The sequence below is a fragment of the Plantibacter sp. VKM Ac-2876 genome (genome assembly GCF_015350715.1).
GTDB lineage: Bacteria > Actinomycetota > Actinomycetes > Actinomycetales > Microbacteriaceae > Plantibacter > Plantibacter auratus.
The window spans coordinates 447,090-558,421 of record NZ_JADKSI010000003.1; the positions used below are offsets into that span (position 1 = coordinate 447,090).

The window sequence follows — 111,332 nt, forward strand, 5'->3', positions numbered from 1 at the left end:
GCCATCCTCACCGGCGACCTCCTGTTCGCCCGTGCCAGCCAGATCATGGCCGACCTCGGTGAGCGGGCGATCCGGATCCAGGCCGCCACGTTCGAGCGCCTCGTGCTGGGGCAGCTGCACGAGACCACCGGTCCTCGCGAGGGCCAGGACGAGGTCGAGCACTACATCCAGGTCCTCGCCGACAAGACCGGGTCGCTCATCGCCGCTGCGGCCCGGAGCGGCGTCATCTTCTCCAACGCCCCCGAGGCGTACGAGAGCGCGGTCGTCGAGTTCGGCGAGAAGGTCGGCATCGCCTTCCAGCTCATCGACGACGTCATCGACCTGTCGCCGCAGCCCGAGGAGACCGGCAAGGTCCCCGGCACCGACCTGCGGGCCGGCGTCGTCACCCTCCCCATGCTCTACCTGCGCCGCGAGGCGGTCGCCGACCCCGAAGCCGCGGCCCTCGTCGCCCGTCTCGACGCCGAGGTCACGGAGACGGACCACGACCCCGTCCGGTTCGCCGCGCTCGTCGCCACCCTGCGCGACCACGCCGTGACCGCACGGACCTTCGCCGAGGCCCGGCAGTGGGCCGACGAGGCGATCGCGGCACTGGCACCGCTGCCCGACGGCTCGGTCAAGAAGGCGCTCGTGCACTTCGCGAAGGCGATCGTCGACCGAAGGAGTTGATGGCGGCGCCGCTCCACCGGGGCGGCACGGCATCCCAGACGCGCATGCATGACGGCCGGAGCGCTCCACCGGCCGCACCCGGAACCCCGCACGGGGACACGAAAGGAACCACCGTGACCAAGCTCAGGCTGGCCATCGTCGGCGCAGGACCCGCAGGCATCTACGCGGCGGACATCCTCCTGAAGGCGGAACGGAAGTTCGACGTCTCCATCGACCTCTTCGAGCAGCTTCCGGCCCCGTACGGCCTGGTCCGCTACGGCGTCGCGCCCGACCACCCGCGTATCAAGGGGATCATCAACGCGCTCCGCGACGTCCTCGACCGAGGCGACATCCGGATCTTCGGCAACGTCCGCTTCGGCGTCGACATCACGCTCGACGACCTCAAGCACCACTACAACGCCGTGATCTTCTCCACGGGTGCCGTCGAAGACGCCCCGCTCGACATCCCGGGCATCGACCTCGACGGGTCGTACGGCGCCGCCGAGTTCGTGAGCTGGTTCGACGGACACCCCGACGTCCCCCGCACCTGGCCGCTCGAGGCGGAGTCGATCGCCGTGATCGGCAACGGCAACGTCGCCCTCGACGTCGCACGTATGCTCGCGAAGCACCCGGAGGACCTGCTCCCGACCGAGATCCCGGCCAACGTCCACGAGGGGCTGCAGCAGTCGCCCGTGACCGACGTGCACGTCTTCGGGCGTCGCGGGCCCGCACAGGTGAAGTTCACGCCGCTGGAGCTCCGCGAACTCGGGGAACTCAACGACGTCGACATGATCCTCGCCGACGAGGACTTCGACTACGACGACGCGTCGAAGGCGGCGGTGGCGAGCAACAAGCAGGTCATGGTCATCGACCGAGTCCTGCAGCAGTGGCGCAAGCGCGAGACCGGTCAGGCCTCCCGCCGCCTGCATCTGCACTTCTACGCGAAGCCGCTCGAGATCGTCGACGACGGTTCCGGCAAGGTCGCGGCCTTCCGGTACGAGCGGACGAGGCCAGACGGCCAGGGTGGGGTCGAGGGCACGGGGGAGATCCGCGAGGTCCCGATCCAGGCGCTCTACCGCGCGGTGGGGTACTTCGGAAGCCCACTGCCCGACGTGCCCTTCGACTCGCGGCACGGTGTCATCCCCAACCACGAGGGCAAGGTCCTCCACCCCGAGAGCAACGAGCGCGTCCCGGGCGTCTACGCGACCGGGTGGATCAAGCGTGGTCCGGTCGGCCTCATCGGCCACACGAAGTCGGATGCGATGGAGACCATCAGCCACGTCATCAACGACCAGGCGGACTGGTGGGCGCCAGCCGAACCCGAGGAGGAGGCCGTCGTCGCGCTGCTCGAGTCGCGTGGCGTGGCCTACACGGACCTCGAGGGGTGGCACCTCCTCGACCAGCATGAGATCGCGCTCGGCGAACCACAGGGTCGCGCCCGCATCAAGGTGGTGCCGCGCGAGGAGATGGTGGCGATCTCGCGTGCGCAGCCGTCGGGCACCGGGACACCGTCCGCCTGAGCCGCGCGCGATCCCGCCGATCGCCCCGCGTCAAGCCGCTCGACGGAACCCGGTTCCGACGGGCGCCGGTCACTATGCTGGACGGATGACCGACCCCAACGCGCCCCAGAACGTCCCGTCGGAGCAGCCGACGTCCGTACCGCCGTCCGAGCCGCCGGCATTCGTCGCCGACGGCCAGCAGCAGCAGCAACAGCAGCAGCCGCGCTACGGCGAGATGCACCCGGACCCCGTGCAGCAGCAGTGGGACCAGACGGGTCAGCAGACCCCGGCTCCGCAGCAGGGTGGCCAGTGGGGCCAGCCGCAGACCGGTGAGCAGGCGGGCCAGTGGGGTCAGCCGCAGACCGGTGAGCAGGCGGGCCAGTGGGGTCAGCCGCAGCAGGGCCAGTACGGCCAGCCGCAGCACACCGGCCAGTACGGTCAGGACACCGGCCAGTACGGCCAGCCGCAGCAGACCGGTCAGTACGGAGCCCCCCAGGGCCAGTACGGACAGCCGCAGCAGGGGCAGTACGGTCAGCCGCAGCAGTACGCGCAGGCTCAGCAGAAGGCGCCGAACCCCCGTGCACGCGAGACGCGTCTCGCGCTCGTGTCGGTCGGAATCGCAGCGGGTATCGCCGCGGCCGTCGCACTGGTGAGCCTCATCGGGTCCTTCTTCAGCATCTCGGAGTACTACCCCGTCGGCGACGTCCTGTTGAGCTTCGGCGCGAACCTCGTGAACATCGCCCTCTGGGGGGCGGGCGCGGCTCTCATCCTCATCATGGTCCGTCCGCTCACGCGGGTCCGCACCGCCCGCGACCTGATCCAGTCGGTGGGCATCGCCGCGGCCGTCGGCACGGGCGTCATGCTGCTCATCGTGCTCATCGTCACCATCGTGCGCGGCGTCGTCGAGCAGTACGGCACGCCGGCGTTCTTCGTCAATCAGGGCTTCCTCTCGCCGATCCTCTACGGGGTCACCCTCGCGGGCTTCCTCACGATCGGCGCCGTGCTCGTGACGCGGTTCGTCGCTCCCGAGGGACTCGCCGACGCGCCGCACGAGCAGCACAGTGGTCAGCAGCACGGTCAGCAGTTCCTGCAGGGTCAGCACGAGCAGCAGGGGCCGCAGCAGCACGGTCAGCACGACCAGGGGTCGCAGCAGCACGGTCAGGCGCAGCAGCCCTACGGACAGCAGCCGCAGGCACCGCAGCAGCACAACCCGTACCAGCAGTAGTCGGAGGGTCGGGTGGTCGGCGCGCGAGCCCGACCATCCGACCACCGATCACCGGGCGCGGTAACGTGACGGTATGGCCGGATCTCGAGGGTGGACCGCCGACATCCTCGGCGAGGGCTTCCAGCAGCGCACGCTGACCCTCGAACCGGATGACGAGGGCGACGTCGTCGCGACCCTCGTGCGCTACCGGATGCCGCGCCTCGAACAGCTGGGTGAGTTCCTCCTGCCCGACGTCGCGGACGGCATCGATGTCCTGTACGTCCACGGCTGGTCCGACTACTTCTTCCAACGTCACCTCGCGCGATTCTGGGCCAGGCTCGGTGCGCGGTTCTACGCGCTCGACCTGCGCAAGTACGGCCGGAGTCTCCGTCCGCACCAGACGCCGGGATACGTCGACGATCTCCGCACCTACGACGAGGACATCGAGGCCGCGCTCGCGGTGATGGGGCACGGCCCCGAGGACCACGACGCCGGGCGTCGGACCCGCCGCCGACTCGTCCTCCTTGGCCACTCGACCGGCGGGCTCACCCTGAGTCTCTGGACGGCCCGGAACCAGGATCGCGTCGCCGGTCTCGTGCTGAACAGTCCGTGGCTCGAATTCCAGGCGAGGCAGCTCGGGCGGCTCGCGATCGCCCCGCTCGTCCAAGCCGGATCGCGGATCGACCCGCGTGCGCAGCTCCCCGTCGTCGACCTCGGGTTCTACACCCGCTCCGTGTCGAGCACGATGGACGGGGCCTGGGACTACGACTTCGCCTGGCGGCCGCTCCACGGCTTCCCGCTGCATCCCGGGTGGTTGAACGCGATCCTGCGAGGGCATCGGCTCGTCGACGCGGGCCTGCAGCTGCGCGTGCCGGCCCTCACGCTGCTGTCGGCACGGAGTGTCCTGTTGCCGCGGTGGAACGACGCGATGATGCGGAGTGACACGGCGCTCGACGTCGACGCGGTCGCGGAACGCGCACTCGACCTGGGCGAGACGGTCACGATCGTTCGCCTCGACGGCGCACTGCACGACGTCTTCCTGTCCGAGGAGCCCGTCCGGCAGCGCGCGTTCGAGCAGATCGTCGCGTGGGGACGTGGCTACCTCACGAAGCCGCCGCCCGCCGACCGCTAGCGTTCAGCGGGCGGGAGGTGACGTCGCGAGCCCATCGGACGTCGCGGATCCGGTCGTCCGGCGGCGAGCCAGTCGGCGTAGCTGTGATTCGCGCCGATCGCGCACCAGCACGGGACACCGACCTCCTGGCCGGCGCGCGAGGTCCGGAAGAGTTCGAGATGCGACCCGTCCGCGGGTCTCTGGTGATCCACTGCTCCACTCCAACCATCGAGCCCGCTCGTGCGGGTACGGTTCGTCCGGCACTGTGCCGAACGGGAGCACGCTGGATCGGGTGCTCCGGTGAAGAGAGTGGTGCGGAGGTCGATCATGACGCGGTCGAGGTGATCGACCGCGTCCGACCAGCTAGCGGTAGTTGACGAACTGGAGGTCGATGTCGAGGTCGGCGCCCTTGAGCAGCGCCATGGTGGCCTGGAGATCGTCACGGCTCTTCGACGAGACACGGAGCTCGTCGCCCTGGATCTGCGACTTGACCGACTTCGGGCCCTCGTCGCGGATGAGCTTGTTGGCCTTCTTCGCGATCTCCTGGCTGATGCCCTCCTTGAGGGTCGCCTCGATCCGGTACTCCTTGCCGCTCGCGAACGGGTCGCCGACCTCGAGGCTCTTGAGCGAGATGCCGCGCTTGATGAGCTTCGACTCGAAGACGTCGAGGATCGCCTTCACGCGCTCCTCGGTGTTCGCCTTCATGAGGATCTTCTCGCCGCTCCAGGCGATCGAGGCACCGACGTTCTTGAAGTCGTACCGCTGCTCGACCTCCTTGTGCGCCTGGTTGAGGGCGTTGTCCGCCTCCATCTTGTCGACCTTGCTCACGACGTCAAACGATGAATCTGCCATGTGGACCATGGTAGCGCCGGTGTCGCTCAGGCAGGTGTGGTTGGGTGGGTGCGATGCGCAGCCCGGTGAAGCACGACCAGCGGACCATCGTCGGACGACGAGGGGCGCTCGCCGGGGCGACCCTGGTGATCGGTGTGCTCGTGCTGAGCGGTTGTGCTCCCGAGCCGGACCCCGTCCCGTATGCGGTTCCCGTCGAGCTCCCACCGAAGAGCGACGCCCCCGACGGCGGTGTCGCGAACGTCGACCTCGCCGATCCCCAGTGGATCACCGAGGTCGCCGAGGCGAGTGGCATCCCCGAGCGCGCCCTGCGGTCCTATGCCGGTGCCGCCATCCGCAAGGCCGAGCTGACGCCGGAGTGCGGCATCGGCTGGACGACGATCGCGGCCGTCGGGTTCGCCGAGAGTGACCACGGCCGCCACGACGGCTCGAAGCTCGGCGAGGACGGTGTCGTGACGCCGCCGATCTTCGGTGTGCCGCTCACGGGTGGCGAGACCGAGGAGATCACCGACACCGACCAGGGCGTCATCGACGGCGACCCCGTCCACGATCGTGCCGTCGGGCCGTTCCAGTTCATTCCGCAGTCGTGGGAGAACTGGGGGACCGACGCGAGTGGTGACGGCGTGCTCGACCCGCAGAACCTCGACGATGCTGCCATGGCGGCCGCGAACTACCTCTGCCGGGCGAGCGACTACGACATGCGGACGGAGGACGGCTGGCTGAGCGGGATCCGGGCGTACAACTCGTCACCCGAGTATCTTCGGCGGGTCGCCGCCGCGGCGAACGAGTACGCCGAGGCCGCGCCGTCGGACGAGCGCTGAGTGGCGCGATAGCGGAGCACGATGCTGATTTCGCGTCAGGCGGTCTGACGGCTATATTGGTCAAGCGCTTTCGGTTGGCTGTTCGAAAGTCGGTCGGGCGCGCTTGGCGAGTTACCCTAGCGGCCAAAGGGATCTGACTGTAAATCAGACGGCTCAGCCTTCGGGGGTTCGAATCCCTCACTCGCCACGGACAAGTCGCCTCATCCTCCGGATGGGGCGATTTTTCGTCGTGCTGGCGAGAGTCGGGCGGGCGTCCCTCCCCGTCTCTGAGCTTGCTGAAGGGCGCGCGGAAGGCCTGGCGGATCCGGCATACCTCTCCCGGTCCCTGAGCTTGTCGAAGGGCCCACGCAGAACCCCGCGAATCCCGCGAACCTCCTCCGGTGCCTGAGCCTGTCGAGGGGCACGCGGAGGAACTCCATGAATCCGGGATGGCTCCTCCGGTCCCTGAGCTTGTCGAAGGGCGCACGGAAAGCCCCGCCAATCTGGCACGCCTCCTCCGGTCCCTGAGCTTGTCGAAGGGCATACGAGCAACTTCCACAACCGGCTCGACTCACCATCTGGAATGTCAGTGGTCCGTGGTGGACTTGTTCCATGACCGAGACCACCACCGCGATCCGCGCGAGCGACGAGTACGTCGCGCAGCTCGCGGAGTTCTCGGACGAATACGCGGAGATCCAACGGCTGCGGGCGGCTCTCGATGCGCGCGAGGCGCGCTTGCTGGCGCGCTCTGCCGCATATGCGGACGCGCTCGCCGACTCGGTCGTTCCGGCCGTGTTCCCGCCGGCCGAGCGCCTGGCGCTCTCCCGCCGCTCCACCTGCGCGGCCCTCGCCATGGCGACCCGAACGCCTGAGCAGACGGTCCAGCGGGCGACGAACGACGCGGAACGCCTCGTCAACGAAGCCCCAGCAGTGCTCGAGTCGCTCGAGGCCGGGCGCATCTCGGCCCGGCACGCGCAGACGATCATCGACCAACTCAGTGACGTGCCGGTCGCTGGGCGGGCAGCGTTCCTCGCGGAAGTCCTGCCTGTCGCCGAGCAGACGACCAACGCGAACCTCCGCAAGCGCGCCCGCACGCTCCGCGAGCGACTCCACCCCGAGTCCATCACCGCACGCGCCCGGCGATCCGAGGCCGACCGCCGCGTCGAGTTCGAACCCGCCGCCGACGGCATGGCCTGGGTGCACCTCTTCACCACAGCCCCGATCGCCCAGGGGCTCGTCGAGCGGGTCGAAGCAGCGGCGGCGAAGTCGCGAGCAGCGGGAGATACACGCACCTGCGCACAACTGCAGGCCGACGCCCTAGCGGCGCTCGCGCTCACCGGTGTGACTCCGGAAGACGTCATGTCGAGCCCGGTGCTCCCGCACCCGATCGAGGTGCAGGAGCACATCAAGCCGACCGTGCAGATCACCGTCCCGGCGCTCACCATGGCCGGCGTCTCCGACGCACCCGGCATGCTCGACGGCTACGGTCCGATCGACCCCGAGACCGCCGCCCGTATCGCGGTGAGCGCCCCCAGCTTCACCCGGATCCTCGTCCAACCGGAAACGGGTGCGGTCCTCTCCGTCGGGCGGAACCAGTACCGGGTCCCGGCCGACCTGCAACGGGCGGTCCGCCTCCGGGACGGCACCTGTCGGGCACCGGGCTGCGGCAGGCGCGCCAGGGCCTGCGACCTCGATCATTCGGTCGCCTGGGAGGACGGCGGGACGACAGATGTCGGGAACCTCGCCTGCCTGTGTCGACATCACCACCGGATGAAGCATCTTCCCGGGTGGAACCTCGACCACGGTCCCGGCGGGGTACTCGAGTGGACGACACCCGACGGGAAGCGCCATCGGACGGAACCGGACCCCGCGCCGTTCTGACCCCCGCCAGTCACTGAGCCTGTCGAAAGGCTTCTCGCGCACTTCGACAAGCTCAGTGACCGGAAGAGGTGTGCCCGGAACGATGAGGGTTCCTCGTGGGCACTTCGACAGGCTCAGTGACCGGGAGGGGTGTGCCGGGGAGATGCCGGTCCCTGAGCTTGTCGAAGGGCACTCGGGTTGCGCCGCCTCGGTGTGCGGAGGAGGTGCGCCCGGGTTCGCTTCGGGCCCTGAGCTGCGCCGCACTGCGCTTGTCGAGGTGTCGAAGGGCGGGAGGGGCCGCCATAGGGTGGTGGGGTGACCGGACACGAAGAACTCCTCCAGATCGCCACCGACATCGCCGCAGAGGCCGGCGAACTGATCCTGCGCCGACGCCGTGAGGGCGTCGAGATCGCCGCGAGCAAGTCGTCGGTCGAGGACGTCGTGACCCGAGCCGACCGCGAGTCCGAGCAGTTCATCCGCGAGCGCCTCCTGGCAGCCCGACCGGATGACGGCTTCCTCGGCGAGGAGACCGGCGCGGAGGGCGGAGTGACGGGGACCTCCGGCCTGACCTGGGTCGTCGACCCCATCGACGGCACCGTCAACTACCTCTACGACATCCCCGCGTACGCCGTCAGCATCGGCGTCGTCGAAGGCGAACCGGATCCGGCCACCTGGACCGCCCTCGCCGGAGCCGTGGTGAACCCGGTCCTGGGGGAGCGCTACTCAGCCTCCCGCGGCGGTGGAGCACGACTGAACGGCCGCGCGCTCGAGGTCAACCGAGGCGTCGCTCCGAACGTGGCGCTGCTCGGCACCGGCTTCTCGTACACCGCCTCGCGGCGCATGGAGCAGGCGGCCGTGCTCGGCGCCCTGCTCGGGACCTTCCGCGACGTCCGTCGGATCGGCTCCGCCGCACTCGACCTCTGCAGCGTCGCGTCCGGCCGTCTCGACGCCTACTACGAAAGCGGCCTGAAGCCGTGGGACCAGGTCGCAGGCGCGCTCATCGCTGCCGAGGCGGGCGCGACGGTCGCCGGCTTCGACGGCGCTCCGGCCACCACGCAGCTCATCATGGCCGCCGACGCGCCGCTCCTCGCGGTCCTCGAACGGCTCCTCGCCGAGCAGGGCTTCGCGACGCCGATCGGCTGACACTCCATGCACACTGCCGCCGCTCGCAGTAACGCTCCGGTGGCGACTCGTTCATAAGAGAACTCTCATATGGCCTCTGACCAGGTCTTTATTGGATAAAACCGATCACTGCCATGGCTTTTTCAGCCTCTCGTTGCTAGCATTTATGCATTCGTTACCTTCGCGTTCCCCCGCGCGGACGGACGTCGAGATCTTCTTGCTAGCCCATTGAAAGGCCCCCGCCCCCTTGTCACGCCATGCCAGCCCTGAGGACACCCCTGTGCTTCCCGACCCTCAGGACCCGCAGAACACGTCTGTCGAGAACAGCGCTGCATCCCTGCAGACGCCGCCGCTCAGCCGCCGTGAACTCCGCGAACGTGAGCGTCAGGCGGCGGCCGCACTGGAGCACCAGGAGTCCGTGCTGCAGGACCCGACGCACGAGGCCAGCGCCGACCAGGATGAGACGGCCGCGGCCGTCGACCCGGTCGACCAGGTGATCGCGGAGGCGATCGACGCCGTACACACCACCGACGTCGCTGACATCGCGCCGGTCGAGGCAGAGCCGCTCATCACCGAGCCGGCCGCTGCTTCCGACTCCACTCCGGCCACCGAGTCCATCACCGTGACGGTCGACGCGTCCACGGTCGACGCCCCCCGCGTGCGCCGCGCAGCTGCACCGAAGCCGGCCTCCAAGCCCCGTGCATCGTCTCGCCCGGCCGCCGCACCGGCGTCACCCCGGCCGACGACCATCGCGCGCAAGCGTCGCATCACCACAAAGATCTTCGCGGGTGCCGCGATGGGCTTCGTCGCCCTCATGGCCGTGGCCACCTCGGTGCCCGCCAACGCACTGCTCACCGCTGAAGACGTCGCGACGTCGGTGGCCGAGGCCTCGCAGGCCGAGCTCGGCGACGGCAACGGGCTGAGCAACCAGGCGTCACAGTCGCTCGACAGCGAGGGTTCGGCAGAGCTGACCTTCACCCGCGACGACTACACCACGAGCACCGTCGAGGAAGCCGCCGCCGCGATGGGCATCCGCCCCGCGAACACCTTCACGAACAACCCGAACGGGACCATCCAGTGGCCGTTCGCGGTCGGCGTCACCATCGGTGACCGCTTCGGTGCCCGCGACTGCGCCGGGTGCTCCAGCGACCACCACGGCCAGGACTTCAACCCCGGTAACGGCGCGCCCATCCAGGTCATCGCCGACGGCGTCGTCCGCCACGTCGAAGACGGCGAAGGCTCGCTCGGCGTCAACGTCATCGTCGACCACACCATCAACGGCCGCCTCGTCTCGAGCGTCTACGCGCACATGCAGCACGGCTCGGTCCGCGTCGTCGAGGGGCAGGCGATCAAGGTCGGCACCATCCTCGGCCTCACCGGCAGCACGGGCATGTCCACGGGCCCGCACCTCCACTTCGAGATCCGACTCGACGGCGTCACCTGGGTCGACCCGCTCGAGTGGCTCTACGCGAACGTCGACTGACGCCGCGCAACCCGAACGCTTCGACTGCCTCGCCCGACTCCGGGCGGGGCAGTCGTGTGTCACCCCGAGGACGGGTGCCCTTCGACAGGCTCAGGGACCGGTGTCGGTGCTTCAGGGACCGGTGTCGGGGCTCAGGGGGGGCACTGCATGACGAAGGCCCACCCGGCTGATGCCGGACGGGCCTTCGTGACGGTGTCTGAGGGTTACTGACCCTGCTCCTGGTACTTCGCCTCGGTGGCGGCCTTCTGCGGCTTCCACCACGACTCGTTGTCGCGGTACCAGGCGATCGTGTCGGCGAGGCCGGCCTCGAAGTCGCTGAACGCCGGGGTCCAGCCGAGCTCCGTGCGCAGCTTCGACGAGTCGATCGCGTAGCGGAGGTCGTGGCCGGGACGGTCGTTCACGTGGTCGTAGGCGTCCGCCGGCTGACCGAGCTGGGTGAGGATGAGCTCGACGACGTCCTTGTTGTTCTTCTCACCGTCGGCACCGATGAGGTACGTCTCACCGATGACCCCCTTGTCGAGGATCGTGAGGACGGCGGACGAGTGGTCGTTCGCGTGGATCCAGTCGCGGACGTTCTCGCCCGTGCCGTACAGCTTCGGGCGCTCGCCGCCGAGCACGTTCGTGATCTGGCGCGGGATGAACTTCTCGACGTGCTGGTACGGACCGTAGTTGTTCGAGCAGTTCGAGATCGTCGCCTTGACGCCGAAGGAACGCACCCACGCGCGGACGAGGAGGTCGCTGCCGGCCTTCGTCGAGGAGTACGGGCTCGACGGGTTGTACGGCGTCTGCTCGGTGAAGCGCTCCGGGTCGTCGAGTTCGAGGTCGCCGTAGACCTCGTCGGTCGAGATGTGGTGGAACCGCGTCCCGTGCTTGCGAGCCGCCTCGAGCAGCGTGTACGTGCCGATGATGTTCGTGTCGAGGAACGGGCGCGGGTCGTGGAGGGAGTTGTCGTTGTGCGACTCCGCCGCGTAGTGCACGACGGCGTCGTGACGGGCGAAGAGCTCGTCGACGAGCGTCGCGTCCTGGATGTCGCCGACGACGAGCTCGAAACGATCGGCCGGGAGGCCGTCGAGTGAGGCGCGGTTGCCCGCATAGGTCATCTTGTCGAGGACGGTCACCGAGTGATCGGTGTTGTTCAGGACGTAGTGGACGAAGTTCGAGCCGATGAATCCGGCGCCGCCGGTAACGAGAAGTCTGGACACGGTAGACGAGTCTACCCGGCGGTCTCTGGATACCGCGGGGGAATCCGGCTGTAGCTCAGTGACCGGGCAGGATGCGGCGCAGCAGGTTCGTGTTCGCGAGGTCGAGCAGCTCGTCGCCGCGGCCCGACATGACGGTCCTGAGGGCGTACAGGGTGAACCCCTTCATCTGCTCGGCGGTGATCGTCGGCGGGATCGACAGCTCCTGCCTGGCGGTCACGACGTCGACGAGCGCCGGACCGTCGTGGTCGAAGGCCCGACGGATGGCGCCCTCCAGCTCGCTCGCCCGCTCGACGCGTTCGCCGTGGATACCCATGCCCTCGGCCACGCGGGCGAAGTCGGGGTTCTCGAGGTCGGTGCCGTAGTTGACGAACCCGGCCGCCTTCATCTCCAGCTCGACGAAGTTGAGTGAGGAGTTGTTGATCACGATGATCTTGACGGGCAGCTTGTTCTGCGTGAGCGAGATGAGCTCGCCGAGCAGCATGGTGAGTCCACCGTCGCCCGCGAGCGCGACGACCTGACGACCCGGGTGCGAGGCTTGCGCGCCGAGCCCGTGCGAGACGGCGTTCGCCATGCTGCCGTGGCTGAACGATCCGATGAGTCGACGCCGGCCGTTCATGGTGAGGTAGCGCGAGGCCCAGACGACGGGGGAGCCGACGTCGGGGATGAACACGGCGTCGTCCGTCGCCAGCTCGTCGACGACCTTCGCGAGGTACTGCGGGTGGATCGCCTGGCCGTCGTGGTCGGCCGTGGCCAGATCGTCGAGCCCCTTCCGCGAGCTGCGGTAGTGCTTGAGCGACTCCTCGAGGTGCTTGCGATGGGTCTTGCGCTCGAGCTTCGGCAGCAGCGCGTCGAGGGTGTCGCGGACGGTGCCGACGAGCGGGAGGTCCACCGGGTGTCGGCGGCCGATCTGCTCACCGCGGATGTCGACCTGGATGACGGTCGCGTCCTCGGGGAAGAACTGCGGGTAGGGGAAGTCGGTGCCGAGCATGAGGAGGACGTCGCACGACAGCATCGCGTGGTAGCCGCTGGCGAATCCGAGGAGGCCGGTCATGCCGACGTCGAACGGGTTGTCGTATTCGACGTGCTCCTTGCCCCGGAGGGCGTGCACGATCGGCGCGGCGAGGGCGTCAGCCGTGTCGATGAGCTGCGCGTGAGCGCCCGCGACGCCCGCACCGGCCAGGATCGTGACGCGCTTGCCGGCGTTGAGGATGCGTGCGGCCTCGTCGAGCTCGTGCTCCGACGGCAGGATCCGAGGCTGTGTGGCACGGATGGCGGAGACGTGCTCGCTCACGGCCCGCTGGAGCATGACGTCGCCCGGCACGACGACGACGGCCACGCCGCGACGCTCGACGGCGGTGCGCATCGCGATCTCGAGCACCCGCGGCAGCTGCTCCGGAACGGACACGAGCTCGACGTACACGCTGCACTCACGGAACAGTTCCTGGGGGTGGGTCTCCTGGAAGTAGGTGCTGCCGATCTCCGAACTCGGGATGTGCGCGGCGATCGCGAGCACCGGGACCCGCGAGCGGTTCGCGTCGAAGAGTCCGTTGATGAGGTGGAGGTTGCCGGGGCCGCAGCTCGCCGCGACGACGGCCAGCTCGCCGGTCAGCTCCGCTTCGGCCGCTGCGGCGAAGGCGGCCGCCTCCTCGTGGCGCACGTGGACCCAGTCGATGCCACCGGAGGAGCGGAGGGCGTCGGTGAAACCGTTCAGGGAGTCGCCCGGGAGGCCGTAGACGCGTTGCACACCGCTGGCCTTGAGGGTTGCGACGACGGTTTCAGCGACAGTGGACATGGGTGCTCCTCGCAGCAGACGACTCGGCCCGGGTTCCCCGGCCCCCTCCATGGTCCTCGTCGCGGTTCGGCGCCCGCAAGGGAGCATCGTGGTCTTGCAGACGCCTACCAGGTGCGCTAGCCGTTCTCAACACTCCGACACGAATCCGGCTGAACGACGAACGCCTTGTAACGTGGTTGCTGGAACAGCCTGCCGAGAACACGGTGGCGCGGCCAACATCGACTGCACCGTGAAGGGGGCGGCCGTGAGCGACTCCCTGCACCGACCGCCGGCACACGCCGGATCGATCACCGATCCGGCCGCGATGTTCACCGAGCACACCGAGACGGTCGTCACCGGTGTCAGCCTGTCGAACGGGCGTTACAGCATCGGCGAGCAGCTCGGCTCCGGCGGGTCCGCCAACGTCTACCGCGCACGCGACGAACTGCTCTCACGTCCTGTCGCCGTGAAGCTCTTCCGCGATGAGGCCGCGACCGCGAACGACCGGCTGCGTCAGGAACGGGAGATCCGTCTGCTCGGCGAACTCCGTCACCCGGGCCTCGTCGAGCTCTACGACTCCGGTTCCGTCGTCCACCGCGGCGTCGAGCACCGGTTCCTCGTCATGGAGTACATCCCGGGCGCCACGCTCACCGACAAGCTGCAGGCCGGCCCGATGCTCCCGCGCGACGCCGCCGCCCTCGGTGCGCAGGTCGCGGACGCACTGTCCTTCATCCACACCCGGTCGATCGTGCACCGCGACATCAAGCCCGACAACATGCTGTTCAGCGACATCGCCGCGTTCGGGCACGCGAACCTCGTGAAGCTGTCCGACTTCGGGATCGCGCACTTCGTGGGCGGGTCGCGCCTCACGAACACCGAGGCCATCTCCGGCACGGCGTCCTACCTCTCGCCCGAGCAGGCGCTCGGCGACACAGTCGGCACCGAGACGGACATCTACTCGCTCGGCCTCGTCCTGCTCGAGGCCGTCACCGGCCGTCGGGAGTTCGACGGAGGTCTCGTCGAGGCCGCCATCGCGCGCCTGCACCGCGACCCGGTGATCCCGCCCGAGCTCCCCGCCGCCTGGCACCCGCTGTTGCGGTCGATGACCGCCCGCAAGCCGGAGGATCGACCCGCAGCCCACGAGGTCGCGGCCAGCCTGCGCGAGATCTGGTCGGAGTCGCGCGTGCGCCGGGTCCGTCGGGTGCGTGCACGGCTCGGTCTCGTCGTCGACCAGGGCGTCGACCCGCGGATCGCATTGCTCCTCGCCGCCGCGACGGCCGCAGCGGGGCTCGCCATCGGTGTGGCGATCGGCATCTTCGCGTTCTGATCGGCCCATTACCACGTTTCGTCCGGATCCGGGGAAGTCACCCGGCCGGTGTACCGTCTCAACAACGATCGATCCCTTCGAGTGAAAGGGCGCCATGACGCTCTCGACCCCCTATCCGCTCGGCGTCACCCTTCGGGGCGATGGTGCGAACGTCGCCATCTACTCGGAGACCGCCGACGCCGTCACCGTGTGCATCTTCCCCGAGGGCGGGGAGGAGCAGCAGACGCGCCTCGAACAGCGCACCGGCCACGTGTTCCACGGGCTGGTCGAGGGCCTCGTCCCCGGGACGCGGTACGGCATCCGCGTGGACGGCCCCTGGGATCCGGCGAACGGTCTCCGTCACAATCCGGCCAAGGTGCTGCTCGACCCGCACGCGACGGCGGTCACGGGGCGATACGACCTCGGCCAGGCGCAGTTCAGCCACCGTCTCGACGCGCCGGAGTCGATGGACGACACCGACTCCGCGGGCCACGTCGCGCTCGGCGTGGTCACCGACCCGTCCTCGTTCGACTGGGACGCCGACGGACAGGACGTCGCCCCGCGCATCCCGCTCGCCGAGACGATCGTGTACGAGGTCCACGTGAAGGGCTTCACCAAGCAGCTCGCCGAGGTGCCCGAGGAGATCCGCGGCACCTACGCCGGCCTCGCCCACCCGGCGGCCATCCGCTACCTCACCGACCTCGGCGTGACGGCGGTCGAACTCCTCCCCGTGCACCAGTTCGTGCAGGACAGCCACCTCGAGGAGAAGGGCCTCCGCAACTACTGGGGCTACAACTCCATCGGCTTCTTCGCTCCGCACGGCGAGTACGCGGCCGCCGGCGACGCCGGTGGGCAGGTCGACGAGTTCAAGGCCATGGTCAAGGCGATGCACGCCGCCGGCCTCGAGGTCATCCTCGACGTCGTCTACAACCACACGGCCGAGGGCAACCACATGGGCCCGACCCTGTCCTTCAAGGGCATCGACAACGCGGCCTACTACCGCCTCGTCGACGAGGACCGCGAGCACTACTTCGACACCACGGGTACGGGCAACAGCGTCAACGTCGGCCACCCCGCGGCGCTCGGGCTCATCATGGACTCCCTGCGCTACTGGGTGACCGAGATGCACGTCGACGGCTTCCGCTTCGACCTCGCGACGACGCTCACCCGCCAGGACGGCTCCGCCGAGATCCACAGCGCGTTCCTCTCGCTCATCGAGCAGGACCCGGTCCTCGCGCCCATCAAGATGATCGCGGAGCCGTGGGACACCGCCGGCTACCAGGTCGGCGGCTTCCCCGCGAGCTGGTCCGAGTGGAACGGGAAGTTCCGCGACGACGTCCGCGACTTCTGGAACGGCGCCGACAGCGTGCTCGGCACCATGTCGCAGCGCGTCCTCGGCAGCCCGGACGTCTACGAGGCGTCCCGACGCTCGCCGCTGTCCAGCGTCAACTTCGTCACCGCGCACGACGGCTTCACCCTCGCCGACCTCACGGCGTACTCGATGAAGCACAACGCGGCGAACGGCGAGGACAACAACGACGGCGAGAGCGACAACCGCTCCAGCAACAACGGTGCGGAGGGCCCGACGGACGACCCCGCCGTGAACGCGCGCCGCGATCGTCAGCGCCGCAACTTCCTCGCGACGGTGCTGCTGTCGGCCGGTGTCCCGATGATCCTCGGCGGCGACGAGATCGCCCGCACCCAGGGCGGCAACAACAACGCGTACTGCCAGGACAACGAGGTGTCGTGGTTCGACTGGGAGCACGCCGACCACGACCTCCTCGGCTTCACGAAGCGCCTGATCGCCCTACGCCTCGCCGAGCCGGCGCTGCGACCCGACTGGTTCCGCCAGGGTCCGGGCTCCAAGGCCGACGACCGGGTCTTCATCACCCGGTCCGACGACGAACCCTTCGCCGACGAGGACTGGGACAACCCCGACGCCCGGTCGATCACCTTCGTGTTCCGTCACGCCGGATCGGCCTCGTTCGCCCTGCTGCTGAACGCGGCCGAGAACGGCGTGGAGTTCAGCCTGCCGAAGGCTCCCGGCCTGCCGTGGACGCTCGTCGAGTCGAGTGACCCGGAGCAGATGCTCGCCGAGGGGTCGACGACGGTGATCGTGCAGGGGACCTCCTTCACCCTCCTGCGATCGGGGGTCGCATCATGACCGACGTGTCCGGCGGCGGGCCACAGCGTTCCGCCGTGCCCGTCTCGACCTACCGCCTCCAGCTGACCGCCGACTTCCGGCTGCAGGACGCCGCGGCGCTCGTCGACTACCTCCAGGCCCTCGGCGCCGACTGGGTCTACCTGTCGCCGATCCTCCGAGCGGAACCTGGATCCACCCACGGCTACGACGTCGTCGACCACACCGAGGTCGACCCGGAACGCGGCGGTGCCGACGGGCTCACGGCGCTCGCCGAAGCGGCCCATGCGGCGGGCCTCGGCGTCCTCATCGACACCGTCCCCAACCACATGGGCGTCGCGACGCCGGTGGAGAACGCCTGGTGGTGGGACCTGCTCCAGCACGGTCGGGAGGCAGAGCACGCGGCCGCGTTCGACGTCGACTGGGAGGCCGGCGACGGTCGGATCCGCGTGCCGATCCTCGGCGACGACGAGGACGGCCGCAGTGCGCTCGATGACCTCAGCATCGAGGACGGCGAACTGCGCTACTTCGACCACCGACTCCCCATCGCTCCCGGGACGGCGGACGACGACGCGAGCCCGCGCGAGGTGCACGACCGGCAGCACTACGAACTGGTGAACTGGCGCCGCGCCGACAGCGAGCTGAACTACCGACGGTTCTTCGCCGTCAACACGCTCGCCGCGATCCGCGTCGAGGACCCGGCGGTCTTCGACGGCTCGCACGTCGAGATCGGTCGCTGGTTCGACGACGGCCTCGCCGACGGGATCCGCGTGGACCACCCGGACGGACTCCTCGACCCCGGTGCCTACCTCGACCGTCTGTCCGAGCGCATCGGCGGAGCACCCATCTGGGTGGAGAAGATCCTCGAGGGTGAAGAGGACCTCCCGGCCGAGTGGGCCACGCTCGGGACCACCGGCTACGACGCCCTGGGCGACGTCGACCGGGTGCTCGTCGACCCGACCGGTCTGCCGACGCTCGGTCAGCTCGCGGGGGTCGAGTTGACGCGCGACGCCTGGGACGACCTCGTGCACACCACGAAGCGGGGCATCGCCGACGGGATCCTCGGGTCCGAGGTCCGCCGCCTCGCGAGGCTCGTCCCCGAGGTGCCGGACGCCGTCGACGCGCTCGCCGAGATCCTGACCGCGTTCCCCGTCTACCGTTCGTACCTGCCGCTCGGCGACGAGTACCTGGATGCCGCACTCGACGAGGCGGAGACCCGTCGGCCGGAGCTCGCCGACGCCTTCGCCGCGTTGGCTCCGCGCCTGCGCAGCTCGACCGATCCGCTCGCCGCGCGGTTCCAGCAGACCTCGGGCATGGTGATGGCGAAGGGCGTCGAGGACACCGCGTTCTACCGGTACACGGCGCTCACCTCGCTGACCGAGGTCGGCGGAGACCCCGCCGAGACCGACATCAGCGTCGCCGAGTTCCACCACCGCCAGGCGCGGCGGCAGGCGGAATGGCCGTCCTCGATGACGACGCTCAGCACGCACGACACGAAGCGCAGCGAGGACGTCCGCGCCCGCATCGACGCGCTGAGTGAGGTCGCGGACCGGTGGGCGGAGCACGCCGTCGCCCTCCACACCTCGAACGGCTTCCCCGACCGGCAGCTCGAGCAGCTGGTCTGGCAGGCGGCCGTCGGTGCCTGGCCGATCGAGCGCGAACGACTGCACGCCTACGTCGAGAAGGCCGCCCGCGAGGCCGGCGACTCGACCACCTGGACCGCACCGGACGAGACCTTCGAGGCCGCCCTGCACGCGGCGGTCGACGGACTGTACGACAGCCGTCGTGCGAACGCCGCGCTGCTCGACGCCGTCGCGGACGTCGAGGCGGCCGGATGGTCGAACAGCCTGGTCGCCAAGGCGATCCAGTTGACGATGCCGGGCGTGCCGGACGTGTACCAGGGCAGCGAGCTCTGGGACCGATCGCTCGTGGACCCCGACAACCGTCGCCCGGTCGACTACGCCGAGCGTCGCGCGGTGCTCGCCCGTCTCGACGACGGCTGGCTGCCGCCGGTCGACGCCGACGGAGCGGCGAAACTCCTCGTGACCAGTCGCCTGCTGCGCCTGCGACGGGAGCACCCGTCCCGGTTCGCCGAGTACACCCCCATCGGAGCTGACGGGCCGGCTGCCGACCACGTCGTCGCGTTCTCACGTGGTGGCGTGACCACGGTGGCGACCCGGCTCTCGCTCCGGCTCGCGGAGCACGGTGGCTGGAAGTCGACCACGGTCACCCTGCCGGAAGGCCGGCTCGTCGACGTGCTGACCGGCCGTGAGTTGCAGGGCGGCGAGGTCCGTCTCGCGGCGCTGCTGGAGCAGTACCCCGTCGCCGTCCTGACGCGGCCCGACGATGCGGTCGAGGCCGCGAGCGAGGAGTGAGCACGATGACGACCAGCACCACGAGTCCGGCTGACGGGTTCCGCGTCTGGGCACCCGAGGCCCAGCGCGTCGACCTCGTCCTGGACGGTGAGCAGCACCCGATGGACCGCGACGTCGCCGAGGGGTGGTGGATCGCGCTCGACGGTGCCGAGCCACGTGCGGCGGTCGTCGACAGTGACTACCGCTACCTCGTGGACGGTGAGGGTCCGTTCGCCGATCCCCGCTCGCGTCGGCAGCCGGACGGCGTTCATGGGCCGTCCCGCGTCGTCGCGTCCGACCCCGTGCCGTGCGACGGGACCGGCTGGCGGGGTCGCTCGCTCATCGGTGCCGTGCTCTACGAGCTCCACATCGGCACCTTCACCGAGGCGGCCACTTTCGACGGGGCGATCGAACGCCTCGACGACCTGGTCCAGCTGGGCGTCGACGCCGTCGAGGTCCTGCCGGTCAACGCGTTCAACGGCGTCTGGAACTGGGGCTACGACGGCGTCTTCTGGTCGGCTGTCCACGAGGCCTACGGCGGACCGGACGGCTACCGTCGCTTCGTCGCCGCATGCCATGAGCGCGGGCTCGCCGTCATCCAGGACGTCGTGTACAACCACCTCGGTCCCTCCGGCAACGTCCTGCCGCGCTTCGGCCCGTACCTCGCGGACGGCGCCGGCAACACCTGGGGCGACAGCCTCAACCTCGACGGGCCGGACTCCGACGAGGTTCGTCGGTACATCATCGACAGCGCGCTGCTGTGGTTCGAGGAGTACGGGGTGGACGGCCTGCGCCTCGACGCGGTCCACGCCCTGCACGACACCCGTGCGATCCACCTCCTCGAAGAACTCGACGCCGCGGTGGATGCGCTCAGCGCCGACCTCGACCGACCGTTCACGCTGATCGCCGAGTCGGATCTGAACGACCCGAAGCTCATCACGCCCCGGGGGCCCGGCGGTGCTGGTGGGTACGGTCTCGACGCGCAGTGGAGCGACGACTTCCACCATGCACTGCACGTGGCGCTCACCGGCGAGGTGTCCGGCTACTACGCCGACTTCGCGCCGCTCGGTGCACTCGGCAAGGTCATGGAGGAGGGGTTCTTCCACAACGGCACCTGGTCGAGCTTCCGCAAGCGCCACCACGGCCGCCGCATCGACCTCGAACGGACGCCGAGCTGGCGGCTCGTCGTGTCCGACCAGAACCACGACCAGATCGGGAACCGGGCGACGGGCGACCGGCTGGCCGCGACCCTCGACGACGGGCAGCTCGCCATCGCGGCCGCCGTCACGCTGCTCGGGCCGTTCACCCCGATGCTGTTCATGGGGGAGGAGTGGGCCGCCTCGACGCCCTGGCAGTTCTTCACCTCGCACCCGGAGCCCGAGCTCGGTGAGGCGACGGCGAAGGGCCGGATCGCCGAGTTCGCGCGGATGGGGTGGAACGAGGCCGACGTGCCGGATCCGCAGGATCCCGAGACCTATCGTCGGTCGGTGCTCGACTGGTCGGAGCGATCCGGTGGACGGCACGCGACGCTGCTGACCTGGTACCGACGGGTGATCGAGCTGCGACGGACGGTCCCGGCGTTCACCGATCCGGCGTTCGCCGACACGACCGCGATCGTCGACGAGGCGACCGGCTCGTTCGTCCTGCGTCGTGGCTCGGCGACCCTGGCGGTCAACTTCGGGACGGAACCGGTCGAGCTCGCACTGCGAGTCGGTGAACTCCTCGACAGCTTCGGTGAGGTCGTCACGACGGACGGATCACTCCGGCTCGGCCCCCACGCGGTCGCGATCCTCCACCCCTGACCTGACGGCCCTGCCCTTGGGCCAGCGCGGTGCGCTGACCCGAGCGCGGGTCTACGGCGTGAGCGCGCCCCTCCAGAGGGGCGCGCTCACGCGCACGCCCCGCGACGGGGCCGATTCCGGCGCGCTCACGTCAGTGCACCGCGCCGGCGCCGAAACGCCCGCGGTCACGTCGGCGCACCGCGCTGGCACACCGGCCCGCGGAGTGACTCAGCCGACGGGCAGGGTCGACGGCGTCGTGAACCAGACCGTGGTGTCGCCGTGGATGGTGCTGCCGTCGAAGGGTCCGCTCGCGACGAGCACGGACGAGTCCGCGAGCGACGAGGGGACGGCGATGTCGTCGGCACCGGTGTTCGCGACGACCGTGACCGCGCCGTTGGTCAGCGCGAGGATGGTGTCGGGAGCCCCCTCGATCCAGGCGATCGACCCGAGTCCCAGCGTGTGCTCGCGGCGCAGGCGGAGCAGCGTGCGGTACAGCTCCAGGGTCGAACCGGGGATGCCGGCCTGTGCGTCGCGCGAGTAGTCGTTCCAGTCGTCGGGCTGCGGCAGCCAGGACGCACCGGTCGTGTTGAAGCCGTACGCGGGGTGCCCGGCCTCCCACGGGATCGGCACGCGGCAACCGTCGCGGCCGTACCGTTCGTGGTTCGTGCGGAACCACGTCGGGTCCTGTCGGGCGTCGTCCGGCAGGTCGATGACCTCGGGAAGTCCGAGCTCCTCGCCCTGGTAGAGGTACGCCCCACCGGGCAGGCTCAGCATGAGGGCGGTCGCCGCCCTGGCCCGCTGCAGCCCGAGCGCGCGATCCGGCTGGCCGGGGGTGTTCGGACCGACGCCGTAGCCCTGGGGGTTCTCCTCCGTGAGCGCGAGACGGGACGCGTGCCGCACGACGTCGTGGTTGGACAGCACCCACGTGCTCGGAGCGCCGACCTGTGCGAACGCGCGCAGCGACTCGCCGATGACCGCCTTGAGGTCCGCCGCGTTCCACGGGGTCTCGAGGTACGGGAAGTTGAACGCCTGTTGCATCTCGTCGGGGCGCACCCACAGGGCCATCTTGTCGAGCGGGTCGACCCAGGCCTCGGCGCACAGCACGCGGTCGCCGTCGTATGTCTCCAGGAGCTCGTGCCAGTCGCGGTAGATCTCGTGCACGCCGTCCTGACCCCAGTACGGCGCGGTCTCCGGCCACGAGGCAGGCCCGGTGCTGATGCCGGGTTCGAGTGCGACGCCCGCCGAGGCGCCACCCATGCTGCCGCCCTCGGCCGGTGGGGTGTAGTCGGGCAGGCCGTCGGCCTTGATCATGCCGTGCGCCACGTCGACGCGGAACCCGTCGACGCCGCGGTCGAGCCAGAACCGGAGGATGTCGCGGAACTGCTCGCGGACCCACGGGTTCGTCCAGTCGAAGTCGGGCTGCGAGGAGTCGAAGATGTGCAGGTACCACTGGCCAGGCGTGCCGTCGGCCTCGGTGACGCGCGTCCAGGCCGGGCCGCCGAAGACGGACTCCCAGTTGTTGGGGGCGATCTCGCCGTGCTCGCCCTTGCCGTCGCGGAACATGTACCGGGCGCGCTCCGCCGAGCCGGGCCCGGCCGCGAGGGCCTCCTGGAACCAGCGATGGGCGCTCGAGGAGTGGTTGGGGACGAGGTCGACGATGACGCGGATGCCGGCAGCGTGGGCAGTGGCGGTCATCGCGTCGAAGTCGGCGAGCGTGCCGAAGATGGGGTCGACGTCGCAGTAGTCGGCGACGTCGTAGCCGGCGTCCTTCTGCGGGCTCGTCATGAACGGGGACAGCCAGATGGCGTCGACGCCGAGCTCCTGCAGGGCGCCGAGGCGGGAGGTGATGCCGGGCAGGTCGCCGAGGCCGTCGCCGTTCGCGTCCGCGAAGGATCGCGGGTAGATCTGGTAGATGACGGCGGAGCGCCACCACTCCGAACCGGGGGTGGAGCCTCCTGCGGGGGAGGCGTGCTGAGCTGCGGTCGCCGACGTGGTCGGGAGGGCGGAGTCCATGTCGCTACCCTAGGCCATTCACGGGGCCCGTCGCCGCTCGTGGACTGGCCAGCACGGTGTCGCCAGGGCGGGCGCGCGGCTGTCGATTCGGACCGGATTCCCGGCCACCGACCCGCCCGCCCTGCTTAGAGTGGGGACATGACCACGGAATCGGACGGCTCGGCCCGCAGCACGGCGAAGCGCGTCGCCGCGCAGGCGGGAGGCATCGCCGGATCAGCGGCCCGGACGACGCGTGGCATCATCCGTCGGAATCCGACCGCGAACCGGGTGTATCGGGCGGGTGTCGGAGTCGTCGGCGGTGGCACCGTGGCGCTCGGCGTGGCTCTGATCCCGCTCCCCGGACCGGGCGCACTGATCGCCGTCGGCGGGCTCGCCGTCCTCGCCTCGGAGTTCGAGGGTGCGAAGCAGGCCAGCACGAAGGCGAACGCCGCCGCCAAGAAGGGCGTCGCCGTCGCGAAAGACCTTCGGGCGAAGCGTCAGGCCAAGCAGGCCGCGAAGGCCGCCCAGGAGCACTGAACCTGCGGCCCATCGCTGACCCGGCTCGCGTGGGCGAACCGTGCCGGTACCACCACCCGGCTACGGTGGACCGGTGGGGACATCGGCGAAGGGGAGTGGTGCCAGCCGGCCCGCACAACGCAAGACCGCAGCGTCCGGACGACGAACGCCCAGCGCGAGCCGCTCGACGCGGAAGCCGCGATCCCGACCGAACCGTGCGCGCAACGGCTCCCGGCGCCCAGCCGCGCCGACACGACGGAACCGGCGGTCGGGCATCCGTGTTAGATGGCTCGTCGCCGGCGGGGCGGTCGCGATCGTCGGTCTCGCCGTCATCGTGGCAGCGGTCGTCTGGGGACCGGAGCTCATCAGTCGAGCGGAAGCACGGGACTCGACCCTCGGAACCGCGCCACATGCCGCCGTCGAGGGACCGGGCATCCCCGCCGCGGGCTCGGCCGGAACAGCGCCGACGGCCGTCACCGACCGGGTGGACCGTGCCTGGGCGACGGCCACGGCGCTCCGCCTCGGCATCCCCGAGCGGGCGATGGTCGCCTACGCCGGTGCGGCGCTCGCCGTCGCTGAGAGCCAGCCGGGCTGCGGGATCGCCTGGAACACCCTGGCCGCGCTCGGCAGCGTCGAGTCCGGCCACGGCACGATCTTCGGCGGTGCGCTCGACGACGCCGGTCGGGCCGTTCCACCCATCGTCGGCCCGGCGCTCACCGGCACCGAGTTCGACGCCGTCACCGACACGGACCGCGGCGCCTTCGACGGCGACGCCAGATGGGATCGTGCGGTCGGGCCGATGCAGTTCATCCCGTCCACCTGGCAGCGGTGGGGAGCGGATGGGAACGGCGACGGTGTCGCGGACCCGCAGCAGATCGACGACGCGGCGCTCGCCGCAGCGCATTACCTGTGCCACGGTGGCCGGGACCTCCGCATCGAGGCCGACTGGATCGCGGCGATCGGGTCGTACAACGGGGCCGCGTCGTACCTGCAGAAGGTCGTCCATGCCGCGGACACCTTCGCCGCGAACTGATCCCGATCCGGTGTACGAAGCACCCCTCGCGGGATGCTAGTCTCTACTGGTGCCATTTCCGCGTGAGCGGTTTGGTTCGCGCTCCGATAGCTCAGTGGTAGAGCACTTCCTTGGTAAGGAAGAGGTCGCGGGTTCAAGTCCCGCTCGGGGCTCGTTCTCTCCGTCACTGCTCTCGCCGGCATACGGAGAGACGTGGCAGGGTAGCTCAGTTGGTGAGAGCGCACGACTCATAATCGTGAGGTCGAGAGTTCGAATCTCTCTCCTGCTACCAGATCAGCTGTTCAAGAGAGAAGCACCGGAGATTTCTTCGGTGCTTTTCTGTTGGGCCGTGGCAATCGCTACATCGTCCTCGGTGACGACCAAGGTGCCGCTCCGTGCAGCTGCATGAGCAAACGATGCCGAAGCTCGCGGAGCGCATACGGGCCGGATCGCGGGCGCACGGTCGCTCGAAAGGCTTTGGAGTGCGCTGCCAATCGTGGGTACCGTTGGGCACAGCCGAGCGGGTTCAGCACGTGGGGGTACATGCGATGTCCGAGAAGAAGTCCGACAGGAAACGGGCCGGCGCGGATCAGGGCGCGAGGGGAACGATCTTGAGCCTCTACCGGGTACATGTCGTCATCGCGGCGGTCATCTTCGGCGCGTTCGTCGTCTTGGGGATCGTCATCCAGGACTGGGCGATTGTCGCCATATTCGCCGTACTCTGTGTCGCCGCTGCCGTGACGTCGTGGCTGTTGGCCCGCAGGGATTGACCGGACGTGCCGCGGCGCTCGATGTCGAACCGGAGGACCTGGCCCCCATCGGGACACTGACGGAGCGGCGTGCGTTCGACGGTGAAGGCTGGGAGCAGCGGGCGGTAGAGAGGGGGCACCGCTACCCATCGTCATCCCTCCGGTACCCCGATAGGTTGACACTCATGACATCGAGCGACGTCGCGCCAACCCACAAGCTGCGCCGTGCTGCACGGGTCTACCTGGTGTTCGCGATCATCTGGTGGACGGTATTCGTCTTCGGACTCGGCGGCTTGATCGTCGCAGTCCTCGGCACGCTCTCGTTGGGGAAGCCGGTCGGCGCCGCCAGTCTTCTGGCCTTCGTCGTGTGGGCGATCTTCTTCGTGACGGTACCCCTCCTGTTCGCGATCCATTCCACACGACGCCGGATTGCACGCCGCACGGAACTGAAGCGACTCCAGCTCGGTGCCGGGAGCGGCGAGAAGTCGCATGCCTGAGCAGCAACCGCACCGGCTCCGGCGCTTGCCCAACCCTGATCGCATGCTCAAGTACGAGAAGTGGTTCCTCACCGCCGAAGTTCTCGGATGGATCACGCTCGTCGTCGGGGGAGGCAGCGCAGCGGTCGTCATCTTCGGCGCGCCCGGCTCGCCGGTGTTGCTGAAGGTGGCGCTGGCCGGGTTGCTGCTCCTGTGGCTCCTCCTGAAGCTTCGCGGGACGCTCACGTTCCGCCATCAACGGCGCATCCGCGCCCAGCAGCGCGCCGTAGCGCAAGAAGCGGCTACTGCAATGCCCGCCAGCGCTGAGACCTACACCTGCCCGGTGTGCGGTTACCCCGGGCTCGACAGCCCGCCCTCTCGCGACGGGCTCGCCTTCTGGGACATCTGCCCGAGCTGCGGCACCGAGTTCGGCAACGACGACGCGAACCGCACCCACGAGCAGTTGCGCGAGGCGTGGATCGCCAAGGGGATGCCGTGGTGGAGCACCAGCCCGCGGGACCCGCCGCCGGAGGGCTGGAATCCCGCGGCTCAGCTGATCGCCGCCGGCTTCTAGCTGTACTCGGTCAGACCGTCGGTGACACTCGGCTGATCGGGGATCGGCCGCCCAGGGGTTCCTGGAGCGGCACGACCATCGCCTGAGACGCGCTCCTCGCCGCATCGGGAGTGTTCACCGCTGGCCGTCTGACCGTGCGTCAGCGCTTGTCGCGCCGGAAGCGGGCCTCGCGGCTCGCGACGAGTACACCGAACCCCGTCGTCCCCGCAGCGAAGGCGGTGATCAGCACGAAGAACGCGAGCTCGTCTCCTGCACCGTAGGCGAACGCGGCGACAAGCAGTGCGACCGAGGCCGCGACCACGAGCAGCCCGCCGACCATCTCGCCCCGGCTTCCCACCATCTCTCGCATGACCCCAGCGTGCAGCAGGGGCCGTGGAACCGCAACGCCTGTTCGGCGGCAGGTGATCCTCGCCGTCTGCCGCGCAACCCGTCGGACGCCTTCTGCCCACAACCGTCCGAGTGTTGAGCGACATTCCCTGCAGGTCGATTCAGGTCATCGTTGTTCGCGCCGAACACGGGTGGGCAGGACGACGCTCCACGAGGTCGGAGTCACATCGTCGTCGGCGTCAGAGGCTTCAACCGCCCGAGGTTGCGAACGTCGTGACCGGCGAGCCGTTGGCTTCGCAGGCGTCTCGCACGTCGTTCTGGAGCCCACCGAACTCATCGGTTGTCGAGTCGAACCGTGCGCCAGACGGCAACGCCTCATGAGTCGTCATGTAGTCGGTCAGTCCACTGAGCTCGTCCTGAAGGCCCCAATCGCGGAACCTGCGTATGCCGTCGAGATCCGTCTTGGCGAGGTTGGTCATGGCAACCCACTCTGCCTCCGTGATGCGGCCGGCCCTGAAATCCGAGTCTGCGGTCTGGAGATTCGCGAAGATGACGGACACAGCGCCGCAGGTCGTAGCTGCCGCGACTGCCGAGCCGGATCCGCCTGCCGTGGCGGTCTGTTCAGGCGACGACGATGAGGTACAGCCAGCAATGCTCACGCTGAGGACGACGACTGCGGACACGACGGCGATGCATCGCACGGACGAGTGTTTCATGCGTTTCCCCCTGGTGTGATGCCGCCCTGCCGTGAGGGCGTGCGTGCACTGAGCGTGCCCGCCGACGCGGCGAGGATGTCATCGAGGCTACTGGTTCTCAGAGCGATCCGGTCACCCGAGAGCGTCGTCGAGTTGCTGGAGCCACTGCTGGAACTCGCCGGGACCGGAGAAGTGGACTCCGGGCATCCGAGCGACCTCCTCCGCAGCATCGGGGCCGTCGACGACGAGCGCATACCCGCCGCTGGCCAGCGCCACCCGGAACGCAGGCAGATCCCCACGGTCGTCACCGGCGTATGCGACAACACCCAAGCCATCAGCCCGGATGATCCTGTGCAGCGCCGTGCCTTTGTCCTCATCCAAGGGCATCCGCAGCTCTTCGACGCACTTGCCGGGTTCCCGCCTGAGCCCGAACTCGTCGATGATGCGCTCGACGAGCGGCGCCACCAATTGCTCGGCCGCCGCGCGGTCGAGTGCACGGCGCCAGTGGACCGCGACGGCGAGGGACTTCTCTTCGACGTCGACACCGTCGATGCTGTCGAGTTCCCGGTGGAGTTCACGCGTCGCTGACTGGACAGCAGCCGTCCACTCCTGGGCTTCGGGCACGACGTCGATGCCGCCGTCGGTGAGACGTTCGAGACCGTACGACCCGTAGAGATCGACACCGGGGATCGTGGCGCGGTCGGCGAGGAAACTCACCGGGCGCCCCGAGAGGAGCGCGACCGTGGAGAGCTTCCCAGCCAGGTTTTCGAGCGTCTGCGCCGTGCCAGGCAGCAACTCGCTGAGGGCCGGCTCGTCCGTCATCGGGGAGAGGACGCCGTCGAAATCCATCACGAGTCCTGCATCCGAACCAGCGGTGATGGCTTGAATCACTTCGTCATCGGAGCTCATCAACCAAGCCTAGCTTCGCCCCGCGGCCGCGGACGGTTGAGCAGGCGACACCTGGGGGGTCAGACGCGCCAACCTGGAGAAGGCATCGATGCGCTCGACGAGATCGGGGCAGGCCGTGACGTCGACGCGGTCACCCTCGATCGCCGAGGACAGGGCGACGTCGTTCATTGTGCACGGTGGCCACGAGCCCCACTCCACCGAGATCGGGACGAGCACGAGTTCGGGCCCTTCTGCCTGCCCTAGCTGGTGCGGAATCGGGAGACTTCCCTCCATGACGTCACGGATCTCGGTCGACGCGAGCGCGCTCGGAGTGATCTGTCGCGCGCGAGGGGTCGCCAGGTTGCGCGTCTTCGGCTCCGCACTGTCCGATCAGTTCGACGATGGCCGGAGCGACGTCGACCTGCTCGTCGAGTTCGTACCGGGGTCGACAGATCCGTTCGACGCGTACTTCGGTCTTCGAGAAGACCTTGAGTCCTTGTTCGGCCGTCCGGTCGACCTCGTGATGGCGTCCGCTGTTCGGAACCCGTACTTCGCTGCCTCGGCCTACGCCGGCGCAGAAGAGCTGTATGCGGCCTGAATCGGCAGCTCTCTTGTGGGATGCGCGAACAGCGTGGCGTCAGCCCTTCGAAGTCTCGCCGGGGTCGGGCCCCCGGCCTGCACGGAGCAGGACGCCGACGAGCATGGCGGTGCCGATCAGGAGACTCACGCCGGTCAGCACGATACCGATGCCGACGACCGAGGTCCCCGGTCCGTCATAGCCCTCGAGCACCGCCGTGCCGGGGTCGTCCGCTCGATAGATCACGGTGACGACGTCGCCGACGGCGGGTTTGCCGTCGAGTGGCCAGTCCGCCCAGACACGCTGCGGCGAACCGTCGGGTGCCAGATAGTCGGTCCTGAACCGGTGGTCCGACGCCCTCCTTCCATCGTCCACCTCGGTGACCGTCCCACTCGTCCGCTCCCCGTTCTGCAACAGGTCACTGTCGGCAGCCATCATGAAGGAACCGACGACCACGGCCACCGGACCGGCCAACAGCATCAGGACGATCGCGACCGTCTGGAACACCCTGCTGTGCAGGAAGCCCCGTGTGTCGCCCGTCGCGCGTTTCCGTGCCATCACCAGTGCGCCACCGTCCCGATTCGAAGCTCCTGCATCACTGGTTCCCAGTGAGGGAAAGACTCAGCATGATGATGGCGGGCCCGATCAGGCCGATCGCGACGCCACCGGCCGCCGCCCAGAGCCCGATGCTGACGTGGGAGCTCATGCGGGGACGCAGACCGAGTTCCTCGCCGATCTCCTTGATGCGCGCGCGTTCGTTTTCGGGACTGAACGCGATCTCGAACCCGCCGGGAGAGGTCCCGAGCATGATGACCCTGCCGTACCGGACTCGGCCGGACTGCCAGGAGAACGACCAGGAGAGGCGCGGGACGAAGCCGGAGGCACCAGCCGACCAGCTCATCCGCTTGACCGTGTCGGTGATACTGAACCGCCGACGTCGCTCATCGACCCGCACGGTGTAGGTGATGCTGTCGGACACCTCGTTCAGCTGGAGGACGTTCCACCAGCGGGCGTCCGCGAGGTCGTACCCGACCTGGAAGCCGTCGGGGAGGCTGGTGACGGCGAACGGGGTGTTCTGGAGCTCGGCCTCGACGGCCCACTGATAGTCCTGCAGCACGCCCGTCGGCGCAACGTCGGTTCCACTCACGGACTCAGTATGGCAACGCGGCGAGAGTCCGCGACGATCGTCGGATGGGCAGTGCTCCCCATCGCACACTGACCTCGAACTGCTATCGCTCCCAGATGCGACGGTACCCGGGCATGAAGGCGATCATCGCCGCGAGCAGGGTGCCGAGGTTGAGGAGTGGCAGGGCGGGCCCGATGGTCCAGGGTGAGTCGGCATAGACCCCCATCAGCATCACGATCCAGGCGCCGACGTTGCCGAGGATGAGCACGATGATGAAGGTGACCGCAGTCGCTCCCGCTCGCGACGAGACCCGCTTGCCCGCGAGCATCGGCGCGGTGCAGATCGTGCCGATGATCACCACGATGAGTACCAGGAACGCGCTCGCGAACAGGATCGAGGCGGCTTCCGGGTCGCCGTCGTCGTCACGATCGGCGAATCCCGCGAGGAAGAAGAACAGGTTGAAGGACTCGGGGTCCTCGTCCGTCTTCGTCTGGCTCGCGTAGGGGACGAACAGCGAGAGGATGAGGGCGATCTCGAGCAGCAGCATGGGGACCGAGATCAAAATCGACTCGATGCCCGCCACGCGCTCCTCGAGCCGGGTGCGCGCCGCCTGGGCGGCGACCGACTCGGTCGCGGTCGCTGGTCCCTGACTCGCTGGCCCCTGCTTCGCTGATTCATTCATCACTGACCCCCGGATCGGGAGTCGGGCTCAGGCGTGCCCGACTCGGCTGCCGCGAGGGCGAGCGACCGGTAGCCCTCGACCTCCGACGTGGTCATGGTAGCCGCGATGGGTTGGCCCTGCCGGAGCCGTGCCGGATGGCGTCAGGCGGCGTCCAGCTCGGCCGGAAGCTCCTCTCGCAGCGCGGGGCAGTGCTCCGGCGTCGGGTGGAGCGTGATGTCGATGACCGTTTCCAAGCGGGCGCGTGCTGCTTCGAGGTCGGCCATCTGCGCGGTGATGCGGTCGCGTTCGGTCCGAAGCAGCGCGAGCGACTCCGGCGTCGCGACCCCCGCATCGACGCAGGGGAGCAGCTGGACGATCGTGCGGCTCGGCAGGCCGGCCGCGAAGAGCTGCTGCACGAGCTCGACGCGTTCCACCGCCGCTCGTTCGTAGGTCCGCTGGCCACTCGTCGTGCGGGTGGCCGTGAGCAGCCCCTGCTCCTCGTAGTAGCGGAGCGAGCGGACGCTCACCCCGGTCCGAGCCGCGAGATCTCCGATGCGCATCGAGCTTCCGTTCCTGGCTTGCACCTGACATTGATGTGAGGTCTTAGCCTAACCAGGCTGCTGCGGGATCGCCCCGCACGCGGAAGGGAATCATGGACATCGCAGGATCCGTCGCACTCGTCACCGGCTCGAACCGGGGCATCGGACGCAGGTTCGTCGTGCAGCTGCTCGAGCGCGGGGCCTCGAAGGTGTACGCGACCGCGCGGCGCCCGGAACTCGTCGACATCCCGGGCGTGGAAGTGCTGCAGCTCGACATCACCGATCAGGCGTCCGTCGCTGCGGCGGCCGAGATCGCGACCGACGTCACGTTGCTCGTCAACAACGCCGGGATCGCCACGCAGGGCTCGATGCTGACCGGCGACCTCGCGGACGCTCGGCGCGAGATGGACACGCACTACTGGGGCAACCTCGCCATGGTGCGTGCGTTCGCGCCGGTGATCGGAGCGAACGGTGGAGGGACGATCGTCAACGTGCTCTCCGCCCTGAGCTGGTTCGCCCACCCCGGCTCCGGCGGATACGCCGCGGCCAAGGCGGCGGAGTGGAACATGACGAACGCGGTCCGTCTGGAACTCGCCCCGAAGGGTGTCACGGTGCAGGGGCTCCACCTCGGGGCCGCCGACACCGACATCATGGCCGGCTACGACGGCCCCATGGTCGACCCTGCGGACGTCGCACGGGCGAGCCTCGACGGCGTCGCGGCCGGCGCTTCCGAGGTCGTCGTCGACGACTGGAGCGCGATGGTCAAGGCGTCGCTCGCCCACGACCCTGACGCGTTCTACGCACAGTTCGCCTGAGCATCGAGCCTGCACGCTGTGCTCCGGACGTGCACGGTGCAGAATGGAGGAAGCCCCCGAGCAGTTACGGTCTGCTCGGGGGCTTCCTCATGCCGGCGTGCGTTACCGCGCGGCCGCGACGAGGTCGGCGATGCGCTGGCCTCGGGCGTTCGCCTCGGCCACAAGGGTCTTCACCTGGTCTTCGGTCAGGCCGGTGACCTGACCGTAGGCCTTCGTGTTGGCGGCGATGGAGAACCCCTGCGCGCCGCCGGGTGAGGTGTACATCGTTCCGAACGTCTCGGTGACGAGCGCGATGGTGCCGGCCGGCACGCTGATGATCTTGGGCATGTCTGACTCCTTGAGCGGGTGTCCTGGGTCCTCGCCGTTCAGGCGAGCGTTGATGAACGGATACGGATCGGTGGTGACCCCGATGTCGGCGTTGTTCCACGTGCCGTCCGCGGTGAAGGTGATGGTGAGGTGCAGATGGGCTCCGCTGGAAGCGGACCCGGTGTTCCCGACGACGCCGACGGGTTCGCCGCGGACGATCGCCGCGCCGACCTGGTGCGGTGAGGCGGCCGCCAGGTGGCAGTAGCCCGAGTACATGCCGTCGGGGTGAGCGATGACGAGGACGTTGCCGAGCGCCGCGTTCCACCGGTTGGCTGAGACGACGCCCGCTGCGACCGCCGGGACCGCGGCTCCGGCGCCGGGCTGGTAGTCGAGCCCGCGGTGCGGTTGGGTCCGCCCGCCGGCCATCGATCCCCAGCCGTCGGCCAGATCCATCTGCGGAAACGGGTGTTGATAGCGGAGGACCATGTGGCTCCTTTCGTGGCGCGGAGGGTGGGCCCCCGAGCAGTTACGGTCTGCTCGGAGGCCGTTCTCCGTTGCCGGTCTGTGGTGACTCGAGGTCACCGGTGCGCTACGCCTGGTTCGACGTGAGCTCCCGGATGGTGGTGTAGAACTGGTCGCCCGTGAGGTTCACGTACGGCCCGTACGTCGGCACCAGCGCGTCGTAGACGACGGGTGCTGCGATGTAGCGGACGTAGCCGGGGCCGACGAGCGCGATGGCGCCGAAGGTCTGCTTGCCCTGCCAGACGTAGCCGGACTGTCCCTGACGGATGATCTTCACGAGTAGTTCTCCTGTGTTTGTGGATGGGTTCGCGGAGCCGAAGTAGCTCCACGGGTTCTGGCGGCTGCCAGAGGGGTCGAGCAGGTGACGGTGGAGGTGCTGAGGCACGCCTCCCGTGTTGCCCGAATAGGCGATGATGTCGCCCTGGTTGAAGTGCTGACCGTTGCTCCCGACGTATCGGTCGAGGTGCGAGAACACATCGGCCCATCCGGGGTTCTGGTCATGGTTGAAGCGGCACGAGTTGCCCGCTGATCCGTCGTTCGGAACCCAGTTCATGGTTCCGGGCGTGGGTGCGAGCACCGGGGTGCCCACAGCGGCGACGAGGTCGACCCCGCCTCGGCCGGTGCGGTCGAGGTGGTTCTGCCAGGACACGTAGGGATCGCGGTTGTCGTCCGCGATCACCGTGGACGGGCCGTTCAGCACGTAGTTGTTGAGCGCCACTCTGCCTCCAATCTGTTGTTTCGTGGAGGAAGTGTCCTCCGGCATTCGAACGTGTGTTCGAGAGAGACTCTACGACGATCTCGTCGTCTTGTCCAGTTCATTTTGCCGATTCACCGTGAAATTCTTTCTTCAGAGGCATATTCGACGTCCGAATCGGGTCGAGCATGGCGGGGTGTGGATCCTGCTCTCAGCCTCGTCAGGAACCCGTTCACGCCGGGGATCGCCATGATCCGGGCCAGCGCTGCGGCGATCGCCGCCGTCGTGGCCACGGCCGCCGCCGCCCAGGCGTAGACGTCGTCCGGAAGGAGTTCCCGGATCGCCTCCAGGAGTTGTGGCGCGATGATGCTCGCGGTCGTGATGCAGGCCACCGAGCTCAAGATCACGGCCGCGGTCGTCTGGATCACGGTGCGGATGATCCGCTGTGCTGGAAACGGGACGGGCGGTGGTGTCGGTGGTGTCGGTGGTTCCGGTGATGTCCGGTGTTCGGTCATAGTGCCTCCTCAGGCGTCGTGGGTGGTGATGGACGACCCGGATGGTTTCCAGAAGTTGTCTCATCTGGCATCATTCAGGTCGGAGGTGACACTATAGAGCGCATGAGGCAGGTTTTCTGCCGTTCACGACAGGGTTTCTGGCTACGATCGGAACGTGAACGCAGCAGAGGCTATGGTCAATCAGGCGTTGGCGGACGAGCTCGTCGCCGCCTACAAGCGGCGACGCATGAATCAGCGCGCCCTGGCTGAGGCGACGGGGATGAGTCCGACGACGCTGCAACGCGTCCTCGCCGGTCGCAGCGAGATCAGCGGCCCGACCTTCGTCACGCTCTGCGCGGCGACCGGTGCTGATCCGGTGCGACTCCTGGCCGACGCCCTGCAAGCGGTCGGGGGGATGAGCCGGATCGAGGCCGAACTGCAGGCGAGCGACGACGAGCGTGTGGCTCCGGTGTCGGACACCACTGCTACGAATGACGAGCTGGATCGCAGACGCCGGCAGAGGGAAGCTGCGTCGTGGACGACGGAGCAGTTGGAGGGGGAACGTGGGGCGGCAATCACCGATGGAGAACTGGAGCAACCCGAGCCGGAAGCCCCGTGAGCGAGGGCGCGCCTACGACCCGTATGCGCACGCGGAGGAGCTCGGTCTCGCCGTGATCTTCCGGCCCCTGCGGGTGTCCCATGAGCGCTGGCTGCCGTCCGCGCACACGATCGTCATCCAGGAGTCGCTCCGGTCCGTCCATCGGCGGAACGCCCTCGCCCACGGCATCGCGCACTGCGTGCTCGGTCACGAGGACGACCGACCGAAGCACGAGGTGCAGGCCGACCGATTCGCCGCGTCGAACCTCATCGACCTGGACGAGTTCCGAGCCATCGCGCGCTGGGCGCCGGACCTCGAGCATCTCGTCGCGGAACTCGGCGTCACGAAGCGCCTCGCCCGGGCGTTCGTCGCGCAGCATGCGGATCTGTCCCAGCACGCCGACCTCGCGTAGCGGCGCGCGCATACTGGGACCATGACCGACGAAGCCGCACCGGACCCGACGCCTGCGGCAGCCGTGGACGACGACCTCTTGGAGTCGACGATGCTCGACCTGCTGGGGAAGCGGGCCGCGACCTCGTCCATCTGTCCGTCCGATGTCGCTCGAGCGGTCGGTGGCGACGACTGGCGAGCGCTGATGGACGATACCCGCCGGGTCGCCTGGCGCTTGGTCGACGAAGGCCGGGTGCGGATCACGCAGGGCGACGAGGCGGTCGACCGCGCGACGGTCCGCGGCCCCATCCGGATCCGATGGGCCAAGGACGCCGACGTCGAGTCGTGCGCCCCCTGTCGTCCTGAGACCGGAGGAGCTCGGTCCGACGCCGGTTAGGCTGGAGACATGACCATCGCCCTCATCCGTCACGGACAGACCGCCTGGAACTTCGAACGACGGCTGCAGGGCACGACGGACATCCCCCTGAACGACACCGGGCGGGAGCAGGCGGCCACGGTCGCCCCTCGGCTCACCGGCACCTGGGACGTCGTCGTCAGCTCCCCGCTGGGGCGCGCGCGCGAGACCGCGCAGATCATCGCGGACGCGCTCGGTCTCGAACTCGGCCCCACCTACCCCGACGTGGTCGAGCGCCACTACGGCGACGCCGAAGGCGCGACGGCGCAGATGGTCCTCGAGAACTGGCCCGACCACCAGTACCCGAACCTCGAGACCGAGGAGTCGGTCATCGAACGTGGACTCCGCGGGATCGACGCCATCGCACGCGACTTCCCCGGGCAGAACGTCCTCGTCGTGAGCCACGGCACCCTCATCCGCCTCACCCTCAGCCACCTCTCCGGCACGACGGTCCCACCGCTGGAGAACTGCTCCGTGTCGGTCATCGAGGCGACCGACACCGGTTGGTCGCTCCTGGACGCCGGTACCGCTCGCACGACGCCCTCGCTCGAGACGGCGCTGTCCGGCTCCAGCGCGCAGTGAGCGGGAGCGACCCGACCGGCCGTCCGGTCCGCTCCCCGTCGGGCATCGCCTGGCTCATCGGCATCGGACTGACCGCCGGATTCCTCTCCGGGCTGTTCGGGGTCGGCGGAGGCATCCTCATCGTCCCCGCCGTCGTCTTCCTCCTCGGCTTCGGCCAGCGGCTCGCCGCCGGGACGTCGCTCGCCGCGATCGTCCCGACCTCGCTCGTCGGCGTCGTGTCCTACGCGGTGAACGGCACCGTCGACTGGGTGGCGGCGATCTTGCTGGCGATCGGTGCGATCGGCGGCGCACAACTCGGCAGCTACCTCCTGTCCAAGCTCCCCAAGAAGGCGCTCCAGTGGGGCTTCATCGGCTTCCTGCTCGTCGTGGTGGTCTCGCTGTTCCTGATCGTCCCGTCCCGCACGGCCGAGATCGATCTGCACGTCGGCTCGATCATCGGTCTCATCGTGCTCGGCTTCCTGACCGGCGTCCTGTCGGGGCTACTCGGCATCGGCGGCGGGGTCGTCGTCGTGCCGATGCTCATTCTCTTGTTCGGCGCGAGCGACCTCATCGCGAAGGGCACCTCGCTGCTCATGATGGTGCCGACCGCGATCTCCGGCACCATCGGCAACGTCCGGCGAGGCAACGTCGACCTGACGGCCGCAGCGATCATCGGTGTCGCCGCCTGCACGACCACGGCCCTCGGCGCCATCGTCGCGTCGGTCGTCCCGCCGTTCGTCGGCAACCTGCTCTTCGCGGCGTTCCTCGTGGTCATCGCCATCCGCATGGTGTTCCAGGCGCTCAAGCGCTCCTGACCGACCCTCGCCGGTCCATCCGTGCCCGGTCGTCGAGTCGAGGCAGCGGGTAGGCTGGAGGGCGTGTCAGTGAACCCAGAGCTCGCCGGTCGGGTCTTCCCGCCCGTCGCCCCGTACCTGGTCGGACGCGAGAAGATCCGCGAGTTCTCGCGGGCCGTCTTCGCGACGAACCCGATCAACCTCGACCCGGAGGCGGCCCGCGCCGCAGGATACGCCGACGTCGTGGCGCCGCCCACCTTCGCCGTCGTCGTCCAGGAGCACACGCTCCAGCAACTGCTCGCCGCACCCGACGCAGGTATCGACTTCAGCCGGGTGGTCCACGGCGACCAGCGCTTCGTGCACCACCGTCCGATCGTCGCCGGCGACGAGCTCACCGCGCAGCTGACCGTCACCGCGGTGAAGTCCCTGGGCGGCCACTCGATGGTGACGTGCGACTCGGTCATGACCGACGCCACCGGCGAGCCGGTGGTCACCGCGACCTCGACGCTCGTGGTGCGAGGAGACGAAGGATGAGCGACGTGCAGCAGACCCCGACCATGCCGGCTGTCGGCGACGTCGTCGCGGAGCGGACCGTCCACCTGACGCGCGATGCGCTCGTGCGATACGCCGGTGCCTCCGGAGACTTCAACCCCATCCACTACCGCGACGACGTCGCGGCCTCCGTCGGGCTGCCGGGCGTGCTCGCCCACGGCATGCTGACGATGGGGATCGCGGCCCAGCCGGTGGTCGACTGGATCGGCGACCCCGGGCGGGTGCTCGAGTACCAGGTGCGGTTCACCCGACCGGTCGTCGTCGACCCCGAGACCGGCGCCGACCTCCAGATCGTCGCCGAGGTCGGCAAGGTCGACGAGGAAGCGCGCACCGCGCGCGTCGACCTCACCGTCACCTACGCCGAGCAGACGGTGCTCGGCAAGGCGCAGCTCGTCGTCAGCTTCGCCTGACCCGGAGGACCATGAACGACGCCATCCGTCTGAGCGAGCTCACCACCCTCGGGGTGGGTGGGCCCGCTGCAGCCTTCGTGGAGTGCACGAGCGAGGCAGAGCTGATCGAGGAAGTGCTCGACGTCTGGAACACCGACCAGCCGTGGCTGCTGCTCGGTGGCGGGTCGAACCTGCTGATCGGCGACGAGCCCCTCGACGCGACCGTCATCCGGGCGGCCAACCGCGGCATCGAACGCCTGGACGCACCGTCCGGTCGCGTCCGGTTGCGGGTGCAGGCCGGCGAGGACTGGGACGCGCTCGTCGCCTTCACCGTGGAGCACGGCTTCGCGGGCATCGAGGCGCTCTCCGGCATCCCGGGGTCCTGTGGGGCTGCCCCCGTCCAGAACATCGGGGCCTACGGGCAGGAGATCGTGTCGTCGCTCGTCGCCGTCGACCTGCTCGACGAGGAGTCGCAGACCGTCGAGCGCGTTCCGGCCGCGGAGCTCGGGCTCGGGTACCGGACGTCGGTCTTGAAGCGCCACGGTGGCGGAGAGCCTGAGCGCTCCGGCGTGGTCGTGGCGATCATCATCGACCTCGACGACGTCGGTGTCGACGGCCTGGCCGCACCGATCGCCTATCAGCAGCTCGCCTTCGCGCTCGGCGTGGAGGTCGGTGAGCAGGTCCGCCTGGCCCAGGTGCGCACGACGGTCCTGGCGCTCCGCGCGTCGAAGGGGATGGTGCTCGATCCCGACGACCCCGACACCGCCAGCGCCGGGTCGTTCTTCACGAACCCGATCGTGTCCGAGCACGTCGCCCGATCGCTGCCGGGAGACGCCCCGTGGTGGCCGGTCGACCCGGCGGCCGACGACGACACCGAGTACGTCTTCCCGCTCGGCGAGGTCGTCAACCCGCCCCGACCGGCTCCCGTGGAGCGCCTCGCGAAGCTCTCGGCCGCCTGGCTGATCGAGCGGGCCGGCGTCCGTCGCGGGTTCGCGCTCCCCGGATCGCACGCCGCGGTCTCCACGAAGCACACGCTCGCCCTGACGAACCGGGGCGGGGCGACCGCCACCGAGGTCGCCGAGCTCGCGCGATTCGTGCAGGCGCGCGTCCACGCCGAGTTCGGCGTCCTCCTGCAGCCCGAGCCCGTGGTGGTCGGCGTCACGATCTGACGCTGCCGAGGTCCGCTCACCCGGAGACGGGCGAGCGGACCTCGGGTCAGGACGCGAACAGGCGCTGGAGGCGCTGGACGCCCTCGAGGAGCTGGTCGTCGCCGAGTGCGTAGCTGAAGCGCAGGTAGCCGGACGGCCCGAACGCCTCGCCGGGCACGGCCGCGACCTCGGCCTGGTCGAGCATGAGGTCGGCGAGTTCGAGGGACGTCGTGGGCGTCACGCCGCCGAACGTCCGGCCGAGCAGTGCCGTGACGTCGGGGTAGACGTAGAAGGCGCCCTGCGGGGTCGGCGTCTCGAAGCCGTCGATCTTGTTGAGCTCGCCGACGATGAGCTTGCGGCGGCGGTCGAACGCCTCACGCATCGCCTCCGCGGCGTCCTGCGGACCGGTGAGGGCCGCGATCGCCGCGCGCTGCGCGATGTTGTTCACGTTGCCGGAGAGGTGCGACTGGAGGTTGCCGAGCGCCTTGATCGCGTCCGCCGGGCCCACGGTCCACCCGACGCGCCAGCCCGTCATCGCGTACGTCTTGGCGACGCCGTTCACGAGGAGCGTCTGCTCGGCGAGCTCGGGCACCGCTTCGACGATCGACGTCGCGCGGACGCCGTCGTAGGTGAGGTTCTGGTAGATCTCGTCGGTGATGACCCAGATGCCGTGCTCGAGCGCCCACTCGCCGATCGCCTTCGTCTGCTCCGGGGAGTAGACGGACCCGGTCGGGTTCGAGGGCGAGACGAACAGCAGGACCTTGGTGCGCGGGGTGCGCGCCGCCTCGAGCTGCTCGACGGTGACCTGGTAGTTCTGCGAGGCGTCGGCGAAGACGTCGACCGCGACACCGTCGGCGAGCGCGATGGCCTCGGGGTAGGTGGTCCAGAACGGCGTCGGCACGATGACCTCGTCACCCGGGTTCAGCAGGACCTGGAACGCCTCGTACACCGACTGCTTGCCGCCGTTGGTGACGATGACGCGGCTCGGGTCGACCTCGAGACCGGAGTCGCGGAGCGTCTTCTCCGCGATGGCCGCGCGGAGGTCCGGCAGGCCGGCCGCTGGGGTGTACCGGTGCGCCTTCGGGTCGCGCGCGGCGACCAGCGCCGCTTCGACGATGTGCTCGGGCGTCGGGAAGTCCGGCTCGCCCGCCGCGTAGGAGATCACGGGCCGGCCTTGCGCCTGCAGCGCCTTCGCCTTCGCATCCACCTTCAGCGTGGCGGACTCGGCGATCGCTGAGATCTTCGTGGACAGGCGGGGCGTGGGAGTCGATTCAGGCACGAGTCCGAGCGTACCGAACCCGGTGTCGCGAGGACAGTCTGTGTCCGACCTCGCGTGCAGCGAGGTGAGGCACCTCGTCGCCCGGTCCACCGGGGGACGACGACGTGCCTCACCTCGGTCCTCATGCCGGATCGACGAGGTACCGCGTGTACGCCGGCACGGTGAGGAAGGTCGGGAACTCGTCCCTGAGCGCGACCTCGCGGAACAGCTCGGCGGCGTCGTCGAAGCGTTCGTCCGCGGTGCGGGGGAGCGAGGCGAGGAGCTCGTCGAGGTGGTCCTCGACCCGCTCACGGGTGATCGGACGGCCATCGTCGGTCGCGACGTCCTGGTGGATCCACTGCCAGACCTGCGATCGACTGATCTCCGCCGTGGCCGCGTCCTCCATGAGTCCGTCGATGGCCGCGGCGCCGATCCCGCGGAGCCAGGAGTCGAGGTAACGGACGGCGATCGACACGTTGTCGCGGAGACCGGCGTCCGTGACGGCGCGACCGATGCGGACGTCGAGGAGCTGCGCCGGCGTCACCGACACGTCCTCACGCAGACGGTCGAGCTGGTTCGGACGATCGCCGAGGACCGCGTCGAACTCGACCCTCGCGGTCTCGATGAGGTCCGGGTGCGCCACCCAGGTCCCGTCGAAGCCGTCGCCCGCCTCCCGGCGCTTGTCGGCTGAGACCTTCTCGATCGCGCGCGCCGTGGCCTCCGGATCGCGCCGGTTCGGGATGAATGCGGACATCCCGCCGATCGCGTGCGCACCGCGGCGGTGGCACGTCTGCACGAGAAGCTCGGTGTAGGCCCGCATGAACGGCACCGTCATCGTCACCTCGCTGCGATCGGGCAGGACGAACCGGGCACCGCGCCCCCGGTAGTTCTTGATGATCGAGAAGATGTAGTCCCACCGACCGGCGTTGAGACCGGCGCAGTGGTCGCGGAGCGCGTACAGGATCTCGTCCATCTCGAACGCCGCCGGCAGCGTCTCGATGAGCACGGTGGCGCGGATCGTGCCGTGGTCGAGACCCAGGCGTTCCTCGGTGAACGTGAATACGTCGTCCCAGAGCTGCGCCTCCTCGCTCGACTCCAACTTCGGGAGGTAGAAGTACGGTCCGCGGCCGGCGTCGATGAGCGGGCGGGCGTTGTGGAAGACGTAGAGGCCGTAGTCGACGAGGCTCCCGGAGGCCGCCATCGCCGCCCCGGATCGGTCGATGAACCGCAGGTGCTTCTCCACGAGGTGCCAGCCACGCGGGCGCATGACGATCGTCGGCGTCTCCGTCGCGGTGACGCGGTACACCTTCCCCGCCTCGTTCGTGAACGTCAGCTCACCGCGGACGGCGTCGCGCAGCGAGAGCTGACCACCGATGACGTTGGCCCACGTCGGGCTCGTCGCGTCCTCCTGGTCGGCGAGCCAGACGTTCGCGCCGGAGTTGAGGGCGTTGATCGTCATCTTCGGATCGGTGGGGCCGGTGATCTCGACCCGGCGGTCCTCGAGACCGGGCCCGGCGCCGGCGACGCGCCAGGAGCGGTCCTCCCGGATCGCCGCGGTGTCGTCGCGGAACCGCGGGTCGCGGCCGTTCCCGATCTCGAAACGTCGGCGCATGCGCTCGGCGAGGCGGTCGTGCCGCGCACCCGCGAACCGCTGGTGCAGGTCCGCGAGGAAGGCGAGCGCGTCCGGGGTGAGGATCTCCTCGTACCGGTCACCGAGACGACCGACGACCTCGATGGCGGGGCCGGTGCGCTGCGTGGGCACCGGTGCGGTGGTGGGTGTGGACGGGGAAGCGAGCATGGTGTTCATGGGGTGACTCCGTTTCGGATGGTCGTGCGTCGGATGGCCCTTCGAGCGGTCCCTGAGATTGTCGAAGGGCGGGGCTGGTACGGATCAGTGGAACTGTTGTTCCTCGGTCGACCCGGCGAGGGCGAGGGTGGCGCTGCCGGGGTTGAGAGCGGTCGCGACCAGGTCGAAGTAGCCGGTACCGACTTCCCGCTGGTGCTTGGTGGCGGTGTAGCCGCTGGCCTCTGCGGCGAACTCGGCCTCCTGGAGGTCGACGTAGGCGCTCATCGCCCGCTCCCGGTAGTCGCTCGCCAGGGTGAACATCGAGTGGTTCAACGCGTGGAAGCCGGCGAGGGTGATGAACTGGAACGCGTACCCCATGGCGGCGAGCTCGCGCTGGAAGGACGCGATCTGCGCATCGTCGAGGTGCGACTTCCAGTTGAACGACGGCGAGCAGTTGTAGGCGAGCAGCTTGCCCGGGAACCGCTCGTGGACGGCCTCGGCGAACCGCCGGGCGAGGTCGAGGTCGGGTTCCGCGGACTCGACCCAGAGCAGGTCGGCGTACTCCGCGTAGGCGAGGCCGCGCGCGAGCACCGGACCGATACCGTTCTCCACCTCGTAGAAGCCCTCCGGGGTCCGGTTCCCGTTCAGGAACGGCAGATCGCGCTCGTCGATGTCGCTCGTGAGGAGCGTGGCGGCCAGCGCATCGGTGCGGGCGATGACGATGGTCGGGACGCCGGCGACGTCCGCCGCCAGCCGGGCCGCATTGAGGGTCCGGATGTGCTGGCTCGTCGGCACCAGCACCTTGCCGCCCATGTGGCCGCACTTCTTCTCAGCCGCGAGCTGGTCCTCCCAGTGGACGCCCGCGGCGCCGGCCTGGATCATGCCGGCCATGAGTTCGTAGGCGTTGAGCGGTCCACCGAAGCCCGCTTCGGCATCGGCGACGATCGGCGCGAGCCAGTCGATCGCCTCGGGTCCCGGCGTCTCCCCGACGGCTCGCTCGGCGAAGTCGATCTGCTCGGCCCGGAGCAGCGCGTTGTTGATCCGTCGGACGACCGCCGGAACCGAGTTCGCCGGGTAGAGGCTCTGATCGGGGTAGGTCTGCCCGGAGAGGTTCGCATCGGCGGCGACCTGCCAGCCGGAGAGGTAGATCGCCTGCAGGCCCGCCCGGACCTGCTGCACGGCCTGGTTGCCGGTCAGTGCGCCGAGTGCAGGAACCCACTCCTCGGTGTGGAGGAGGTTCCACAGCCGCTCCGCCCCTCGGCGGGCGAGCGTCGGTTCCTCCCGGACACCGCCGCGCAGGCGGACGACGTCCTCGGCGGTGTAGTCGCGGCGGACCCCGTCCCAGCGCGGGTCGGTGTCCCACTCGCGCTGCAGTTCCTCGGCCGTCTGCGTCTGGTCGCCGGCGCGGAGGGGCGTGCGGTGGTCGGTCGGTCGGGTGGCTTCGTTGCTCACGATGACTCCTGTGGTGTCGAGGTCGGTGGGGCGGGTCGTGCTGTGGGAACGATCCTGCGCTCGCCGCAACCCCGACGGACGTCATCAGTGGACAGAAGAACGGCCGACCTTCTGTTTGCCGGAACAACCGGCGCGTGTGAGCATGATCACCATGACCAGCACCGCCGCTGCTCCACCCGCCTCCGCCACCCCTGGTGACGGACCTGCTCCGCACGCGGACGCCCTCGTCCTCGGTCGCCGGATCCGCGATGCCCGGACCCGTGCGGGCCTCACGCTCGACGACCTCGCGCAGGCGATCGACCGCGCACCGTCCCAGGCGTCGGCGATCGAGAACGGGCATCGGGAGCCGAGCCTGTCGATGCTCCGCGTCATCGCCGCCTCCCTCGGCACCACCGTCGACGACCTGCTCCGTGACGAACCGCCGAGCGACCGCGCCGCGCTCGAGATCGCCGTGGAGCGTGCCCAGCGGGGGCCAGTCTTCTCCGCCCTCGGGATCGCGCCCATCCGCGTCTCGAAAGGGACCGCGGACGAGACGCTCCGCACCGTGCTGGCGCTGCACGACGAGGTCGCCCGCCTGCATCGGGAGCGCGCGGCGACGCCCGAGGAGGCGCGCCGGGCCAACGCGGTCCTCCGGGCGGACATGCGCGCGGCCGACAACCACTTCCCCGAGCTCGAGTCCGTCGCGAAGGGCCTGCTCGACGCCGTCGGCTACACCGGAGGGCCGGTCTCGCACCAGACGGTCGCCGAGATGGCGCAGCACCTCGGGTTCTCGCTCCACTACGTCGGCGACCTGCCGCACTCGACGCGTTCGGTCACCGACCGGCGCAACGGTCGGATCTACCTGCCGACCGAACCCTCGATGTCCCGTGACTCGCGATCACCCATCCTCCAGGCGTTCGCCAGTCACCTGTGCGGACACGAGGAGCCGGGAAACTACGCGGACTTTCTGCGGCAGCGCGTCGAGACCAACTACCTGACGGCCGCCATCCTGCTGCCCGAGCGCGACGCCGTGCGCGTCCTCGGCGAGGCGAAACAGCTCCGGCGTATCTCGATGGAGGACCTGCGCGACGCGTTCGCGGTGTCGTACGAGACCGCCGCGCACCGCTTCACGAACCTTGCGACGAGGCACCTCGGACTCCCGGTGCACTTCATGAAGGTGCACGAGTCGGGGACGATCATCAAGGCGTACGAGAACGACGGGGTGACGTTCCCGTCCGACGTCCTCGGAGCGGTGGAAGGCTCGCTCGTCTGCCGCAACTGGACGGCCAGGACCGTCTTCGACGTCGAGGACCGTTTCAGTCCCTGGTATCAGTACACGGACATGGACACGGGCACCTTCTGGTGCACCTCGCGGATCGAGAAGGCCAAGGAGGGCGAGTACTCGGTCAGCGTCGGCGTCCCGTTCGCGCACGTGAAGTGGTTCCGCGGACGCGAGACGCCGCATCGATCCACCTCGAACTGCCCCGACGAGCGATGCTGTCGTCGGGCGTCGCCGGCGCTCGCCGAACGGTGGGAGGGGAAGGCCTGGCCGGCGGCGCGGACGCCGACGAGTCTGCTGGCCGCGTTGCCGACCGGATCGTTCCCGGGGGTCGACTCCGTCGAGGTGTACGAGTTCCTCGAGTCGCACGCGCCACGGGCGGACTGAGGTGAGGCACCTCGTCGCCCGACGTGGTGTCGAGCGACGAGGTGCCTCACCTCAGCGTGATCAGCTCGCGAGGCGCGGGTAGTCGGTGTAGCCCTCGGCGCCCGGGCCGTAGAAGGTGGCCGGGTTCGGCGTGTTCTCCTCGTGCTCGCCCGCCCAGCGCTCGACGAGGTCGGGGTTCGCGATGGCGAGACGCCCGACGGCGACGGCGTCGGCGTGCGCGTGCTCGACGAGGGCGATCGCCTCGTCGCGCGTCGTGACGGTGCCGAAGCCGCTGTTGACGATGAGCTTGCCGCCGAAGTGACCGCGCAGGTCCTGGACGAGCGCGCCGGCCGGGTCCTCGTGGAGGATGCTGACGTAGGCGAGGCCGAGCGGTGCCAGGGCGTCGAGCAGTGCCTCATAGGTCGCGCGGACGTCGGTTTCATCGGTCTCCGCCGTGTCACCGGCGCCGTTCATCGGGGAGATGCGGATGCCGACGCGCGCTGCACCGACCGCCTCGGCGACAGCGCTGACGACCTCGGCGACGTACGACGCGCGAGCCTCCGGGCTGCCTCCGGCGCGGTCGTCGCGCACGTTGGAGACGGGGGAGAGGAACTGGTGCAGCAGGTAGCCGTTCGCGGCGTGGAGTTCGACGCCGTCGAGCCCTGCCTCGATCGCTTTGCGAGCCGCCTGGACGAACTCCTCGCGGACCGTGTCGAGCTCCTCGGTGGTCAGCGCGTGCGGGACGGGGTACGGCTGGGCGCCCGCGGGCGTCCGGACCTCGCCGGCGATGGCGATCGCGCTCGGCGCGACGATGCGGTCGGTGCCCGTGATGTCGGTGTGCGAGACACGGCCACCGTTCATGAGCTGCATGACGATGAGCCCGCCTGCGCCGTGCACGGCTTCCGCGACGCCCCGCCAGCCCTCGACCTGCTCGGGGGTGACGATGCCGGGCTGGCCCGGGTAGGAGCGCGACTCGGCGCTCGGGTAGGTGCCCTCCGTGATGATGAGCCCGAGTCCTGCGCGCTGGCTGTAGTGCTCGGCGACGAGATCGCCAGGGACGCCGTCGGCTCCGGACCGCATGCGGGTGAGCGGGGCCATGACGACGCGGTTGGCGAGTTCGAGGTCGCCGAGTCGGACGGGGGCGAAGAGATCCATACGGGTGATGCCTTTCGTGGGGGTGCGGCACGCGGACGACGCGGCCTCCGGACGCAACCCGCAGGCGACCGTCGATATTCCGGTGATGCTTCTGGACCTTGTGCATCTGAAATACTTCTTGCTAGGCTCGCGGTGTGGTCGTCGGGCTCTGTCCCCGCAGCTCGCGACGGGCACGACCCGGTGTCGACGAATCCGAGGGGGAGGCGTCGGCACCGGGACCCCTCATCGGTCGCTCCCCGGATCTCCGTGGAATGCCTGCCAGGATACGAAGATGCCCGCCCCCAGATTCGGCCTCGTCTCCGATCTCCGTCGCCCGGAGTCCGGCGAACGCGCCGAGCGCGTCACGTTCGTCGAGTTGTTCTTCGACCTCGTCTTCGTCTTCGCGCTCACCCAGCTGAGCAAGCTCATCGCCGACGACCAGAGCGTCACCGCCGCGCTCGAGTCGATCGTCCTCATCCTGGCGCTCTGGTGGTCGTGGGTGTCCACGAGCTGGGTGACGAACTGGCTCGACCCGGAACGGCTCGCGGTGCGACTCGCGCTCATCGGCTTCGGCCTGTTGGCGTTCGTCGCGGCGGTGTCGGTGTCGGCGTCGTTCACCGACCGCGCGCTGGCGTTCGCCGTCGCCTACGTCGCGCTCCAGCTCGTCCGGACGCTGTTCATGGTCGTGGCGACCTGGCGGCACGACCGCGACGTGGCCCTGAGTTTCGCACGCGTCCTCGTCTGGACCGCGTTCGCCGCCGTCTTCTGGATCGCGGGCGCGCTGGTGCCGGCCGACTGGCAACTGGCGTTCTGGATGTGCGCCGTCGCCATCGAGTACGGCGGCGGGGCCCTCGGATTCCGGCTGCCGGGTGTGCGGGCCTCGAAGGTCGAGAGCTGGGAGCTCTCCGGTGCGCACCTCTCCGAGCGGGCGTCGCTGTTCATCATCATCGCGATCGGCGAGTCGCTGCTCGTCACCGGGTTCGCGTTCGTCGAGCTCGAGACGTCGGTCGCCGCCGTCGTCGGGATGCTGAGCGCCTTCGTCTCCGCGGTCGCGCTGTGGTGGTTGTACTTCCACCGCACGGAGGCGGCGGGACGCCGAGCGGTCGAGGCCGCCGAGGAGGAGGCCGACCGCGCCGCCGGTGACGAGGGTCGTCCCGGACGACGCGGGCCGGGACGCCTCGGACGCATCGCGCGCGACGGATACAGCTACGCCCACGTCGTGATCGTCGCCGGGATCGTACTTGTCTCGGTGGGGGACAAGGAGATCCTCGACCGACCGGCCGACGCCGTCGAACTCGCCGCGGGCGTCGTGATCCTCGGCGGTCCGGTCCTCTATCTCCTCGGGCTGTCGCTGTTCCGGTTCGTCGTCGACCGCGCCGTCCCCCTCGCGCCGGTCATCGGCCTCGCGATGCTCGCGGGCTGCGCGGTCGCCGCGTTCCTCCTGCCGCAGCTCGGGGAGCTCGCCCTCGGGTGTCTCTGCACCGGCGTGCTCGTCCTCGCCGCGATCGCCGACACGGTCCTCCCGGACCGGCGGGTCACTGCGGAGCGTCGCCCGGCTTGATCTGGGCGCCCTCGCGGTTCGGCCCCGTGTCGTAGCGGGCGCCGCCCCGGTCGCTCGGCTGCGCCGCGAGCCAGATGAAGAAGAACCACCCGAAGATCGGGACCAGGTTGATGAGCTGCCACCAGCCGCTGTGGTCCGTGTCGTGCATGCGACGGGCGTTCAGCGACAGCCCCGGGATGATCGTGGCGAGGCCCCAGATCCCCGACAGGATGCTCTGGACGCCCCATGCAGGGCCTTCGGTGACCTGACCCTCCCAGAAGCCGGTCGTCACCCCGGTTGCGACGTCGACACCGCGTCCGATCACCAGGAGCGCGGTGACGATCACGGCGTGGACGACCACCCACCACCAGAACTCGCTCCGACTGGCCCGCCCGGTGAAGATCGGATACCGCTTCCAGAAGCGGAGGAACGCCTGGATCGGGCCGGCGCCCGGGAGCGGGCTGTCATCCGCGAACCGGGCCGGGATCCGGCGATCGTCCTCACGGTTCGTCGCCGCCGCATTCGCGGTCACCGCGTGTTCGTCTGCGCTGCTCATCGGTCCCCCTGGGTCGAGTCGTCGTGCGTTCGAAGGAGCAACCCTACGCGAGCAAGCGCTCCGAGGGCAGGGGGAGATCGAGCCCTCACCGGCGCGACTTGTCGCTGGTTTTACAGCCGGGCGACCGTGCCGTACACTGGATGGAGGTAGTTGAAATCTGCCATGATTTTCTGCGCCTGTTTTCACCCGTGTGGTGAGGCAACGCTCAGGAGGTCAGGGTAGCTTCGACCCCTCCGGTGCGTCAGCACTGAAGGGCGGTGGCTCAATTGGTAGAGCAGCGGTCTCCAAAACCGCAGGTTGCAGGTTCAAGTCCTGTCCGCCCTGCGAGTCGGTGCGTATGCACCGGCACACGAAAGGTGTAACGAGTGGCCCCGAAGAGTACCGACACGCCCGGCGAGGACGTCGTCGTCAAGGCGAAGGCGGACCGCGCTGAACGGCGCGGCTTCTTCTCGGGCATCGTCCTGTTCCTGAAGCAGGTCTTCGCGGAACTCAAGAAGGTCGTCACGCCGACGCGGAAGGAACTCCTCAGCTACACGGCTGTGGTGCTCATCTTCGTCTGCATCATGATGGCGCTCGTCTACGGCATCGACTTCGTCTTCGCCTGGGTCGTCACGTTGGTGTTCGGTACCGCGAGCTAGTTCCGCTCAGGTTCCGGTGCTCCGGCCCGGTACCCGGGTTCCACAATCACAGACGGCGACGCAGTCGTCACGCGCCAGGATCTGGCGCCGCGGTCGGGGATCACCCTCGATCCGCACAACAGAAACGGAATGGAAATCAGTGTCTGAGCGAAACTCGAACGACGTCGACTGGGCAACCGCTGCCGAGCAGTCCTCGGAGGACGACGAGGCCCAGGAGGGCAACGTGCTCTCGGCCGACGAGCACTCCGTCGACCCCGCTGAGCACAACGCCGTCCACGTCGAGGAGACCGGCGACACCGAGGTCGACCTCGACGCCGTGCTCGACGCGATGGCCGAGGCCGTCGACCCCGAGGCCGACGCCGTCGTCGACGACGCTCTCGAGCTCGACGAAGCAGCCGAGGTCGAAGCCGCAGCAGAGGCCATCGCCGAAGAAGAGGCCGACCCCACGGACGCCGACGCTGAGCCCGCCGAGGAGTCCGAGGAGGACCCCTACGACGCGTTCCGCAAGGAACTCCGCTTCCTGCCGGGCAAGTGGTACGTCATCCACTCCTACGCCGGTTTCGAGCGCAAGGTGAAGGCCAACATCGAGCAGCGCAAGTCGACGCTCGAGGTCGCGGACTACATCTACCAGGTCGAGGTCCCCATGGAAGACGTGGTCGAGATCAAGAACGGCCAGCGCAAGATGGTCACCCGCGTCCGCATCCCCGGCTACGTGCTCGTCCGCATGGACCTCAACGAGGACAGCTGGTCGGTCGTCCGCCACACGCCTGGCGTCACCGGCTTCGTCGGCAACGCGCACAACCCCACGCCGCTCCGCTTTGAAGAGTCCTTCAACATGTTGAAGTCGCTCGTCGAGGTCAAGGAGACCGCGCCCGTCAAGGGCTCCGGCACCAAGGGCAGCGCCACGCAGCAGCGTGTCATCCCCGCCGAGGTCGACTTCGAGATCGGCGAGACCATCACGATCAAGGAAGGCTCGTTCGCGGGCCTCCCCGGCTCCATCAGCGAGATCAAGCCCGAGAGCGGCAAGCTCACGGTGCTCGTCTCCCTCTTCGAGCGCGAGACGCCGGTCGAGCTCAGCTTCGACCAGGTCACCAAGCTCTAAGCCGCACGGCTCCCCAGTCCACCGCCGCCCGACGGGCGCGCGGGAGAGCGCACATCATCCGATGGCGTTCGAACCCCAGAAGAAGGAAGAAACATGGCACCGAAGAAGAAGGTCACGGGTCTCATCAAGCTGCAGATCCAGGCCGGCGCCGCAAACCCTGCTCCCCCCATCGGCCCCGCCCTTGGTCAGCACGGCGTCAACATCATGGAGTTCTGCAAGGCGTACAACGCGGCCACCGAGTCGCAGCGCGGCAACGTCATCCCCGTCGAGATCACCGTCTACGAGGACCGTTCGTTCACCTTCATCCTGAAGACCCCGCCCGCAGCGGAGCTCATCAAGAAGGCCGCCGGCGTCGCCAAGGGCTCCGGTACCCCGCACACCGTCAAGGTCGCGAAGCTCACCAAGGAGCAGGTCCGTCAGATCGCCGAGCAGAAGGCTCCCGACCTGAACTCGAACGACATCGACGCAGCCGCGAAGATCATCGCCGGCACCGCCCGCTCCATGGGCATCACGGTCGAGGGCTAGTCCTTCCGATCCGCACGGGGTGAGCCGTCCAGGCCACACCCTCGCACCTTTCTTTTTCACTCGTGGCAGCGCCGGCCAGGCGCAGATGACCACATTTCTCATAGGAGAACGCACATGGCACAGAAGTCGAAGGCCTACCGGGCCGCAGTCGAGAAGATCGAGGCTGACAAGTTCTACACCCCGAACGAGGCCGTCGCCCTCGCCAAGGAGACCGGTTCCGCCAAGTTCAACAGCACCGTCGAGGTCGCCCTCAAGCTCGGTGTCGACCCGCGCAAGGCTGACCAGATGGTCCGCGGCACGGTCATCCTCCCGCACGGCACGGGCAAGACCGCCCGCGTCATCGTCTTCGCGACGGGCCCGGCAGCAGAGGCCGCGATCGCGGCCGGTGCTGACGAGGTCGGCGGCGACGAACTCATCGCGAAGGTCGCCGAGGGCTACACCTCGTTCGACTCCGCGGTCTCCACCCCGGAGCTCATGGGCAAGGTCGGTCGTCTCGGTAAGGTCCTCGGTCCCCGTGGCCTCATGCCGAACCCCAAGACCGGCACCGTGACGCCGGACGTGGCCAAGGCCGTGTCCGACATCAAGGGCGGTAAGATCGAGTTCCGCGTCGACAAGCACTCCAACGTGCACTTCGTCGTCGGCAAGGCCTCGTTCGACGCATCGCAGCTCGAGGAGAACATCAACGCCGCGCTCGAGGAGATCCTCCGCCTCAAGCCGTCCTCCTCGAAGGGCCGTTACATCCAGAAGGGCGCCGTGTCGACCACGTTCGGCCCCGGCATCCCGCTGGACGTCAACTCCATCTAGTCTCACCAGCACGAAGGCCCGGTCGCGTCACGCGACCGGGCCTTCGTCGTCCGGAGGGGTGGCGTCGTACGATGCAGGGATGGTCTCCACCCGCACCGCCACGGCCGACGACGCTGCCACCCTCGCCACGCTCGCCGCTGCGACCTTCGCCCTCGCCTGCCCACCCGGCACGGCGCAGGAGCACATCGACGCGTTCATCGCCGAGCACTTCACCCTCGACCGGTTCACCGGCTACCTGGCCGATCCCGGACGCGCACTCCGGCTCCTCGTCGACGATGACGGCACGGCCATCGGCTACACGATGCTGGTCTTCGGTGATCCGATCGACCCCGACGTGCTCGCCGCAGTCACGCACCGCCCGACAGCGGAACTCAGCAAGCTGTACGTGCTCCCCGCGAGCCACGGTGCCGGCGGAGCGCGCACGCTCATGGAGGCGACCCTCGACGACGCCCGGTCCCGAGGTGTCACGTCGGTGTGGCTCGGGGTGAACCAGCAGAACGCCAGGGCGATCCGGTTCTACGGCAAGAGCGGGTTCGCGGTCGTGGGGACGAAGACGTTCCTCGTCGGACCCGAACGTCACGACGACTTCGTCATGGAGCAGGTCTTCGGGGACGCACTTCGACAGGCTCAGTGACCGGGGTGGGCTCGGCGACCGGGATGGACTCAGCCGTCGGCGACCTTGAGGACGATCTTGCCGCGTGAGTGACCGCCCTCGAGGAGCACGTGGGCCTGCCGGACGGCGTCGAGGTCGAACACCTGGTCGACGAACACCCGGACGTCCCCGGACTCCAACAGCCGACTGATGGTGTCGAGTGTGGCGCCGTCGGGTGCCACGGTGAACCGCGTCGCGCGGACGCCCGCGGCGCGGGCCTCCTCCTCGAGCGTCGGCCAGGAACCGGTCGGTGCGTTGATGATGAGCCCGCCGGGACGCAGGACCCGCAGGGAACGCGACCCCGTGTCCTCCACGGTGTTGCCCACGAGGTCGATCACGACGTCGACCTGGTCGACGACGTCCTCGAACCGGTGCAACTCGTGGTCGACCGCCTGATGGGCGCCGAGTTCGCGCAGCCAACCGACGTTCCGACCGGAGCCGGTGGCGATCACCCGCGCGCCGAAGTAGGTGGCGAACTGCACGGCGAAATGCCCGACACCGCCGCTCCCGGCGTGGATGAGGATGCGCTGCCCCTCGTGCGCCTTCGCGACGTCGACGACCATGCCCCATGCGGTGAGCGCGGCGAGGGGGACCCCGGCTGCCTCGACGTGCGACAGGGTCGTCGGCTTCCGCGTCAGGCTCAGGGAGGACACCGTGACGTACTCGGCGTAGCTGCCGCCCGTCCGCGGGAAGCTCGTCATGCCGTAGACCTCGTCGCCGGGCAGGAGGCCGGCGGCAGCGAAGGGCGACTCGACCACGATGCCGCTGAAGTCGTACCCGAGGACGGCCGGCATCGCCGTGATGGCGGAGGAGACGCCCCGGCCCGCGCGGGTCTTGGCGTCGACCGGGTTCACGCCGGCCGCGACGACCTTCACGAGGAACTCCGCCATGACCGGGCGCGGTGTCGGTACGGTCTCCATCCGGAGGACCTCAGGGCTGCCGACGGCGTCGATCACCGCGGCTCGCATGGTCTCCGGTGCCGGCTTCACCGCGTCCGCGGTTGTCGCCAGAGACCAGGAGTGTCCGACTCCTTGACGCATCGAGTACTCCTTCGTCGTTCATCCCCCGAAAGCTCCACCCGGCGGAGGTCGGCTCGGCGACGAGTCTCGCTCCGGTGCGTGGTCCGGCTCTGTTCTCATCAAAGCCGTCGAATGAGTCGGCGCTGTTACGGGGGTGTCAATTGGCTGGAAACGATTCCCTCTCTTCGGGGGACACGGCGGCCCGGCTGTCGCCCGATCCTCGGGCGCGAGCTTCCGATACAGTGGCGAAATGCGCGCACTGTTCGGAGTCATCAGGATCATCGCGGGCGGGGTGATCATCGCCGCCATCGTCGGCCAGTTCGTCTACACCCTGTCCTTCGGTGATGCGCCCGACGACTTCTTCGTCAACTTCTTCAGCTACTTCACGATCCTGTCGAACGCGCTGAGTGCGATCGTCCTGTTGGTCGGCGCCGGGTTCTGCTTCCGGCTGCGACGCGATCCGGCCTGGTACAACCTCGTCCTCGGCTGCGTCGTGACCTACATGGCGACCACCGGCGTCGTCTACAACCTGCTGCTCCGCGGGATCGCCCTCGACCAGGGGCACACCCTCGGTTGGTCGAACGAGGTGCTGCACCTCATCGCACCGATCTACCTGGTGCTCGTCTGGATCGTGACGCCCGGCAAATCCCGCCTGGAATGGCGTCAGGTGTGGGCGATCATCGCGTTCCCGCTCGTCTGGACCGTCTACACGATGATCCGCGGTTCGATCGTCGGCTGGTACCCGTACCCGTTCCTCAACCCGGCCCAGCCCGGCGGCTGGGGAGCCGTCGTCGTCTACATGATCGCCATCGCCGGGTTCATCGGCCTGATGGGCTGCGCCGTCATCGCGTTGAGCCGGACGAGGCTCATCCGCGGATGACGGGGACCAGATCAGACCAGCGGATCCCTCACCCGTCGGCCATCCGTCGGCGCCGGTCCGTCGCCCTCGCGTTCGCGATCATCGGTGGCGTGCTCGTCGTGGTCGCCACGGTCATGATCTGGGCCGCGCGTCTCAGCCTCGGTAAGAACAGCTACGTGAGCGGCCTCGGTGCCACCGGCGAGGTGACGGCGCCGGTCTTCAACGCGGCACTGCTCATGGTCGCGGTCGGTGGTCTCAGCATCGCCGTAGCGCTGCAGCGAGTCGTCCCGTCCCGCGAGCCCGGTCAGCGCCGCACGAGGGTTGGACTGCTGCTCGTCCCCTGGCTGCTCGTGGGACTGTCGAGCCTGTGCTTCCTCGTGGCGTCCCGGGTGACGTGCACCTACGAGTGCCCGATCCCGTCGAATCCGCTGTTCACGCTCCAGGACGCGGTGCACATCTCCTTCGCGGTGCTGGGCTTCGCGCTCGCCTGCCTGGCGATGATCGGGTCGGCCCTCGGATCACGGCTGCGCGCCGTCCGGCGGTTGTCCTGGTTCGCCGGGTCCGCCGTCGCGGTGATCGCGGGGCTCGGCGGCCTCCTCTCGCTCGCCGAGGTCGGGCAGCAGGTCGGCAGTTGGCTGGAGTTCGCGGCGATGACCATCGCCCTGTTCTGGCTCGTCGGGTACGGCCTGGCGGAGGTGCTCGCCGTCGGGAAAGCGGACGACCTCGGCCGCCCTGGTTCCGCAGTGGAGGACGCGCGTCAGGTCGACGCGGCGTCGAGCGCCCGAGGCTGAGTCATCGCGTCGATCGCCGGTGCGGACAGGGCGTCGCGCAGCACCATGATCGCCGCCCCCAACACCCCGGCCTCCTCGCCGGCCGTCGAGGTGACGATGCCGAGGTGACCCGTGGCGAGCGGCATCGATCGACGGTAGACCACCTCACGGACGCCGGTGAGGAGATGTTCACCCGCCCGGGTCATCGTCCCGCCGAGCACGATCACCGTCGGGTTCAGGAGGTTCACCACGACACTGAGCACTTCACCGATCTCCCGGCCGGCCTGCCGCGTGGTCTCGATGGCCGTCCGGTCGCCCGCGCGGATGAGTGCTGCGACGTCGCGACTGCTGACGGCGTCGATCCCGCGGGCGCGGAGCTCGGTGGCGATCGCCGGCCCGCTCGCGATGGCCTCGAGGTCGCGCTCGTCGTCCGCTGCGCGCGGGGAGTCTCGGCCGACGGGGACCTGCACGTGCCCGATGTCGCCGGCCGCACCGAGTGCCCCGCGCTGCAGTTCGCCACCCGCGATGATGCCGGCACCGATACCCGTGGACACCTTCACGTAGACGAGGTCGTCGGTGTCCGGCCAGGAGATCGCGTGCTCGCCGAGCGCGAGGACGTTGACGTCGTTGTCGACGAGGACCGGGACGTCGATGGCCCGTCGGATGTAGGCGGGGACGTCGAAGCGGTCCCAGCCCGGCATGATCGGCGGGTTGGTCGGCCGTCCGGTGGAGTGCTCGACCGGCCCCGGGAGGCCGATCCCGATCCCGATGACCGGGGGAGCGACCGGCCGAGGTGTGGCCCAGGTCTGCGGAGCGGCCAACAGGGCCGACGCCGCTTCGACCACCCAGTCGAGGACGGGCTCGGGTCCTGCGGCGATCTGCAGCTCCGCTCGGCTCGTCGCAAGGATCGCTCCGGACAGGTCGGTGACGGCCACCGTCCCGTGCGTCGCCCCGAGGTCGACGGCGACGACGACGCGCGCGAGCGGGTTGAACGCGATCCGTGCGGGCGGGCGGCCGCCCGAGGAGGCCGCCTCTCCAGCGGGACGGAGCAGGTCTGCGGCCACGAGGGCGTCGATCCGGAGGGAGACGGTGGAGCGGGCCAGGCCGGTCAGTGCGCACAACTCCGACTTCGTGCGTGCCTCACCGCCGCGGAAGAGCTGGAAGAGGTCGCCGGCGCCCGGTGCTCCGGGGGAGGGGCGTAGCGGCTCGGTCATGGCGACAGTCAACCACCTCGGCCGACTTCTGTCGACTTGTCGTCAGAAGTCGAGGCTCAGCAGGGGTTCTCGGAGCGGCCGAGCGACGGGCGCGGGCTCCGGAAGGGCCGGGCGCCGAGCGGCTGGATTGGTGCGGTGGTACAGCTCGTCGATGAGTGCGTTCGCGAGGCCGACCAGCTTCGCGATCTCGGCGTCGTCGCGCTCGACCCACCGACAGAGCGGTTCGTCGTCGATTGGGACGAAGTCCTTGTGCTCCTCCCAGACCACGAGCGTCCGCTCCGCGCCGATCACGTACTGCTGCCACCACACCTGACGCAGGTAGTTGCGGGGGATCGAGCGCCAGGACTTCGTCGTGGTCTTGATCTCCGCGAGCACGACGGCCCCGCGCTCGGTCACGGCGATGCCGTCGGGGGTGGCGAGGTGACGGTGTTCGACCTCGGCCCGGAAGAGCGCCGAGGAGGGGTTGATCCCGTGCGTCGCGGCGACCCACCGGGCGATCTCCGGCTCGCGGGCGCGCCCGTGGTCGGTGAAGGCGTTGCCGGAGAAGCCCGTCCCGCCGAGCTTCGCGTCGGCCGCGCGCTGGATCGAGGCCGGGGTCGAGAGGGTGGCGACGTCGGTCGCGGTGATCCCGCGCGAACGAGCCCGCAACCACGAGATGCGGTCGCTGGAGTCAGCGACGATCCGGGAGAGCAGAGCTGAGTTCACCTCTCCATTGTCCCCCACGCTTCCGACTCCTGCGGTATTCGTCGCCGGGGGAGCGGCGACCGGTGGGAGACTTTTGTTTGACCACCGACAGAAGTGTGGTTAGCCTGGATCTCGCAGCAGCGGCTGCCTGACACCATCATCATTGAGGAGCATCGTGTCGACTTCCCAACTCTCTGTCCAGCTCTACTCGGTACGGGAGCCGCTCACCGCGGATCGTGCCGCAGCGCTGCAGCGCCTGACCGAGATCGGCTTCCGCCAGGCCGAGCCGTTCGGCTTCGGGCCCGGTGTCAGCCTGCAGGACATCCACGATGCCGGCCTCGTCACGCCGAGCGCCCACGGCAAGGTCATCGCCGACGACATCGACCTGTCGGCGGCCTTCGGCGCGGCGGCTGAGCAGGGCGTACAGGTCCTCATCGACCCAGCCATCGCCGAAGAGCGCTTCGCCACCGCCGAGACGGTCGCATCGATCGCCGACGAGCTGAACGCCGCGGCAGCGGTCGCCGCCGGTCACGGGGTCCAGGTGGGCTACCACAACCACTGGTGGGAGCTCGAGGGCGACGTCGCGGGCACCAGCCCGCTCGAGCACCTCGCCGCACTCACCGACCCGGCCGTCGTCTTCGAGGTCGACACCTACTGGGTCGAGGTCGGCGGACGCCGCGCGGTCGACGTCCTCGGTGCGATCGGCGATCGCGTGCGCTTCATCCATGTCAAGGACGGCGACGCCTCCCGCGACACGCTGAAGCAGCTGCCCGCGGGTGCCGGGGTCGTCCCGGTGCTCGACATCCTCGCCGCGGCACCGCAGGCCCTGCGCGTCGTCGAGTTCGACGCGTTCGACGGCGACATCTTCCAGGGGCTCGAGCAGAGCTTCACCTACCTCACCACGAACGGAGTCCAGGCATGAGCAACAGCACCGGAACGGTCGGTGTCGGCCTCATCGGCGCCGGCGTCATCAGCGACCAGTACCTCAGCAACCTGGTCACCTTCCCCGACCTCGACGTCCGGTTCGTCGCGGACCTCGACCTCGAGCGGGCGAAGACACAGGCCGAGAAGTACGGGGTGCCCGGCCACGGCTCGGTCGCCGAACTCCTTGCCGACCCCGAGATCGAGATCGTCGTCAACCTGACCATCCCGAAGGTCCACGTCGAGGTCGCCATGCAGATCCTCGACGCCGGCAAGCACGTGTGGAGCGAGAAGCCCTTCGCGCTCGACCGTGAGAGCGGGCAGGCTCTGCTGGCCGCCGCGAAGGAGAAGGGGCTCCGCGTCGCCACGGCTCCGGACACCTTCCTCGGCGCCGGCATCCAGTCCGCCCGCCGACTCGTCGAGGCCGGTGGCATCGGTCAGCCCCTCACCGCGCTGACCCTCATGCAGAGCCCCGGCCCGGAGTCGTGGCACCCGAACCCCGACTTCCTGTTCCAGGACGGCGCCGGCCCGCTCTTCGACATCGGCCCGTACTACATCACGGCGCTCGTGCAGCTGTTCGGTCCGATCGCCCGGGTCACCGCACTGGCCTCGCAGGCCTTCCCGCAGCGGACGATCGGATCCGGCCCGCGTGCGGGTCAGTCGTTCGACGTGACGGTGCCGACGCACGTGAGCGCCCTCTTCGAGTTCGAGAGCGGCCAGCTCGCGCAGAGCGTCTTCAGCTTCGACTCCAAACTCGGCCGCACGCAGTTCGAGGTCGCCGGCTCGACCGGCACGCTCGTCGTCCCCGACCCGAACACCTTCGAGGGCGACCTGCTCGTCTACGGCGGTGGCGAGGAGCCCGAGTCGATCCCGTCGACCGGTCCGACGCAGGGGCGCGGAACCGGCGTGGTCGAGCTCGCCCAGGCGATCCGCGCCGGTCGTCCCGAGCGCGCCTCCGGTGAGCTCGCGTACCACGTGCTCGACGTCATGGTCTCGACGGCCGAGTCGGGTCTCAGCCGCACCTCGGTCGACGTCGTCAGCACCGTGGAACTCGCTCCCGCACTGCCAGAGTCGTGGACCCCGGCGGACGGCACCTTCGGAGCATGACCGTGGCCGGTCCCGGTATCGCGGTGGTGGGCGGTGGCTTCATGGCCACCGTCCACAGCCGGGCGGCCCGCGCTGCGGGTGCCCGGCTGGTCGGTGTCGTCGCCTCGACGCCCGAACGCTCGCGGGAGGTCGCCGCGAGTCTCGGGTTCGAGCGCGGGTACGGCTCGCTCGACGAGTTGCTGGCCGACCCCGCGGTCGACGTGGTGCACGTCTGCACACCGAACGCGCTCCACGCCGAGCAGGCCCTCGCGGCCATCGCGGCCGGCAAGCACGTCGTCTGTGAGAAACCCCTCGCGACCGACGCCGCGACCGCCGAGCGTCTCGTCGCCGCCGCGGCCGAGGCCGGTGTCGTCGGCACGGTGCCGTTCGTGTACCGCTTCCACCCGCTCGTCCGGGAGGCCCGGGCGCGTGTCGCCGCCGGTGACCTCGGGGCCCTGCTCACGATCAGCGGGTCGTACCTCCAGGACTGGTTGCTCGCGCAGGCCGACGACAACTGGCGGGTCGACTCGGCGGCCGGTGGCCGTTCGCGCGCCTTCGCCGACATCGGTTCGCACCTCGTCGACCTCCTCGAGTTCATCACCGGCGCGCGCATCACCGAGCTGAGTTCGACGGTCCGGACCTTCTTCGCCGAACGCGCGAACACCCCGGAGGTCACGACCGAGGACGCGGCCGCGGTCGTCATCCGGCTCGAGGGCGGTGCCATCGGCACACTGCTCGTCTCGCAGGTCGCGCCCGGTCGGAAGAACCGGCTGCACCTCGAGGTCGCCGGGACCGAGCTCAGCATCGGTTTCGATCAGGAAGCACCCGAGACGCTGTGGCTCGGCCGTCGGTCGGGCACGCAGGTGTTGCCGCGCGACGCCGACCAGCTGCACCCGGACGCCGCTCGGCTGTCCATCGTCCCCTCGGGGCACCCGATGGGCTACCAGGACTCCTTCAACGCGTTCGTGGCCGACAGCTACGCGGCGATGGCCGGGCAGTCGCCGGACGGCCTGCCCGTCTTCGCCGACGGACTCCGCACCGCGCGCATCACCGAGGCCGTCCTCGACGCGGCCGACACCGGCCGCTGGGAAGCGATCGCCACCTCCACCGACGACGAGCAGAGGATCACCGCATGACCGACACCACCGACAAGCAGTACGCCAGCCGACTCCCGGTGACCCTGTTCACCGGACAGTGGGCGGATCTGCCTTTCGAGGAGGTCGCCCGCCTCGCCGCCTCCTGGGGCTACGACGGCCTCGAGATCGCGGCCTCCGGCGACCACCTCGACCTGAAGCGCGCGGATGAGGACGACGCCTACCTGCAGTCCCGCCTCGACATCCTCGACCGGCACGGCCTCGAGGTCTTCGCGATCTCGAACCACCTCACCGGCCAGGCCGTGTGCGACGACCCGATCGACTTCCGCCACCAGGCGATCGTGCGCGACTACACCTGGGGCGACGGCGACGCGGAGGGGGTGCGTCAGCGCGCGGCCGAGGACATGAAGCGGTCCGCGCGGGTCGCGCGCAAGCTCGGTGTCGACACGGTCGTCGGCTTCACGGGGTCGAAGATCTGGCAGTACTCCGCGATGTTCCCGCCGGTGCCGGCTTCCGTCATCGACGCCGGGTACGAGGACTTCGCCACCCGCTGGAACCCGATCCTCGACGTCTTCGACGCCGAGGGGGTCCGCTTCGCACACGAGGTGCACCCGTCCGAGATCGCCTACGACTACTGGACGAGTGTCCGCACCCTCGAGGCGATCGACCACCGCCCGGCCTTCGGCTTCAACTGGGACCCGTCGCACATGATGTGGCAGGGCGTCGACCCGGTCGGGTTCATCGTCGAGTTCGCGAACCGGATCTACCACGTCGACTGCAAGGACACCCGGATCCGGCCGGCCACCGGTCACGCCGGCATCGTCGGCTCGCACCTGCCCTGGGGCGACCCGCGGCGCGGCTGGGACTTCGTGTCGACCGGTCACGGCGACGTGCCGTGGGAGGACGCCTTCCGCGCCCTGTCGAGCATCGGCTACGCCGGGCCGATCTCCATCGAGTGGGAGGACGCCGGCATGGACCGTCTGCACGGCGCCGAGGAGGCCGTCGGGTACATCCGGAACCTGCTCTGGAAGCTGCCCGAGCAGTCTTTCGACGCGGCGTTCAGCACCCAGTAGCCCCGGTCCCTGAGCTGCCTCTTCGGTCCTTGAGCCTGTCGAAGGGCTACAGCGCCTTCGCCGCCGCGACGAGCACCTGGTTGAGCGTGGGCGCCCCCGTCGCGCGGAACACCTCGGTGCCGTCGTCGGCCGTGATGATGACCGTCGGGGTGGAACGGATGCCGTCGGCCTCCGCCTCCGCCGAACGGAAGGCGACGTCGCGCTCCTCGACGACGGCGCCGGCCACGAGCGCCGGGACCTCGGCCAGGACCGCGCGAGCCTGCATGCAGGGGGCGCAGAACGCGGAGGTGTACAGGGTGAGCTTCACATCTCGTCCAACGCGACCCGGCGGTCCGCCATTCCGCCGCGACCGCCGGTTCCTGGGTGAGTTGTCAATCGCCCACCCATTCCTCGTCGGATGGACCAGGATGGCGTCATGAGAATCGCAGTGACGGGAGGCTCGGGCAAGCTCGGGCGAACAGTGGTCGGCCATCTTCGGGAGCACGGTCACCTCGTGATCAACCTCGACCAGGCGGGAGAGCGCGGAGACGGCTTCGTCCGCATCGACCTGCGTGACGCGGGCCAGGTGTTCGACGCCCTCACCGGTGTCGACGAGCAGGCGCCGGACGGGTTCGACGCGGTCGTCCACCTGAGCGCGATCCCCGCGCCGGGGCTCTCGACGAACACGACGACCTTCCAGAACAACATCCTCAGTACCTACAACGTGTTCAACGCCGCCATCAAAGCCGGCATCACGAACATCGTCACGGCGTCGAGTGAGACCGTCCTCGGGCTGCCGTTCGACACCCCGCCGCCGTACATCCCCGTCGACGAGGCCTACGCCGCCCGACCCGAGTCGACCTACTCGCTCTCGAAGCACCTCGAGGAGCAGCTCGCGATCGAGCTCACGCGGTGGCACCCCGAGCTCAAGATCATCGCCCTGCGCTTCTCCAACGTGATGGACGAGGCCGACTACGCGGCGTTCCCGTCGTTCGACGCCGACGCCACCCTCCGCAAGTGGAACCTCTGGGGCTACATCGACGGCCGCGACGGCGCCCAGGCCGTGCGGCTCGCGCTCGAGCACCAGGCCACGGGGTTCGACCGGTTCATCATCGCGGCGGCCGACACGGTCATGTCGCGCGACAACGTCGAGCTCGTCGCGGAGGTCTTCCCGGACGTGCCCGTCAACGGCGACATCGCCGGCAACGGCACGCTGCTCTCGATCGACCACGCCCGCGAGGTCCTCGGGTACGACCCGAAGCACAGCTGGCGAGACACCCTTTCAGCCCCCTGACGGTTCACAATTCAGGACGGCCCCGGCCAGTCGCCCGCCGGCTCGCCCCTGAGCCGCCGACGCGCCGCGGGCGTCCTGAATTGCGAACCGGACAGGGTGACGTTCACAACTCAGGACGCATACGGCGTGTTCTGACCTCGCGACGGGTAGCAGGCGCGACGCGCCGCGGGCGTCCTGAATTGCGAACCGTGCGCCGGGTCAGAGGGCGCCGTTGAGCTTCGCGAGGAGTTCGGCGAGCCGCCGCACCTCGGCCTCGTCCCAGGACGAGAGTTGCTGGTAGAGCATCGCCTGGTCGTTGGCCCGCGTCGACTCCATCCGGCGCTCGCCCTCGGCGGTCGCGACGACGAGGCTCGCACGGCCGTCCTCGGGGTCCGGCGTCCTCGTCACGAGGCCGAGCGTCTCCAGCTGGTGGATGAGGCGACTCACCGCGCTCTTGTCCGTCGCGAGCATCTCGGCCAGGGCACCGGCGCGGATCGCTCCGGAGCGCGAGACCATGCTGAGCAACTTGTAGCCGGCCGGCTGGAGCCCGGGGGAGATCCGCTCGGCGCGGTCACGGATGCCGTTGCGGATGCGGTTGATGAGGAGCGCGAACTGCTCCTCCACGGCACCGATCGCGAGGTCGTGCGCGGTGCCGGCCGCTGCGTCGTCGGCAGCGGCCGGCCCGGCCTGGGCGTCGTGATCGATGGACATCGTTCGCATTGTACGGACTAGCGGCCGTGGCGGGGGCTGTGTGCCTCGGCCTCCGTACCGCCGTCGGTGTCGGCGGTCTCGTCCCGTCCTCGCTCGAGTCGGGTGTCCGCCTCGCCGCCGATCATGGCCTCGGCCACGTCGAGCGCACCGGTCGCGAACGACTGGGTCGACGTGGACGCGGTGGCCGTCGTGACGGAACCGGTGGCCGCGCCGACGAGGGCGGGCTCCCCGGAACGCTGCTCGGCCATGCGCTGCACGGCGTTCTTCGAACCGAGCTTCTTGTTCGGCAGGAAGATCACGGCGATGATCGTCAGGATCGCGAGTGGTGCGGCGACGAGGAAGATGTCGGCCACCGCGTCACCGTAGACGGACTCGATGATGGTCCGCACCGACTCGGGCAGCGTGCTCACCTTCGGGATCGTGCCGCTGGAGAGCGTCTCGGCGATCTTGGCGCCAGGGGCACCGAGGGCGACGATGGCCGCCTGCAGGTCGTCCTGTCGGTCGGACAGCATGTCGGTGACCTTCGTCGCGAGCACCGAGCCCATGACCGAGACGCCGATCGTGCCGCCGAGGCTGCGGAAGAACGCGACACCCGCGCTCGCCGTGCCCAGCTGCTGCGGCAGGACGTCGTTCTGGACGACGAGCACGAGGTTCTGCATGACCATGCCGACACCGGCGCCGAGGACGAACATGTACACGGAGACGAGCAGGTAGTTCGAGTCGTAGTGGATCGTGCTCATGAGGAACAGGCCGACGGTGAGGAGGATCGAGCCCACGATGAGGTACGGCTTCCAGTGCCCGAAGCGGGAGATGAACTGCCCGACCACGATGGAGGCGATCAGGAGGCCGCCGATCATCGGGAGCGTCAGCAGACCCGACTCGGTCGGCGTCGCTCCACGCGCCAGCTGCATGTACTGGCTGAGGAACACCGAGGTGCCGAACATCGCCACACCCACCGAGATGCTCGCGACGACCGCGAGGGTGAAGGTGCGGTTCTTGAACAGCGACATCGGGATGATCGGCTCGTCGACCTTGATCTCGACGATGACCGCTGCGGCGAGCAGGAGGACGGAGATGCCCACCATGACGAGCGTCGTGAAGCTCGCCCACTCGAACTGCGTCCCCGCCAGGGTGACCCAGATGAGCAGCAGCGAGACGCCGCCGGCGATGAGGGCGGCGCCCAGGTAGTCGATCTTGACCTTGCCGACGTTCCGCTTCGGGAGGTGGAGCGTGCGCTGCAGGAGGAAGATCGCTGCGATCGCGAAGGGGACGCCGACGAAGAAGTTCCAGCGCCAGCCGAGCGAGTCGGTGAGGAGTCCGCCGAAGAGCGGGCCGCCGACCGTGCCGACCGCCATGACCGCACCGAAGAGGCCCATGTACCGCCCACGCTCACGCGGGCTGATGATGTCGGCCATGATGATCTGGCTGAGCGCCGTGAGACCACCGGCGCCGAGGCCCTGCAGGACGCGGAACCCGATGAGCGTGCCGGTGTCCTGCGAGAAGCCCGCGAGCGCCGAGCCGAGGACGAAGACGCCGAGCGCCAGCTGGATGAGCAGCTTGCGGTTGAAGAGGTCGGCGAACTTTCCCCAGATGGGCGTCGAGACGGTGGTGGCGAGGAGGGTGGCCGTGACGACCCAGGTGAACGCCGTCTGGTCGCCGTTCAGGTCGGAGATGATCCGGGGGAGGGAGGTCGAGACGACGGTTCCGGCGAGGATCGACACGAACATGCCGAGGAGGAGGCCGGAGAGGGCCTCGAGCACCTGGCGATGCGTCATGCCGTTGTCCGCGCGAGCGGGCGTGGCGGGTGTTGAGGTGGTGTGTGACATGGGCTCCGCGATCGTGATGACGTCAGCTAGTTGATATGCGTCAACTATATGAGAAGTAGTTGATCAGTGTCAACCAATCACGACGGCGGGGTATTCCCGTGGCCCTTCGACCGGCTCAGGGACCGGGGCGGGTCGGGGCGGCTCGGGGAGCGGAGGGAGTCCGCTCCCCGAGCCTGCCGAGGGGCCGGTCAGCGCCGAGTCGTGACGTCCTTGAGCTTCCCGTTCGCGATGTGCAGACGACGCTCGGCGCGCTTGGCGACCGCGGTGTCGTGCGTCACCACCACGACCGTGAGTCCGCGGTCCCGCCACAGGCCCTCGAGGAGGTCCATGATCTCGTCGCGGGTCTCCTCGTCGAGGTTGCCGGTCGGTTCGTCGGCGAGCAGCACTTCGGGCTCCTTGACGAGCGCACGGGCGATCGCGACCCGCTGCTGCTGCCCGCCCGACAGCTCGGTGGGGAGGTGCGAACCCCGCTCCGCGAGTCCGACGGACGCGAGCGCCGCCCGAGCCCTGGTCTCGCGTTCGGCCCGCGGGGTGCCGATCGGGACCAGGGCCATCTCGACGTTCTCCTGTGCCGTCAGCGTCGGGATGAGGTTGAAGCCCTGGAACACGAAGCCGATCTCCGTGGCGCGGATCCTGCCGAGCTTCGTCTCGCTGAGCGTCGAGAGGTCGTCGCCGGCGAGTGAGATGCTGCCGGCGGTCGGTCGGTCCAGCGCGCCGAGCATCTGGAGGAGCGTCGACTTGCCGCCGCCGGTCGGGCCCTGGATGGCGACGAGCTGTCCGTCGGGGATTTCGAGGTCGACGCCGTCGAGCGCCGTGACGGAGCGCTTCGCCTGGCGGTACTGCTTGGTGAGGCCGGTGATCGTGTACATGGGGTCCTTCGTTCTGCTGGTCGGAGTGAGGAGTCGGACCGCCGGGTGGTCGCGGGGGAGACGACCACCCGGCGGCGTCTGGTGCGTCGCCTAGGCGACGGAACGGAGCGCTTCGGCCGGGCGTAGTCGTGAGGCGCGCCACCCGCCGATGGCACCGGCGAGCAGCCCGCCGAGGATGGCGATCCCGACGGCGATGACGATGATCCACGCGGTCACGGGAGCCTGGAGGACGATGTCGGTGGTGGTCGCGGCCGCAGCGCCCGGGGCGCCGCCGAACCCACCGGCTGCTCCCGCCGCCGCATCCGACGGCATGCCTGCGGCACCGCCGGGTCCGCCGAGTCCGCCACCGGCCGAGGTCGTCGCCGCCGCGCTGAGCGTCGGGGCGACGAGGTTCACGACGAGGATGCCGACGAGGCCGACCGCGACACCGACGGCACCGCCGATGAGCGACTGTACGACGGACTCACCCGCGACCTGGCCGACGATGCGTCGGTTGCTCCAGCCGATCGCCTTGAGCGTGCCGAACTCACGGGTGCGGCGCGTGACGCCGGAGATCGTGAACAGGATCGCGATGAGGAACGCGGCGGCGAGCACGATGAGCGACAGCCAGGTGCCCAGGTTCGACACGAGCGTCGACGCCGAGGCGAGCGAGCCGGACACGGTGGACGCGAGGTCCTCCTGGGTGCTCACCGTCGCGTCGGGCAGTGCCGTCTCGATGTCCGTCTGCACCTGCGTGATGTCGGTCGACGAGGCGGCCTGCACGTACACGTCGCTGACCTGGCCGTCGAGTCCTGCGAGCGTCTGCGCGACGTCGAGGGGGATGTAGACGTCCGACGCGGTCGTGGCGTCGGCTCCGGAAGCGGTCACCGTGCCGACCACGCTGAACGTGGTGCCCGCGATGTCGATCGTGTCGCCGGTGGCGATCCCCGCCTCGGTCGCGTAGGAGGCGTCGAGGACGGCGACGTCCGTGCCCGCGTCGTCGGCTGCGAGCGAGCGACCGTCGCTGAGGGTGACGGCCGAGAGTGGCCCGACGGCGTCACCCGAGGGGTCGAGACCGAGGACCGTGAAGGAGTCGACGCCGAAGGAGCTCCCGCCTGCGCCGTCCGGACCACCCTGCGGCGGGGTCCCGCCGGTCGTGTCACCGCCGGGCGCGCCTGCCGTACCGTCGGATCCCTGCGCCTGGGAGAAGTCGGGCAGCTCGCCCGTGAAGGTCGTGTTCGTGAGCGACAGGGTGGCTGCGGCGCCTTCGACGTTGGCGACGTCGGTGATCGTGCCGAGCGCGGTCGCGTCGAAGGTCGAGGTGCCGCGCGCCGCCTCGAGTCGCGACTGGTTGACCGTCGTCGTGCCGTCACTCGTCGACCCGTCGCCCGAGCCGAAGTCGAAGTTCTGGCCGGGGCCGCCGCCCTCCGTCGGCGCTTCGGCGGCTTGACTCACCGTGATGTCCGTTCCGACCCCGTAGACAGATTCCAGCACCGACGCCTGCGCCGTCTTCACACCGGCTGCGACCGAGTTGACGATGATCACGAGGGCGATGGCGAGCGCCATCCCGATGGCGATGATGATGGTCTGTTTGCGACGACCGACGAGTTCCCGCCGGAGATAGGTTCCGAACATGTCTGCGTTTCCTTCTGCTCTGGTGCACGTGCCGGCGTCCCCGTTGCGGGACGCCGACGATCCGCACGTCGCGGATGACTTGGACCGGACGCTACGGAGGCCCGCTTGGCCTGCGCCTCGGTGACGCTATGAATCGGCCCAGGCCACTGCGGGCCCTCCGCCGGCTCGGGGAGGGCACAGCATCCGTCTGGTCGGTTCATAGACAGCTCATAGGGCGGAGGCGAATACTGAACGCGTGAACATCCCGACCCAGGCGCCCGGTGCCGCGCGAAGCGCACTCAAACGGGCCGACGGCACCGCCGTCCGTGTGCTCGTCGTTGACGACGAGGCGACGCTCACGGACCTCCTGCAGATGGCCCTGCGCTACGAGGGCTGGGAGATCCGGACCGCCGCCGACGGCCGCGAGGCCCTCACGATCGCCCGCGACTTCCGACCGGACGCCATCGTGCTCGACATCATGCTGCCCGACCTGGACGGCCTGCAGGTGCTGAACCGCCTGCGGACCTCGGGGAGCGACGTCCCCGTCCTGTTCCTCACCGCCAAGGACTCGCTCGACGACCGCATCGCCGGCCTCACCGCCGGCGGCGACGATTACGTGACGAAGCCCTTCAGCCTCGAGGAGGTCGTCGCCCGGCTGCGCGGGCTCATCCGCCGCTCGACCCTCCTGGCCGCCGACGAGTCCGGGCCGGACATCGTGGTCGGCGACCTCGTGCTGAACGAGGACAGCCACGAGGTGACGCGCGACGGCGAACCCATCGAGCTCACCGCGACCGAGTTCGAGCTGCTGCGGTTCCTCATGCGGAACCCGCGCCGGGTGCTGAGCAAGGCCCAGATCCTCGACCGGGTGTGGAGCTACGACTTCGGTGGTCGCGCGAGCGTCGTCGAGATCTACATCTCCTACCTGCGGAAGAAGATCGACGCCGGGCGCGAGCCCATGATCCACACCGTGCGCGGCGCCGGTTACATGTTGAAGATCCCGACGGTCGGTTCGTGACCACGAGCGCCCCCGTCACCGACCCGGCAGCGACGACCACCGGCTCCACCCACCCCAAGCGCGCACCGTGGACGCTCCGTCGACGCCTCATGGTCGTCGTCGTCGGGCTCCTCGCCCTCGGCAGCGCCATCGTCGGTGTCGCGAGCGCGGTGGCGGTGAGCGGCCTCCTCACCGAGGGCGTCGACAACCAGCTCACGAAGGCCGCCGAGCGGATCGTCGACTACGGCCGCAACGGCCAGCTCCCCGCACCGGACTCCATCCCCGACGCCGCGATCCCCGACGGCTACGGCGGTGGTTCGGGCACGCGTGAGCCGCCCGCCTTCATCGGCGCTCCGGGCCTCGGGCCCGGCGCACTCGGGGCGATCGTCGTCGACGGCACCATCGTGAACGCCGGATACCTCAACGCCGACGGCAGCACGGTCCCGTGCACCGAGAGCCAGGACGCCATGATCCTCACGGTTTCGGCCGGCGACCGACCGTCGACCATCAACCTCGGGGAGCACCTCGGCGACTACCGCGTCGTCGCCGTCACCGACGCGAGCGGCGCGACGAGGATCATCGGGCTTCCGCTCGCCGAGGTCGCGTCGACGGTCATGCAGCTCGTCACCCTCATCGCGATCATGAGCGTCGTGGTCCTGCTGCTCGCCGGGCTGGCCGCGTTCGCGATCGTGCGGTACTCGCTCCGCCCGCTCGACCGGGTCGTCGCGACGGCCGCGGTCGTCGCCGAACTACCACTCGACCGCGGTGAGGTGGCGCTCGCCGTCCGGGTACCGGAGTCGGACACCGACCCGCGCACCGAGGTCGGACGCGTCGGATCGGCGATCAACCGCATGCTCGGGCACGTCTCGTCCGCGCTGAACGCCCGGCAGGCGAGCGAGAACAAGGTGCGCCGGTTCGTCTCGGACGCGAGCCACGAGCTCCGGACCCCGCTGGCGTCCATCGCCGGATACTCGGAACTCGCCGCCCGGAAGTCGGACGCACTACCGGAGGACGTCACCCACTCCCTCGGCCGGATCCGCTCCGAGGCCGGTCGCATGACCACGATCGTCGAAGACCTGCTGCTCCTGGCGCGGTTGGACGAGGGACGCGAACTCGCGAAACGCCCCGTCGACCTCACCGAACTCGTCATCCACACCGTCGGCGACGCCCATGTCGCCGGGCCGGACCACGTGTTCGAACTCGACTTCCCCGAGGAGCCCGTCCTCGTCACGGGAGACGCGTCCCGGCTGCAACAGGTGATCGTCAACCTGCTGGCGAACGCGCGGACCCACACGCCCGCCGGGACGACCGTGCGGACGGGGCTGGCGGTCGAGAGCGGTCCTGCGGGCGAGATCGCCGTGCTGACCGTGTCGGACGACGGCCCCGGCATCGACCCTGCGCTGCAACCCAACCTCTTCGAGCGCTTCGTCCGCGGTGACGACTCCCGCTCACGGGCCACGGGGAGCACCGGCCTCGGGCTCGCGATCGTGCACGCCGTCGTGACCGCGCACCACGGCACCGTCAGGTGCGAGAGCACACCAGGACGGACGGTGTTCCGCGTGGAGCTGCCGGCCGTCGCCACCCCGGGCGTCCCCGTCCCGTCGGCGGAGTGATCCGTGCGGCCGGGTAGCGTGGTCCCCATGTGGGTGAAGGTGTGCGGTCTGTCCGAGGCGTCCGATGTCGCTGCGGCGGTGGACGCAGGAGTCGACGCGATCGGATTCGTCTTCGCGCCGGGGTCGCCCCGGACCGTCGAGCCCGAACGCGTCGCCTCGCTGCTCGTCGACGTCCCGGAGTCGGTGCTCACGGTCGGCGTCTTCCGGCGGCAGTCGGTCGAGGAGGTCTCGCGGATCGCCGGTGCTGCCGGGGTGCAGGCCGTCCAGCTCCACGGTGACGAACCACCCGAGGCGTTCCACGAGCTGCAGGCGATGGGATGGCGGACGCTCCGGGCGACCTCGGCGGTGCACTACGCCTCCGAGAACGCCGCCGAGCGCGCCGCCTACGCCGAAGAGCTGCTGCTCCTCGACGCACCGGACCCGGGAGCCGGGAAGACCTTCGACACGATCGCCCTGGTGGCGAACCCACCCACCCGCACCTGGATCCTCGCGGGTGGGCTCACACCGGAGAACGTCCAGGGCCTTGCCGCGGAACTCCGGCCCTGGGGGGTCGACGTGTCCAGCGGGGTCGAGTCCTCGCGCGGGGTGAAGTCGCCGGAGCTCATCCGGTCGTTCGTGCACGCCGCCCGCACCGCCCGGGCCGTCTGAGCGTCTGAGGGACACCCGCTGGTCCGCGGTGTGACCCGCACGCTACATTCGTCGGATGAGGCGGTCGGTCGACCGCGATGACAACAAGGAGCGCCACCACCGTGTTCGACACCATCCTGCTCGCCGCGGACGACAACGGTCGAGCCGCCATCGAGTTCATGAACGCCCCCGCCAACGTCTTCGGCGGCATCATCGGCTACGCCCTGTTCGTCGCCTCCGTCTGGGGGATGTTCGAGAAGTCGGGCCGCTCCGGCTGGACCGCGATCATCCCGATCTACAACTGGTACGTCGTCGTCAAGCTCGCCGGCTTCTCCGGTGCGGCGACCATCCTCTACTTCATCCCGCTCGTGAACGTCGTGTTCGGATGGATCGTCGGTTGGCACATCGGCAAGCAGTTCGACAAGAGCACGGTGTTCCGGATCTTCGGGCTCATCCTGTTCCAGCTGATCGGGTTCTTCATCCTCAGCTACGGCTCGGACCGCTACCTGGGCAAGCAGGCCGACCGCGCCTAGTCGGCGGTCACCGGAGCCGGACGCTCACCGGGACGGCCAGGCCCACGGCGGTGTCGACAGCAGGCCCTGATCCTCGACGGTCGTTTCGCCGAGTCGCTTCACCAGCCGGTGCTCGTGCACCTCGCCGGCCTCGAGCATGGCCTCGATGAGCGGGCGGGCATGGGAAACGACCACGAGCTGGGTGTCGGCGCTCGCCGCGGTGATGAGCCGAGCGAGCTGGGGCAGGAGGTCGCCGTGGAGGCTCGTCTCGGGCTCGTTCAGCACCATGAGCTCGGGCGGACGAGGGGTGAGGAGCGCCGCGACGAGCAGCAGGTAGCGGAGCGTGCCGTCGGACAGCTCACCGGCCGAGAGCGGACGGAGCATGCCGGGCTGTTCGAGCTCCAGCCGGAACACCCCGTCGTCGGCGCGCACGCGCAGCACGCTGCCGGGGAACGCGTCGTCGACGGCGGCGTCGAGGCGGTTCCGACCGCCGGACTCGATGATCGTCTGCACCGCGGCGGCGAGGTCCGCGCCGTCGTGCCCGAGCACCGGCGTCCGCGTGCCGACCTGCGGCGCACGTGCCGGGGCCTCGCGGTCGGTCCGGAACTGGTCGTAGAACCGCCAGCCGCGCACCTGGCCGCGCACGCGGAGGACCTCGGGCGTCGCGTCGGCGTCCGAGAACTCGGTGAGGATGCTCTCCGAGGTGCCGAGCGTTCGACCGATCGGACGCCACGACCCGTCGCGGACCCGGACCGCCGGTCCATGTCGGTCGACGAGCAGGCTGCTCGGTTTGGCCAGTGCGCCGGCGAAGATCTGCTCCCGCTTGATCTCGGGGTCGCGGCCGAAGAGTGTCGTGGACGGTTGCGGGATCCCGAGGTCGACGAGATACCCCAGCGTGTCCGTCGCGAACCCGAGTCGCAGGCTGATCGGACCCGAGCGGCGCGTGCCCTGGACCGGGACGGAGCCGTCGACCATGGCGCGACTCACGTGCTCGGGGCCGGCCCAGAGCGTCGAGGAGAGCCCGCCGTCGCGGGCGAGGGATCCGACGACGTCGCCGTCGCCCGCACTCGCGAGGAGTCGGAGTGCCCGGTAGAGGTTGGACTTGCCGGTGCCGTTCGCGCCGGTCACGACGTCGAGGCCGTGCAGCGGCAGCACGGTGTCTCGGATGGACCGGTAGCCGGAGATGGCGAGCGTCTGGATCATGGCTCCATGGTGCCGGTCGCCTCGGACATCCGGAGGGGCGGTCGTGGCGCCCGGTGCACGCCTGTCGGAACGGGGCCGGGGGTGTGTTATGGTTGTCGAAACCAAAGACCGCCGGTCACTGTCGCGTGCAAGCGAGACAGTCGAAGGTTCTCATGACGAGACGTCCAGCGCAGGTGTATGAAGATCTGATCGAGGCTCGCCTCTCCCCAGCTCCGTGCGCTTGCGCCGGAGCTTTTTTCATGCCCGAACCCTTCGCCGGCCCGGCGGTTGGTGTGTGCGGCCTCCGCTGCATGCATTCAAGATTCGAAAAGGAGTGGCCATGGCGAACAAGGAAGCCTCGGTTGCCGAACTCACGGAGAAGTTCCAGAGCTCGACTGCCGTTCTGCTGACCGAGTACCGCGGCCTCACTGTTGCTCAGCTCAAGAACCTGCGCAAGAGCATCAGTGCGGACGCAACCTACGCCGTGGTGAAGAACACGCTGACCAAGATCGCGGCGAACAACGCCGGCATCTCGTCGTTCGACGACGAGCTCGCCGGTCCGTCCGCGATCGCATTCGTGCACGGTGACCCAGTCGCCGTCGCGAAGGCTCTTCGTGACTTCGCCAAGGCAAACCCTCTCCTCGTGGTCAAGGGCGGTTACTTCGACGGTAACCCGCTGACCGCTGACGAGGTGCGCAAGCTCGCCGACCTCGAGTCCCGTGAAGTGCTGCTGGCAAAGCTTGCTGGCGCCGTCAAGGCCTCGCTGTTCGGAGCTGCCTACCTCTTCAACGCACCGCTCTCGAAGGCCGTTCGCACGGTCGAGGCGCTGCGCGAGAAGCAGGAGTCCGCGGCCGAGTAATTCGGTTCCGCGCACAATCAACCCCGTACCTGTCCGCCGCGTGATGCGGTTGCAGGGCATGAAACAAGGAGAACAATCATGGCAAAGCTGTCAAACGAAGAACTGATCAACGCGTTCAAGGAGCTCACGCTCATCGAGCTCAGCGAGTTCGTCAAGCTGTTCGAGGAGACCTTCGAGGTCACCGCTGCTGCTCCCGTCGCCGTCGCCGGCCCGGCTGCTGCTGGCGCTGCTGTTGAAGAGGTCGAAGAGAAGACCGACTTCGACGTCATCCTCGAGGCTGCTGGCGACAAGAAGATCCAGGTCATCAAGACGGTCCGCGAGCTCACCTCGCTCGGCCTCGGCGAGGCCAAGGCTCTCGTCGACGGCGCTCCGGCTGCCGTCCTCGAAGGCGCCAACAAGGAAGCCGCTGACAAGGCGAAGGAAGCCCTCGAGGCTGCCGGCGCCACCGTCACGCTCAAGTAGTCGGTCCCCTGCGGGGGACAACCACTGGGCTGGCGACCGACTCCGGTCGGTCGCCGCTGACGATCGCGGATCTTCCTGACACGAGTGCTGCACGCACTCGGCAGAGACATCCGTGATCGGAGGGCATCGCCCCCGATTCGTTCGGGAGCGGTGCCCTCCGTCAGTTAACCGGAGGGACTGCGATTCGTCGCGTCACTCCACACGGACGCGGATGCTCTGCACCCGTCGACGACGTTCGTCGACGGTTCACGCAGGTATCCGCGTCGTCGTCCAGCTCCGTGTGAGCGTGGGCTGTCGGTGCGGTGCCCGAATCGGGAGAACCCACCACCATGAACACCCACGCACGCTGGCGTGCAACCATCACCTGGATCCGAGCCCAGCTCGCATCCGCTTTCACCGAGTCGGAACGGGCGAGCGACGCCCACCCGCCCGATCCACGGGTCAGCCACTCCTTCACCACCTGGATGCGCTGACCGGTTCGCAATTCAGGTCCGCCTGGGCGAGTCCCGCCCTGCGGGAGGCTCCCGGTGCCGACGCGCCGGGAGCCTCCTGAATGGTGATCACCGGACTGAATGTGCAAGTGCATAGCTTGGCTATGTATACTGGATGGATCATGACCGAGAACCGTACGCATTCACCCCTGCACACCATCCTCGGCGACCTCATCACGGCATCGCACCGGCTCACCCGCCTTGCCGCCCAGGCCACCGGATCCTCCGAATCGCCCGCCGTCTGGCGCACGCTCTCCGTGCTCACCACGGTCGGCCCCGTCCGGGTCGGCGAACTGGCCCGCCAGAGCCGGGTGTCCCAACCCACGATGACGAAGCTCGTACAGAGCCTCGACGAGCGCGACTGGATCAAGCGGATCGCCGACGTCGACGACCACCGCGCGTGGCTCATCGCCATCGCCCCGAAGGGGACGGCCGCTCTCCTCGCCTGGCGCGACGAGCTCACCGACGCCCTGGAGCCGGCCTTCACCGACCTCGAGGACGACGACCTCGCCGCGATCGCCAGGACCGTCGAGATCATCCAGGCTCGCGTGGCCGTCGAGGTCGCGTCGGAGCTGACGGCATGAGCGCCGACACCAGCGCACGCACGTCCTCCGTGCCCACGCCCACGGCGTCGAGCCATGGCCACGGCGCCGGCCACAGTGCCGGCCTCGGCGGCATCCTGCACCAGCCGAAGGCCGTCTGGGCGGTCGCCTTCGCGAGCGTCATCGCCTTCATGGGCATCGGCCTCGTCGACCCGATCCTGCCCGCGATCGCCGAAGACCTCCAGGCGACGCCCACCCAGGCCGAGATGCTCTTCACGAGCTACCTGCTCGTCACCGGTGTGGCCATGCTGTTCACGAGCTGGCTCTCGAGCCGGATCGGTGCCAAGCGCACGCTCCTCATCGGTCTCGCACTCGTCGTCCTGTTCGCGCTCCTCGCGGGCCTGTCCGACTCCGTCGGAGCCGTCATCGGCTTCCGGGCCGGCTGGGGCCTCGGCAACGCGCTCTTCATCTCGACGGCACTCGCCACCATCGTCGGAGCCGCAGCGGGCGGCCGCGCCAACGCGATCATCCTGTACGAGGCGGCACTCGGGCTCGGCATCGCGATCGGTCCGCTCCTGGGTGGTCTCCTCGGCGGCATCGGCTGGAAGTGGCCGTTCTTCGGCACCGCGACGCTCATGGCCGTCGGGTTCATCGCGATCGTGACCCTGCTGAAGACCGAGGGGCCGAAGCCCGCGCCGCTCAAGCTGTCCGCGCCGTTCAAAGCGCTGGCGATCCCGTCGCTGGGCATCCTCGCGGCAGCCGCCCTGTTCTACAACATCGGCTTCTTCACCCTGCTCGCCTACTCGCCGTTCCCGCTCGGCCTCGATGCGATGGGTCTCGGGTTCACCTTCTTCGGGTGGGGTGTCGCGCTGGCGATCACGAGCGTGTTCGTCGCACCGCTGCTCACGGCTCGGATGCGTCGCACCTCCGTGATCAAGCTGGTCCTGCCGTTGCTGGCGCTGGACCTCGTCGCGGCCGGACTCCTCGTGCAGTCCACCACCGGCCTCATCGTCTGCATCGTCGTCGGCGGACTCCTGCTCGGCGTCATGAACACGGTGCTGACCGAGTCGGTCATGGAGGCGACGGACCTGCCGAGCAACGTCGCATCCTCGGCGTACTCGTCCGTACGGTTCCTCGGTGGGGCGATCGCGCCGCCGGCCGCCGCGGAGATCGCGAAGCTCCTCTCGCCCGCCGCGCCCTACTACGTGGCCGCAGGCTCGCTCATCGTCGCGGTCCTCATCGTGGTCCTCGGACGCAAGCACCTCGCCCGGGTCGACGGCCCGGTGGAGAGCGAGCTCGACGAGGCCATCGCGATCACCGCAGCCGACGCGAGCTGATCCGACCGGTCACCGCGCCCCGTTGACGCGAGCGCGACCCTCCAGGGGTCCGCGCTCACGTCGGTGGGGCGCGCTCGCGTCAGCGCACCGCGCTGGGGAGCGCAGCCGGGGCGTCTACTCGGCGGATTCGGGGCGCGTCGTGGTCTGTCGGATCACCAGACGGGTCGGCCAGTGGACCTCCGACACCGTGGTGCCCGAGCCGCCCGAATCCGGGGCCTGAGCACGCTGCTCCTCTTCGAGGTCCTGGAGGAGGATCTCGACGGCGTGACGCCCCTGCGCGCGAGGCTCCTGCTCGAAGGTGGTGAGCGCGAACATCTCCGCGTAGGAGTGCCCGTCGATCCCGATGACCGACAGCTCCGCCGGAACGGTGATCCCGAGTCGTCGTGCGGCGATGATGATGCCGATCGCCACCTCGTCCGTCGAGGCGAACACCGCCGTCGGGCGGATCCTCGCGTCCCGCAGCAGCTGCGCCGCGGCCTCGTAGCCACCTGGCAACGAGTGGACGGCGGGCAGGACGTGCACGGCCGAGGTGAGCCCTGCATCGTCCATCGCCGCGAGATAGCCGGCCAGGCGCCTGCCGTGCACGGTGTCCGTCTGCAGTTCGGCGTCGTGACCGGTGATGTGGGCGATGCGCGTGTGCCCGAGTGTCATGAGGTGTTCCGTCGCCTCGCGCCCGAGCGCCTGGTCGTCGATGTTGATGGAGTGGGCCCCGCGGATGTTGCCGCCGATCGACACCAGTGGACGGGGGTTGGCGAGCAGGCGCGCGATCTCGTCCTGCGAGGCCTCGATCCCGATCGAGATCATGCCGTCGAAGCGCTTGTTCGTGAGGTAGGCGTCGAAGATCCGATCGCGTTCCGGGGAGTCGGGCGGCAGATGGTGGAGCGTCAGATCGTAGCCCCGCGCACGGAGAGCACCCTCCGCCCCTTCCAGGACCTCGCCGAAGTACCAGCGGTTGAGGAACGAGGTCAGGACGCCGATGGCGAGCGTGCGTCCGGTGGACAGGCTCGCGGCGATGGGTGAGGCGACGTACCCGATCGTGGCCGCGGCCTGCACGACCCGCTCCCGGGTCTCGGCCGACACGTATCCGCGCCCGGTGAGCGCTCGCGAGGCCGTCGCTTTCGAGACGCCGGCGAGGGCCGCGACATCACTGATGGCACCACTCATGCCGACTCCCTCCGTTGGGTAGCACCACCATAGCGAATCTGGAACAGACCTGGAACTGTCGACTGGAACTGATCCATAACATCTGGAACACGAATGGTCCGCCCGGCCGCGTGATTTCGGTGGGAGCGCTCTCACTGTCTATTTCGTTATGTTCTCGTGCTTGCATCCTGTCGCCGGGTGAAGTACTTTGACGCATGGAAACGGTTCCGCATCCGGACCGATTCCGCACCAGTGCATCATCGGAACGGCTCGACCCTGGAGACGTTCGAACCTGCAGCACTCAATGAGGAGGACACAGATGAGTTTCATTCGGACCCGCCGGACGGCCCTGCCGCTGGCCGTCCTGGCCGTCGCGGGCGTCGCGCTCACCGCTTGTTCAGGCGGATCGGGCAGCAGCGGCGGTGGCGACGACGACAAGACCGTCACCATCTACGGGACGATCGCCGACACCGAGGCGAAGCTGCTCGAGGAGAGCTGGGCCGACTTCGAGAAGGACAGCGGCATCACGATCAAGTACGAGTCCTCCAAGGAGTTCGAGTCGCAGATCGGTATCCGCGCCCAGGGCGGTAACCCGCCCGACCTCGCGATCTTCCCGCAGCCCGGCCTGCTGGCCGACCTCGCCAAGCGCGACTACCTGAAGCCCGCGCCCGACAGCGTCAAGGCGAACATCGAGAAGTACTGGTCGACGGACTGGGCCGCGTACGGCACCGTCAACGACACCGTCTACGGCGCGCCGCTCATGGCGAGCGTCAAGGGCCTCGTCTGGTACCAGCCGGCCAAGTTCAAGGAGTGGGGCGTCGAGGTCCCGAAGACCTGGGACGAGCTGCTCACGCTGACCAAGACCATCCAGGAGAAGACGGGTTCCGCACCCTGGTGCGCCGGCTTCGGCTCCGGCGACGCCTCGGGCTGGCCCGGCACCGACTGGATCGAAGACCTCGTCCTGCGCCAGCAGGGCCCGGACGTCTACGACGACTGGGTCGCCAACAAGGTCAAGTTCACCGACCCGAAGATCAAGGAAGCGTTCGACTCGGTCGGCGAGATCCTCAAGAACCCGGAGTACGTGAACGCGAGCTTCGGCGACGTGTCCTCGATCAACTCGACCGAGTTCGGTGACGTCGCTCCGGCGCTCGCCTCCGGCGCCTGCGCACTGCACCACCAGGCATCGTTCTTCTCCGGCTTCCTCGAGGACGCCGGCGCGACCGTCGCTCCCGACGGTGACGTGTGGGCCTTCGTGACCCCCGGCATCAAGGAGGGCGAGACCGCTGTCACCGGTGGTGGCGAGATCGTCGGCGCGTTCAGCGACGACGAGAGCACCGTCAAGGTCCAGGAGTACCTCTCCAGCCCTGAGTGGGCGAACAAGCGGGTCAAGCTCGGCGGCGTCATCTCCGCCAACAACGGCCTCGACCCGGCGAACGCCTCGACCCCGATCCTCAGCCAGGCGATCGAGATCCTGCAGGACGAGAAGACCACGTTCCGCTTCGACGCCTCCGACCTGATGCCCGGTGCCGTCGGCGCCGGAACCTTCTGGAAGGGCCTCGTGAACTGGATCAACGGCGACGAGACCGACCAGGTCCTCAAGGACATCGAAGCCGGCTGGCCCTCCAGCGAGTAATCGATATCCGGAACTGCTGCTCATGAGCGGACGCGCCGGTGGGTGATCACCCTCCGGCGCTTCCGCCTCAGCAGTGGAACCCCCTAGGGTTCACTCAGGGTCCAACGCCGTACTCGAAAGGCCAGCTATGTCAGGTTTCCTCAACTGGTTGGGCGGACTGCCACCGCTCGCCCAGATCCCGATCGTCGTCATCGCCTTCGGTGCGGTGGTGGCCCTCCTCCTCTTCTTCGTGGACATCGCGCCACGCAAGGGCACCCTCTACACGGTCATCCGTCTGGCGTTCTGCGTCCTGGTGCCCGTCGTCGTCGTCCTCTTCTTCGGCTCGTTCCTGTGGGCCGCGGCCGTCGCAGCCGTCCTGGGTGGCGTGCTCTTCCTCCTCGACTACCGGTCCAAGAAGGGCGTCGGGTACCTCGTCCAGCTCGTCGGCTTCCTCGCACCGGCGTTCCTGCTGCTGCTGATCGGCCTGATCCTGCCGTCGATCAACACGACGATCGCCGCGTTCATGTCGGCGTCCGGTAAGAACTTCGTCGGGCTGAACAACTTCATCTGGCTGTTCACGCAGCCGAGCGCGATCCGCACCGTGATCAACACGATCATCTGGGTGCTCCTCGTCCCGGCGCTGTCGACGGCCTTCGGTCTCGCCTACGCGGTGTTCATCGACAAGTCCCGCGGCGAGAAGTACTTCAAGATCCTCGTCTTCATGCCGATGGCGATCTCCTTCGTCGGCGCATCCATCATCTGGCGCTTCATCTACGCCTACCGTGAGGCCGGCGCGACCCAGATCGGTCTGCTCAACCAGATCGTCGTGTGGTTCGGCGGCACCCCGGTGCAGTGGCTGCAGAACGAGCCGTGGAACACGCTGTTCCTCATCGTCGTGCTCATCTGGGTGCAGACCGGGTTCGCGATGGTCGTCCTGTCCGCCGCGATCAAGGGTGTTCCGACCGAGCAGATCGAGGCCGCCGAGCTCGACGGCACGAACGGCTGGCAGCGCTTCACCAACGTCATTGTCCCCGGCATCCGCTCCTCGCTGGTCGTCGTCGTCACGACGATCTCCATCGCGTCGCTGAAGGTCTTCGACATCGTCCGCACCATGACCGCCGGTAACAACGGCACCTCGGTCATCGCGAACGAGATGTACACCCAGTTCAAGAACTTCGAGAACGGCCGGAGTGCGGCGTTCGCCGTGATCCTGTTCATCCTCGTGCTGCCGATCGTCATCTACAACGCACGGCAGATCAAGAAGCAGAGGGAGATCCGATGAGTGCTGTGCAGCCGATCGAACTACCGATCGACGAGTCCACGAAGGACCAGCTCGCGAAGGGTGAACGCGGCATCGAGGCTGCGAGCCGACGGACGAAGAAGCGGCTCACGAGTCGTGGCGCGACCATCGCTGCCGTCGTCATCGCGGTGCTGTGGACGATCCCGACCTTCGGTCTCTTCGTCTCCTCGTTCCGGCCTGAGCAGCAGGTGAAGACCACCGGTTGGTGGACGATCTTCTCCGACTTCCAGGTCACCATCGACAACTACGTGCAGGTGCTGCAGGCCGGCAACTCGACGCTGAACCTGGCGGGTTCGTGGGTCAACTCGATCGCCATCGCGGTCCCGGCGACCCTGATCCCGCTGGTGGTGGCGAGCCTCGCGGCGTACGCGTTCGCGTGGATCGACTTCCGCGGCAAGAACTTCCTGTTCATCCTCGTGTTCGCGCTGCAGGTGGTGCCGATCCAGATGGCGCTCGTCCCGCTGCTGTCGACGTTCTCCCGTGGCCTGAACATCTTCGGTCTGCAGGTCGGCGAGGGACTGGACGCGAGCGGCACCTTCGCCCAGGTGTGGATCGCCCACACCATGTTCGCGCTGCCGCTGGCGATCTTCCTGCTGCACAACTTCGTCGCGGAGATCCCCGGCGAGGTCATCGAGGCGGCACGCGTGGATGGCGCGGGTCACGGCCAGATCTTCTTCCGGATCGTGCTGCCGCTGACCATGCCCGCCATCGCGTCGTTCGCGATCTTCCAGTTCCTGTGGGTGTGGAACGACCTGCTGGTCGCGCTCATCTTCGCTGACGGCGAGGTCGCACCGATCACGAAGCTGCTGGCGGAGATCACCGGTACGCGTGGCAACGAGTGGCACCTGCTCACGGCCGGCGCGTTCATCTCGATCCTCGTCCCGCTCGTCGTGTTCTTCGCATTGCAGCGGTACTTCGTCCGCGGGCTCCTGGCCGGTTCGACGAAGGGCTGACCCGCCGCGCGGTTCGATCCTCCGATCGACAGCGTCGTCGGTGCGCGAACGCCCCGGGAGCTCACGCTCCCGGGGCGTCCGTGCGTCTGCCGGTCGTTCGTTCTCCTGGTCCCGATGGTCCTTTCTCAGGAGAGTTGCGGTGCGTCGTGTCGGCGTGCGCCCGGCGCGCCGGGGGAGTCCTGAGAAAGGGACGAAGCTGAATTCTGGCCGACGAGTGACCGGGATGGTCCTTTCTCAGGAGAGTTGCGGTGCGTCGTGTCCGAGTACACCCGGCGCGCCGGGCGAGTCCTGAGAAAGGGACCGAGTTCAGGCTGGCAGGTGCGAGGGTGATCGGATCCGCTCAGCGGGGCCTTGGACGGCCCTGCGCGAGCGCTGCGTGGACCGCTCCGATGACTGCGTACCAGTCGTCCATCACCATGCGATATGTGAAGCGGAGAGAGCGATAGCCGAGGATCGCCAACTGGGCGTCGCGCCAGCGATCCTGTTCATGGGCGTCCGGGGTGTCGTGGAACGCACGTCCATCCCACTCCACCACCAACCAATCGTCGATCAGCTCGTCGACGCGTCCGACGCCCGGGATCTCGACCTGATGTCGACCGACGATCCCAGCGCGTTCGAGCCGGATGCGACCGATGCTCTCGAGGAAACTCTCGCATCCCGGCTCCAGCCGAGGGAGTCTGCGCCTGCGCGCGTGCGGGAGTTCGTCCAGCCACGCGCGGAGCGCCCATCCGCGGTGGGGTTCTCGGTGCAGGACGGAGTCCAAGATCGCGCCGGCGACGTCAGGGTGCTGGCAGGTGACGATCTGACGAACGGCCGACTCACGGCTCACCACGAGGAGCGGCGCGATCGAACCGCCCCGAGGGACCACCGGTTGATCGTCGTCCCAGTGCAGGACCGCGTCGTCCCGATCCTGCGCGGGCGGATGGCACCGGCGGTCGCCCGCATCTCGGAGGCGCCCCGCGTTCGACGGGACAGCAACGTGTATGCGCCGGTCTTCCGGTGTGGCCCAGCCGAACCAGGCGGCCGCCGAGATGCACGCGAGTCTCCCGCCGACCCGAACGGCTTGGACGATCTCCGGGGGTGCACCGGGGTCCGCGTACCAGCCTCGTTTCACCCTGATCAGCTCGGCCATCTCGACCGCGAGTCGGAGCGACCGTTTGGAATGGCCGCGAGCCCGAAGCTGATGGACCGTGGCGATACCGTACGCCGGGCGTAAGACGTAGGTTCCTCCTGTCATCGATCGATCGTCCACCCGGTGTCGCCGGACCGCCGAGCCACGCTGCTCATCTGGGGATGATCCGCCCCGCAGTGGACCTGGGGAGCGGACTCGCGGCGGTGACCCTTTCTCAGGAGACTTACGGCGGGTCGGAGAGCGGGCGAGGCGACGCGCCGGCGGACTCCTGAGAAAGGTCACGGAGCGGGAAGCATACGGGGACGGGGAGAGGGGCGGGGAGGACGGTGGGCGGGGATAGGGTGGCGGGATGAGCATGCACGGCGGACGGGGCGGGCCACGCGGCGGTGCACCCGGGGGCGGAGGACCCCGCGCGGGCAGCCGTGTCAGCGGCGGCGACATGGCGGCGCAGAAGGCGCTCAACGCCGAGGCGCCCAGGATCCCGAACCTCGGCAAGCGCATCGTCGCACTGTTCGTGCCGTTCCGCGCCAAGATCATCCTCACGATGGTGCTCGTCGTCATCGGCGCCGCCCTCGCGGTGCTCCCACCCCTGCTGGTCAAGCAGGCGTTCGACGTCGGCCTGTTCCCGACCGACGGCGGCAGCCCGAATCTCGTCGCCCTCGCGGAGATCGTGGGCGTGATGGTGGCGCTCTTCATCATCGCCGCCCTGCTCGGCGTCTGGCAGACCTACCTCACGGCGACCGTCGGCAACAGCGTCATGGGTGCCCTGCGCATCAAGCTGTTCTCGCAACTGCAGGCGATGGAACTGAGCTTCTTCACCCGCACGAAGACGGGCATCATCCAGTCGCGCCTCCAGAACGACGTCGGTGGCGTCGCGAACGTCCTCACCAACACGGTGTCGAGCGTGCTCGGCAACACCGTGACGGTGATCTCCGCGCTCGTCGCCATGCTCATCCTCAACTGGCAGCTGACGATCGTGGCCCTCATCCTCATGCCGATCCTCGTGATCGCGCAGCGCCGCGTCGGTCAGGTCCGAGCACGGATCGCGACGAAGACGCAGGAGTCGCTGTCGGAGATGACCGCGATCACCCAGGAGGCCCTGAGCGTCTCCGGCGTGCTCCTCGCGAAGAGCTTCAACCGCCAGGACACCGAGGTCGAACGCTACAGTGCCGAGAACCGCACCCAGATCCGCCTCCAGGTCAGCCAGGCGATGAGCGGTCAGTGGTTCTTCGCGATGGTGAACATCTTCCTGTCGTCCATCCCCGCGATCGTGTACCTCGTCGCCGGCTGGCTCATCACCGGCGGCGCGGCGGACGTCACCGCCGGCTCGATCGTCGCCTTCACCACCATCCAGGCCCGCCTGCTGTTCCCGCTCATGGGCGTCATGCGCGTCGCCCTCGACCTGCAGACCTCCGGCGCCCTCTTCGCGCGGATCTTCGAGTACCTCGACCTCAAGCCCGCGATCGCCGACCGCCCCGGCGCCGCACCGCTCCCGAGCGTCGCACCGCAGATCCGCTTCGACGACGTCACCTTCCGCTACGCCGACGCCCAGGACGACTCGACCCCCACCCTCGACGGCGTCTCCTTCACGATCGAACCCGGACAGTTCGCCGCGTTCGTCGGACCCTCGGGAGCGGGCAAGACGACCATCTCCTACCTCATCCCGCGCTTCCAGGAGGTCTCGGGCGGCCGGGTCATGGTGGCGGGCGCCGACGTCCGCGACGTCACGCAGGAGTCCCTCGTCTCCCGCATCGGCATCGTCAGCCAGGAGACCTACCTCTTCCACGCGACGATCGCGGAGAACCTCCGCTACGCCAAACCCGACGCGACCCTCGACGAGCTCGAGACCGCCTGTCGTGCGGCGAACATCCACGAGACGATCGCTCGCTTCGAGGACGGCTACGACACGCTCGTCGGAGAACGCGGCTACCGCTTGTCCGGCGGCGAGAAGCAACGCATCGCCATCGCGCGCGTGCTGCTGAAGGACCCGGAGGTGCTCATCCTCGACGAGGCGACGAGCGCCCTCGACACGATCTCCGAACGGGTCGTCCAGGTCGCCCTCGATGACGCGACCCGCGGACGCACGACGGTGTCGATCGCGCACCGCCTGTCGACCATCGTGCACGCCGACGTCATCTTCGTGCTCGATCGCGGGCGCATCGTGGAGCGCGGCACCCACCAGGAGCTGCTCGCCGCCGGCGGCGTGTACGCGACCCTCTACGCCCAGCAGGCCGTCACCGTCTGAGCGGGAGGTCGCGTCGCATCGCGTCGGGCATGTCGACGATGCGCTGCCGTGAGCGGGCCGCGCCGGGGCCGGGCCGGCGCCGGGCCGTGCGCCGGCGCTGTCCGGCCAGCGAAGAACCGCGGTCCAGCCCATTGTGCGCGCGTGGCACGGGTGGCTAGAGTGAGCGCCATCGTGACCCCCGAAGGAGGGGGTGCCCGCGCACCGCCGGATCGAGTAGGGGACTCGTCGATGACCGCAGCTGTGGACGCACCATCCGGATCATCGCCAGACGGCCCCGCGCCGACAGTCCAGTCAGGCCCGCCCATCCCACCGGCACCCTCCTCGGCCGCCAGATCCCGCAGGCTCGGCCGCGGACGGTTCGGCCGCCCCGGCTTCAGCATCCAGTCGAAGCTGCTCGTCATGCTGCTGCTCGTCAGTGTGGGCGCGTCGATCGTCACGGGGATCGTCGGCTACCTGTCCGGCAGCGACTCGTTGCGCCAGGCGTCGTTCGAGCGGCTGACCGAGGTCCGGGAGTCGCGCGCCCGCGAGATCACCAACTACTACGACCAGACGCGCGACTCGCTCGTCGTCTACACCCGTGGCACCACGGTGGTCGACGCGATGAACGGCTTCCACGACGCCTTCCACGAGTTGGAGGAGCAGCCGGTGGACCCGGCGCGCGCGTCGGCGGTGACGTCGTTCTACGAGGACACCTTCGCGCCGGAGCTCGCGGAACGCACGGGAGACGAGGCGGACCCGGCTGCGTTCATCCCGACGAACCCGGCCGAGACCTACCTGCAGTCGGCGTACACGCCGGACGACCTCGACTACGACACCGCGATCACCGTCGACGACGCCGGCGACGGGAGCGCCTGGTCGTCCGTACACGCGCAGTACCACGACTACTTCCGCGAGATCATCGACCGCTTCGGCTACGAGGACGCCCTGCTCATCGACGACGAGGGCGACGTCGTCTACAGCGCCTACAAGGGCCCGGACCTCGGCACGAACGTCCTCACCGGTCCCTACAAGGGCGGGGTGCTCGAGGACGGCTTCACCGCGGCACTCCGGTCGAACGCGATCGACTACGTGGGCATCACCGACTTCGAGCGCTACCAGCCGTCGCTCAACGTCCCGACCCAGTGGATCTTCTCACCGGTCGGCGAGAACGGTCGGATCGACGGGGTGATGGCGCTGCAGGTCCCGATCGGGGCGATCAACGACATCATGACGGGCTCCGGCCAGTGGGAGCAGGACGGCCTGGGGGAGACCGGAGAGACGTACCTCGCCGGTCCCGATCAGCTCATGCGATCGACCTCCCGCCTGTTGATCGAGGATCCGAAGGCGTACGAGCGGGCCGCGGTCGCAGCAGGCACACCGCCGGAGACCGCCGCGCGCGCCGTGGCCGTCGCGGGGACGATCCAGATCCAGCCGACCCGCACCGTCTCGGTGGAGCGGGCGCTCGCGGGCGAGACCGGCACGGCCATCGGGCGCGGCTACCTCGGTCAGGAGAACCTCACGGCGTACACGCCGCTCGACATCGACGGGCTTCAGTGGGTGCTCGTCGCACGGATCGACGCGTCTGAGGCCTTCGCGCCCGTGACCGATTTCACCCGCAACCTCGTCATCTCCGTGCTCGCGATCGTCGTCGTGGTGTCGTTGCTCTCCCTGCTCCTGGCGCAGGTGTTCGCCCGGCCGGTGCGGGCGCTCGTCGGTGCGGTGCGGCGGGTGGCCGGTGGCGACTACAGCGTCGAGGTGCCGAACACCCGACGCGACGAGTTCGGCGACCTGGGCACGGCCTTCAACGACATGAGCCGCAGCCTGAGGCTCAAGCAGGAGCTCATCGAGGAGCAGCGAGCGGAGAACGAGAAGCTGCTGCTCACCCTCATGCCGGCGTCGGTCGCCAAGCGTTACAAGGACGGTGAGGAGACGATCTCCGAGGTCCACCAGGACGTGTCCGTCATCTTCGCCGACCTCGTCGGGTTCGACGACCTCACCCGTGGCCTCGATCCGGAGCGGGAGCTGTCGATGCTCAACGCGCTGGTCCGCAGCTTCGACGAGGCGGCCGAACGGCTCGGGATCGAGCAGGTGCGGACGCTGCGGGAAGGGTATCTCGCGAGCTGCGGGCTGATCGTCCCACGTGTCGACAACGTGCGTCGGACCCTCGACTTCGCGCTCGAGATGCGCACGATCGTCGAACGCTTCAATGCGCAGCACCAGGCGAACCTCACCCTGCGGGTCGGCGTGGACGCCGGTGTCGTGACGAGCGGCCTCGTCGGGCGGACGAGCCTCGCCTACGACATGTGGGGTGACGCGGTGAGCCTCGCCAACCAGGTGCAGTCGGTCTCCGGCACGGCCGGCATCTTCGTGAGTCAACGGGTCCGTGACCGCATGCAGGACACCGTCGCCTTCGAGGCCGCCGGCACCGTGGAGACGCGCGGCGGTCCGCAGGCCGTCTGGCAGGTCGTCTCGGGGCCGAAGTCATGACGCAGGTGTGGCAGGAGGCGTGGTTCCCCTGGGCCGTGGCGCTGGCCGTCGGCGTCCCCGTGCTGCTCATCGTCCTGACCGAGGTGCTCGGTGCGCTCAACCGCCGGAAGCACGCGGCGGTGAAACCGATCCGTCTGCTGCGCAACTACGTGGTGCCGGTCGGCGCGGTGTTCGCGCTCCTGGTGTTCGCCACGGCGAGGGCGGACGACAGCACCTGGGTGCGGATCGTCGGCACCCTCCTCGGGTTCCTCGTGATCCTGCTCATCCTCTCCGCCTTCAACGTCGCCCTGTTCGCGAACGCTGAGGAGGGGTCGTGGCGCGAACGGATCCCGTCGATCTTCGTCGACCTCGCCCGGCTGGCGCTCATCCTCATCAGCCTGGCGATCCTGTTCTCCTGGGTGTGGGGAGCCGACATCGGCGGGCTCGTCACCGCGCTCGGCGTGACGTCGATCGTGATCGGCCTCGCCCTGCAGAACGCGGTCGGCGGGGTCATCTCCGGACTGCTGCTGCTGTTCGAGCAGCCGTTCCGGCTCGGTGACTGGCTCGACACCGGAAGCGTCCGCGGTCGCGTGGTCGAGGTGAACTGGCGGGCGGTCCACCTCGACACCGGCAACGGCATCCAGATCGTGCCGAACTCGTCACTCGCCGGGGCGTCGTTCACGAACCTCAGTCAACCGGTCGGTGCCTACACCGCGAGCGTCGAGGTGACCTTCTCGACCGACGACCCGCCGGACGACGTGCTCCGGCTGCTCCGCGAGGTCGGATCGGGCCTCCCGATGCTCGAGCCGGGGGACGTGGTTTCCGCGTCCTACCTCGGTGCCGCGCGGTTCTCCGTCACGCTGCCCGTGTCCGGGCCCTCCACCGCCGACGCCGCCGTCGCCCTGTTCCGCGCCTGGCTCTGGTACGCCTCGCGGCGCCGCGGTCTCGCGCTCGACGGCGACGGCTCCGACCCGATCGCGACGCCGGAGCGCTTGCGGAGTGCCATCGCCGCACTGGCACCGACCCTCCATGCGCGGGAGGAGGACTACGACGAGCTCGCCCGGACGTGCACACTCGAGCGGTACGGGCCGGGGGAGACCATCCAGCAGGCGGGCACGATCCCCGGTGCGATGCGGTTCCTCGTCGAGGGCGGTGTCCATCTCGCCGTGCCGACGACGGACGGGCTCATCACCTTCCAACGACTCGGCGTCGGCGACTTCATCGGCCAGACGGCGCTGACGAGGGAGGTCGCCATGGCCGCCGCGATCGCCGACGGCACGACCCTGGTCCTGCGGATGCCGCTGTCCACCATCGACCAGCTCGTGCGGAGCAAACCCCGCCTGGCCCAGGAGATCGGCGCCTCCATCGACAACAAGCATCGCCAGGCGCAGGCGGCGCTCGCCGAGGCGGGGATCGTCCGCGGTACGATCGGCCGGTAGCCAGCAGCCGTCCCCAGCCGAACGAGGAATCGATGCCGAACCCCGATGGACCGTCCGGGTCGCGGCCGTCTCCCGCCGGTGAGTCCGTGACGGAGCGGATCCGCACGGCGATCTACGACGGGACGCTCGCCTCGGGCGAGCTGCTCATCGAGGCGGAACTCCGGGAATGGCTCGACGCTCCGAGCGAGGAAATCGCCGCGGCTCTCCGGGAACTTGAGCGCGTCGGACTGGTCGAGACGGCACCGCAGCGGCACACCCGTGTCGCGCAGCCACGGGCCGAGGACCGGACAGCCGTGCTCCAGACGCTCGGTGCGCTCGTGAGCGGGGTCGTCCGGGTCACCGTCCCGACCTTGACCGCGGGGCAACGGGCCGAGCTCCTCGCCTTCGTCGAGCACACCATGACGACGGTGGCGGCGGAGGACGCGGATGCGCACGGCCGCTGCGTCTGGGGGCTCGTGGACCGGTTCCTGAAGCATTGCGAGAACCCGGTCCTCGTCTCCGCGACGAAGGACGTGATCGGCGCACTGATCTACCGTGTCTCGGCCACGCGCTCCGCGGCGACGGTCGACTGGTCGGATCTGCGCGTCGGGTACCCGCACCTCCGATCCGCCCTCGCCGCCGGTGACGCCGTCGGGGCGGAACTCGCGATCGAGCACATCTTCCGGCTCCAGGTCCCGCTCCACGACCTGGAGGTCCACTGAGCGACGGCGACATGCTGACCTCGGGGCTGTCGCCGGTGGGACGCGGGGCAATAGTCTGCTGATGGCGCGGTGGTCGCCAGACGACCGCGTCCACGTCGTCACCTCGAGCGAGAAGAGTCCAGATGTCCTCCCCGGAAGTCCCACCCTCCGTCGAACCGACGACCGCGTCGCAGCTGCTCGCCGAGGTCGCGGGTACCTTCCTGCTCGTCTTCGGTCTCGTCGGGACGGCGACCTTCTCCGCCTTCTTCGGCGAGGAGACGTCGAACCCCCTGGGCGTCGGGTTCCTCGGGGTGGCGATCGCCCTCGGGCTCTCGGTGACCATCGCCGCCTACGCGTTCGGCCCCATCTCGGGCGGCCACTTCAACCCGGCGGTGACGCTCGGGCTGGCCGCCGCCGGTCGGTTCCCCTGGCGCGCGACGTGGACGTTCATCCTCGCGCAGCTCGTCGGAGCGTTCCTCGGTGCGCTCGCGGTGTTCGGCCTCGCGGCCGGCGGTCCGGCGGGCTTCCTCGACAAGGCCGTCGCGAGCGGCTTCGTCTCGAACGGGTTCGGTGAGCTCTCGCCCGGCGGATTCGGACTCGTCTCGGCGATCGTGATCGAGGTCGTCATCACCGCACTCTTCCTCTACGTCATCCTCGGCGTCACGCACACGCGGGCCGCCGCGGGCTTCGCACCGATCGCCATCGGCGGCGCCCTCACCCTGTTCCTGTTGATCGCGATCCCGATCGACAACGGCTCGATCAACCCGGCGCGCTCCATCGCGACCGCGATCTTCGGCGGGGGCGACTGGCTCGCGCAGGTCTGGGTGTTCATCGTGTTCCCGATCATCGGCGCCCTGATCGCCGGATTCAGCTACCGGATCCTGTTCGAGGGGACCCGCCCGGTGGGCTCCCGACCGGTCGCGAACCGCAGCTGAGTCGTCTGAGCGTCGCCCGCACCCCGTCCGCACCGGCTGGACGGGGTGCGTCGTTTCGGGGCGGCACCCCGCGAACGCGGGCAACCCGCATTGGGGGACGCGCTTTCCCTGGTCACCGAGCATGCTTGAGGTTCGAGCGCCGGAAGATTGGAGGGGCGATGACGATGACCGAACGCGACGCCCCCGCGACCGAGTGGGTGGGTCCGCTGCAGGACGGCGGCGGCATGCCCGATGCGCCGCTCCCACCGGACGTCGCCTGGGAGCTCCTCCGGGAGGCGCTCGTCGAGGACTTCATCGACGACCTCCCGCGTCCGGTCCGCACGGCGGAACTCGCCGCGCGGCTTCATGTGAGCCGAGCGTCCCTCATGACCAACATCCGTCGTGGCAATGTCGTCGCGAACCGTCGCGCCGGCCGCTGGGAGATCGACACCGTCGCGAGCCGCACCTATCTGCGGTCGGCCATCCTCAGCCTCGGTGAACGTCGACGCGCGTTGAGCGGTGTCGATGAGGACCGCTCCGCGACCGTGCAACTGACGCTCAGCGGGCGCGCGTCCGAAGTGCTCTCGGACCTCATGCAGGACACGCACCTGTCGGCTCCGGAACTCGTGGCCATCGCGCTCGACCGGTTCCGGAGCAATCCCGTCGACACCGACGTCGACGGCCACTGACCGACCCGGGGTGACGATCGGCGTTGCCCGTCGCAGACGCGAACGGCCGGGCCCCGTCGGGACCCGGCCGTCGCGCGTCTCGAGCCGGGGGACTACTCGTTGCCGACGGCCTTGTCCGCCGCGTCGCGGGCGCCGTCGATCTGCTCGTCGAACTTGCCGCCGGTGACCTTCTTGGCCGCGTCGGCCACACTGCCGAGGAGCTTGTCGCTGATGTCCTCGGCCTGTTCGCTCTTCAGTGCGTCCTTGACCTTGTTGTCCTTCAGGAATTCCTGAGCCTTCTTGGTGATGTCGTCGAGTGCCATTCGTCGCTCCTGTTCATCGGGCCCGTTCGGGCGTCGGGATCATTCTTCGCCGTCGGCCGTGGTTCTGGCTAGCCCCTTGTCGGAGGCCGCGGGTCGCCCGGGCGGTCGACGGGAGGCGTCAGCCGGCGAGGTCGACCGGTCCGCCCCGGTCGTCGAGCATGCCGGTCATGAGTTCGATCTCCGCCTGCTGGCTCGCGATCACCGCGCGCGTGAAGGCCAGCGCGGTCGCGTTCGTCGTCCGCGGCTGCAGCGCCTCGGCCATCTCGACCGCGCCCCGGTGGTGAGCGATCATCAGGGTGAGGAACACCCGCTCCGCCTGGAGGCCGGACGCCGCCGTCAGTTGGTCGATCTGGGCGGGTGTGGCGAGGCCCGGCATCGGATCGCCCGGGGTGTGCGTGGATCCCGGCGTCGCGGAGTCGCCGCCGTGTGTGTGGCCGCTCGCGCCCGTGAGCGTGGGGAGCGTCATCCAGGTCATGTCCGGCTGCCGCGAACCCTGCGGCAGGTTCCACTGGACGAGCCAGTCGTACAGCTGGCCGGACTGCTGCGCCTGGGTCGTCGCGATGTCGTACGCGAGGGTGCGCACGTCGACCGCGTCCGTGCGGTCGCGGATGATCATGGCGAGCTCCACGCCCTGGTTGTGGTGCACCTGCATGTCGCGCGAGAAGCCCGCCTCGGCACTCGTCGTGGTCGGTGTCGGGTCGGCGAGGGTGCTGAGCCGGCCGACCGAGAAACCGATCACCGCGGCGACCATGATCGCGACGACGGCCATCGCGGCGATGACGACGCGGGTCCGGCTGGAGCCGTCGGGGGAGCCTTGCGCCTCCCAGGCGGCGAGCTCCTCGTCGGTCACGCCGTCGTCGGCCGGTTCACCGGTCGCCGGGGCGTCGGGTGTGCTCGCCGGGGTCACCGGATCAGACCTTGCCGGGTCCGTCGATCGCGCCCGTGCACGCCGCGCCGGGCTCCGGGACGTTGTTGCTCTTCCAGAACTCCTCGAAGAAGTCGGCGATGCGGCCATCACTCGCGTTGTTGACCTGCAGCTGCGAGTTCCAGCCGCTCAGCACGATGGGCGAGGGGAGGTCGGACTTCGGCGACAGGACGACGTACGTCGTGGGGAGCAGCTCCTTGAGCTTCGTGAGTTCCGCGTCGCTGAGGGACGGGTCGTAGGTGACCCAGATCGCGCCGTGCTCGAGGGAGTGGACCGCGTTCTCGTTGGTCTGCTCCTCGGTGTAGACGCCGCAGTTCAGCCAGTACTGGTTGTGCGGGCCACCGGCCGGCGGGTTCTGCGGGTAGTCGACCGTGCCCTCCACGTGCTCCGAGGTGTTCTGGAACAGTTCCACGCCCGCGATGTCCTGGCCGGTGCCCGTGCCACCACCGGGGTAGCTGGCGTTCTTCGGCAGGGTGAGGACGACGCTCGTGATGAGGACGGCGACGACGGCCACCCCGCCCACGACACCGGCCCAGATCCCGATGCGGCGGTTGCGGTTCTTCCGCTTCTGCGCCTGCTTGAACGCTGCGACCTTGGCCTGACGCTGGGCTTCGCGCTCCTGCTTCGCGCTCTGCTGCTTGACGGCGGGCGGGACGGGGGCGCTCTTGGGGCGATCTGCTGCAGGGGTCACGGGGGCCTCTCGAAAAGTTGTATGCGTAACTATCGAACCAGATCGACAACTGAGGGTTTTCAGGGGGTCATCGATGTGCAGCCGATTCTCAGGCTGTCCCAAGGCGGTCGACCGTCGATCCCAATGTTAGGGGCGTCTAACAAATGTGGTTCGGTGTTGCTAACATGGCCGATGTGACCACCGATCTCTCCTCGCGGACGACCCGTGCGCCCCGCGGACCACGACTCCTGTTCCTGCTCGGGCCCGCCTTCGTGGCGGCGATCGCCTACGTCGATCCCGGGAACGTCGCGGCGAACCTCACGGCGGGAGCCCAGTACGGCTACCTGCTCGTCTGGGTGCTCGTCGCCGCGAATGCGATGGCCGTGCTCGTCCAGTACCTCTCCGCCAAGCTCGGCCTCGTCACCGGGCAGAGCCTGCCCGAGCTGCTCGGCTCGCGACTGCGGACCGGTCCGCGTCGGCTCTACTGGGTGCAGGCGGAGCTCGTCGCCGCCGCGACCGACCTCGCCGAGGTGATCGGCGGTGCCGTGGCGCTGTACCTCCTCTTCGGGATCCCACTCGTGCTCGGCGGCGTCATCGTCGGAGTCTTCTCGATCGTGCTCCTCGCCGTGCAGAACTGGTACGGCCAGCGGCACTTCGAGTTCGCGATCCTGACGCTCCTCGCCGTCATCGCCGTCGGCTTCCTCGCCGGCCTGTTCGTCAGTCCCGTCGACTGGGGCGCCGCGGCAGGTGGCCTGGTGCCGCGGTTCGAGGGCACCGCGACGGTCCTGCTCGCCGCGAGCATGCTGGGCGCGACGGTCATGCCACACGCGATCTACCTCCACTCCTCACTCAGTCGCGACCGGCACGGGGTGCAGACGAGCGACGGCGCCATCCGCCGGCTCATCGTCGCGACCCGCTGGGACGTCGCGGCGGCACTCGTCCTCGCCGGCGCGGTGAACATCGCGATGCTGCTGCTCGCGGCCGCCTCGCTCGGCGGTGTCGAGGGGACGGACTCGATCGAAGGCGCGCATGCGGCGATCACCGCTGCGCTCGGGCCGGTCATCGGCGTGATCTTCGCCATCGGGCTGCTCGCCTCCGGGCTCGCCTCGACCTCGGTGGGAGCCTACGCGGGGGCGGCGATCATGGGCGGGCTCCTCAAGGTGCGCATCCCGTTGCTCGCCCGACGCGTGATCACCCTCATCCCCGCGCTCGTCATCCTGGCGGCGGGCATCGACCCGACCACCGCGCTCGTGCTGAGCCAGGTGTTCCTCAGCCTCGGCATCCCCTTCGCGCTCATCCCGCTCGTGCGATACACGGGCGACCGGCGGATCATGGGTGTCCACGTCGATCAGCTCGCCACCCGGGTGTTCGCCTGGGTCGTGGTCGCGCTCATCGTCACCTTGAACGTCGCCCTCATCGTCCTGACGTTCTTCGGGTGATCCACCCCGCGGTCCGTTCGCCCGGACCTGGGGGAACGGAGTGGCCCGCGATCAGGTGGCGACGGTCACCCACACGGCATCGGCGGCGAGGCGACCGAGCGTGAGGCGGGTGCCGGTGGCGGTGAGTCGGAGTTCCAGCTCGCCCGCGAAGGCCCGGTGGTCGTCGACGCTGAGTTCGGTGTCGAGGACGATGCCGAGGGTGCTCAGGTGGCGGAGGGTCTCCGGGTCGGCGTCCGAGATGCGGCACACCGTCAGCGGGCTGTCGGACGGAGCCTCGTTCAACCGGACCGCGTCCGGGCGGTGCGGGGTGCCGTCGGCAGAGGGGATCGGGTCGCCGTGTGGATCGCGGATCGGGTGGCCGAGCGCGGCGTCGATGCGTTCGATCATCGTGTCGCTCGCCGCGTGCTCGAGGATCTCCGCCTCGTCGTGGACCTCGTCCCAGCCGTAGCCCAGCATCTCGACGAGGAAGGTCTCGATGAGCCGGTGCCGCCGCACCATCGCGACCGCGTGCGCCTGCCCGGCGGGGGTGAGCTCGATGCTGCCGTAGGGCTCGTGTACGACGAGGCCCTGGGCGGCGAGTCGCTTCACGGCGTCGGAGGCGGTCGCGGGGCGGACGCCCATGCGATCCGCGAGCAGCTTGACGGTGGCCGACTCGTCGGCCCACTCGGAGGTCGTCCAGATCGTCTTGAGGTAGTCCTGGGAGACGGCGGAGAGGCCGGAGACGGTCATGCCTCCAGTCTAGGGAGCGCGGTGCGCGTCCATCATGCGGCCGTCGGCAGGCCACCGGGTGTTCACGCACGCCTGGCAGAATGGGCACCGGCACCCCCGAACAGGGCACCCGACTGCTACGGTCGAGTCCTCGCACCCGCGAACACCGATCCATCCGACGAGAAGGGCCACGTGATGTCCCAGGCGCTGCGCACCTCGACCGCACGGCTCGGATCCGGCGCGCGTGCCACGCTCGAACTCGTCGCCGCGGCCATGGCGGGCGAAGGCCACCTGGAGGCACTCGGGGCGGACGGGACACCTCGTCGTCGCCCGGTCGAGCTCGCGTTGCGCCGGCTCCCGGCGCTCGTCGCGATCCTGCTGCTCGCCGCGGTCGTGCTCACGGTCATCGGTGTCCTCATGGTGCTGACCGTCGCCGTCCGGCTGGTGTCCTCGGCTGTCTCGGCACTCGGTCCGCGGCAGCGACTCGTCGCGATCCACTGACGCCGGATCGGCCCCGTCATCCGGCTGCGTTCCCTGCACTCGCCGGGTAGGGTGGTCAGCATGCGTCTCCGCCTGTCGTGTTCCTGCTGTCCCCGCTGAACCGTCCCTGCCGGGATGCCGCCTCAGCCGCCCCAGCCATCCGGTGACGCACGCGAGAGCCGTGCGGTGACGCACCACAGGAACAGATTGCAGACATGAACTACGCAGACTCCGTCCTCGATCTCATCGGGAACACGCCCCTCGTCAAGCTCAACCGGGTCACCGAGGGCATCGCGGCCACCGTGCTCGTCAAGGTCGAGTACCTCAACCCGGGCGGCTCCTCGAAGGACCGCATCGCGACGCGCATCATCGACGCCGCCGAGGCGTCGGGCGACCTCAAGCCGGGCGGCACGATCGTCGAGCCCACCTCCGGCAACACCGGTGTCGGCCTCGCCCTCGTCGCCCAGCAGCGCGGGTACCGCTGCGTGTTCGTCCTGCCCGACAAGGTCGGCGAGGACAAGCGGAACGTGCTCACCGCCTACGGTGCGGAGATCGTCGTGACGCCGACCTCGGTCGCTCCCGACAGCCCCGACTCCTACTACAGCGTGTCCGACCGCCTCACCGCCGAGATCCCGGGGGCGTTCAAGCCCAACCAGTACGCGAACCCCAACGGCCCGCGCAGCCACTACGAGTCGACCGGCCCCGAGATCTGGCGCGACACCGAGGGCGAGATCACCCACTTCGTCGCGGGCGTCGGCACCGGAGGCACCATCTCCGGGACGGGCAGGTACCTCAAGGAGGTCTCCGAGGGCGGCGTGCGCATCATCGGTGCAGACCCAGAGGGCTCGGTCTACTCCGGCGGCACCGGGCGTCCGTACCTCGTGGAGGGCGTCGGCGAGGACTTCTGGCCGACCGCGTACGACCCGTCCATCCCCGACGAGATCATCGCCGTCACCGACGCCGAGTCGTTCGCGATGACGCGTCGCCTCGCCCGTGAGGAGGGACTGCTCGTGGGCGGTTCCAGCGGCATGGCGGTCCAGGCGGCCCTCGTCGCGGCGCGCGACCTCCCGGCGTCGGCCGTGGTCGTCGTCCTCCTGCCCGACGGCGGGCGCGGCTACCTCGGCAAGATCTTCAACGACTCCTGGCTGCAGTCCTACGGTTTCAGCGAGGTCGCCGACGACCGCACGGTGGGCGACATCCTCCGTGGCAAGGGCTCGGAGATGCCGGACCTCGTGCACGTGCACCCGAGCGACACCGTGCGCGACGTCGTCGACATCATGACCGAGTACGGCGTCTCGCAGCTCCCGGTGCTGAGCGCCGAGCCGCCCGTGGTGATGGGCGAGGTCGTCGGTGCGATCGACGAGGCCAGCCTCATGGACGCCGTCTTCAGTGGCGCGGCCAAGATGAACGACGCCGCGAGCGCGTTCGTCGGCGACCCGCTGCCGCTCATCGGTCTCGGTGAGTCCATCCCGGCGGCGCGCGCGGCACTCGGTTCCGCCCCGGCGTTCCTCGTCACCGACGGCGGCAAGCCGATCGGCGTCATCACGCGACACGACCTCCTCACCTACCTGGCGGGTTGAGCGTGGGCGGCATGCAGGTCGTGTGGGCGGAGTCCGGGCGATGTCCCGACCACGCCCGACCCCGGTGACCGGGCCAGTCCGACCGGTCGCCCACCCCGACACCTCCCCGAATCCTGAACCGAAAGAGTCACCCATGAGCAAGCACGACCACGGCTTCGCCACCCGCAGCATCCATGCCGGACAGGAGTTCGACCCCACCACCGGGGCGATCATCCCGCCGATCTACCAGACGTCGACCTTCGTCCAGGACGGCGTCGGCGGGCTCCGCGGCGGCTACGAGTACAGCCGCTCCGCCAACCCGACCCGCACGGCGCTCGAGACGCAGCTCGCCGCGCTCGAGGGTGCGAAGCACGGCTTCTCCTTCGCCTCCGGCCTCGCCGCCGAGGACGCGCTCATCCGCACGGCACTCCGCCCCGGCGACCACATCGTCATCGGCAATGACGTCTACGGCGGCACCTACCGGCTGATCAACCGGGTGCACGGCGCCTGGGGGATCGAGCACACGGTCGTGGACCTCGGCGACCTCGCGGCCGTCGAAGCGGCGATCATCCCGGGCCGCACGAAGCTGCTGTGGGTCGAGACGCCGAGCAACCCGCTCATGAAGATCAGCGACATCGCGGCACTCGCGGCCCTCGCGCACCGCCACGAGGTGCTCTCCGTGGTGGACAACACCTTCGCCTCACCGGCGCTGCAGCAGCCGCTCTCGCTCGGAGCCGACATCGTCGTGCACTCCACGACGAAGTACCTCGGCGGCCACTCCGACGTCCTCGGCGGCGCCATCATCATGAACGACGACGAGCTCGCCGAGCAGCTCGGCTTCGTGCAGTTCGCCGCGGGCGCGGTCTCGGCCCCGCTCGACGCGTGGCTCACGACCCGCGGCATCAAGACGCTCGCGGTGCGGATGCGTCAGCACAGTGCGAACGCGCAGGCGATCGCGGAGTTCCTCGACGGCCACGCCGCCGTCGAGCGCGTCTACTACCCGGGCCTCGAGAGCCACCCCGGTCATGAGCTCGCCGCCCGCCAGATGTCCGGCTTCGGCGGCATGCTGTCGCTCGCGCTCGTCGGTGGCCCGGCTGCGGCCACGCGCCTCGTCGAGAAGACGAAGCTCTTCGCGCTCGCGGAGTCGCTCGGTGGCGTCGAGTCGCTCATCGGCCTGCCGGCACAGATGACGCACGCCTCGGTGAAGGGCACGGAGTTGGCCGTCCCCGAGAACGTCGTCCGGCTGTCGGTCGGCATCGAGGATGTCGCCGACCTCATCGCCGACCTCGACCGCGCGCTGGCGAAGGTCCTAAAGGCGAGCGCCAAGCACTAGCGGGCCGTTCCGGCTCGTTCGCAATTCAGGAGGGCTGCGGCGCGTCCTGCGCCGAACCCGCCGACCGGCGACGGCGCGCCGGGCACGTCCTGAATTGTGAACGGGCAGGGGTTCGTCAGCGCTTGACCTCAAGTCACGTTGAGGTTCTAGGCTCGGAATCGTGACCACAGCGACGACCCCCGAGCCCGCGACCGGAGCCGACCCGACGCCCCGCGACCGCGGGATCTTCAGTCGCCGGTTCGTCCTCGTCACCATCGGTGCGTGCGCGCTCGTGTTCCTCGGCGCCTTCGAGTCCCTCGCCGTCACGACGATCATGCCGCTCGTGAGTGGCGAGCTCGGCGGCGAGCAGCTCTACGCGCTCGCCTTCGCCGGCCCGCTCGCCGTCAGTGTCATCGGCATGGTCGCGGCGGGCTCGGTAGCCGACCGAATCGGTCCAGTCCAGCCGCTGCTCGCCTCCGTCGTCCTGTTCCTCGTCGGTCTCCTCCTGGCCGGAACCGCGACCACCATGTGGGCCGTCGTCGCCGGACGCCTCGTCCAGAGCCTCGGTTCGGGAGCGATGACCGTCGCCCTGTACGTCCTCGTCGCCCGCATCTACCCACCGGCCCTGCACCCGCGGATCTTCGCCGGGTTCGCGGCCGCCTGGGTCGTCCCTTCCCTGATCGGGCCGTTCCTCGCCGGGGTGGTCGCCGAGCGGTTCAGCTGGCACTGGGTCTTCCTCGGGGTCGTCGGCCTCGTGGTCGTCGCGACGCTCCTCCTCCTGCCGGCCCTCCGGATGCTGCGGGCCTCCGCCACCGAGCGCGCCGAGCGGCAGGCCGCCGAGCAGGAGTCGGCGAAGGATGGCGGCGAGGCGGACACCGTCGTGCGGACGGGCGCGGAACTGCGTCGACTCGGGTGGGCGGTGCTCGTCGCGGCGGCGGTCCTCGCGGTCAACCTCTCGACGGAGTTCTCGGGATGGACCGCCTGGGCGCTGCCGATCGTCGGCGCCGTGGTCGCGATCCTCGCCCTCCGGCCACTCATCCCGTTCGGCACGCTCACCGCACGCCGCGGGCTCCCGACGGTCATCCTGGTGCGTGGACTGACCTCCGCGGCGTTCTTCGGTGCCGAGGTGTACGTGCCGTACCTGCTGACCCGCGAGCACGGGCTCACGCCGGCGCTCGCCGGACTCGCGCTCACCGGTGGGGCGATCGCGTGGTCGCTGTCGTCCTGGTTGCAGGGGCGCCTCGGGGACCGGCTGTCGAACGCGAACGCCGTGCAGATCGGGTCGTCGCTCGTCACGGTCGCCGTCGCGATCGCCCTGTCCGCCGCCCTCGTCGGCCTGCCACCGGCGGTGCCGATCGTCGCGTGGGTGGTGAGCGGCGGCGGGATGGGCCTCATGTTCCCGCGACTCAGCGTCATGACGCTCGCCTACTCCGACGAGCGCTCGCAGGGGTTCAACAGTGCGGCGATGTCGATCGGCGACGCGATCGGCGGTGCCCTCGCCCTCGCGGCGACCGGGCTGGCGTTCACGGCGCTCGACGGCTCCGGGGCGTTCGCCGGGCTGGGCTGGATCGCTCCCGGCGGGGTCGCGTTCGCCGGGTGCTTCGCGATCGCGCTGGTCGCAGGTGTCGCGGCGGTCGTCGTCGCGCGTCGGGTGAGCCGACCAGCGGAGCCAGGCTCGACCGGGTGAGCCGAGACGCCGTCGCCTGGGTAGTGCTGCGGTGCGTGGGGGGTAGCGTCGCCCACGCATCGCTGCAGTGTCCAGGCGGCGTCGCGGATCTGGAGGACGGGTGCAGCGGGTACGGTTGATGCAGATATTCCGTGTGCCCACGACGAGCGTCGTCCGTAGCGCTCGCGCCGACGAGGAGAGCGATGCAGGACCCGACGACCACTCGCCCGGAGCACCCCGCTCGCCGTCCTCCGGTGTGGCCGCATCTCGTCGCACTCGTCATCGTCGCGGCGACGCTGGTCGTCGGCCTGGTGGTGTATCCGTCTGCTCCTGATCCGATGCCGGTGCACTTCGACGCCGCACTCCAGCCGGACGCCTGGGCGGACAAGAGTCTTGGCGGGTTCCTGCTCCCGGTCATCATCGGCGCCGCGGTCGTGGCGATCTTCTGGATCGTCGCCGCCTGCCTGCCGCTCGCCGGAACGACCCGATCGGATGGTGACACCCACCCACCGGCCGCTGCATCGACGTGGTCAACGCAACTGTCGCCTCGTCCGGAGGTGACGGCTGCCACGCTGGACGCCACCGGGCGACTGCTGGGGAATCTGACGATCGCGACCGCCGTCCTCATCGCCGTCGTCGCACTCACCACCTGGCTCGGCGTGCCCGGGTGGATGGCACCCTGGCTGCTCCCGGTGCTGATGGCGGCGTTCTTCGGCTCGCTCGCCGTCTCGTGCGTCCGGGTGTTCCGGGCGCAGCGCGGGCTCGCCTGAGGGTGCCTGCGTGCACGAGGGGTGCGGAAGCCGCGTACCCTTGATGCGTACGTCTCGGCTCGTCCCCCCAGTGACCCGCTCCTCGTGTCTCGGAGCCGGACTGCAGAAGGACTCTCTTGAGCGACGAATGCAAACACGGTTTCGACAACGGACTCTGCGCGACCTGCTTCCCGCCGCCGCCCCGCGAGGTGCCGGTCGCTGAACCACCCGCTCCCAAGGTCCGTCGGTCGACGGTCGCTCCCTCGCTCCGCGAGCCGGCCCCGACCCGCGTGCGGACCGCGGCCACCACGAAGACGGTGACGAAGGCGGCGGCCGCCCTGCCAGTCGTGCGCGTCGGCGAGCAGCGGCTGTACCACGTCACCCACATCCGCAACCTCGAGCGCATCCTCGAGACCGGCAGCATCCTGCCGGTGGCGTCCCCGGCGCTCCCCGACGGGCCGGTCGTCGACATCGCCGCCGCGAGCCACCGCGAGGCGCGGCGCACGATGGTCCTCGCCGGCACCGACGACCTCACGCCGGCCGACTTCGTCCCGTTCTTCCTGACCCCGGACGCCGATCTCTGGGCGGGCATCCGCGCGGGCGAGCACGACGTCCGCCTGTCCGCCGAGGCGCTCGCGTCATCGGTCAACGACTACGTCGTGCTCGTCACCACGATCGACGGCGCAGCCGTGCACCCGGGCGAGTTCGACGCCGACACCGGTCGGCCCTCCCGCGCGCGCGTCGTGGTCGCCGACGGTGACGCGTCCCACGTGCTCACGAGCATCGGCGCCAATTCGATGACCGCCGACCGCATGGTCCAGCGCTTCGCGACCGATGAGGACCCTGCGGCCCTCCGACGTGCCGAGGTGCTCATCGCCGACGCCGTGCCGTTCGACCGCGTCACCGTGATCGGTGTCGCGACGGTCAACGTCCGCGAGCACGTCAAGCGACTCGTCGCCGGCGCCGGCCACCGCACCAAGGTCGCCGCCTACACCCCCTGGTTCCAGGAGCACGTCGCCGACTGAGCACTGTCTCGCGGTCACAACTCCTGCTGTGCGGCGCCGGAACCCGGCTGTCGGCGCCGTATCGGGCTGTCCAGCCGCCCTCAGCAGGCGTTGTGCGCGGAAACGAGTGCGCACCTCGGCCGCGCGGAGGTGAACGCGTCCCCTTCCGAGGGCACCAGGCTCAGGGCGTGCAGCTGTCCGCAACTCCTGCTGCATGGCCCCAGGGACCACCGCGTCGGACGCTGCACGCCCCGATCGGGGCGAGCTGCAGGAGTTGTGCACGGGTGAACGCCCCGGGGGAGGGGATGGACTGGCGGGTCAGGCGCGCGCGGGCGTGCTCTCGCGGAGGAGGACCGTCGCGCCGACGGGCTCCGTCGTCGTGCTGTCCGTCGCCGGGTCGAGGGCAAGTCGCACCGCGTGCTCACCGACCGCCTCGAGCGGCACGGCGACCGTGGTGAGCGCCGGGGTGACGTCGCGGGAGGTCGCGATGTCGTCGTAGCCGGCGACCGCGAGGTCCTCGGGAAGGCGGAGTCCGGCCGCGCGGAACGCCGACATCGCCCCGATCGCCATCACGTCGTTGACGGCGAAGACCAGGTCGACGTCGTCGAGTCCCAGCTGCAGGAGCTCGGCGGCACCCTGGCGCCCGCCGTCGCGGGTGAACTCGGCCCGGACGATCCGCGACGGATGGATCGCGATGCCGTGCTCGGCCAAACCCTCCGCGAACCCGCTCACGCGCTCGCGGGAGGTGAGCAGGCGGTCGTCGCCGGCGATGACGGCGAACCGGCGGTACCCGGCACCGACGAGCTCCCGGGCCAGCTCGCGGGCACCGGTCGCGTTGCCGAGCTGCACCGTGGCGAACGGGAGCGTCCGCTGCGAGACGAGGACCACGCGCCCGCCTGTCGACTCGTAGGCCGCGAGCTCATCCGACAGCCGGTGCTCCGACGCGACCCCGTCCCAGCGACTACCCGTCAGGATGATGGCACGTGGCCGCTGCCCGCGGAGCACCCGCACGAGTTCGAGTTCACGCTCGTGGTCGCGGTGCGTGACGGCCATGGTCGTGGCGATGCGCTGCTCGTCGGCCGCGCGGATGGCCCCGGCCGCGATGGACGAGAAGTACGGGTCGGCGATATCGCTGACGAGGAGCGAGATCGTCGACGACAGGCCCTTCGCGACCGCCTGAGCCGACAGGTTCGGCGTGTAGTTCAGCCGGAGCGCGGCGTCGAGGACCCGCCGACGGAACGTCTCGTTGACCGTCCGGGTGCTCCCGTTGAGCGCGCGCGACGCGGTGGCGAGGGAGACCCCCGCCTCACGGGCGACGTCGTGCAGCGTCGGTGGGACCGGCGTCGACCGGTGCTCGTCGACCGACATGGCGCTCCTTCGTACTGGCGGCTGCTGAGACACACTCTGCCACAGGGCGGCCGCGGCGATCAGGGGTGGTGGATCGCGTCGTCGTCGTGGTCGAGGTGCGGGACGACGGTCGCTTGGAACGCGTCGACGGTGCGATCGACCACCTGCTGGAACGGGCTGTCCCAGATGTCCTGGTTGAAGAGCTCGACCTCGATGTCGCCCGTGTAGCCCGCCGCCTCGACGGCACGGGTGAGCGAACCGAAGTCGACGACGCCGTCACCCGGATAGTGCCGGGAGAGCAGGACGTCCGCGGCGAGCGGTGTCGCCCAGTCGCACGCCTGGTAGCTGGAGATCCGACCGGTCGCACCCGCGCGGGCGATCTGCTCGAGCACCTGCGGGTCCCACCAGATGTGGAAGGTGTCGACGACCACCCCGACGGCCTCCGGAGCGAACTGCTCGGCGATGTCGAGGGCCTGACCGAGCGTCGAGACGACCGCGCGGTCCGAGGCGTACATCGGATGCAGCGGCTCGATGGCGAGCTGCACGCCGGACTCGAGCGCGTGGTCGGTGAGTTCACCGATCGCGTCTCGGACGAGCTCGCGGGCGCCGATGAGGTCACGGGACCCGGCAGGGAGGCCGCCGACCACGAGGACGAGGGCCGGGGCGCCCAGGGCGGCTGCCTCGTCGATCGCGGTCCGGTTGTCGTCGATCGACGTCCGGCGAGTGGGACCCTCGGGCATGGTGAAGAAGCCACCACGGCACAGGCTTGAGACGCGCAGGCCGCTGTCCGTGAGGAGGCTCGCCGAGGCTGCGACGCCGTACTCCTGCACGGGCTCGCGCCAGGCGCCGAAGCTCGTGACGCCGGCCGCGGTGACGGCTGCGACCGCCTCCGGGAGGGTGGCGTACTTGATCGTGGCCTGGTTGACCGAGAGTCGCGGGTGCGGGGTGGTGGGCCCCTCGACAGGCTCGGAGACCGGGGTGCGGGCTGGGGCACTCATCGGGCTCCTCCCGTAGTGGTCAGCGTGCCGACGACACCGGCCGTGCGCAGCAGGCCCGTCCAGCGATCGGCGGCGAGCTCCGGGTGCTCGAGTGCGCCGGCCGCGTCGGCGAGGCGCACGATCTCCGACAGGTGTGGCAGGCTCCGGGCCGCGTGCAAGCCGCCGACCATCGAGAACGCCGGCTGGTGGCCGTTCAACCAACTGAGGAAGGCGATACCCGTCTTGTAGTAGTAGGTCGGTGCGGCGAAGATCTGCCGCGACAGGGCCTCGGTCGGTCGGAGGATCCGCTCGTAGGCGGCCGGGTCGCCGGCGTCGAGCGCCTGGATCGCGGCGGACGCGGCCGGAGCGATCGCGGTGAACGCTCCGAGCAGGGCGTCGGAGTGTCCGACGGCGTCACCGGCGATGAGGTCGACGTAGTTGAAGTCGTCACCCGTGAACATCGTCGTGCCGGCCGGGAGGCGACGTCGGACGGCGATCTCCGCGTCGGCGTCGAGGAGGCTCATCTTGACCCCGGCGACGTGGTCGACGTGGTCGGTCATGATGCGCAGCAGGGTGTCCGAGGCCTCGGCGACGTCGCTTGCGCCGAAGTAGCCCTCGAGGCTCGGGTCGAACGCCGTGCCGAGCCAGTGCAGGACCACGGGTGCCTGCGCAGCCGACAGGACACGGTCGTAGACGCGACGGTAGTCGTCGGCCGAGTGCGCGGCCCTCGCCAGGTGTCGGCTGGCCATGAGCACGGTCCCGGCGCCCGCGTCCTCGGCGAACGCGAGTTGTTCGAGGTAGGCGTCGGCGACCACGTCGAGCGAGACGGTCTCGTCGGCGAGGTGATCGGTGTTGACGCCCACGACGAGCGCGCCGCCGACTGAGGCGGCCTCCGCGGCGCTCCGGGTGATCAGCTCGCGCGTGGCGGCGGTGTCGAGCCCCATGTTCCGCTGGGCGGTGTCCATCGCGTCCGCGACGCCGAGGCCGTACGACCACACGTGGTGGCGGTACGCGAGCGTCGCGTCCCAGTCGAGCTCGGCGGGCGCGCCCGGCACGTTGTCGCCCCAGGCTGTCGGCACGACGTGTGCCGCGGCGTAGGCGGTGCGGCTCGTCAAGGGAGTGCTCGGGCGCTCGGCCACGACGGGCTCGCGGAGCTCCAGCGCGGCGACCGCACCGTCGGTCGAGAGCAGCGGGACGGACGTCATCGTGCGACCGAAGCCTCGAGCGACGCCAGCTCCTCGTCCGCGCCGGCGGTGTCGCCCGTGCTCCCGAGCGTCACCTCGGGCAGGTCGAGACGGCGGCCGGTGCGCGAGCTCTCGAGGCCGAGCTCCGCGAGCAGGACGCCGCGCGCGCCGGCGAGGAGGTCGTACTCGTAGGGGCCGTCCTCGACGACGTGGCGGAGGAACTCCTCCCACTGCGTCTTGAACCCGTTCTCGAACACGTCGTTCGTCGGCACGTCCTGCCAGTCGCCCGCGTAGTCGTGGTCGTCGGCGAGGTCGGGGTTCCACACCGGCTTCGGCGTCACGTTCCGCGGCTGCACCTTGCAGCCGAAGAGACCGGCGACGGCGGAGCCATGCGTGCCGTCGACCTGGAACTGCACGAGCTCGTCGCGGTCGACGCGCACCGTCCAGCTGGAGTTGAGCTGGGCGATGACGCCGCCCTCGAGCTCGAAGACCCCGTAGGCGGCGTCGTCGGCGGTGGCCGCGTAGGCCTCGCCCCGCTCGTCGAAGCGCTCGGGGATGTGCGTCGTCGCCTTCGCGTACACGGACTCGACCCGACCGAAGAGGTTCTCGAGCACGTAGCTCCAGTGCGGGAACATGTCGACGACGATGCCGCCGCCGTCCTCGGCGCGGTAGTTCCAGCTCGGGCGCTGCGCCGGCTGCCAATCGCCCTCGAACACCCAGTAGCCGAACTCGCCACGGACGGAGAGGATCCGACCGAAGAAGCCCGAGTCGATGAGGCGCTTGAGCTTGCGCAGCCCCGGCAGGTAGAGCTTGTCGTGCACGACGCCGTTCTTCACGCCCGCTTCGGCTGCGAGGCGTGCGAGTTCCAGTGCCTCCTCGAAGGACTCCGCCGTCGGCTTCTCGGTGTAGATGGTCTTGCCGGCCGCGATCGCCTTGCGCAGTGCGGTGGCGCGGGCCTTCGTGACGAGGAAGTCGGCGTAGATGTCCCAGCGGGGGTCGGCGAGGACCGCGTCGAGGTCGGTCGAGGTGTGCTCGATGCCGTGCCGCGTGGCGAGCTCGTCGAGGGTCGCCTGGTTGCGGCCGACGAGGATCAACTCGATCTGGCGGCGGGTGCCGTCGGACAGCTGCACACCGCCCTGCTCCTGGATGGCCAGCAGCGACCGCACGAGGTGCTGCCGGTAGCCCATGCGCCCGGTGGCGCCGTTGACGATGATCCCGATGGTCTGCTCTGACACGGTGGCTCTTCCTCTGGTTCGTGTTCCGGTCCCGGCGGCCGCGGGCCATCCGGAAAGCGTTTACCGGGTCACTGTAGAACGGCGTGCGGGGCCAAGGCAAGCGTTCGAACCGATTCGGTCGCAGGTGATCACAGATCGGACACGGATGCGGATTGAATCGTTGCATCGTCCGACGGGGCCGTGATAGAACTTGATGCAGCTCAGCCGGGAAACGCTTTCCGGGAAGTCATCAACGACGATCGACAAGGAGGTCCGACGTGGTCCGTGCAACTCCAGGGGCACCCAGGACGACACTCGCGAGGGGTGTTCGGTGAGCGCGCTCGGCGAGCTCCGCAAGCTCAGCGCCGGCAAACGCCCGCAGACGGCGGCCGAGAAGGCCTTCATCAAGAAGGACAACCGCCGCGACAACAAGGCCGCCTACCTGTTCCTCCTCCCGTGGCTCATCGGACTCGCCGTCATCACCGTCGGCCCGATGGTCGCCTCGCTCGCGCTGTCCTTCACGAAGTACAACCTGCTGCAGGCGCCGAAGTTCATCGGCCTCGACAACTTCATCCGCATGATGGGCGACGAGCGGCTCCACAACTCGCTCGGCGTCACGTTCGTGTACGTCTTCGTGTCGGTGCCGCTCCAGCTCGCCGCGGCGCTGGCACTGGCCGCTCTGCTCGACCGCGGTCTCCGCGGCCTCGCGATCTACCGGTCCGTGTACTACCTGCCGTCGCTCCTCGGCTCCTCTGTCGCCATCGCGGTGCTGTGGAAGCAGGTGTTCGGCGGCGAAGGCCTCGTGAACCAGTTCATCGCGATCTTCGGGATCGAGGGACGCAGCTGGATCGCCGACCCGTCCACCGCCCTCTCCACGCTCATCACGCTCAACGTCTGGACCTTCGGCGCACCGATGGTCATCTTCCTCGCCGGCCTCCGTCAGATCCCCGTCATGTACCACGAGGCGGCGCAGATGGACGGCGCGACGAAGTGGCAGCGCTTCACCAAGATCACCCTGCCGCTGCTCACGCCGATCATCTTCTTCAACCTCGTGCTGCAGATCATCCATGCGTTCCAGGCCTTCACGCAGGCCTTCATCGTGTCGGGCGGAACGGGCGGCCCGGCCGACTCGACGCTCTTTTACACGCTGTACCTCTACAACCGCGGCTTCTCGAACTTCGACATGGGCTACGCCTCGGCCATGGCCTGGTTCCTGCTCCTCATCATCGGAGTCTTCACCGCGATCAACTTCTGGGCCTCGAAATACTGGGTGAACTACGATGACTGACACGCTGACCACACGGTCCATCACGACGGACAGCAAGAACCGCAGTCGCGAGGCCAAGGAGGCCGAACGCCAGTACCGCCGCGCTCGTGGATGGTCGCCCTGGAAGTCGGTCCTGAAGCACATCGGCCTCATCCTCGTCGGCTTCATCATGCTCTACCCGGTGATCTGGCTCGTCGTCTCCTCGCTCCGCCCGACGGAGGAGATCTTCCGGAACCCCGGCATCGTCCTCGACAGCTTCGAGGTGAGCAACTACAGCGAGGGCTGGAACACCCTCTCCGAGCCGTTCCACGTGTTCCTGCTGAACTCCGTGCTCATCGTCCTCGGCTGCATCGTCGGCAACCTCGTGTCCTGCTCGATGGCCGCCTACGCCTTCGCCCGGCTGAAGTTCAGCGGCAAGCGCTGGTGGTTCGCGGCGATGCTCATGACGCTCATGCTGCCGATCCACGTCATCATCGTGCCGCAGTACATCATGTTCTCCCAGCTCGGCTTCGTGAACACGTACCTGCCGCTGATCCTGCCGAAGATCCTCGCGACCGACGCGTTCTTCGTCTTCCTCATGGTGCAGTTCATCCGCGGCATCCCGAAGGAACTCGACGAGGCGGCCCGCATCGACGGCTGCGGTCACGCCCGCATCTTCGGGGTCATCATCCTGCCGCTCATGGTGCCGGCACTCGCGACGACCGCCATCTTCACCTTCATCTGGACGTGGAACGACTTCTTCAGCCAGCTCCTGTACCTGACGAAGCCGGAGATGTACACGGTGCCGCTCGCACTCCGGGCGTTCATGGACGCGCAATCCTCCACCTCATGGGGGCCGATGTTCGCGATGAGTGTCGTCTCGCTCCTGCCGATCTTCCTCGTCTTCCTGTTCGGTCAGCGGTTCCTGTTGAAGGGCATCGCGACGACCGGCGGCAAGTGAGGCCGGACCCACCGACCAGCACCACCGAAGCACCAGCACCAGACCACCAGCACCAGACCCAGCACCACCGGATCCAGCAGCTCCGGATCCGGATCGATCGATTCGAAAGGGAACAGCATGAGCATCAGCAAGCACGGCAGAGCCGCCGGCTTCATCGCGACGGGAGCCGTCGCAGCCCTCCTCCTCGCCGGCTGCAGCGCCGGGGGCGACGCCGCCACCGAACTGTCCGACGAGCCCGTCACCCTCCGCTTCACCTGGTGGGGCAACGACGCCCGCACGGCGGCCACCCAGGAGGTCATCGCTGCCTTCGAGAAGGAGTATCCGAACATCACCATCGAGCCGCAGTTCACGGACTGGGCCGGCTACTGGGACAAGCTCGCCACCGAGACGGCGGCGAACGACACCCCCGACATCATCCAGATGGACGAGAAGTACATCGCCACCTACGGCGACCGGGGCGCGCTCCTCGACCTGAACACGGTCACCGACCAGCTCGACCTCGGCGACTTCCCCAAGGAGACGCTGACGTCCGGCACGGTCAACGACTCGCTCTACGGCGTCCCCTCGGGCATCACGAGCTACTCCTTCGTCGTGAACCCCGACCTCCTCGCCTCGGCCGGCATCGAGATGCCCGACGACGAGACCTGGACGTGGGACGACTTCACCGAGCTGAGCGAGCAGGTCTCGGCAGCCGGTGGCGGATCGATCTACGGCTTCCAGCCCTTCGGCTTCGAGGACGGCGGCCTCAACAACTGGGCCCGTCAGCACGGCGACGAGCTGTACAACGACAAGGGCGAGGTGTCCATCAAGCCGGAGACCCTGTCCTCCTGGTGGACCTACCTCCTCGACCTCGTGAACGCGGGAGCGACGCCGTCGCCCTCCGCGATCATCGAGAAGCAGGCCGGCGGGCTCGCCGAGTCCTTCACCGCGACCAACTCGGCTGCGTTCGCCCCCTGGTGGAACAGCCAGCTGACGGCCCTGACCGAGGCGAGCGGTTCGCCGCTCGAGCTCTTGCGGGTGCCGACGGTGGACGGCGGCGCCGATGGTTCCGCGTACTACAAGCCGTCGATGTACTGGTCGGCGTCCGCCCGGACCGAGCACCCTGCCGAGGCGGCGCTGTTCATCGACTTCCTCGCCAACAGCGAGACCGCGGCCGACTCGCTCCTCACCGAGCGCGGCGTCCCGGCCAACACGAAGATCCGCGAGTACATCACGCCGAAGCTGGCCGAGACCGACCAGGCGGTCGTCGAGTTCCTCGACGGTCTCGCCGACGACATCGGTGAGCCGCCGACCGTCACGCCCGCCGGTGGCAGCGCGATCGAGGCGCTCGTGAAGCAGTACACCGAGCAGGTCCTCTTCGGGAAGAACACGCCCGACCAGGCCGCCGAGGGGTTCATCAAGGACCTCAAGGCCGCGGTCGCAGCCGGCTGACCGGGCCACAGCCACAGCCCCTCCACCGGCTCGGGGAACGGCGTCCGTTCCCCGAGCCGGTCGACGGGCAGCTCCACCACCGCTTCATCCGAGGGGATCCCGTGACGACCGAACACCGCCCCCGTCCGACCGGTCTCGCGCTGACGCACGAGGTCGGTTCGGCAATCACCGTCCACCTCGACGGGATCGACATCCTGCGGTACACCTACCGTCCGGACACGGTCCAGCGCGAGTCGCCGAAGCCGTACCTGCACCCGGTGCGGACCGCCGGCGGAGCACTCGTCACCTTGGCCAGACCGCACGACCACGTCTGGCACACCGGTATCGCCTGGGCCCTCCCGCACGTCGGCGACGACAACTTCTGGGGCGGTCCGACCTTCACCGGGACCGCCTACGAACAACTCGCGAACAACGGCCGCTCCGAGCACGTCGCGGTCACGGACGTCCGTGCCGACCCGGGCGAGGTGCGGTTCGCGCACACGCTCGCCTGGATCACGGAGGACGGTCGGCACGTCGTCGACGAGGAGCGTGCGCTCACGGTGCGACCGGCCGCCGGGGACTGGACGCTGACCTTCGAGACCCGGATGCGCAACGTCTCCGGCCGGGACCTGTCCATCGGGTCGCCCACGACGAAGGGCCGGGACAACGCCGGCTACGGCGGACTCTTCTGGCGCGGCCCACGATCCTTCACCGGAGGTACCCTCCACACCCCCGACGGGAGCGGCGGCGAGGAGCTCCGCGGCACCCGCCACGCGTGGATGGGGTTCACCGGCCTCCACGACGGAACGGCCGCGGCGTCGAGCGTCGTCATCGTCGACGACGTGCGGAACCCGGCGCACCCGCCGCAGTGGTTCGCGCGCACCGAGGAGTTCGCCGGCCTCTGTCCGGCCCCGTTCTTCAGCGAGGAACTGTCCTTCGGAGCCGACGAGACCCTCGCGTTCCGCTACGCCGTCGTCATAGCCGACGGTGCAGCCGGTGACAGCCGGGCCGCGGCGCTCGCCGCATCCGGGCGCGACGCGCTCGAACGGTCGCGTTCTGGCCGTGCCGATCACCACGACAGCCCGCCGACCACAGCGCCCGCCGCACCGACCCGGAAGGACCCACGCGCATGACCACGACCCGCGAACGCTACGCCCTCATCGGAACCGGACACCGCTCGCAGATGTACCTCGACGCCATCACCGGCCCGCACGCGGACGTCGCCGAGCTCGTCGCCTGGAGCGACAGCAACCCCGGCCGGCTCGACCACTACGAGGCGGTCCTCGCCGAGCAGGGTGTCCCGCTGCCGGCTCGGTACGGCCCGGACGACGTCGAGCGGCTCATCGCCGAGCAGCGCGTCGACCGGGTGATCGTGACGACCCCCGACTTCACGCACGCCGAGATCGTCTCGCGCGCGCTCCTCGCCGGTGCCGACGTCGTCGTCGAGAAGCCGCTCACCATCGACCGTGAGGGCGTCGAGCGCATCGCGGCGGCCGTCGCCGAGAGCGGCCGGAACGTCGTGACGACCTTCAACTACCGCTACAGCCCGCGCAACTCGGAGCTGCGCCGCATCGTGCAGGACGGCGGGATCGGACGGGTGACGAGCGTGCACTTCGAGTGGGTGCTCGACACCGTGCACGGCGCCGACTACTTCCGTCGCTGGCACCGCGAGAAGGAGCACTCCGGCGGGCTCCTCATCCACAAGGCGTCGCACCACTTCGACCTCGTCAACTGGTGGATCGGGGCTCGGCCGGCGTCCGTCTACGCCACCGGAGGCCTCCGCTTCTACGGTGACGCCAACGCGGCCGAGCGCGGACTCGCGGCGCGTCCCGGGCGTGGATCGGTACCGGACGACGCCGAGGCGGCGGCTCGAGATCGCTCGAACGACCCGTTCGCCCTCGATCTCCGTGACGACCCGCGGCTCGAGTCGCTCTACCTGCGGGCCGAGCAGCACGACGGGTACCTGCGCGACCGCGACGTCTTCTCGCCCGGGATCGACATCGAGGACAACCTGTCCGTCCTCGTCGAG

General features: G+C 69.3%; 109 protein-coding genes and 4 tRNA genes (2 of these 113 cut by a window edge). 76 read left to right on the forward strand and 37 right to left on the reverse strand.

Annotated features, from left to right (window positions below; translation table 11 throughout):
• The 4 genes from ITJ62_RS14640 to ITJ62_RS14655 form a co-directional block, all read left to right on the forward strand.
• A protein-coding gene (locus tag ITJ62_RS14640) for a polyprenyl synthetase family protein (protein ID WP_285039041.1) crosses the window boundary here: on the forward strand, nt 1-666 show its 3' portion. 396 nt of this gene lie to the left of the window's left edge; the window shows 666 of its 1,062 coding nt (coding positions 397-1,062); its start codon lies beyond the left edge, outside the window; it ends in the stop codon at nt 664-666.
• A gap of 113 nt (nt 667-779) precedes the next feature.
• The gene (locus ITJ62_RS14645) at nt 780-2,165 is read left to right on the forward strand and encodes an FAD-dependent oxidoreductase (RefSeq protein ID WP_194603589.1); all 1,386 of its coding nucleotides are present in this window, start codon (nt 780-782) and stop codon (nt 2,163-2,165) included.
• Between the two features lie 85 nt (nt 2,166-2,250).
• Nucleotides 2,251-3,369: a hypothetical protein gene (locus tag ITJ62_RS14650; protein ID WP_194603592.1), complete on the forward strand. Its 1,119-nt coding sequence runs from the start codon at nt 2,251-2,253 to the stop codon at nt 3,367-3,369.
• A 73-nt stretch (nt 3,370-3,442) separates the two neighbouring features.
• Complete coding sequence (locus ITJ62_RS14655; protein WP_194603595.1) at nt 3,443-4,480, forward strand: alpha/beta hydrolase; 1,038 nt, start codon at nt 3,443-3,445, stop codon at nt 4,478-4,480.
• A gap of 342 nt (nt 4,481-4,822) precedes the next feature.
• On the opposite strand, the gene ITJ62_RS14660 is transcribed toward ITJ62_RS14655, so the two are convergent.
• Nucleotides 4,823-5,311, reverse strand: coding sequence for a YajQ family cyclic di-GMP-binding protein (locus ITJ62_RS14660; protein WP_056014685.1), 489 nt, complete (start codon nt 5,309-5,311; stop codon nt 4,823-4,825).
• Between the two features lie 53 nt (nt 5,312-5,364).
• Between ITJ62_RS14660 and ITJ62_RS14665 the strand changes: the two genes are divergently transcribed.
• The 5 genes from ITJ62_RS14665 (at nt 5,365) to ITJ62_RS19360 (ending at nt 10,573) form a co-directional block, all read left to right on the forward strand.
• On the forward strand, nt 5,365-6,129 hold the full coding sequence (locus tag ITJ62_RS14665) for a lytic transglycosylase domain-containing protein (protein ID WP_194603598.1): 765 nt from the start codon (nt 5,365-5,367) through the stop codon (nt 6,127-6,129).
• A gap of 105 nt (nt 6,130-6,234) precedes the next feature.
• Nucleotides 6,235-6,316, forward strand: a tRNA-Tyr gene (locus ITJ62_RS14670).
• Nucleotides 6,317-6,720: 404 nt separating this feature from the next.
• Nucleotides 6,721-7,989: an HNH endonuclease signature motif containing protein gene (locus tag ITJ62_RS14675; RefSeq protein ID WP_194603601.1), complete on the forward strand. Its 1,269-nt coding sequence runs from the start codon at nt 6,721-6,723 to the stop codon at nt 7,987-7,989.
• A gap of 294 nt (nt 7,990-8,283) precedes the next feature.
• Complete coding sequence (locus ITJ62_RS14680) at nt 8,284-9,111, forward strand: inositol monophosphatase family protein (RefSeq protein ID WP_194603604.1); 828 nt, start codon at nt 8,284-8,286, stop codon at nt 9,109-9,111.
• Between the two features lie 259 nt (nt 9,112-9,370).
• On the forward strand, nt 9,371-10,573 hold the full coding sequence (locus tag ITJ62_RS19360; protein ID WP_194603607.1) for a M23 family metallopeptidase: 1,203 nt from the start codon (nt 9,371-9,373) through the stop codon (nt 10,571-10,573).
• Nucleotides 10,574-10,776: 203 nt separating this feature from the next.
• On the opposite strand, the gene rfbB is transcribed toward ITJ62_RS19360, so the two are convergent.
• Nucleotides 10,777-11,775 (reverse strand): dTDP-glucose 4,6-dehydratase, encoded by a 999-nt coding sequence (rfbB, locus tag ITJ62_RS14690; protein ID WP_071258697.1) that lies wholly within the window; start codon nt 11,773-11,775, stop codon nt 10,777-10,779.
• A gap of 55 nt (nt 11,776-11,830) precedes the next feature.
• A complete protein-coding gene (gene poxB / locus ITJ62_RS14695) occupies nt 11,831-13,567 on the reverse strand; it encodes a ubiquinone-dependent pyruvate dehydrogenase (protein WP_194603610.1) in 1,737 nt (578 codons plus the stop codon).
• A 244-nt stretch (nt 13,568-13,811) separates the two neighbouring features.
• Here poxB and ITJ62_RS14700 point away from each other — a divergent pair, with 244 nt between their 5' ends.
• The 4 genes from ITJ62_RS14700 (at nt 13,812) to treZ (ending at nt 21,148) form a co-directional block, all read left to right on the forward strand.
• Nucleotides 13,812-14,873, forward strand: coding sequence for a serine/threonine-protein kinase (locus ITJ62_RS14700; protein ID WP_159453425.1), 1,062 nt, complete (start codon nt 13,812-13,814; stop codon nt 14,871-14,873).
• Nucleotides 14,874-14,967: 94 nt separating this feature from the next.
• On the forward strand, nt 14,968-17,016 hold the full coding sequence (glgX, locus tag ITJ62_RS14705) for a glycogen debranching protein GlgX (RefSeq protein ID WP_194603613.1): 2,049 nt from the start codon (nt 14,968-14,970) through the stop codon (nt 17,014-17,016).
• Nucleotides 17,013-19,367 (forward strand): malto-oligosyltrehalose synthase, encoded by a 2,355-nt coding sequence (gene treY / locus ITJ62_RS14710; protein WP_194603616.1) that lies wholly within the window; start codon nt 17,013-17,015, stop codon nt 19,365-19,367. Before glgX ends, treY begins: the two co-directional genes overlap by 4 nt.
• 5 nt (nt 19,368-19,372) lie before the next feature.
• Nucleotides 19,373-21,148, forward strand: coding sequence for a malto-oligosyltrehalose trehalohydrolase (gene treZ, locus ITJ62_RS14715; RefSeq protein WP_194603619.1), 1,776 nt, complete (start codon nt 19,373-19,375; stop codon nt 21,146-21,148).
• A gap of 207 nt (nt 21,149-21,355) precedes the next feature.
• Here the strand turns inward: treZ and ITJ62_RS14720 are convergent, their stop codons facing one another.
• Nucleotides 21,356-23,140 carry a glycoside hydrolase family 13 protein gene (locus tag ITJ62_RS14720; RefSeq protein WP_194603622.1) on the reverse strand — a complete coding sequence of 595 codons (1,785 nt, stop codon included), beginning with the start codon at nt 23,138-23,140 and terminating at the stop codon, nt 21,356-21,358.
• A 138-nt stretch (nt 23,141-23,278) separates the two neighbouring features.
• On the opposite strand from ITJ62_RS14720, the gene ITJ62_RS14725 reads away from it, so the two are divergent.
• The 7 genes from ITJ62_RS14725 (at nt 23,279) to ITJ62_RS19075 (ending at nt 26,446) form a co-directional block, all read left to right on the forward strand.
• Nucleotides 23,279-23,656 (forward strand): PGPGW domain-containing protein, encoded by a 378-nt coding sequence (locus ITJ62_RS14725; protein ID WP_137243944.1) that lies wholly within the window; start codon nt 23,279-23,281, stop codon nt 23,654-23,656.
• Nucleotides 23,657-23,729: 73 nt separating this feature from the next.
• Nucleotides 23,730-24,668, forward strand: a complete 939-nt coding sequence (locus ITJ62_RS19365; RefSeq protein WP_370581939.1) for a lytic murein transglycosylase — start codon at nt 23,730-23,732, stop codon at nt 24,666-24,668.
• 80 nt (nt 24,669-24,748) lie between these two features.
• Nucleotides 24,749-24,820 (forward strand) — tRNA-Thr (locus ITJ62_RS14735).
• Nucleotides 24,821-24,862: 42 nt separating this feature from the next.
• Nucleotides 24,863-24,939 (forward strand) — tRNA-Met (locus tag ITJ62_RS14740).
• Nucleotides 24,940-25,195: 256 nt separating this feature from the next.
• Nucleotides 25,196-25,417, forward strand: a complete 222-nt coding sequence (locus ITJ62_RS14745) for a hypothetical protein (protein ID WP_194603625.1) — start codon at nt 25,196-25,198, stop codon at nt 25,415-25,417.
• 164 nt (nt 25,418-25,581) lie between these two features.
• Nucleotides 25,582-25,893: a hypothetical protein gene (locus ITJ62_RS14750; RefSeq protein ID WP_194603628.1), complete on the forward strand. Its 312-nt coding sequence runs from the start codon at nt 25,582-25,584 to the stop codon at nt 25,891-25,893.
• The gene (locus ITJ62_RS19075) at nt 25,886-26,446 is read left to right on the forward strand and encodes a hypothetical protein (protein WP_228498512.1); all 561 of its coding nucleotides are present in this window, start codon (nt 25,886-25,888) and stop codon (nt 26,444-26,446) included. Before ITJ62_RS14750 ends, ITJ62_RS19075 begins: the two co-directional genes overlap by 8 nt.
• A gap of 139 nt (nt 26,447-26,585) precedes the next feature.
• On the opposite strand, the gene ITJ62_RS14760 is transcribed toward ITJ62_RS19075, so the two are convergent.
• The 3 genes from ITJ62_RS14760 to otsB all read right to left on the reverse strand — a co-directional run bounded on the left by ITJ62_RS14760 (nt 26,586) and on the right by otsB (nt 28,377).
• Nucleotides 26,586-26,795 carry a hypothetical protein gene (locus tag ITJ62_RS14760; RefSeq protein ID WP_194603630.1) on the reverse strand — a complete coding sequence of 70 codons (210 nt, stop codon included), beginning with the start codon at nt 26,793-26,795 and terminating at the stop codon, nt 26,586-26,588.
• 226 nt (nt 26,796-27,021) lie between these two features.
• Nucleotides 27,022-27,456, reverse strand: coding sequence for a hypothetical protein (locus ITJ62_RS14765; RefSeq protein ID WP_194603633.1), 435 nt, complete (start codon nt 27,454-27,456; stop codon nt 27,022-27,024).
• A 144-nt stretch (nt 27,457-27,600) separates the two neighbouring features.
• A complete protein-coding gene (gene otsB, locus ITJ62_RS14770) occupies nt 27,601-28,377 on the reverse strand; it encodes a trehalose-phosphatase (RefSeq protein ID WP_194603649.1) in 777 nt (258 codons plus the stop codon).
• A 271-nt stretch (nt 28,378-28,648) separates the two neighbouring features.
• Between otsB and ITJ62_RS14775 the strand changes: the two genes are divergently transcribed.
• Nucleotides 28,649-28,954, forward strand: coding sequence for a nucleotidyltransferase family protein (locus ITJ62_RS14775; protein ID WP_194603652.1), 306 nt, complete (start codon nt 28,649-28,651; stop codon nt 28,952-28,954).
• Nucleotides 28,955-28,993: 39 nt separating this feature from the next.
• On the opposite strand, the gene ITJ62_RS14780 is transcribed toward ITJ62_RS14775, so the two are convergent.
• The 4 genes from ITJ62_RS14780 to ITJ62_RS14795 all read right to left on the reverse strand — a co-directional run bounded on the left by ITJ62_RS14780 (nt 28,994) and on the right by ITJ62_RS14795 (nt 31,280).
• On the reverse strand, nt 28,994-29,491 hold the full coding sequence (locus ITJ62_RS14780) for a DUF3592 domain-containing protein (RefSeq protein WP_194603655.1): 498 nt from the start codon (nt 29,489-29,491) through the stop codon (nt 28,994-28,996).
• Nucleotides 29,492-29,528: 37 nt separating this feature from the next.
• Nucleotides 29,529-30,080 (reverse strand): hypothetical protein, encoded by a 552-nt coding sequence (locus ITJ62_RS14785; RefSeq protein ID WP_194603658.1) that lies wholly within the window; start codon nt 30,078-30,080, stop codon nt 29,529-29,531.
• Between the two features lie 82 nt (nt 30,081-30,162).
• Complete coding sequence (locus ITJ62_RS14790) at nt 30,163-30,741, reverse strand: hypothetical protein (RefSeq protein ID WP_194603660.1); 579 nt, start codon at nt 30,739-30,741, stop codon at nt 30,163-30,165.
• A gap of 140 nt (nt 30,742-30,881) precedes the next feature.
• A complete protein-coding gene (locus ITJ62_RS14795) occupies nt 30,882-31,280 on the reverse strand; it encodes a MerR family transcriptional regulator (protein WP_194603663.1) in 399 nt (132 codons plus the stop codon).
• Nucleotides 31,281-31,372: 92 nt separating this feature from the next.
• On the opposite strand from ITJ62_RS14795, the gene ITJ62_RS14800 reads away from it, so the two are divergent.
• Nucleotides 31,373-32,074, forward strand: a complete 702-nt coding sequence (locus ITJ62_RS14800; RefSeq protein ID WP_194603666.1) for an SDR family oxidoreductase — start codon at nt 31,373-31,375, stop codon at nt 32,072-32,074.
• A 102-nt stretch (nt 32,075-32,176) separates the two neighbouring features.
• On the opposite strand, the gene ITJ62_RS14805 is transcribed toward ITJ62_RS14800, so the two are convergent.
• Both ITJ62_RS14805 and ITJ62_RS14810 read right to left on the reverse strand, forming a co-directional pair.
• The gene (locus ITJ62_RS14805) at nt 32,177-32,866 is read right to left on the reverse strand and encodes a M23 family metallopeptidase (RefSeq protein WP_194603669.1); all 690 of its coding nucleotides are present in this window, start codon (nt 32,864-32,866) and stop codon (nt 32,177-32,179) included.
• A 103-nt stretch (nt 32,867-32,969) separates the two neighbouring features.
• On the reverse strand, nt 32,970-33,620 hold the full coding sequence (locus ITJ62_RS14810; protein WP_194603672.1) for a M23 family metallopeptidase: 651 nt from the start codon (nt 33,618-33,620) through the stop codon (nt 32,970-32,972).
• A 339-nt stretch (nt 33,621-33,959) separates the two neighbouring features.
• On the opposite strand from ITJ62_RS14810, the gene ITJ62_RS14815 reads away from it, so the two are divergent.
• The 9 genes from ITJ62_RS14815 (at nt 33,960) to ITJ62_RS14855 (ending at nt 38,958) form a co-directional block, all read left to right on the forward strand.
• Nucleotides 33,960-34,208: a hypothetical protein gene (locus ITJ62_RS14815; protein ID WP_194603675.1), complete on the forward strand. Its 249-nt coding sequence runs from the start codon at nt 33,960-33,962 to the stop codon at nt 34,206-34,208.
• A gap of 57 nt (nt 34,209-34,265) precedes the next feature.
• Nucleotides 34,266-34,709 carry a helix-turn-helix domain-containing protein gene (locus tag ITJ62_RS14820; protein WP_085512825.1) on the forward strand — a complete coding sequence of 148 codons (444 nt, stop codon included), beginning with the start codon at nt 34,266-34,268 and terminating at the stop codon, nt 34,707-34,709.
• Complete coding sequence (locus ITJ62_RS14825; RefSeq protein ID WP_071258729.1) at nt 34,672-35,100, forward strand: ImmA/IrrE family metallo-endopeptidase; 429 nt, start codon at nt 34,672-34,674, stop codon at nt 35,098-35,100. Before ITJ62_RS14820 ends, ITJ62_RS14825 begins: the two co-directional genes overlap by 38 nt.
• Before the next feature lie 21 nt (nt 35,101-35,121).
• Nucleotides 35,122-35,475 carry a DUF3253 domain-containing protein gene (locus ITJ62_RS14830; protein ID WP_194603678.1) on the forward strand — a complete coding sequence of 118 codons (354 nt, stop codon included), beginning with the start codon at nt 35,122-35,124 and terminating at the stop codon, nt 35,473-35,475.
• Nucleotides 35,476-35,484: 9 nt separating this feature from the next.
• Nucleotides 35,485-36,075, forward strand: a complete 591-nt coding sequence (locus ITJ62_RS14835; protein WP_138945172.1) for a histidine phosphatase family protein — start codon at nt 35,485-35,487, stop codon at nt 36,073-36,075.
• Nucleotides 36,072-36,869, forward strand: a complete 798-nt coding sequence (locus tag ITJ62_RS14840) for a sulfite exporter TauE/SafE family protein (protein WP_194603681.1) — start codon at nt 36,072-36,074, stop codon at nt 36,867-36,869. Before ITJ62_RS14835 ends, ITJ62_RS14840 begins: the two co-directional genes overlap by 4 nt.
• Before the next feature lie 63 nt (nt 36,870-36,932).
• Nucleotides 36,933-37,382, forward strand: a complete 450-nt coding sequence (locus tag ITJ62_RS14845) for a MaoC family dehydratase N-terminal domain-containing protein (RefSeq protein ID WP_085512810.1) — start codon at nt 36,933-36,935, stop codon at nt 37,380-37,382.
• Entirely contained in the window at nt 37,379-37,810 is a 432-nt protein-coding gene (locus ITJ62_RS14850; protein ID WP_228498516.1) for a MaoC family dehydratase, read from the forward strand. The genes ITJ62_RS14845 and ITJ62_RS14850 overlap by 4 nt, the downstream gene beginning before the upstream one ends.
• An 11-nt stretch (nt 37,811-37,821) precedes the next feature.
• Nucleotides 37,822-38,958, forward strand: coding sequence for a UDP-N-acetylmuramate dehydrogenase (locus ITJ62_RS14855; protein WP_194603685.1), 1,137 nt, complete (start codon nt 37,822-37,824; stop codon nt 38,956-38,958).
• A 46-nt stretch (nt 38,959-39,004) separates the two neighbouring features.
• Here ITJ62_RS14855 and ITJ62_RS14860 read toward each other — a convergent pair whose 3' ends face one another.
• The 3 genes from ITJ62_RS14860 to aceA all read right to left on the reverse strand — a co-directional run bounded on the left by ITJ62_RS14860 (nt 39,005) and on the right by aceA (nt 43,433).
• A complete protein-coding gene (locus ITJ62_RS14860) occupies nt 39,005-40,216 on the reverse strand; it encodes a pyridoxal phosphate-dependent aminotransferase (RefSeq protein WP_138945169.1) in 1,212 nt (403 codons plus the stop codon).
• Between the two features lie 121 nt (nt 40,217-40,337).
• Nucleotides 40,338-41,993 carry a malate synthase A gene (aceB, locus tag ITJ62_RS14865; RefSeq protein ID WP_194604478.1) on the reverse strand — a complete coding sequence of 552 codons (1,656 nt, stop codon included), beginning with the start codon at nt 41,991-41,993 and terminating at the stop codon, nt 40,338-40,340.
• Nucleotides 41,994-42,086: 93 nt separating this feature from the next.
• Nucleotides 42,087-43,433 carry an isocitrate lyase gene (aceA, locus tag ITJ62_RS14870; protein ID WP_194603688.1) on the reverse strand — a complete coding sequence of 449 codons (1,347 nt, stop codon included), beginning with the start codon at nt 43,431-43,433 and terminating at the stop codon, nt 42,087-42,089.
• A 151-nt stretch (nt 43,434-43,584) separates the two neighbouring features.
• On the opposite strand from aceA, the gene ITJ62_RS14875 reads away from it, so the two are divergent.
• Nucleotides 43,585-45,078, forward strand: coding sequence for a helix-turn-helix transcriptional regulator (locus tag ITJ62_RS14875; RefSeq protein ID WP_194603691.1), 1,494 nt, complete (start codon nt 43,585-43,587; stop codon nt 45,076-45,078).
• A 60-nt stretch (nt 45,079-45,138) separates the two neighbouring features.
• Here ITJ62_RS14875 and ITJ62_RS14880 read toward each other — a convergent pair whose 3' ends face one another.
• On the reverse strand, nt 45,139-46,212 hold the full coding sequence (locus tag ITJ62_RS14880) for an alkene reductase (RefSeq protein WP_194603694.1): 1,074 nt from the start codon (nt 46,210-46,212) through the stop codon (nt 45,139-45,141).
• Nucleotides 46,213-46,483: 271 nt separating this feature from the next.
• On the opposite strand from ITJ62_RS14880, the gene ITJ62_RS14885 reads away from it, so the two are divergent.
• Nucleotides 46,484-47,752: a low temperature requirement protein A gene (locus tag ITJ62_RS14885; protein ID WP_194603697.1), complete on the forward strand. Its 1,269-nt coding sequence runs from the start codon at nt 46,484-46,486 to the stop codon at nt 47,750-47,752.
• Here the strand turns inward: ITJ62_RS14885 and ITJ62_RS14890 are convergent.
• Complete coding sequence (locus tag ITJ62_RS14890) at nt 47,727-48,287, reverse strand: DUF805 domain-containing protein (protein ID WP_194603700.1); 561 nt, start codon at nt 48,285-48,287, stop codon at nt 47,727-47,729. The two genes, ITJ62_RS14885 and ITJ62_RS14890, sit on opposite strands and share 26 nt — an antisense overlap.
• 251 nt (nt 48,288-48,538) lie before the next feature.
• Here ITJ62_RS14890 and ITJ62_RS14895 point away from each other — a divergent pair.
• From ITJ62_RS14895 to ITJ62_RS14920, 6 genes are all read left to right on the forward strand, one after another.
• Nucleotides 48,539-48,611: transfer RNA gene (locus ITJ62_RS14895), tRNA-Trp, on the forward strand.
• A gap of 41 nt (nt 48,612-48,652) precedes the next feature.
• Nucleotides 48,653-48,925 (forward strand): preprotein translocase subunit SecE, encoded by a 273-nt coding sequence (gene secE / locus ITJ62_RS14900; RefSeq protein ID WP_056014068.1) that lies wholly within the window; start codon nt 48,653-48,655, stop codon nt 48,923-48,925.
• 139 nt (nt 48,926-49,064) lie between these two features.
• Nucleotides 49,065-50,027, forward strand: coding sequence for a transcription termination/antitermination protein NusG (gene nusG / locus ITJ62_RS14905; RefSeq protein WP_079706703.1), 963 nt, complete (start codon nt 49,065-49,067; stop codon nt 50,025-50,027).
• Between the two features lie 93 nt (nt 50,028-50,120).
• Nucleotides 50,121-50,552, forward strand: a complete 432-nt coding sequence (gene rplK, locus ITJ62_RS14910) for a 50S ribosomal protein L11 (protein WP_056014074.1) — start codon at nt 50,121-50,123, stop codon at nt 50,550-50,552.
• A gap of 114 nt (nt 50,553-50,666) precedes the next feature.
• Nucleotides 50,667-51,356, forward strand: coding sequence for a 50S ribosomal protein L1 (rplA, locus tag ITJ62_RS14915; RefSeq protein WP_194603703.1), 690 nt, complete (start codon nt 50,667-50,669; stop codon nt 51,354-51,356).
• A 79-nt stretch (nt 51,357-51,435) separates the two neighbouring features.
• A complete protein-coding gene (locus tag ITJ62_RS14920; protein ID WP_194603706.1) occupies nt 51,436-51,990 on the forward strand; it encodes a GNAT family N-acetyltransferase in 555 nt (184 codons plus the stop codon).
• A gap of 29 nt (nt 51,991-52,019) precedes the next feature.
• On the opposite strand, the gene ITJ62_RS14925 is transcribed toward ITJ62_RS14920, so the two are convergent.
• On the reverse strand, nt 52,020-52,976 hold the full coding sequence (locus tag ITJ62_RS14925) for an NADP-dependent oxidoreductase (protein WP_138947202.1): 957 nt from the start codon (nt 52,974-52,976) through the stop codon (nt 52,020-52,022).
• 301 nt (nt 52,977-53,277) lie between these two features.
• Between ITJ62_RS14925 and ITJ62_RS14930 the strand changes: the two genes are divergently transcribed.
• Nucleotides 53,278-53,907 (forward strand): Pr6Pr family membrane protein, encoded by a 630-nt coding sequence (locus ITJ62_RS14930; protein WP_159879921.1) that lies wholly within the window; start codon nt 53,278-53,280, stop codon nt 53,905-53,907.
• Nucleotides 53,904-54,677: a DUF998 domain-containing protein gene (locus tag ITJ62_RS14935; protein WP_194603708.1), complete on the forward strand. Its 774-nt coding sequence runs from the start codon at nt 53,904-53,906 to the stop codon at nt 54,675-54,677. Before ITJ62_RS14930 ends, ITJ62_RS14935 begins: the two co-directional genes overlap by 4 nt.
• Here ITJ62_RS14935 and ITJ62_RS14940 read toward each other — a convergent pair.
• Both ITJ62_RS14940 and ITJ62_RS14945 read right to left on the reverse strand, forming a co-directional pair.
• Nucleotides 54,644-55,870 (reverse strand): ROK family transcriptional regulator, encoded by a 1,227-nt coding sequence (locus tag ITJ62_RS14940; protein WP_194603710.1) that lies wholly within the window; start codon nt 55,868-55,870, stop codon nt 54,644-54,646. The two genes, ITJ62_RS14935 and ITJ62_RS14940, sit on opposite strands and share 34 nt — an antisense overlap.
• Nucleotides 55,871-55,912: 42 nt before the next feature.
• Nucleotides 55,913-56,575, reverse strand: coding sequence for a YqaJ viral recombinase family protein (locus ITJ62_RS14945; RefSeq protein ID WP_194603712.1), 663 nt, complete (start codon nt 56,573-56,575; stop codon nt 55,913-55,915).
• A gap of 154 nt (nt 56,576-56,729) precedes the next feature.
• On the opposite strand from ITJ62_RS14945, the gene ITJ62_RS14950 reads away from it, so the two are divergent.
• The 4 genes from ITJ62_RS14950 to ITJ62_RS14965 are packed head-to-tail and all read left to right on the forward strand — an operon-like array spanning nt 56,730 to nt 60,728.
• The gene (locus ITJ62_RS14950) at nt 56,730-57,476 is read left to right on the forward strand and encodes a TIM barrel protein (protein ID WP_191941762.1); all 747 of its coding nucleotides are present in this window, start codon (nt 56,730-56,732) and stop codon (nt 57,474-57,476) included.
• A complete protein-coding gene (locus ITJ62_RS14955; RefSeq protein WP_194603715.1) occupies nt 57,473-58,582 on the forward strand; it encodes a Gfo/Idh/MocA family protein in 1,110 nt (369 codons plus the stop codon). The genes ITJ62_RS14950 and ITJ62_RS14955 overlap by 4 nt, the downstream gene beginning before the upstream one ends.
• A gap of 2 nt (nt 58,583-58,584) precedes the next feature.
• Complete coding sequence (locus ITJ62_RS14960; protein ID WP_370581942.1) at nt 58,585-59,697, forward strand: Gfo/Idh/MocA family protein; 1,113 nt, start codon at nt 58,585-58,587, stop codon at nt 59,695-59,697.
• Complete coding sequence (locus ITJ62_RS14965; protein WP_064294543.1) at nt 59,694-60,728, forward strand: sugar phosphate isomerase/epimerase; 1,035 nt, start codon at nt 59,694-59,696, stop codon at nt 60,726-60,728. The genes ITJ62_RS14960 and ITJ62_RS14965 overlap by 4 nt, the downstream gene beginning before the upstream one ends.
• Before the next feature lie 46 nt (nt 60,729-60,774).
• Here the strand turns inward: ITJ62_RS14965 and ITJ62_RS14970 are convergent, their stop codons facing one another.
• Entirely contained in the window at nt 60,775-61,035 is a 261-nt protein-coding gene (locus ITJ62_RS14970) for a hypothetical protein (protein ID WP_064294542.1), read from the reverse strand.
• Nucleotides 61,036-61,143: 108 nt separating this feature from the next.
• Between ITJ62_RS14970 and ITJ62_RS14975 the strand changes: the two genes are divergently transcribed.
• On the forward strand, nt 61,144-62,001 hold the full coding sequence (locus tag ITJ62_RS14975) for an NAD(P)-dependent oxidoreductase (protein WP_194603721.1): 858 nt from the start codon (nt 61,144-61,146) through the stop codon (nt 61,999-62,001).
• A gap of 198 nt (nt 62,002-62,199) precedes the next feature.
• Here ITJ62_RS14975 and ITJ62_RS14980 read toward each other — a convergent pair whose 3' ends face one another.
• The 4 genes from ITJ62_RS14980 to ITJ62_RS14995 all read right to left on the reverse strand — a co-directional run bounded on the left by ITJ62_RS14980 (nt 62,200) and on the right by ITJ62_RS14995 (nt 67,000).
• A complete protein-coding gene (locus ITJ62_RS14980; protein ID WP_192005853.1) occupies nt 62,200-62,691 on the reverse strand; it encodes a MarR family winged helix-turn-helix transcriptional regulator in 492 nt (163 codons plus the stop codon).
• Between the two features lie 17 nt (nt 62,692-62,708).
• A complete protein-coding gene (locus tag ITJ62_RS14985) occupies nt 62,709-64,466 on the reverse strand; it encodes an MDR family MFS transporter (protein ID WP_194604481.1) in 1,758 nt (585 codons plus the stop codon).
• A 239-nt stretch (nt 64,467-64,705) separates the two neighbouring features.
• Nucleotides 64,706-65,386 carry an ABC transporter ATP-binding protein gene (locus tag ITJ62_RS14990; protein ID WP_194603725.1) on the reverse strand — a complete coding sequence of 227 codons (681 nt, stop codon included), beginning with the start codon at nt 65,384-65,386 and terminating at the stop codon, nt 64,706-64,708.
• Nucleotides 65,387-65,476: 90 nt separating this feature from the next.
• Nucleotides 65,477-67,000, reverse strand: coding sequence for an ABC transporter permease (locus tag ITJ62_RS14995; protein ID WP_194603728.1), 1,524 nt, complete (start codon nt 66,998-67,000; stop codon nt 65,477-65,479).
• 235 nt (nt 67,001-67,235) lie between these two features.
• Between ITJ62_RS14995 and ITJ62_RS15000 the strand changes: the two genes are divergently transcribed.
• The 4 genes from ITJ62_RS15000 (at nt 67,236) to ITJ62_RS15015 (ending at nt 70,746) form a co-directional block, all read left to right on the forward strand.
• Nucleotides 67,236-67,994, forward strand: a complete 759-nt coding sequence (locus ITJ62_RS15000) for a response regulator transcription factor (protein ID WP_079003251.1) — start codon at nt 67,236-67,238, stop codon at nt 67,992-67,994.
• Nucleotides 67,991-69,586 carry a sensor histidine kinase gene (locus ITJ62_RS15005; RefSeq protein WP_370581943.1) on the forward strand — a complete coding sequence of 532 codons (1,596 nt, stop codon included), beginning with the start codon at nt 67,991-67,993 and terminating at the stop codon, nt 69,584-69,586. The genes ITJ62_RS15000 and ITJ62_RS15005 overlap by 4 nt, the downstream gene beginning before the upstream one ends.
• A 27-nt stretch (nt 69,587-69,613) precedes the next feature.
• Complete coding sequence (locus ITJ62_RS15010) at nt 69,614-70,234, forward strand: phosphoribosylanthranilate isomerase (RefSeq protein ID WP_194603731.1); 621 nt, start codon at nt 69,614-69,616, stop codon at nt 70,232-70,234.
• 101 nt (nt 70,235-70,335) lie between these two features.
• Nucleotides 70,336-70,746, forward strand: a complete 411-nt coding sequence (locus tag ITJ62_RS15015) for a DUF5684 domain-containing protein (protein WP_194603734.1) — start codon at nt 70,336-70,338, stop codon at nt 70,744-70,746.
• Nucleotides 70,747-70,770: 24 nt separating this feature from the next.
• Here the strand turns inward: ITJ62_RS15015 and ITJ62_RS15020 are convergent, their stop codons facing one another.
• A complete protein-coding gene (locus ITJ62_RS15020; protein WP_194603737.1) occupies nt 70,771-71,928 on the reverse strand; it encodes an AAA family ATPase in 1,158 nt (385 codons plus the stop codon).
• A gap of 319 nt (nt 71,929-72,247) precedes the next feature.
• On the opposite strand from ITJ62_RS15020, the gene rplJ reads away from it, so the two are divergent.
• The 5 genes from rplJ (at nt 72,248) to ITJ62_RS15045 (ending at nt 75,598) form a co-directional block, all read left to right on the forward strand.
• Nucleotides 72,248-72,766, forward strand: a complete 519-nt coding sequence (gene rplJ / locus ITJ62_RS15025; RefSeq protein ID WP_137243886.1) for a 50S ribosomal protein L10 — start codon at nt 72,248-72,250, stop codon at nt 72,764-72,766.
• A gap of 78 nt (nt 72,767-72,844) precedes the next feature.
• The gene (rplL, locus tag ITJ62_RS15030; RefSeq protein WP_056014124.1) at nt 72,845-73,228 is read left to right on the forward strand and encodes a 50S ribosomal protein L7/L12; all 384 of its coding nucleotides are present in this window, start codon (nt 72,845-72,847) and stop codon (nt 73,226-73,228) included.
• 329 nt (nt 73,229-73,557) lie between these two features.
• A complete protein-coding gene (locus ITJ62_RS15035) occupies nt 73,558-73,701 on the forward strand; it encodes a hypothetical protein (protein WP_194603739.1) in 144 nt (47 codons plus the stop codon).
• A gap of 140 nt (nt 73,702-73,841) precedes the next feature.
• Nucleotides 73,842-74,303, forward strand: coding sequence for a MarR family winged helix-turn-helix transcriptional regulator (locus ITJ62_RS15040; protein ID WP_064294532.1), 462 nt, complete (start codon nt 73,842-73,844; stop codon nt 74,301-74,303).
• Nucleotides 74,300-75,598, forward strand: coding sequence for an MFS transporter (locus ITJ62_RS15045; RefSeq protein ID WP_191941752.1), 1,299 nt, complete (start codon nt 74,300-74,302; stop codon nt 75,596-75,598). Before ITJ62_RS15040 ends, ITJ62_RS15045 begins: the two co-directional genes overlap by 4 nt.
• A 114-nt stretch (nt 75,599-75,712) precedes the next feature.
• Here ITJ62_RS15045 and ITJ62_RS15050 read toward each other — a convergent pair whose 3' ends face one another.
• The gene (locus ITJ62_RS15050; protein WP_194603742.1) at nt 75,713-76,762 is read right to left on the reverse strand and encodes a LacI family DNA-binding transcriptional regulator; all 1,050 of its coding nucleotides are present in this window, start codon (nt 76,760-76,762) and stop codon (nt 75,713-75,715) included.
• 298 nt (nt 76,763-77,060) lie between these two features.
• On the opposite strand from ITJ62_RS15050, the gene ITJ62_RS15055 reads away from it, so the two are divergent.
• From ITJ62_RS15055 to ITJ62_RS15065, 3 genes are all read left to right on the forward strand, one after another.
• Complete coding sequence (locus ITJ62_RS15055; protein ID WP_137243883.1) at nt 77,061-78,374, forward strand: ABC transporter substrate-binding protein; 1,314 nt, start codon at nt 77,061-77,063, stop codon at nt 78,372-78,374.
• 127 nt (nt 78,375-78,501) lie between these two features.
• Complete coding sequence (locus tag ITJ62_RS15060; RefSeq protein ID WP_137243882.1) at nt 78,502-79,635, forward strand: carbohydrate ABC transporter permease; 1,134 nt, start codon at nt 78,502-78,504, stop codon at nt 79,633-79,635.
• Nucleotides 79,632-80,606: a carbohydrate ABC transporter permease gene (locus ITJ62_RS15065; protein ID WP_079706730.1), complete on the forward strand. Its 975-nt coding sequence runs from the start codon at nt 79,632-79,634 to the stop codon at nt 80,604-80,606. Before ITJ62_RS15060 ends, ITJ62_RS15065 begins: the two co-directional genes overlap by 4 nt.
• A gap of 340 nt (nt 80,607-80,946) precedes the next feature.
• Here ITJ62_RS15065 and ITJ62_RS19370 read toward each other — a convergent pair whose 3' ends face one another.
• The gene (locus ITJ62_RS19370) at nt 80,947-82,179 is read right to left on the reverse strand and encodes a DUF559 domain-containing protein (protein ID WP_370581945.1); all 1,233 of its coding nucleotides are present in this window, start codon (nt 82,177-82,179) and stop codon (nt 80,947-80,949) included.
• Between ITJ62_RS19370 and ITJ62_RS15075 the strand changes: the two genes are divergently transcribed.
• The 6 genes from ITJ62_RS15075 (at nt 82,094) to ITJ62_RS15100 (ending at nt 90,150) form a co-directional block, all read left to right on the forward strand.
• On the forward strand, nt 82,094-83,983 hold the full coding sequence (locus ITJ62_RS15075) for an ABC transporter ATP-binding protein (RefSeq protein ID WP_194604487.1): 1,890 nt from the start codon (nt 82,094-82,096) through the stop codon (nt 83,981-83,983). The two genes, ITJ62_RS19370 and ITJ62_RS15075, sit on opposite strands and share 86 nt — an antisense overlap.
• 228 nt (nt 83,984-84,211) lie before the next feature.
• The gene (locus ITJ62_RS15080; protein ID WP_228498520.1) at nt 84,212-86,449 is read left to right on the forward strand and encodes an adenylate/guanylate cyclase domain-containing protein; all 2,238 of its coding nucleotides are present in this window, start codon (nt 84,212-84,214) and stop codon (nt 86,447-86,449) included.
• The gene (locus ITJ62_RS15085; RefSeq protein WP_194603748.1) at nt 86,446-87,867 is read left to right on the forward strand and encodes a mechanosensitive ion channel domain-containing protein; all 1,422 of its coding nucleotides are present in this window, start codon (nt 86,446-86,448) and stop codon (nt 87,865-87,867) included. The genes ITJ62_RS15080 and ITJ62_RS15085 overlap by 4 nt, the downstream gene beginning before the upstream one ends.
• A 32-nt stretch (nt 87,868-87,899) precedes the next feature.
• A complete protein-coding gene (locus tag ITJ62_RS15090; RefSeq protein WP_194603750.1) occupies nt 87,900-88,568 on the forward strand; it encodes a GntR family transcriptional regulator in 669 nt (222 codons plus the stop codon).
• A 122-nt stretch (nt 88,569-88,690) separates the two neighbouring features.
• Nucleotides 88,691-89,482 carry an aquaporin gene (locus ITJ62_RS15095; protein ID WP_138945144.1) on the forward strand — a complete coding sequence of 264 codons (792 nt, stop codon included), beginning with the start codon at nt 88,691-88,693 and terminating at the stop codon, nt 89,480-89,482.
• Between the two features lie 164 nt (nt 89,483-89,646).
• Entirely contained in the window at nt 89,647-90,150 is a 504-nt protein-coding gene (locus ITJ62_RS15100) for a hypothetical protein (RefSeq protein WP_194603753.1), read from the forward strand.
• Nucleotides 90,151-90,242: 92 nt separating this feature from the next.
• On the opposite strand, the gene ITJ62_RS15105 is transcribed toward ITJ62_RS15100, so the two are convergent.
• The 3 genes from ITJ62_RS15105 to ITJ62_RS15115 form a co-directional block, all read right to left on the reverse strand.
• Nucleotides 90,243-90,452, reverse strand: coding sequence for an antitoxin (locus ITJ62_RS15105; protein ID WP_079706736.1), 210 nt, complete (start codon nt 90,450-90,452; stop codon nt 90,243-90,245).
• 118 nt (nt 90,453-90,570) lie between these two features.
• Nucleotides 90,571-91,359: a DUF305 domain-containing protein gene (locus ITJ62_RS15110; protein ID WP_194603756.1), complete on the reverse strand. Its 789-nt coding sequence runs from the start codon at nt 91,357-91,359 to the stop codon at nt 90,571-90,573.
• Nucleotides 91,360-91,363: 4 nt separating this feature from the next.
• Entirely contained in the window at nt 91,364-92,068 is a 705-nt protein-coding gene (locus ITJ62_RS15115; protein ID WP_194603759.1) for a DUF3105 domain-containing protein, read from the reverse strand.
• Between the two features lie 164 nt (nt 92,069-92,232).
• Here ITJ62_RS15115 and ITJ62_RS15120 point away from each other — a divergent pair, with 164 nt between their 5' ends.
• Complete coding sequence (locus ITJ62_RS15120; protein WP_194603762.1) at nt 92,233-93,486, forward strand: Nramp family divalent metal transporter; 1,254 nt, start codon at nt 92,233-92,235, stop codon at nt 93,484-93,486.
• A 51-nt stretch (nt 93,487-93,537) separates the two neighbouring features.
• Here ITJ62_RS15120 and ITJ62_RS15125 read toward each other — a convergent pair whose 3' ends face one another.
• Nucleotides 93,538-94,215 carry a metal-dependent transcriptional regulator gene (locus ITJ62_RS15125; RefSeq protein WP_194603766.1) on the reverse strand — a complete coding sequence of 226 codons (678 nt, stop codon included), beginning with the start codon at nt 94,213-94,215 and terminating at the stop codon, nt 93,538-93,540.
• Nucleotides 94,216-94,386: 171 nt separating this feature from the next.
• On the opposite strand from ITJ62_RS15125, the gene ITJ62_RS15130 reads away from it, so the two are divergent.
• The 6 genes from ITJ62_RS15130 to ITJ62_RS15155 all read left to right on the forward strand — a co-directional run bounded on the left by ITJ62_RS15130 (nt 94,387) and on the right by ITJ62_RS15155 (nt 100,985).
• The gene (locus ITJ62_RS15130; RefSeq protein ID WP_194603769.1) at nt 94,387-94,695 is read left to right on the forward strand and encodes a hypothetical protein; all 309 of its coding nucleotides are present in this window, start codon (nt 94,387-94,389) and stop codon (nt 94,693-94,695) included.
• Nucleotides 94,696-94,889: 194 nt separating this feature from the next.
• The gene (locus tag ITJ62_RS15135) at nt 94,890-96,254 is read left to right on the forward strand and encodes a cystathionine beta-synthase (RefSeq protein ID WP_194603770.1); all 1,365 of its coding nucleotides are present in this window, start codon (nt 94,890-94,892) and stop codon (nt 96,252-96,254) included.
• A gap of 133 nt (nt 96,255-96,387) precedes the next feature.
• Nucleotides 96,388-97,566 (forward strand): cystathionine gamma-synthase, encoded by a 1,179-nt coding sequence (locus ITJ62_RS15140; RefSeq protein ID WP_071258797.1) that lies wholly within the window; start codon nt 96,388-96,390, stop codon nt 97,564-97,566.
• Nucleotides 97,567-97,726: 160 nt separating this feature from the next.
• Nucleotides 97,727-99,232 carry an MFS transporter gene (locus tag ITJ62_RS15145; protein ID WP_194603773.1) on the forward strand — a complete coding sequence of 502 codons (1,506 nt, stop codon included), beginning with the start codon at nt 97,727-97,729 and terminating at the stop codon, nt 99,230-99,232.
• A 182-nt stretch (nt 99,233-99,414) separates the two neighbouring features.
• Complete coding sequence (locus tag ITJ62_RS15150; RefSeq protein ID WP_194603776.1) at nt 99,415-99,981, forward strand: DUF1648 domain-containing protein; 567 nt, start codon at nt 99,415-99,417, stop codon at nt 99,979-99,981.
• Between the two features lie 116 nt (nt 99,982-100,097).
• Entirely contained in the window at nt 100,098-100,985 is an 888-nt protein-coding gene (locus ITJ62_RS15155) for a DarT ssDNA thymidine ADP-ribosyltransferase family protein (RefSeq protein ID WP_194603779.1), read from the forward strand.
• Between the two features lie 297 nt (nt 100,986-101,282).
• On the opposite strand, the gene ITJ62_RS15160 is transcribed toward ITJ62_RS15155, so the two are convergent.
• From ITJ62_RS15160 to ITJ62_RS15175, 4 genes are read right to left on the reverse strand one after another with little or no spacing between them, the layout of a single operon-like run.
• Entirely contained in the window at nt 101,283-102,332 is a 1,050-nt protein-coding gene (locus tag ITJ62_RS15160; protein WP_194603782.1) for a LacI family DNA-binding transcriptional regulator, read from the reverse strand.
• Nucleotides 102,333-102,391: 59 nt separating this feature from the next.
• A complete protein-coding gene (locus ITJ62_RS15165) occupies nt 102,392-103,309 on the reverse strand; it encodes a sugar phosphate isomerase/epimerase (protein WP_194603785.1) in 918 nt (305 codons plus the stop codon).
• Complete coding sequence (locus tag ITJ62_RS15170; RefSeq protein ID WP_194603788.1) at nt 103,306-104,493, reverse strand: dihydrodipicolinate synthase family protein; 1,188 nt, start codon at nt 104,491-104,493, stop codon at nt 103,306-103,308. Before ITJ62_RS15170 ends, ITJ62_RS15165 begins: the two co-directional genes overlap by 4 nt.
• Entirely contained in the window at nt 104,490-105,659 is a 1,170-nt protein-coding gene (locus ITJ62_RS15175) for a Gfo/Idh/MocA family protein (RefSeq protein ID WP_194604493.1), read from the reverse strand. The genes ITJ62_RS15170 and ITJ62_RS15175 overlap by 4 nt, the downstream gene beginning before the upstream one ends.
• Before the next feature lie 358 nt (nt 105,660-106,017).
• Between ITJ62_RS15175 and ITJ62_RS15180 the strand changes: the two genes are divergently transcribed.
• The 5 genes from ITJ62_RS15180 to ITJ62_RS15200 form a co-directional block, all read left to right on the forward strand.
• Entirely contained in the window at nt 106,018-106,974 is a 957-nt protein-coding gene (locus ITJ62_RS15180; RefSeq protein WP_079706748.1) for a carbohydrate ABC transporter permease, read from the forward strand.
• Nucleotides 106,967-107,893, forward strand: a complete 927-nt coding sequence (locus ITJ62_RS15185) for a carbohydrate ABC transporter permease (RefSeq protein ID WP_079706749.1) — start codon at nt 106,967-106,969, stop codon at nt 107,891-107,893. The genes ITJ62_RS15180 and ITJ62_RS15185 overlap by 8 nt, the downstream gene beginning before the upstream one ends.
• Nucleotides 107,894-108,010: 117 nt before the next feature.
• Nucleotides 108,011-109,324, forward strand: a complete 1,314-nt coding sequence (locus tag ITJ62_RS15190; protein ID WP_124767322.1) for an ABC transporter substrate-binding protein — start codon at nt 108,011-108,013, stop codon at nt 109,322-109,324.
• Between the two features lie 101 nt (nt 109,325-109,425).
• The gene (locus ITJ62_RS15195; RefSeq protein WP_194603791.1) at nt 109,426-110,436 is read left to right on the forward strand and encodes a PmoA family protein; all 1,011 of its coding nucleotides are present in this window, start codon (nt 109,426-109,428) and stop codon (nt 110,434-110,436) included.
• A protein-coding gene (locus ITJ62_RS15200; RefSeq protein WP_194603819.1) for a Gfo/Idh/MocA family protein crosses the window boundary here: on the forward strand, nt 110,433-111,332 show its 5' portion. It continues 462 nt past the right edge of the window; the window shows 900 of its 1,362 coding nt (coding positions 1-900); the start codon lies at nt 110,433-110,435; its stop codon lies beyond the right edge, outside the window. The genes ITJ62_RS15195 and ITJ62_RS15200 overlap by 4 nt, the downstream gene beginning before the upstream one ends.

What these genes read in the sequence shown, in the direction of transcription:
- ITJ62_RS14650 (WP_194603592.1), top strand. Translation starts at nt 2,251, where the DNA reads ATGACCGACCCCAACGCGCCCCAGAACGTCCCGTCGGAGCAGCCGACG.
- ITJ62_RS14655 (WP_194603595.1), top strand. Translation starts at nt 3,443, where the DNA reads ATGGCCGGATCTCGAGGGTGGACCGCCGACATCCTCGGCGAGGGCTTC.
- ITJ62_RS14660 (WP_056014685.1), bottom strand. Translation starts at nt 5,311, where the DNA reads ATGGCAGATTCATCGTTTGACGTCGTGAGCAAGGTCGACAAGATGGAG.
- ITJ62_RS14665 (WP_194603598.1), top strand. Translation starts at nt 5,365, where the DNA reads ATGCGCAGCCCGGTGAAGCACGACCAGCGGACCATCGTCGGACGACGA.
- ITJ62_RS14675 (WP_194603601.1), top strand. Translation starts at nt 6,721, where the DNA reads ATGACCGAGACCACCACCGCGATCCGCGCGAGCGACGAGTACGTCGCG.
- poxB (WP_194603610.1), bottom strand. Translation starts at nt 13,567, where the DNA reads ATGTCCACTGTCGCTGAAACCGTCGTCGCAACCCTCAAGGCCAGCGGT.
- glgX (WP_194603613.1), top strand. Translation starts at nt 14,968, where the DNA reads ATGACGCTCTCGACCCCCTATCCGCTCGGCGTCACCCTTCGGGGCGAT.
- treY (WP_194603616.1), top strand. Translation starts at nt 17,013, where the DNA reads ATGACCGACGTGTCCGGCGGCGGGCCACAGCGTTCCGCCGTGCCCGTC.
- treZ (WP_194603619.1), top strand. Translation starts at nt 19,373, where the DNA reads ATGACGACCAGCACCACGAGTCCGGCTGACGGGTTCCGCGTCTGGGCA.
- ITJ62_RS14720 (WP_194603622.1), bottom strand. Translation starts at nt 23,140, where the DNA reads ATGGACTCCGCCCTCCCGACCACGTCGGCGACCGCAGCTCAGCACGCC.
- ITJ62_RS14725 (WP_137243944.1), top strand. Translation starts at nt 23,279, where the DNA reads ATGACCACGGAATCGGACGGCTCGGCCCGCAGCACGGCGAAGCGCGTC.
- ITJ62_RS14745 (WP_194603625.1), top strand. Translation starts at nt 25,196, where the DNA reads ATGTCCGAGAAGAAGTCCGACAGGAAACGGGCCGGCGCGGATCAGGGC.
- ITJ62_RS14750 (WP_194603628.1), top strand. Translation starts at nt 25,582, where the DNA reads ATGACATCGAGCGACGTCGCGCCAACCCACAAGCTGCGCCGTGCTGCA.
- ITJ62_RS19075 (WP_228498512.1), top strand. Translation starts at nt 25,886, where the DNA reads ATGCCTGAGCAGCAACCGCACCGGCTCCGGCGCTTGCCCAACCCTGAT.
- ITJ62_RS14760 (WP_194603630.1), bottom strand. Translation starts at nt 26,795, where the DNA reads ATGCGAGAGATGGTGGGAAGCCGGGGCGAGATGGTCGGCGGGCTGCTC.
- otsB (WP_194603649.1), bottom strand. Translation starts at nt 28,377, where the DNA reads ATGAGCTCCGATGACGAAGTGATTCAAGCCATCACCGCTGGTTCGGAT.
- ITJ62_RS14775 (WP_194603652.1), top strand. Translation starts at nt 28,649, where the DNA reads ATGACGTCACGGATCTCGGTCGACGCGAGCGCGCTCGGAGTGATCTGT.
- ITJ62_RS14780 (WP_194603655.1), bottom strand. Translation starts at nt 29,491, where the DNA reads ATGGCACGGAAACGCGCGACGGGCGACACACGGGGCTTCCTGCACAGC.
- ITJ62_RS14790 (WP_194603660.1), bottom strand. Translation starts at nt 30,741, where the DNA reads ATGAATGAATCAGCGAAGCAGGGGCCAGCGAGTCAGGGACCAGCGACC.
- ITJ62_RS14795 (WP_194603663.1), bottom strand. Translation starts at nt 31,280, where the DNA reads ATGCGCATCGGAGATCTCGCGGCTCGGACCGGGGTGAGCGTCCGCTCG.
- ITJ62_RS14800 (WP_194603666.1), top strand. Translation starts at nt 31,373, where the DNA reads ATGGACATCGCAGGATCCGTCGCACTCGTCACCGGCTCGAACCGGGGC.
- ITJ62_RS14805 (WP_194603669.1), bottom strand. Translation starts at nt 32,866, where the DNA reads ATGGTCCTCCGCTATCAACACCCGTTTCCGCAGATGGATCTGGCCGAC.
- ITJ62_RS14815 (WP_194603675.1), top strand. Translation starts at nt 33,960, where the DNA reads ATGATGCTCGCGGTCGTGATGCAGGCCACCGAGCTCAAGATCACGGCC.
- ITJ62_RS14825 (WP_071258729.1), top strand. Translation starts at nt 34,672, where the DNA reads ATGGAGAACTGGAGCAACCCGAGCCGGAAGCCCCGTGAGCGAGGGCGC.
- ITJ62_RS14830 (WP_194603678.1), top strand. Translation starts at nt 35,122, where the DNA reads ATGACCGACGAAGCCGCACCGGACCCGACGCCTGCGGCAGCCGTGGAC.
- ITJ62_RS14835 (WP_138945172.1), top strand. Translation starts at nt 35,485, where the DNA reads ATGACCATCGCCCTCATCCGTCACGGACAGACCGCCTGGAACTTCGAA.
- ITJ62_RS14850 (WP_228498516.1), top strand. Translation starts at nt 37,379, where the DNA reads ATGAGCGACGTGCAGCAGACCCCGACCATGCCGGCTGTCGGCGACGTC.
- ITJ62_RS14855 (WP_194603685.1), top strand. Translation starts at nt 37,822, where the DNA reads ATGAACGACGCCATCCGTCTGAGCGAGCTCACCACCCTCGGGGTGGGT.
- aceB (WP_194604478.1), bottom strand. Translation starts at nt 41,993, where the DNA reads ATGCTCGCTTCCCCGTCCACACCCACCACCGCACCGGTGCCCACGCAG.
- ITJ62_RS14875 (WP_194603691.1), top strand. Translation starts at nt 43,585, where the DNA reads ATGACCAGCACCGCCGCTGCTCCACCCGCCTCCGCCACCCCTGGTGAC.
- ITJ62_RS14880 (WP_194603694.1), bottom strand. Translation starts at nt 46,212, where the DNA reads ATGGATCTCTTCGCCCCCGTCCGACTCGGCGACCTCGAACTCGCCAAC.
- ITJ62_RS14885 (WP_194603697.1), top strand. Translation starts at nt 46,484, where the DNA reads ATGCCCGCCCCCAGATTCGGCCTCGTCTCCGATCTCCGTCGCCCGGAG.
- ITJ62_RS14890 (WP_194603700.1), bottom strand. Translation starts at nt 48,287, where the DNA reads ATGAGCAGCGCAGACGAACACGCGGTGACCGCGAATGCGGCGGCGACG.
- rplK (WP_056014074.1), top strand. Translation starts at nt 50,121, where the DNA reads ATGGCACCGAAGAAGAAGGTCACGGGTCTCATCAAGCTGCAGATCCAG.
- rplA (WP_194603703.1), top strand. Translation starts at nt 50,667, where the DNA reads ATGGCACAGAAGTCGAAGGCCTACCGGGCCGCAGTCGAGAAGATCGAG.
- ITJ62_RS14920 (WP_194603706.1), top strand. Translation starts at nt 51,436, where the DNA reads ATGGTCTCCACCCGCACCGCCACGGCCGACGACGCTGCCACCCTCGCC.
- ITJ62_RS14925 (WP_138947202.1), bottom strand. Translation starts at nt 52,976, where the DNA reads ATGCGAGCCGCGGTGATCGACGCCGTCGGCAGCCCTGAGGTCCTCCGG.
- ITJ62_RS14930 (WP_159879921.1), top strand. Translation starts at nt 53,278, where the DNA reads ATGCGCGCACTGTTCGGAGTCATCAGGATCATCGCGGGCGGGGTGATC.
- ITJ62_RS14935 (WP_194603708.1), top strand. Translation starts at nt 53,904, where the DNA reads ATGACGGGGACCAGATCAGACCAGCGGATCCCTCACCCGTCGGCCATC.
- ITJ62_RS14940 (WP_194603710.1), bottom strand. Translation starts at nt 55,870, where the DNA reads ATGACCGAGCCGCTACGCCCCTCCCCCGGAGCACCGGGCGCCGGCGAC.
- ITJ62_RS14955 (WP_194603715.1), top strand. Translation starts at nt 57,473, where the DNA reads ATGAGCAACAGCACCGGAACGGTCGGTGTCGGCCTCATCGGCGCCGGC.
- ITJ62_RS14965 (WP_064294543.1), top strand. Translation starts at nt 59,694, where the DNA reads ATGACCGACACCACCGACAAGCAGTACGCCAGCCGACTCCCGGTGACC.
- ITJ62_RS14975 (WP_194603721.1), top strand. Translation starts at nt 61,144, where the DNA reads ATGAGAATCGCAGTGACGGGAGGCTCGGGCAAGCTCGGGCGAACAGTG.
- ITJ62_RS14980 (WP_192005853.1), bottom strand. Translation starts at nt 62,691, where the DNA reads ATGTCCATCGATCACGACGCCCAGGCCGGGCCGGCCGCTGCCGACGAC.
- ITJ62_RS14985 (WP_194604481.1), bottom strand. Translation starts at nt 64,466, where the DNA reads ATGACGCATCGCCAGGTGCTCGAGGCCCTCTCCGGCCTCCTCCTCGGC.
- ITJ62_RS14990 (WP_194603725.1), bottom strand. Translation starts at nt 65,386, where the DNA reads ATGTACACGATCACCGGCCTCACCAAGCAGTACCGCCAGGCGAAGCGC.
- ITJ62_RS14995 (WP_194603728.1), bottom strand. Translation starts at nt 67,000, where the DNA reads ATGTTCGGAACCTATCTCCGGCGGGAACTCGTCGGTCGTCGCAAACAG.
- ITJ62_RS15010 (WP_194603731.1), top strand. Translation starts at nt 69,614, where the DNA reads ATGTGGGTGAAGGTGTGCGGTCTGTCCGAGGCGTCCGATGTCGCTGCG.
- ITJ62_RS15020 (WP_194603737.1), bottom strand. Translation starts at nt 71,928, where the DNA reads ATGATCCAGACGCTCGCCATCTCCGGCTACCGGTCCATCCGAGACACC.
- rplJ (WP_137243886.1), top strand. Translation starts at nt 72,248, where the DNA reads ATGGCGAACAAGGAAGCCTCGGTTGCCGAACTCACGGAGAAGTTCCAG.
- rplL (WP_056014124.1), top strand. Translation starts at nt 72,845, where the DNA reads ATGGCAAAGCTGTCAAACGAAGAACTGATCAACGCGTTCAAGGAGCTC.
- ITJ62_RS15035 (WP_194603739.1), top strand. Translation starts at nt 73,558, where the DNA reads ATGAACACCCACGCACGCTGGCGTGCAACCATCACCTGGATCCGAGCC.
- ITJ62_RS15040 (WP_064294532.1), top strand. Translation starts at nt 73,842, where the DNA reads ATGACCGAGAACCGTACGCATTCACCCCTGCACACCATCCTCGGCGAC.
- ITJ62_RS15045 (WP_191941752.1), top strand. Translation starts at nt 74,300, where the DNA reads ATGAGCGCCGACACCAGCGCACGCACGTCCTCCGTGCCCACGCCCACG.
- ITJ62_RS15050 (WP_194603742.1), bottom strand. Translation starts at nt 76,762, where the DNA reads ATGAGTGGTGCCATCAGTGATGTCGCGGCCCTCGCCGGCGTCTCGAAA.
- ITJ62_RS15055 (WP_137243883.1), top strand. Translation starts at nt 77,061, where the DNA reads ATGAGTTTCATTCGGACCCGCCGGACGGCCCTGCCGCTGGCCGTCCTG.
- ITJ62_RS15060 (WP_137243882.1), top strand. Translation starts at nt 78,502, where the DNA reads ATGTCAGGTTTCCTCAACTGGTTGGGCGGACTGCCACCGCTCGCCCAG.
- ITJ62_RS15065 (WP_079706730.1), top strand. Translation starts at nt 79,632, where the DNA reads ATGAGTGCTGTGCAGCCGATCGAACTACCGATCGACGAGTCCACGAAG.
- ITJ62_RS15075 (WP_194604487.1), top strand. Translation starts at nt 82,094, where the DNA reads ATGCACGGCGGACGGGGCGGGCCACGCGGCGGTGCACCCGGGGGCGGA.
- ITJ62_RS19370 (WP_370581945.1), bottom strand. Translation starts at nt 82,179, where the DNA reads ATGTCGCCGCCGCTGACACGGCTGCCCGCGCGGGGTCCTCCGCCCCCG.
- ITJ62_RS15080 (WP_228498520.1), top strand. Translation starts at nt 84,212, where the DNA reads ATGACCGCAGCTGTGGACGCACCATCCGGATCATCGCCAGACGGCCCC.
- ITJ62_RS15085 (WP_194603748.1), top strand. Translation starts at nt 86,446, where the DNA reads ATGACGCAGGTGTGGCAGGAGGCGTGGTTCCCCTGGGCCGTGGCGCTG.
- ITJ62_RS15090 (WP_194603750.1), top strand. Translation starts at nt 87,900, where the DNA reads ATGCCGAACCCCGATGGACCGTCCGGGTCGCGGCCGTCTCCCGCCGGT.
- ITJ62_RS15095 (WP_138945144.1), top strand. Translation starts at nt 88,691, where the DNA reads ATGTCCTCCCCGGAAGTCCCACCCTCCGTCGAACCGACGACCGCGTCG.
- ITJ62_RS15100 (WP_194603753.1), top strand. Translation starts at nt 89,647, where the DNA reads ATGACCGAACGCGACGCCCCCGCGACCGAGTGGGTGGGTCCGCTGCAG.
- ITJ62_RS15105 (WP_079706736.1), bottom strand. Translation starts at nt 90,452, where the DNA reads ATGGCACTCGACGACATCACCAAGAAGGCTCAGGAATTCCTGAAGGAC.
- ITJ62_RS15120 (WP_194603762.1), top strand. Translation starts at nt 92,233, where the DNA reads ATGGCCGATGTGACCACCGATCTCTCCTCGCGGACGACCCGTGCGCCC.
- ITJ62_RS15125 (WP_194603766.1), bottom strand. Translation starts at nt 94,215, where the DNA reads ATGACCGTCTCCGGCCTCTCCGCCGTCTCCCAGGACTACCTCAAGACG.
- ITJ62_RS15135 (WP_194603770.1), top strand. Translation starts at nt 94,890, where the DNA reads ATGAACTACGCAGACTCCGTCCTCGATCTCATCGGGAACACGCCCCTC.
- ITJ62_RS15140 (WP_071258797.1), top strand. Translation starts at nt 96,388, where the DNA reads ATGAGCAAGCACGACCACGGCTTCGCCACCCGCAGCATCCATGCCGGA.
- ITJ62_RS15150 (WP_194603776.1), top strand. Translation starts at nt 99,415, where the DNA reads ATGCAGGACCCGACGACCACTCGCCCGGAGCACCCCGCTCGCCGTCCT.
- ITJ62_RS15160 (WP_194603782.1), bottom strand. Translation starts at nt 102,332, where the DNA reads ATGTCGGTCGACGAGCACCGGTCGACGCCGGTCCCACCGACGCTGCAC.
- ITJ62_RS15165 (WP_194603785.1), bottom strand. Translation starts at nt 103,309, where the DNA reads ATGAGTGCCCCAGCCCGCACCCCGGTCTCCGAGCCTGTCGAGGGGCCC.
- ITJ62_RS15170 (WP_194603788.1), bottom strand. Translation starts at nt 104,493, where the DNA reads ATGACGTCCGTCCCGCTGCTCTCGACCGACGGTGCGGTCGCCGCGCTG.
- ITJ62_RS15175 (WP_194604493.1), bottom strand. Translation starts at nt 105,659, where the DNA reads ATGGGCTACCGGCAGCACCTCGTGCGGTCGCTGCTGGCCATCCAGGAG.
- ITJ62_RS15185 (WP_079706749.1), top strand. Translation starts at nt 106,967, where the DNA reads ATGACTGACACGCTGACCACACGGTCCATCACGACGGACAGCAAGAAC.
- ITJ62_RS15190 (WP_124767322.1), top strand. Translation starts at nt 108,011, where the DNA reads ATGAGCATCAGCAAGCACGGCAGAGCCGCCGGCTTCATCGCGACGGGA.